Origin of the sequence: Pseudomonas reidholzensis, assembly GCF_900536025.1 — a bacterium.
Lineage (GTDB): Bacteria > Pseudomonadota > Gammaproteobacteria > Pseudomonadales > Pseudomonadaceae > Aquipseudomonas > Aquipseudomonas reidholzensis.
Window position 1 is genome coordinate 1 of record NZ_UNOZ01000003.1, and the last position, 115,343, is coordinate 115,343.

94 protein-coding genes, 2 tRNA genes, 1 rRNA gene and 1 other RNA gene (1 of these 98 running past the window's edge) are annotated in these 115,343 nt (G+C 62.4%); 38 read left to right on the forward strand and 60 right to left on the reverse strand.

Features of this window, described 5'->3' with window-relative positions:
• The 10 genes from CCOS865_RS03070 to mrcB all read right to left on the reverse strand — a co-directional run.
• A 16S ribosomal RNA gene (locus CCOS865_RS03070) occupies positions 1-174 on the reverse strand; the annotation flags it as partial.
• Positions 175-674: 500 nt separating this feature from the next.
• Entirely contained in the window at positions 675-1,286 is a 612-nt protein-coding gene (gene msrQ, locus CCOS865_RS03075) for a protein-methionine-sulfoxide reductase heme-binding subunit MsrQ (RefSeq protein WP_119137833.1), read from the reverse strand.
• Positions 1,286-2,299, reverse strand: coding sequence for a protein-methionine-sulfoxide reductase catalytic subunit MsrP (msrP, locus tag CCOS865_RS03080; RefSeq protein ID WP_119137835.1), 1,014 nt, complete (start codon positions 2,297-2,299; stop codon positions 1,286-1,288). Before msrP ends, msrQ begins: the two co-directional genes overlap by 1 nt.
• A gap of 77 nt (positions 2,300-2,376) precedes the next feature.
• A complete protein-coding gene (pssA, locus tag CCOS865_RS03085; RefSeq protein WP_119137837.1) occupies positions 2,377-3,228 on the reverse strand; it encodes a CDP-diacylglycerol--serine O-phosphatidyltransferase in 852 nt (283 codons plus the stop codon).
• A gap of 151 nt (positions 3,229-3,379) precedes the next feature.
• Positions 3,380-4,396 (reverse strand): ketol-acid reductoisomerase, encoded by a 1,017-nt coding sequence (ilvC, locus tag CCOS865_RS03090; protein ID WP_119137839.1) that lies wholly within the window; start codon positions 4,394-4,396, stop codon positions 3,380-3,382.
• Positions 4,397-4,449: 53 nt separating this feature from the next.
• A complete protein-coding gene (gene ilvN, locus CCOS865_RS03095) occupies positions 4,450-4,941 on the reverse strand; it encodes an acetolactate synthase small subunit (protein WP_003250040.1) in 492 nt (163 codons plus the stop codon).
• 1 nt (position 4,942) lies between these two features.
• Positions 4,943-6,667 carry an acetolactate synthase 3 large subunit gene (locus CCOS865_RS03100; RefSeq protein WP_119138224.1) on the reverse strand — a complete coding sequence of 575 codons (1,725 nt, stop codon included), beginning with the start codon at positions 6,665-6,667 and terminating at the stop codon, positions 4,943-4,945.
• Positions 6,668-7,075: 408 nt separating this feature from the next.
• A complete protein-coding gene (locus tag CCOS865_RS03105) occupies positions 7,076-7,408 on the reverse strand; it encodes a YqcC family protein (protein ID WP_119137841.1) in 333 nt (110 codons plus the stop codon).
• Positions 7,408-8,172 (reverse strand): tetratricopeptide repeat protein, encoded by a 765-nt coding sequence (locus CCOS865_RS03110; protein WP_415842595.1) that lies wholly within the window; start codon positions 8,170-8,172, stop codon positions 7,408-7,410. The genes CCOS865_RS03105 and CCOS865_RS03110 overlap by 1 nt, the downstream gene beginning before the upstream one ends.
• A gap of 63 nt (positions 8,173-8,235) precedes the next feature.
• Complete coding sequence (mrcB, locus tag CCOS865_RS03115; RefSeq protein ID WP_119137843.1) at positions 8,236-10,557, reverse strand: penicillin-binding protein 1B; 2,322 nt, start codon at positions 10,555-10,557, stop codon at positions 8,236-8,238.
• Positions 10,558-10,663: 106 nt separating this feature from the next.
• Between mrcB and CCOS865_RS03120 the strand changes: the two genes are divergently transcribed.
• The 3 genes from CCOS865_RS03120 to CCOS865_RS03130 all read left to right on the forward strand — a co-directional run bounded on the left by CCOS865_RS03120 (position 10,664) and on the right by CCOS865_RS03130 (position 13,118).
• The gene (locus CCOS865_RS03120; protein ID WP_119137845.1) at positions 10,664-12,226 is read left to right on the forward strand and encodes a bifunctional aminoglycoside phosphotransferase/ATP-binding protein; all 1,563 of its coding nucleotides are present in this window, start codon (positions 10,664-10,666) and stop codon (positions 12,224-12,226) included.
• A gap of 99 nt (positions 12,227-12,325) precedes the next feature.
• Positions 12,326-12,679: a pentapeptide repeat-containing protein gene (locus tag CCOS865_RS03125; protein WP_119137847.1), complete on the forward strand. Its 354-nt coding sequence runs from the start codon at positions 12,326-12,328 to the stop codon at positions 12,677-12,679.
• Positions 12,680-12,839: 160 nt separating this feature from the next.
• A complete protein-coding gene (locus CCOS865_RS03130; protein ID WP_119137849.1) occupies positions 12,840-13,118 on the forward strand; it encodes a TfoX/Sxy family protein in 279 nt (92 codons plus the stop codon).
• 185 nt (positions 13,119-13,303) lie between these two features.
• Here CCOS865_RS03130 and CCOS865_RS03135 read toward each other — a convergent pair whose 3' ends face one another.
• From CCOS865_RS03135 to CCOS865_RS03150, 4 genes are read right to left on the reverse strand one after another with little or no spacing between them, the layout of a single operon-like run.
• Positions 13,304-14,197 carry a ChaN family lipoprotein gene (locus CCOS865_RS03135; protein WP_119137851.1) on the reverse strand — a complete coding sequence of 298 codons (894 nt, stop codon included), beginning with the start codon at positions 14,195-14,197 and terminating at the stop codon, positions 13,304-13,306.
• Positions 14,198-14,207: 10 nt separating this feature from the next.
• Positions 14,208-14,975, reverse strand: coding sequence for a heme ABC transporter ATP-binding protein (locus CCOS865_RS03140; RefSeq protein WP_119137853.1), 768 nt, complete (start codon positions 14,973-14,975; stop codon positions 14,208-14,210).
• Positions 14,975-15,958 carry a FecCD family ABC transporter permease gene (locus CCOS865_RS03145; RefSeq protein WP_167469008.1) on the reverse strand — a complete coding sequence of 328 codons (984 nt, stop codon included), beginning with the start codon at positions 15,956-15,958 and terminating at the stop codon, positions 14,975-14,977. Before CCOS865_RS03145 ends, CCOS865_RS03140 begins: the two co-directional genes overlap by 1 nt.
• Positions 15,959-16,008: 50 nt before the next feature.
• On the reverse strand, positions 16,009-16,893 hold the full coding sequence (locus tag CCOS865_RS03150) for a heme/hemin ABC transporter substrate-binding protein (protein WP_119137857.1): 885 nt from the start codon (positions 16,891-16,893) through the stop codon (positions 16,009-16,011).
• Between the two features lie 166 nt (positions 16,894-17,059).
• On the opposite strand from CCOS865_RS03150, the gene CCOS865_RS03155 reads away from it, so the two are divergent.
• Positions 17,060-17,377, forward strand: coding sequence for a Rieske (2Fe-2S) protein (locus CCOS865_RS03155; RefSeq protein ID WP_119137859.1), 318 nt, complete (start codon positions 17,060-17,062; stop codon positions 17,375-17,377).
• On the opposite strand, the gene sfsA is transcribed toward CCOS865_RS03155, so the two are convergent.
• Positions 17,367-18,080, reverse strand: a complete 714-nt coding sequence (gene sfsA, locus CCOS865_RS03160) for a DNA/RNA nuclease SfsA (RefSeq protein WP_119137861.1) — start codon at positions 18,078-18,080, stop codon at positions 17,367-17,369. The two genes, CCOS865_RS03155 and sfsA, sit on opposite strands and share 11 nt — an antisense overlap.
• Positions 18,080-19,252, reverse strand: coding sequence for a pyridoxal phosphate-dependent aminotransferase (locus CCOS865_RS03165; protein WP_119137863.1), 1,173 nt, complete (start codon positions 19,250-19,252; stop codon positions 18,080-18,082). Before CCOS865_RS03165 ends, sfsA begins: the two co-directional genes overlap by 1 nt.
• A 211-nt stretch (positions 19,253-19,463) precedes the next feature.
• Between CCOS865_RS03165 and dksA the strand changes: the two genes are divergently transcribed.
• From dksA to CCOS865_RS03230, 13 genes are all read left to right on the forward strand, one after another.
• Entirely contained in the window at positions 19,464-19,910 is a 447-nt protein-coding gene (dksA, locus tag CCOS865_RS03170) for an RNA polymerase-binding protein DksA (protein WP_119137865.1), read from the forward strand.
• A 64-nt stretch (positions 19,911-19,974) separates the two neighbouring features.
• Complete coding sequence (gene gluQRS, locus CCOS865_RS03175; RefSeq protein WP_119137867.1) at positions 19,975-20,862, forward strand: tRNA glutamyl-Q(34) synthetase GluQRS; 888 nt, start codon at positions 19,975-19,977, stop codon at positions 20,860-20,862.
• A 234-nt stretch (positions 20,863-21,096) separates the two neighbouring features.
• The gene (locus CCOS865_RS03180) at positions 21,097-21,273 is read left to right on the forward strand and encodes a hypothetical protein (protein ID WP_003250005.1); all 177 of its coding nucleotides are present in this window, start codon (positions 21,097-21,099) and stop codon (positions 21,271-21,273) included.
• On the forward strand, positions 21,257-24,232 hold the full coding sequence (locus CCOS865_RS03185; RefSeq protein WP_167469002.1) for a sensor histidine kinase: 2,976 nt from the start codon (positions 21,257-21,259) through the stop codon (positions 24,230-24,232). Before CCOS865_RS03180 ends, CCOS865_RS03185 begins: the two co-directional genes overlap by 17 nt.
• 4 nt (positions 24,233-24,236) lie before the next feature.
• Positions 24,237-25,688 (forward strand): sigma-54-dependent transcriptional regulator, encoded by a 1,452-nt coding sequence (locus CCOS865_RS03190; protein WP_119137871.1) that lies wholly within the window; start codon positions 24,237-24,239, stop codon positions 25,686-25,688.
• A gap of 732 nt (positions 25,689-26,420) precedes the next feature.
• A complete protein-coding gene (locus CCOS865_RS03195; RefSeq protein ID WP_119137873.1) occupies positions 26,421-27,809 on the forward strand; it encodes a polynucleotide adenylyltransferase PcnB in 1,389 nt (462 codons plus the stop codon).
• 2 nt (positions 27,810-27,811) lie between these two features.
• On the forward strand, positions 27,812-28,291 hold the full coding sequence (folK, locus tag CCOS865_RS03200) for a 2-amino-4-hydroxy-6-hydroxymethyldihydropteridine diphosphokinase (RefSeq protein ID WP_119137875.1): 480 nt from the start codon (positions 27,812-27,814) through the stop codon (positions 28,289-28,291).
• Positions 28,292-28,541: 250 nt separating this feature from the next.
• Complete coding sequence (gene panB, locus CCOS865_RS03205; protein WP_119137877.1) at positions 28,542-29,342, forward strand: 3-methyl-2-oxobutanoate hydroxymethyltransferase; 801 nt, start codon at positions 28,542-28,544, stop codon at positions 29,340-29,342.
• Positions 29,339-30,202, forward strand: a complete 864-nt coding sequence (panC, locus tag CCOS865_RS03210) for a pantoate--beta-alanine ligase (protein WP_119137878.1) — start codon at positions 29,339-29,341, stop codon at positions 30,200-30,202. Before panB ends, panC begins: the two co-directional genes overlap by 4 nt.
• A gap of 245 nt (positions 30,203-30,447) precedes the next feature.
• Entirely contained in the window at positions 30,448-32,112 is a 1,665-nt protein-coding gene (pgi, locus tag CCOS865_RS03215; protein ID WP_119137880.1) for a glucose-6-phosphate isomerase, read from the forward strand.
• Between the two features lie 162 nt (positions 32,113-32,274).
• Complete coding sequence (acs, locus tag CCOS865_RS03220; RefSeq protein ID WP_119137882.1) at positions 32,275-34,209, forward strand: acetate--CoA ligase; 1,935 nt, start codon at positions 32,275-32,277, stop codon at positions 34,207-34,209.
• A 43-nt stretch (positions 34,210-34,252) separates the two neighbouring features.
• Positions 34,253-35,122 carry an oxygenase MpaB family protein gene (locus CCOS865_RS03225; protein ID WP_119138228.1) on the forward strand — a complete coding sequence of 290 codons (870 nt, stop codon included), beginning with the start codon at positions 34,253-34,255 and terminating at the stop codon, positions 35,120-35,122.
• 78 nt (positions 35,123-35,200) lie between these two features.
• On the forward strand, positions 35,201-38,137 hold the full coding sequence (locus tag CCOS865_RS03230; RefSeq protein ID WP_119137884.1) for a DUF748 domain-containing protein: 2,937 nt from the start codon (positions 35,201-35,203) through the stop codon (positions 38,135-38,137).
• Between the two features lie 187 nt (positions 38,138-38,324).
• On the opposite strand, the gene CCOS865_RS03235 is transcribed toward CCOS865_RS03230, so the two are convergent.
• The 16 genes from CCOS865_RS03235 to rlmE form a co-directional block, all read right to left on the reverse strand.
• On the reverse strand, positions 38,325-38,675 hold the full coding sequence (locus CCOS865_RS03235; RefSeq protein ID WP_119137886.1) for a BON domain-containing protein: 351 nt from the start codon (positions 38,673-38,675) through the stop codon (positions 38,325-38,327).
• Positions 38,676-38,941: 266 nt separating this feature from the next.
• Positions 38,942-41,047, reverse strand: a complete 2,106-nt coding sequence (gene pnp, locus CCOS865_RS03240; RefSeq protein ID WP_119137888.1) for a polyribonucleotide nucleotidyltransferase — start codon at positions 41,045-41,047, stop codon at positions 38,942-38,944.
• 249 nt (positions 41,048-41,296) lie between these two features.
• Positions 41,297-41,566: a 30S ribosomal protein S15 gene (gene rpsO / locus CCOS865_RS03250; protein WP_119137890.1), complete on the reverse strand. Its 270-nt coding sequence runs from the start codon at positions 41,564-41,566 to the stop codon at positions 41,297-41,299.
• Positions 41,567-41,714: 148 nt separating this feature from the next.
• A complete protein-coding gene (truB, locus tag CCOS865_RS03255) occupies positions 41,715-42,632 on the reverse strand; it encodes a tRNA pseudouridine(55) synthase TruB (RefSeq protein WP_119137892.1) in 918 nt (305 codons plus the stop codon).
• A 3-nt stretch (positions 42,633-42,635) separates the two neighbouring features.
• Positions 42,636-43,037, reverse strand: coding sequence for a 30S ribosome-binding factor RbfA (gene rbfA, locus CCOS865_RS03260; protein ID WP_119137894.1), 402 nt, complete (start codon positions 43,035-43,037; stop codon positions 42,636-42,638).
• A 118-nt stretch (positions 43,038-43,155) separates the two neighbouring features.
• Complete coding sequence (gene infB / locus CCOS865_RS03265) at positions 43,156-45,681, reverse strand: translation initiation factor IF-2 (protein ID WP_119137896.1); 2,526 nt, start codon at positions 45,679-45,681, stop codon at positions 43,156-43,158.
• Positions 45,682-45,708: 27 nt separating this feature from the next.
• On the reverse strand, positions 45,709-47,190 hold the full coding sequence (gene nusA / locus CCOS865_RS03270) for a transcription termination factor NusA (RefSeq protein WP_119137898.1): 1,482 nt from the start codon (positions 47,188-47,190) through the stop codon (positions 45,709-45,711).
• A gap of 59 nt (positions 47,191-47,249) precedes the next feature.
• Positions 47,250-47,708 (reverse strand): ribosome maturation factor RimP, encoded by a 459-nt coding sequence (gene rimP / locus CCOS865_RS03275; RefSeq protein WP_167469009.1) that lies wholly within the window; start codon positions 47,706-47,708, stop codon positions 47,250-47,252.
• 130 nt (positions 47,709-47,838) lie between these two features.
• Positions 47,839-47,915: transfer RNA gene (locus tag CCOS865_RS03280), tRNA-Met, on the reverse strand.
• A 99-nt stretch (positions 47,916-48,014) separates the two neighbouring features.
• Positions 48,015-48,100, reverse strand: a tRNA-Leu gene (locus tag CCOS865_RS03285).
• A gap of 20 nt (positions 48,101-48,120) precedes the next feature.
• Positions 48,121-48,513, reverse strand: a complete 393-nt coding sequence (gene secG / locus CCOS865_RS03290) for a preprotein translocase subunit SecG (protein ID WP_119137900.1) — start codon at positions 48,511-48,513, stop codon at positions 48,121-48,123.
• 4 nt (positions 48,514-48,517) lie between these two features.
• A complete protein-coding gene (gene tpiA, locus CCOS865_RS03295; RefSeq protein ID WP_119137902.1) occupies positions 48,518-49,273 on the reverse strand; it encodes a triose-phosphate isomerase in 756 nt (251 codons plus the stop codon).
• Positions 49,274-49,338: 65 nt separating this feature from the next.
• Positions 49,339-50,679 carry a phosphoglucosamine mutase gene (gene glmM / locus CCOS865_RS03300; protein WP_119137904.1) on the reverse strand — a complete coding sequence of 447 codons (1,341 nt, stop codon included), beginning with the start codon at positions 50,677-50,679 and terminating at the stop codon, positions 49,339-49,341.
• A gap of 16 nt (positions 50,680-50,695) precedes the next feature.
• Positions 50,696-51,547 (reverse strand): dihydropteroate synthase, encoded by an 852-nt coding sequence (gene folP, locus CCOS865_RS03305; protein WP_119137906.1) that lies wholly within the window; start codon positions 51,545-51,547, stop codon positions 50,696-50,698.
• Positions 51,548-51,555: 8 nt separating this feature from the next.
• The gene (ftsH, locus tag CCOS865_RS03310) at positions 51,556-53,463 is read right to left on the reverse strand and encodes an ATP-dependent zinc metalloprotease FtsH (protein ID WP_119137908.1); all 1,908 of its coding nucleotides are present in this window, start codon (positions 53,461-53,463) and stop codon (positions 51,556-51,558) included.
• Between the two features lie 205 nt (positions 53,464-53,668).
• Positions 53,669-54,295, reverse strand: a complete 627-nt coding sequence (rlmE, locus tag CCOS865_RS03315; protein ID WP_119137910.1) for a 23S rRNA (uridine(2552)-2'-O)-methyltransferase RlmE — start codon at positions 54,293-54,295, stop codon at positions 53,669-53,671.
• Between the two features lie 102 nt (positions 54,296-54,397).
• Here rlmE and yhbY point away from each other — a divergent pair, with 102 nt between their 5' ends.
• Positions 54,398-54,706 carry a ribosome assembly RNA-binding protein YhbY gene (gene yhbY / locus CCOS865_RS03320; RefSeq protein WP_119137912.1) on the forward strand — a complete coding sequence of 103 codons (309 nt, stop codon included), beginning with the start codon at positions 54,398-54,400 and terminating at the stop codon, positions 54,704-54,706.
• 12 nt (positions 54,707-54,718) lie between these two features.
• Here yhbY and CCOS865_RS03325 read toward each other — a convergent pair whose 3' ends face one another.
• The 8 genes from CCOS865_RS03325 to grpE form a co-directional block, all read right to left on the reverse strand.
• The gene (locus CCOS865_RS03325; RefSeq protein WP_119137914.1) at positions 54,719-55,168 is read right to left on the reverse strand and encodes an MFS transporter; all 450 of its coding nucleotides are present in this window, start codon (positions 55,166-55,168) and stop codon (positions 54,719-54,721) included.
• Positions 55,146-55,628, reverse strand: a complete 483-nt coding sequence (greA, locus tag CCOS865_RS03330) for a transcription elongation factor GreA (RefSeq protein WP_208644490.1) — start codon at positions 55,626-55,628, stop codon at positions 55,146-55,148. Before greA ends, CCOS865_RS03325 begins: the two co-directional genes overlap by 23 nt.
• Entirely contained in the window at positions 55,625-58,846 is a 3,222-nt protein-coding gene (gene carB, locus CCOS865_RS03335; RefSeq protein WP_119137916.1) for a carbamoyl-phosphate synthase large subunit, read from the reverse strand. Before carB ends, greA begins: the two co-directional genes overlap by 4 nt.
• A gap of 109 nt (positions 58,847-58,955) precedes the next feature.
• Entirely contained in the window at positions 58,956-60,092 is a 1,137-nt protein-coding gene (gene carA / locus CCOS865_RS03340; protein WP_119137918.1) for a glutamine-hydrolyzing carbamoyl-phosphate synthase small subunit, read from the reverse strand.
• Between the two features lie 352 nt (positions 60,093-60,444).
• Positions 60,445-61,251, reverse strand: coding sequence for a 4-hydroxy-tetrahydrodipicolinate reductase (gene dapB, locus CCOS865_RS03345; protein WP_119137920.1), 807 nt, complete (start codon positions 61,249-61,251; stop codon positions 60,445-60,447).
• 13 nt (positions 61,252-61,264) lie between these two features.
• Positions 61,265-62,389 carry a molecular chaperone DnaJ gene (gene dnaJ, locus CCOS865_RS03350; RefSeq protein ID WP_119137922.1) on the reverse strand — a complete coding sequence of 375 codons (1,125 nt, stop codon included), beginning with the start codon at positions 62,387-62,389 and terminating at the stop codon, positions 61,265-61,267.
• Between the two features lie 198 nt (positions 62,390-62,587).
• Complete coding sequence (gene dnaK / locus CCOS865_RS03355; RefSeq protein ID WP_119137924.1) at positions 62,588-64,513, reverse strand: molecular chaperone DnaK; 1,926 nt, start codon at positions 64,511-64,513, stop codon at positions 62,588-62,590.
• A 103-nt stretch (positions 64,514-64,616) separates the two neighbouring features.
• Complete coding sequence (gene grpE / locus CCOS865_RS03360) at positions 64,617-65,171, reverse strand: nucleotide exchange factor GrpE (protein WP_119137926.1); 555 nt, start codon at positions 65,169-65,171, stop codon at positions 64,617-64,619.
• A 193-nt stretch (positions 65,172-65,364) separates the two neighbouring features.
• Here grpE and recN point away from each other — a divergent pair, with 193 nt between their 5' ends.
• Positions 65,365-67,038, forward strand: coding sequence for a DNA repair protein RecN (recN, locus tag CCOS865_RS03365; protein ID WP_119137928.1), 1,674 nt, complete (start codon positions 65,365-65,367; stop codon positions 67,036-67,038).
• Between the two features lie 281 nt (positions 67,039-67,319).
• On the opposite strand, the gene fur is transcribed toward recN, so the two are convergent.
• Positions 67,320-67,724, reverse strand: coding sequence for a ferric iron uptake transcriptional regulator (fur, locus tag CCOS865_RS03370; protein ID WP_119137930.1), 405 nt, complete (start codon positions 67,722-67,724; stop codon positions 67,320-67,322).
• A 97-nt stretch (positions 67,725-67,821) separates the two neighbouring features.
• On the opposite strand from fur, the gene CCOS865_RS03375 reads away from it, so the two are divergent.
• Positions 67,822-68,352: an outer membrane protein assembly factor BamE gene (locus CCOS865_RS03375; protein ID WP_119137932.1), complete on the forward strand. Its 531-nt coding sequence runs from the start codon at positions 67,822-67,824 to the stop codon at positions 68,350-68,352.
• Between the two features lie 66 nt (positions 68,353-68,418).
• Here the strand turns inward: CCOS865_RS03375 and CCOS865_RS03380 are convergent, their stop codons facing one another.
• The gene (locus CCOS865_RS03380) at positions 68,419-68,853 is read right to left on the reverse strand and encodes a type II toxin-antitoxin system RatA family toxin (protein ID WP_119137934.1); all 435 of its coding nucleotides are present in this window, start codon (positions 68,851-68,853) and stop codon (positions 68,419-68,421) included.
• Between the two features lie 163 nt (positions 68,854-69,016).
• On the opposite strand from CCOS865_RS03380, the gene smpB reads away from it, so the two are divergent.
• Positions 69,017-69,499, forward strand: coding sequence for an SsrA-binding protein SmpB (smpB, locus tag CCOS865_RS03385; protein ID WP_119137936.1), 483 nt, complete (start codon positions 69,017-69,019; stop codon positions 69,497-69,499).
• Between the two features lie 112 nt (positions 69,500-69,611).
• Here smpB and CCOS865_RS03390 read toward each other — a convergent pair whose 3' ends face one another.
• Positions 69,612-70,379 carry an FCD domain-containing protein gene (locus CCOS865_RS03390; protein WP_119137938.1) on the reverse strand — a complete coding sequence of 256 codons (768 nt, stop codon included), beginning with the start codon at positions 70,377-70,379 and terminating at the stop codon, positions 69,612-69,614.
• A 255-nt stretch (positions 70,380-70,634) separates the two neighbouring features.
• Here CCOS865_RS03390 and CCOS865_RS03395 point away from each other — a divergent pair, with 255 nt between their 5' ends.
• The 10 genes from CCOS865_RS03395 to CCOS865_RS03440 all read left to right on the forward strand — a co-directional run bounded on the left by CCOS865_RS03395 (position 70,635) and on the right by CCOS865_RS03440 (position 81,935).
• Positions 70,635-72,305 carry a lactate permease LctP family transporter gene (locus CCOS865_RS03395; protein ID WP_119137940.1) on the forward strand — a complete coding sequence of 557 codons (1,671 nt, stop codon included), beginning with the start codon at positions 70,635-70,637 and terminating at the stop codon, positions 72,303-72,305.
• Positions 72,306-72,374: 69 nt separating this feature from the next.
• A complete protein-coding gene (lldD, locus tag CCOS865_RS03400) occupies positions 72,375-73,520 on the forward strand; it encodes an FMN-dependent L-lactate dehydrogenase LldD (protein ID WP_119137942.1) in 1,146 nt (381 codons plus the stop codon).
• A 78-nt stretch (positions 73,521-73,598) separates the two neighbouring features.
• Positions 73,599-76,409 carry an FAD-binding and (Fe-S)-binding domain-containing protein gene (locus tag CCOS865_RS03405; RefSeq protein WP_119137944.1) on the forward strand — a complete coding sequence of 937 codons (2,811 nt, stop codon included), beginning with the start codon at positions 73,599-73,601 and terminating at the stop codon, positions 76,407-76,409.
• Positions 76,410-76,885: 476 nt separating this feature from the next.
• The gene (locus CCOS865_RS03410; RefSeq protein WP_119137946.1) at positions 76,886-77,161 is read left to right on the forward strand and encodes a nucleotidyl cyclase domain-containing protein; all 276 of its coding nucleotides are present in this window, start codon (positions 76,886-76,888) and stop codon (positions 77,159-77,161) included.
• Complete coding sequence (locus tag CCOS865_RS03415; protein ID WP_119137948.1) at positions 77,158-77,418, forward strand: DUF3077 domain-containing protein; 261 nt, start codon at positions 77,158-77,160, stop codon at positions 77,416-77,418. Before CCOS865_RS03410 ends, CCOS865_RS03415 begins: the two co-directional genes overlap by 4 nt.
• 92 nt (positions 77,419-77,510) lie before the next feature.
• Entirely contained in the window at positions 77,511-77,792 is a 282-nt protein-coding gene (locus CCOS865_RS03420; protein ID WP_119137950.1) for a hypothetical protein, read from the forward strand.
• A gap of 102 nt (positions 77,793-77,894) precedes the next feature.
• Positions 77,895-78,286: a transfer-messenger RNA gene (gene ssrA / locus CCOS865_RS03425) on the forward strand.
• 187 nt (positions 78,287-78,473) lie between these two features.
• Positions 78,474-79,730 (forward strand): integrase domain-containing protein, encoded by a 1,257-nt coding sequence (locus CCOS865_RS03430; protein ID WP_119137952.1) that lies wholly within the window; start codon positions 78,474-78,476, stop codon positions 79,728-79,730.
• 952 nt (positions 79,731-80,682) lie between these two features.
• Positions 80,683-81,663 (forward strand): integrase domain-containing protein, encoded by a 981-nt coding sequence (locus tag CCOS865_RS03435; RefSeq protein WP_119138234.1) that lies wholly within the window; start codon positions 80,683-80,685, stop codon positions 81,661-81,663.
• On the forward strand, positions 81,660-81,935 hold the full coding sequence (locus tag CCOS865_RS03440; RefSeq protein WP_119137954.1) for a hypothetical protein: 276 nt from the start codon (positions 81,660-81,662) through the stop codon (positions 81,933-81,935). Before CCOS865_RS03435 ends, CCOS865_RS03440 begins: the two co-directional genes overlap by 4 nt.
• Positions 81,936-82,486: 551 nt before the next feature.
• On the opposite strand, the gene CCOS865_RS03445 is transcribed toward CCOS865_RS03440, so the two are convergent.
• The 4 genes from CCOS865_RS03445 to CCOS865_RS03465 form a co-directional block, all read right to left on the reverse strand.
• Positions 82,487-85,585, reverse strand: coding sequence for a type I restriction endonuclease subunit R (locus CCOS865_RS03445; protein WP_119137956.1), 3,099 nt, complete (start codon positions 85,583-85,585; stop codon positions 82,487-82,489).
• A 397-nt stretch (positions 85,586-85,982) separates the two neighbouring features.
• Positions 85,983-87,131: an ATP-binding protein gene (locus tag CCOS865_RS03455; RefSeq protein ID WP_119137960.1), complete on the reverse strand. Its 1,149-nt coding sequence runs from the start codon at positions 87,129-87,131 to the stop codon at positions 85,983-85,985.
• Between the two features lies 1 nt (position 87,132).
• Positions 87,133-88,362, reverse strand: coding sequence for a restriction endonuclease subunit S (locus CCOS865_RS03460; RefSeq protein ID WP_119137961.1), 1,230 nt, complete (start codon positions 88,360-88,362; stop codon positions 87,133-87,135).
• Positions 88,359-89,918: a type I restriction-modification system subunit M gene (locus CCOS865_RS03465; protein ID WP_119137963.1), complete on the reverse strand. Its 1,560-nt coding sequence runs from the start codon at positions 89,916-89,918 to the stop codon at positions 88,359-88,361. Before CCOS865_RS03465 ends, CCOS865_RS03460 begins: the two co-directional genes overlap by 4 nt.
• A 1,343-nt stretch (positions 89,919-91,261) precedes the next feature.
• Here CCOS865_RS03465 and CCOS865_RS03470 point away from each other — a divergent pair.
• The gene (locus CCOS865_RS03470) at positions 91,262-91,471 is read left to right on the forward strand and encodes a Fic family protein (RefSeq protein ID WP_119138235.1); all 210 of its coding nucleotides are present in this window, start codon (positions 91,262-91,264) and stop codon (positions 91,469-91,471) included.
• Between the two features lie 21 nt (positions 91,472-91,492).
• Here the strand turns inward: CCOS865_RS03470 and CCOS865_RS03475 are convergent, their stop codons facing one another.
• On the reverse strand, positions 91,493-93,757 hold the full coding sequence (locus tag CCOS865_RS03475; RefSeq protein WP_119137965.1) for a TonB-dependent receptor: 2,265 nt from the start codon (positions 93,755-93,757) through the stop codon (positions 91,493-91,495).
• A 212-nt stretch (positions 93,758-93,969) separates the two neighbouring features.
• On the opposite strand from CCOS865_RS03475, the gene CCOS865_RS03480 reads away from it, so the two are divergent.
• From CCOS865_RS03480 to CCOS865_RS03490, 3 genes are all read left to right on the forward strand, one after another.
• Positions 93,970-94,488, forward strand: coding sequence for an RNA polymerase sigma factor (locus CCOS865_RS03480; RefSeq protein ID WP_119137967.1), 519 nt, complete (start codon positions 93,970-93,972; stop codon positions 94,486-94,488).
• Positions 94,485-95,459, forward strand: a complete 975-nt coding sequence (locus CCOS865_RS03485; RefSeq protein WP_119137969.1) for a FecR family protein — start codon at positions 94,485-94,487, stop codon at positions 95,457-95,459. The genes CCOS865_RS03480 and CCOS865_RS03485 overlap by 4 nt, the downstream gene beginning before the upstream one ends.
• Before the next feature lie 344 nt (positions 95,460-95,803).
• Positions 95,804-98,248 carry a TonB-dependent siderophore receptor gene (locus tag CCOS865_RS03490; protein WP_119137971.1) on the forward strand — a complete coding sequence of 815 codons (2,445 nt, stop codon included), beginning with the start codon at positions 95,804-95,806 and terminating at the stop codon, positions 98,246-98,248.
• Positions 98,249-98,698: 450 nt separating this feature from the next.
• Here CCOS865_RS03490 and CCOS865_RS03495 read toward each other — a convergent pair whose 3' ends face one another.
• Positions 98,699-100,258: an MFS transporter gene (locus CCOS865_RS03495; RefSeq protein ID WP_119137973.1), complete on the reverse strand. Its 1,560-nt coding sequence runs from the start codon at positions 100,256-100,258 to the stop codon at positions 98,699-98,701.
• A 315-nt stretch (positions 100,259-100,573) separates the two neighbouring features.
• On the opposite strand from CCOS865_RS03495, the gene CCOS865_RS03500 reads away from it, so the two are divergent.
• Positions 100,574-101,443: a LysR family transcriptional regulator gene (locus tag CCOS865_RS03500; protein ID WP_119137975.1), complete on the forward strand. Its 870-nt coding sequence runs from the start codon at positions 100,574-100,576 to the stop codon at positions 101,441-101,443.
• Between the two features lie 11 nt (positions 101,444-101,454).
• On the opposite strand, the gene CCOS865_RS03505 is transcribed toward CCOS865_RS03500, so the two are convergent.
• From CCOS865_RS03505 to CCOS865_RS03520, 4 genes are all read right to left on the reverse strand, one after another.
• The gene (locus CCOS865_RS03505) at positions 101,455-102,453 is read right to left on the reverse strand and encodes a PDDEXK nuclease domain-containing protein (RefSeq protein ID WP_119137977.1); all 999 of its coding nucleotides are present in this window, start codon (positions 102,451-102,453) and stop codon (positions 101,455-101,457) included.
• 189 nt (positions 102,454-102,642) lie between these two features.
• Positions 102,643-104,037: a GABA permease gene (gene gabP / locus CCOS865_RS03510; protein WP_119137978.1), complete on the reverse strand. Its 1,395-nt coding sequence runs from the start codon at positions 104,035-104,037 to the stop codon at positions 102,643-102,645.
• A 416-nt stretch (positions 104,038-104,453) separates the two neighbouring features.
• Positions 104,454-105,821 (reverse strand): glucarate dehydratase, encoded by a 1,368-nt coding sequence (gudD, locus tag CCOS865_RS03515; RefSeq protein ID WP_119138237.1) that lies wholly within the window; start codon positions 105,819-105,821, stop codon positions 104,454-104,456.
• Between the two features lie 24 nt (positions 105,822-105,845).
• Positions 105,846-107,195, reverse strand: coding sequence for an MFS transporter (locus CCOS865_RS03520; RefSeq protein WP_119137980.1), 1,350 nt, complete (start codon positions 107,193-107,195; stop codon positions 105,846-105,848).
• Positions 107,196-107,524: 329 nt separating this feature from the next.
• Here CCOS865_RS03520 and CCOS865_RS03525 point away from each other — a divergent pair, with 329 nt between their 5' ends.
• Positions 107,525-108,238 carry a FadR/GntR family transcriptional regulator gene (locus CCOS865_RS03525; RefSeq protein ID WP_119137981.1) on the forward strand — a complete coding sequence of 238 codons (714 nt, stop codon included), beginning with the start codon at positions 107,525-107,527 and terminating at the stop codon, positions 108,236-108,238.
• A gap of 130 nt (positions 108,239-108,368) precedes the next feature.
• Here the strand turns inward: CCOS865_RS03525 and CCOS865_RS03530 are convergent, their stop codons facing one another.
• The 7 genes from CCOS865_RS03530 to CCOS865_RS03560 form a co-directional block, all read right to left on the reverse strand.
• Positions 108,369-109,130, reverse strand: coding sequence for an ABC transporter ATP-binding protein (locus CCOS865_RS03530; RefSeq protein ID WP_119137982.1), 762 nt, complete (start codon positions 109,128-109,130; stop codon positions 108,369-108,371).
• Entirely contained in the window at positions 109,127-110,188 is a 1,062-nt protein-coding gene (locus tag CCOS865_RS03535) for a FecCD family ABC transporter permease (protein WP_119137983.1), read from the reverse strand. The genes CCOS865_RS03530 and CCOS865_RS03535 overlap by 4 nt, the downstream gene beginning before the upstream one ends.
• Entirely contained in the window at positions 110,185-111,279 is a 1,095-nt protein-coding gene (locus CCOS865_RS03540) for an ABC transporter substrate-binding protein (RefSeq protein ID WP_119137984.1), read from the reverse strand. Before CCOS865_RS03540 ends, CCOS865_RS03535 begins: the two co-directional genes overlap by 4 nt.
• A gap of 147 nt (positions 111,280-111,426) precedes the next feature.
• On the reverse strand, positions 111,427-112,437 hold the full coding sequence (locus tag CCOS865_RS03545) for a zinc-dependent alcohol dehydrogenase family protein (RefSeq protein ID WP_119137985.1): 1,011 nt from the start codon (positions 112,435-112,437) through the stop codon (positions 111,427-111,429).
• A 106-nt stretch (positions 112,438-112,543) separates the two neighbouring features.
• Positions 112,544-113,134 (reverse strand): HAD family hydrolase, encoded by a 591-nt coding sequence (locus tag CCOS865_RS03550; protein ID WP_119137986.1) that lies wholly within the window; start codon positions 113,132-113,134, stop codon positions 112,544-112,546.
• Positions 113,131-114,000: an acyl-CoA thioesterase II gene (gene tesB, locus CCOS865_RS03555; RefSeq protein WP_119137987.1), complete on the reverse strand. Its 870-nt coding sequence runs from the start codon at positions 113,998-114,000 to the stop codon at positions 113,131-113,133. The genes CCOS865_RS03550 and tesB overlap by 4 nt, the downstream gene beginning before the upstream one ends.
• Positions 114,001-114,098: 98 nt before the next feature.
• Positions 114,099-114,668: a GNAT family N-acetyltransferase gene (locus CCOS865_RS03560; protein WP_119137990.1), complete on the reverse strand. Its 570-nt coding sequence runs from the start codon at positions 114,666-114,668 to the stop codon at positions 114,099-114,101.
• Between the two features lie 123 nt (positions 114,669-114,791).
• On the opposite strand from CCOS865_RS03560, the gene CCOS865_RS03565 reads away from it, so the two are divergent.
• Positions 114,792-115,343 carry the 5' portion of a histone deacetylase family protein gene (locus CCOS865_RS03565; RefSeq protein WP_119137992.1) on the forward strand. Its footprint extends 363 nt past the window's final position, so the window shows 552 of its 915 coding nt (coding positions 1-552); its start codon is at positions 114,792-114,794; the stop codon falls past the right edge of the window.

Here is a 115,343-nt window from a genome sequence, read left to right on the forward strand (position 1 = left end):
ATGCGGTATTAGCGTTCCTTTCGAAACGTTGTCCCCCACTACCAGGCAGATTCCTAGGCATTACTCACCCGTCCGCCGCTGAATCGAAGAGCAAGCTCTTCTCATCCGCTCGACTTGCATGTGTTAGGCCTGCCGCCAGCGTTCAATCTGAGCCATGATCAAACTCTTCAGTTCAATACTGCTTGGGTTTTTAAGAAACCCTAAACTTGGCTCAGCAATCTCAAATGACTACTATGATTTCTCATGTGGCCACTTGTGATGCTGATAATCTTGGCGACTATCAAACCATACTCACAAGCACCCACACGAATTGCTTGATTCAATTTGTTAAAGAGCGGTTGGTTAAGAACTTTTCGTCTCAACCGAGGCGCGCATTCTACGCTTTCCTCAGAGCCTGTCAAGCGTTTATTTTGAAGTTTTCTGCGAGAATCTCGTTCAACTTCAAACACTTGGCTCGCTGCGATCTCTCGTAGCGGGAGGCGAATTCTACAGCGTTACACGCTGTTGTCAACTGCCTTTTTCACCGCTGCCGATCAGACGATCGAAGCACCTCCATACTGCCTGAAACTTCTAACTCATTGAAACTCAAGGAGTTTTCCGTTCCAACTACGCTGGAAGTGGGGCGCATTATAAGGGGATCTGAGAGGCCGTCAACCGTTTATTTCATAAATGTTTCAAACCGCCCTCCCCCGCCCTCCGATCAGCCGCGGAACCCGCCGCCACACCGCCGGAATACGCAGCGCCAGCAGCACCGCGCCAATCGATGCATACACCACCCACTCCTTGAGGTCGGAGCGCACGATCCACAGGAAGTGCAGCAAGCCCAACCCGAGAATCACGTACACCAGCTTGTGCAGCTTCTTCCAGCGCGCACCCAGGCGTCGCTGACTGTATCGGTTGGAGGTGACCGCCAGCGCCAGCAGCCCCAGAAACCCCAAGGTACCGACAATGATGTACGGCCGCTTGCGCAGTTCGACGCCCAACTGCCCCCAGTCCAGGCCAAGGATGAACACCATGTATGAGGTCATGTGCAGCACTATATAAGCAAAGCACCAGAGCCCCAGCTGGCGACGCACCACGATCCAGCCCGACCAGCCGGTGAGGCGCTGCAGCGGCGTCATGCTCAAGGTGATCAACAGGAAGATCAATGCCCCAAGCCCGAGCCGGTCGACCAGGATCTTGCCCGGGTCCGGGCCGAGCAGGTTCATTGCCGCCTCGTACAGCCACCACACCGGTAACAGGCAGCCCAGCACGAAGATGGCCAGGCGCAGCCACGGATAGCGCATCAGTAGTTCTTCCGCAGATCGAGCCCACTATAAAGAGAGGCGACTTCGTCGCCGTAGCCGTTGAACATCAAGGTGTCGCGCACATTGGGGCTGAACAACCCACTCGGCAGGCGCCGTTCGCGGGCCTGGGTCCAGCGCGGGTGGTCGACCGTGGGATTGACGTTGGCATAGAAGCCGTACTCGGTGGGCGCCAGGCTTTCCCAGGTGGTCTGCGGCTGCTCGGCCACCAGGCTGATGCGCACGATCGACTTGATGCTCTTGAAGCCGTACTTCCAGGGCGCCACCAGGCGCAACGGTGCACCGTTCTGATTGGGCAGCTCGCGGCCATACATGCCCACCGCCAGGATCGCCAACGGGTTCATCGCCTCGTCCAGGCGCAAGCCTTCTACATACGGCCAGTCGATCAGGGCGAACGACGAGCGCTGCCCAGGCATGCTCTTCGGGTCCTGCAGCGTCTCGAAGCGCAGGTAACGCGCCTTCGAGGTCGGCTCGACCCGCTTGAGCACTTCGGCCAGGCTGAAGCCCAGCCACGGGATCACCATCGACCAGGCCTCGACGCAGCGCAGCCGGTAGATGCGCTCTTCCAGCGCGTAGGGTTTGACGAAGTCTTCGAGCGCATAGCGCCCGGGCTTGGCCACCTCACCATCGATCACCACACTCCAGGGCTCGGTCTTCAGGCTGCCGGCATTGGCCGCCGGGTCGCCCTTGTCGGTACCGAACTCGTAGAAGTTGTTGTAGTGGGTGGCATCCTTGAACGGGGTGATCGGCTCATCCTTGACCGTGACCGCCTGCCAACGGGTGGCGCCGAGCTTGTCGGTGAACCACCCCGGCGCAGCGCCAGGCGCGGCATCGGCGTAGCGCGACGTCTCCGCGGCCACGGCCAGGCCCGGCAACGCGCCCACGGCGATGCCCGCCAGGGATGCACCCAGCACGGCACGGCGTGAGAGATAAAGGCTTTCGGGCGTGATGTCCGAGGGGTTGCAGTCGGACGGGCGAGCGATCTTGATGAGCATAACGGCTCCACAGCACGGATGACTGAAGTATCCGTAAGACTATGGAGCCGGAAGGTTATTCCATCATTAAATCAATTTCAGGCCTTGCGCCGACGGACACGCAGCAGGTACTGCACCGGGCCGGACACCGCATAGCCGAGGAAGATCAGTAGCAGGATGCGCGGCGGGTCGCTGAAGACCACGGCAAACACCAGCACCACGGCAAGGATCGCCACGAACGGCACGCGCCCACGCAGGTCCAGCTCCTTGAAGCTGTTGTACTTGACGTTGCTGACCATCAGCATGCCGGCGGCCGCTACCAGCAGCGCGACCAGGAACGACAGCTTGGAGCCCTGGATGCCGAAGTCGCTGAACGCCCACACGGTACCTGCCACCACACCGGCTGCCGCCGGGCTGGCCAGACCGATGAAGTAACGCTTGTCGGCGGTGCCGACCTGGGTATTGAAGCGGGCCAGGCGCAACGCGGCGCCAGCGACATAGATGAAGGCGACCATCCAGCCGACCTTGCCCATGTCACCCAATGCCCAACCGAACGCCAGCAAGGCCGGCGCGACGCCAAAGGCGACCATGTCGGACAGCGAGTCGTACTCGGCGCCAAAGGCGCTCTGGGTATTGGTCATGCGGGCCACGCGGCCATCCAGGCCGTCGAGCACCATGGCCACGAAAATGGCGATGGCGGCAAAGGCGAAATACTTGCTCGCCTCGCGGGGGTCACCTGCGCTCATGGCGCTCTGTGCGCTGATCGAGCTGATGATCGAGTAGAAGCCAGCGAACAGGTTGGCAGTGGTGAACAGGTTGGGCAGCAGGTAGATGCCGCGATGGCGCACCTTGCGCCCTTCGGCGTCGTGCCCCTCTTCAACATGCTCATCGACAGGTAGCAGGCTTTCGGCGTCGGAGGCCTTGTTCGGCTCCTCGGGACGTTCGCTCATGAAAAACACCTTGCAACTGAATGGAATATGTTTCGACACGGGCTTGCGAAACAGGTTCGGACAGCAAGCCACTGGTCGCTTTATACCAGATGCGCGCCGCCGAAACGAAAAAACGCGGCCGAAGCCGCGTTTTTCATCTCATCGCAAAGGCTTAGTTCTTGGCCTTGTCGACGATCTTGTTAGCCGAGATCCAAGGCATCATGGAACGCAGTTGCTCACCGATGATCTCGATGCCGTGGCTGGCGTTGTTACGACGCTTGGCGGTCATCGACGGGTAGTTGGTGGCGCCTTCGGAGATGAACATCTTCGCGTATTCGCCGTCCTGGATGCGCTTCAGAGCGTTGCGCATGGCCTTGCGGGATTCGTCGTTGATGATCTCTGGGCCGGTCACGTACTCGCCGTACTCGGCGTTGTTGGAGATCGAGTAGTTCATGTTGGCGATACCGCCTTCGTACATGAGGTCAACGATCAGCTTCAGTTCGTGCAGGCACTCGAAGTAGGCCATTTCTGGCGCGTAGCCCGCTTCGACCAGGGTTTCGAAACCGGCTTTGACCAGCTCGACGGTACCGCCACACAGAACAGCCTGCTCGCCGAACAGGTCGGTTTCAGTCTCGTCCTTGAAGGTGGTTTCGATGATGCCGGTACGGCCGCCGCCGACGCCAGCAGCGTACGACAGGGCGACGTTCTTGGCGTTGCCCGAAGCGTCCTGGTAGATAGCGATCAGGTCAGGGATGCCGCCGCCTTTGACGAACTCGGAGCGCACGGTGTGGCCCGGGGCTTTCGGCGCGATCATGATCACGTCGAGGTCGCCACGTGGCACAACCTGGTTGTAGTGGATCGCGAAGCCGTGGGAGAAGGCCAGGGTGGCGCCTTTCTTGATGTTCGGCTCGATTTCGTTCTTGTACAGAGCGCCCTGGAACTCGTCCGGGGTCAGGATCATGACCAGGTCGGCCGCGGCAACAGCGGAAGCCACGTCGGCGACTTTCAGGCCGTGAGCTTCTGCCTTGGCAACGGTAGCCGAACCTTTACGCAGACCGACGGTAACGTCTACACCGGAGTCTTTCAGGTTGCACGCCTGGGCGTGGCCTTGCGAACCGTAACCGATGATGGCGACTTTCTTACCTTGGATGATGGAAAGGTCGCAGTCTTTGTCGTAGAAAACTTTCATGAAATACCCCTGTTATATCTCGGCCCCTGTGGAGCCATCGCTAATTTTTGAAGTTAGATGCTGAGCACTTTGTCGCCACGGGCAATGCCGGTGACTCCACTGCGCACGGTTTCGAGAATCGATGCGGTACCGATCGCCTGGATGAAGCTGTCCAGCTTGTCGCTGGTGCCGCTCAGCTGCACGGTATACACGCTGGCGGTAACGTCGACGATCTGCCCACGGAAGATGTCCGTGGTGCGTTTGATCTCGGCGCGCTGGGCGCCGGTGGCCTTGACCTTGACCAGCATCAGCTCGCGCTCGATGTGAGCGCTTTCCGACAGATCGACCAGCTTCACCACTTCCACCAGTTTGTTCAGGTTCTTGGTGATCTGTTCGATCACTTCGTCGTGGCCAACGGTGGTCAGGGTCAGGCGCGAGAGGGTTGGGTCCTCGGTCGGCGCCACGGTCAGGCTTTCAATGTTGTAGTTGCGCTGGGAGAACAGGCCGACCACGCGAGACAAGGCACCGGGTTCGTTTTCCAGCAGCAGGGAAATGATGTGCCGCATATCAGGTACGCTCCGTCTTGCTCAGCCACATGTCACGCATGGAGCCGTCTTTGATCTGCATCGGGTAGACGTGCTCGCTCCGGTCGACCGCGATATCGATGAACACCAGGCGGTCCTTCATGGCGAAAGCTTCTTCGAGCTTGGGCTTGAGGTCCTTGAGGCTGGTGATGCGGATACCGACGTGGCCATAGGCCTCGACCAGCTTGACGAAGTCAGGCAGCGACTCGACATAGGAGTGCGAGTGACGGCCGTTGTACGCCATGTCCTGCCACTGGCGAACCATGCCCAGCACGCCGTTGTTGAGGTTGACGATTTTCACCGGCAAGCCGTACTGCATGCAGGTGGACAGCTCCTGGATGTTCATCTGGATGCTGCCTTCGCCGGTCACACAGGCCACGTCCTGGTCGGGGAAGTTGAGCTTGACGCCCATCGCCGCCGGGAAGCCGAAGCCCATGGTGCCCAGGCCGCCGGAGTTGATCCAGCGGTTCGGCTTGTTGAAGCGGTAGTACTGCGACGCGAACATCTGGTGCTGACCGACGTCGGACGTCACGAAGGCGTCGCCGTTGGTCACCTCACAGAGGGTCTCGATCACGGTCTGCGGCTTGATCACGCTGCCGTCGCCCTTGTCGTAAGGGAACAGGCCGCGGTCACCACGCCACTCGTCGATCTGCTTCCACCAGGCGTCCAGCGCGGCCTTTTCAGGCTGCTGGCCGATTTCCTTGAAGATCGCCAGCATCTCGCTGAGCACGCTGTCGACCGGACCTACGATCGGCACGTCGGCCTTGATGGTCTTGGAGATCGATGCCGGGTCGATGTCGATGTGGATGATCTTGGCGTTCGGGCAGAACTTCGCCGGGCCGTTGATCACACGGTCATCGAAACGCGCACCGACTGCCAGGATCACGTCGGCATTGTGCATCGCCTGGTTGGCGGTGAAGCTGCCGTGCATACCGAGCATGCCGAGGAACTGGCGGTCGGTACCCGGGAAGCCGCCCAAGCCCATCAGGGTGTTGGTGACGGGCAGGTTCAGCGACTTGGCGATGTCGGTGAGGGCTTCGGAGCCACCGCCGAGGATCACGCCACCACCGGAGTAGACGATCGGACGCTTGGCGGCGAGGATCATCTCGGCTGCCTTGCGGATCTGCCCCGAGTGGCCACGTACGGCCGGGCTGTAGGAGCGCAGCTTGACCTTCTTCGGATAGACGTACTCGAACTTCTCGGCCGGGTTGGTCATGTCTTTTGGAATGTCGACCACGACCGGGCCAGGACGACCGGATTGCGCCAGGTAGAAGGCTTTTTTCAGGACTTCCGGGATTTCCGAGGCGTGTTTGATCATGAAGCTGTGCTTCACGATCGGCCGCGAGATACCGATCATGTCGGTTTCCTGGAAGGCATCGGTGCCGACCATGGTGCTAGGCACCTGGCCCGACAGGATGACCATCGGAATCGAGTCCATGTACGCGGTGGCAATGCCGGTGATGGCATTGGTTGCGCCTGGGCCGGAAGTGACCAGCACCACGCCGGCCTTGCCGGTGGCACGGGCATAGCCGTCGGCCATGTGGGTCGCAGCCTGCTCGTGACGAACCAGGATGTGCTCGACTTCCGGCTCTTTGAACAGCGCGTCGTATACATGAAGGAGAGCACCGCCAGGGTACCCGTAGATGTGCTTAACGCCTTCGTCACGCAAGAAGCGGACGACCATCTCAGCGCCAGATAAAAGCTCCACGTTGTTCACCTCTAAAACGCCAGAATACCGTCCCTAGTGGACGGGTCTTAATAGGTTTACTGCCAAGCAGAGCACGAGCGAACGTCAGCACTGACTGAGCAAGTATTGGGAGCACCCCTGAGTGTTGCGGGGTTTTCCCACCCAGCGCGAGGTAACGCGTTGCGGGGTGTTACAAGTCGGCGCGGGTGTGCGCCTCATGATCTGCTTTGCGGGTCTGCTTCTGGCAGTCCCTCTAAAGCGGAAACTGGATTCTTGTGATTCGCCGCCATTAAGTCAAGAAAAATTATTGCCAATTTTTCCTCAGGATGAATTCGTTCCACCACGAATGGTTGAGACAGCAGCAGAAAACCAAACAAAACTCAAAAAAAGAGCCGCAATCTGCGGCTCTTGAAAGAAAAACTGAAGAAATCAGGCGGAAGGGCCTATCAATTGGTCGAATTCTGCCAATAGTCGGCGAAGCACGCGACTCTGCTCCGGACGATCGACGAACACCGTTTCAGCCATCACCAGGATGCCGGAGGCATTGGGCAGCGGATGACCGTGCTCGAGAATGAGCTTCATTCGCGGCAGGAAAATCCACTGCAGCCACTGCTCGAAGCCCATCACGTCGACCGCGAACGGCGTCACGCTGGCCAGCGCTTCGGCGCTCGGTGGCTGCTCGCTCCACCAGCCCTGGGCGCGCAGCTCGTGCTCGATCAGCAGCAGGTGATCGGCAATATCCAGAATCCGTTGCTCGACCATCACAGATTGACCCGTGCTTTTTGCCGCGCCAGTGCGGCGCCGGCGCTGTCACCCTGCTTTTCACGGGCCTGGGCGATGGTGTTCCACAGCTCGGCCTGCAGGTCCGGACGACCGTTGGCATAGGTCAGCGCGCGGCGTGCCAGTTGCTCGGCCTGGGCGGCATCACCCTGGGACAAGCGCACCTGGGCCAGGCGGAACAGCACCTGCGGCTCGCGCGGGGCAATGCGCTGGGCACGCTCCAGGCTCGACGAAGCACCGTTGAAGTCGCCACTGCCCTGTTGCTGCTGGGCGGTGGTCAGCAGCGCCAGCACCGGGCCGTCGAGTTGCTCGTCGGCCGACAGGCTGCCAGCGGCACCGCTGCTGCGCGGGATGCCGGTCGGCGCGCTGGTGGCGGCCGGGGCACTGCTCATCGAGGCGATGTCGAACGGCTCATCGGCGATCGGGTTGGGGTTGGTGGTCATGGGCTGGGTGCTGATCGGCGTGGTGCTGATCGGTGCCGCGCCATTGGCCGCCGGGAAGGTCTGGATCGACGAAGCGCCCGCGCCCTGCGGGATCATCACGGTCACGCCGGAGTCTTCAGGCAGCGACTGTGCCTGGCGGGTGCCGTTGCTGCCGGCATTGGCTGCCGTGCGGTTGTTGGAGATCCGCTCGCTGTTGGACACCCGGGTGCTCGAGTCGACCACCGGGATATTGCCGCGTGGAACGCTGGCGCAGCCATGGAGCATGGCCAGCGCGGTCAAGGCAGGAAACCACCACTTGTTCACTTCACACCCTCTTCAAATGCGCCGGGTGGCCTGAGGGGCTGATCCGCCCAGGCCACCCGTGGCTTAATTCATCCAGCCCTTTACCCAGTCCATGACCGAATCAGCCGGATTCTGCTCGCCGCCACAGGCGACGCCTGCGGCCGGTTCGCTGCCACGAATATACGGCATCTGTACCGCTCCCGGACAGGTGCTGTCGGAGCCGTGACCGCTGTACGGGTCGATCCACGACTGCACGACGTTGTCCGGCAGCGGCATGTCCAGCGGCAACGGGTCGGCCTTGCGCATGAAGCTGGTCCACACCTGCAGCGCACCGGTGGCACCGGTGAACGGCGTCTTGCCGTTGTCGTCACGGCCGAGCCAGACCACCGCCAGCAGGTCCTGGCTGAAACCGGAGAACCAGCTGTCGCGCGAATCGTTACTGGTACCGGTCTTGCCGGCCAGGGTCAGCGAGCTGGGCAGGACACTGTAGACCGAACGGCCGGTACCCTCACGCATGACCCGCTGCATGGCGTTCTGCACCAGATAGATGGCACCCGGGTCGAACGTCTGCTGGATCTGGAACGGGTAGCGCTTGAGCGGCTCGCCCTCGGCGGTGAGGACGCTGCGGATACCGCGCATCGGCGTGTTGAAGCCGCCGTTGGCGATGGTCTGGTACATGGTCGCGACCTGCATCGGCGACATCCCGCCGGCGCCCAGCAGCATCGACGGGAACGCCGGCCAGTCGACATTGACGCCGAGCCGGCCGATGGTCTTGATCACGTTCGGCACGCCGACTTCCAGGCCCAGCTTGGCGGTGGACAGGTTGTACGAGTTGGCCAGGCCCTGGTACAGGTAGATGGTGCCGTGCGGACGGCGGTCGTAGTTCTGCGGACGCCAGACCTGGCCGTCGGCGCCCTTGACCGAGAACGGCTCGTCCTGGACCCAGCTGGTGAGGGTGTACTTGCTGGGTTTTTCCAGCGCGGTCAGGTACACCGCCGGCTTGACCAGCGAGCCGATCGGGCGCACCGCGTCGATGGCCCGGTTGAAGCCGGCGAAGCCCGACTGGCGGCTGCCGATCAGCGCTTGCACTTCACCGGTCTCGGGGTTGGTCACGACCATCGCCGACTCGACCGCATCGGCGCCCTTGCGCCCCGACAGACGCTTGAAGGTCTCGCTCATGGCGGTCTCGGCCTTCATCTGCAGGATCGGGTCGAAACTGGTGAAGATCCGCAGGCCTTCTTCGGTCAAGTCTTCGTCGCGGTAGTCCTGGCGCAGCTGACGCTTGACCAGGTCGAGGAAGGCCGGGAACGAGCTGTCGGCCAGGCTGCCACGGCTGGTCACGCCCAACGGCATCTTCTTCGCCGCCTCGACCACGTCCTTGCTCGCCACGCCTTGCTCGGCGAGCAGGTCGAGGACCAGGTTGCGGCGGGTCAGCGCACGCTCCGGGTAACGCCGCGGGTTGTAGTAGGACGGGCCCTTGACCATGCCCACCAGCAAGGCGATCTGGTGCAGCTTGAGCTCTTGCAGCGGCTGGCTGAAGAAGAACTGGCTGGCCAGGCCGAAGCCGTGCACGGCGCGCTGGCCATCCTGGCCGACGAACACCTCGTTGAGGTACGCCTCGAGGATCTCGCGCTTGCTGTAATGCACCTCGAGCAGCACGGCCATCATGGCTTCGGTCAGCTTGCGGGTGAGGCTGCGCTCGTTGGTCAGGTAGAAGTTCTTGACCAGCTGCTGGGTCAGGGTACTGCCGCCCTGGCGCATGGCGCCGGACGAGGTATTGACCCACACCGCACGGGCGATGCCCTTGGGCGACACGCCAAAGTGGCTGTAGAAGTCGCGGTCTTCGGTGGCGACCAGGGTTTCCAGCAGGTACGGCGGCACCTGGTCGATCTTGATCAGGATGCGGTCTTCGAGGTTTTTCGGGTAGATGCCGCCGATCATCAGCGGCTCGAGCCGGACCACGTCGAGCTTGCCGCCATTGGCGCCGCTCATCCCCGCGACATAGTCGCCGGAGAAGCGCACGCGCACGAACTGCGCCGGCTCGATGCCTTCATAGAACTGGAAGCCACGGGTATTGATATCGACGTTGTTGCCGTTGACCGACGCCGCGCCCGGGCCGTTGGCCGCGCTTTCGCGACGGTAGCCGAGGGCGTCGAGCTCGGTGAGGAAGTCGTTCTTGCTCAGCTTCTGGCCGACGAACAGCTCCAGCGGCCGGGCATACACCTTGGCCGGGATGGTCCAGCGCTTGCCGGAGAACTTCTCCTGGACAACGGCATCGAGGTAGATCGCAAAGCCGGCGATCACCACCAGGCCGACCAGGCTGAGCTTCAAGGCCCAGCCCAGCCAGGCGCGGGAGCGGCTGGGCGAACGTTTCTGCGGAGTACGGGGATTTCGGGATCGAGTCATGGCGGCGGATTATACGCACTTTAGTCTAGGCAGGCCCGGCGGTATGCAGGGGCCGCACCATTGACCATAATGGCGCATTCGAATTCCCTTACCCGAAGGATTGCCCGTGAGCCAAGCCCTCATCAGTGCCCTGCAGAACCCTGCCCTCTACCCGCATCCCGTAGACGGGTTCAAGCTCATCGAGACGCACATCTCCTGGGTCCTGCTCACCGGTGAGTACGCCTACAAGATCAAGAAGCCGATGAATTTCGGCTTTCTCGACTTCACTGGGCTGGACCAGCGCGAGCACTTCTGTAACGAAGAATTGCGCCTCAACCAGCGCCTGACCGACGACCTGTACCTGGACGTGCTGGCCATCACCGGCAGCGCCGAAGCGCCGCAACTGGGTGGCGAAGGCCAGCCGATCGAATTCGCCCTGCGCATGCGCCAGTTCCCCCAGAGCCAGCTGCTGAGCACCCTGCAGGCCAACGGTGAGCTGACCGCCAGCCACATCGACCAGATGGCCAAGCAGATTGCCGAGTTCCACCTGCAGACCCCCAAGGTCGCAGCCGAGGAGCCGTTTGGTTCGCCTGACAGCGTGATGGCGCCGGTCGAGCAGAACTTCGAGCAGATCCGCCCGTTCCTCAGCGACAAGGCCGACCTGCAACAGCTGGACAACCTGCAGGCCTGGGCACGCAGCAGCTTCGACCGCCTGCAGGGCCTGTTCGCCGCGCGCAAGGCCGATGGCTTCATCCGCGAATGCCACGGTGACATCCACCTGGGCAACGCCACCGTGATCGATGGCCAGGTGGTGATCTTCGACTGCATCGAGTTCAACGAGCCGTTCCGCAAGACCGACGTCTGGGCCGACACCGGCTTCCTCGCGATGGACCTCGAAGACCGCGGCCTGAAGTGCCTGGCGCGGCGCTTCGTCAGCCAGTACCTGGAGCTGACCGGCGACTACCAGGGCCTCGAGCTGCTCAACTTCTACAAGGCCTACCGTGCCCTGGTGCGCGCCAAGGTGGCGCTCTTCAGCATGCCCGCCGACGCCGATGGCGTGCAGCGTGCTACCACCCTGCGCACCTACCGCAACTACGCCAACCTGGCCGAAAGCTACAGCGCGATTCCGTCGCGCCTGCTGGCCATTACCCATGGCGTCTCGGCGGTGGGCAAGAGCCACGTCTCGATGCGCCTGGTCGAGGCGCTGGGGGCTATCCGCGTGCGCTCCGACGTCGAGCGCAAGCGTCTGTTCGGCGAGCAGGCCGAGCACAGCACGGGCGCCCTGGACGCCGGCATCTACGCCAAGGATGCCAGCAGCGCGACCTACCAGCGCCTGCATCAGTTGGCCGAAGTGATCCTGCGGGCGGGCTTCCCGGTGGTGCTCGACGCCACCTACCTCAAGCGCGAGCAGCGCCAGGCGGCGGCGGACGTCGCCAGCCAGACCGGCGTGCCGTTGCTGATCCTCGACTGCCATGCGCCCGAGGCCGTGATCGAAAGCTGGCTGGCCCAGCGCCAGGCCGACCACAACGACCCGTCGGACGCCACCCTCGAAGTGATCAAGGCACAACAGGCCAGCCGCGACCCGCTCAGCGAGCAGGAGCTGCGCGACAGCAAGCGCATCGACACCCAGGAAGGCGCCAGCATGGACCAGGTGATCGAGCAGATCCGCCAGCGCCTGCCGGGCCTGTGAGCCGCAAGGCGTGAAGCAGTCGACACTTCCCGGCTGAAGTTCGGCGCCTCTTCAGTGATGGCATTACAATATCATCACACCCCACGAAGAGGCGCCGCCATGAACCAGCCACGGCAACTGGACAGTAACCTGTACGCCCTGGTCCGCGATGAACAGATCGCCGCCTTCAACCGCGAGAAGCCGACCGACACTGCGATCGACTTCCGGGGCGGGGATTTCCGTGGGCTGGACCTGCGCGAGCTGGATGTGCGCGGCATCGACTTCACCGACGCCTACTTCCGCGCCTCCGACCTGCGTGGCCTGGACCTGCGGGAGAATGGCCTGGAAGGCGCCAGCCTGGCCCATGCGCAGATCTCGGGCACCTACTTCCCTGCTCAGCTGAGTGCCGATGAGATCCTCATGTCGGCCAAGTTCGGCACGCGGATGCGCTACAGACCCTCCTCCGGCAATTGACCCCTGATGGGCTGCCGCTACCGCAGGCTTGCCCGGCGATAGCGGCATCCCGTCGGCTCCGATGGCAAAACGCCGCGTATCTCCCAGCCCCCGCTACACTCCTGTTCAGACCTGCTCGCGATTTCCCCCATTGCCCGTTCAGCCATCGCAAGGAGGCTCGATGAACGATGAATTGCAGCACCTGAAGAACCTTGGCAAGACCTCCGCCCAATGGCTCCACGCGGCCGGCATCCACAGTGCCTCGGACCTGCGTCGGCTGGGTGCGGTGGGTGCCTATCAGGCGGTGCGGACCCGAGGCTTCCGGGCGTCGAAAGTGTTGTTGTACGCAATCGAAGGCGCACTGCTCGACATGCACTGGAACGATTTGCCCGCCGAACGCAAGGAAGCGCTCAACCAGCAACTGGACGCCAAGCTCCCGCCGCAGAAAAATCAGAAATAGTTCGGGAAAGGGATTGACGTGGAAATGAGAATTGTTATGATTATCACAACTGGTCGCGAGACTGGTTGGGTAACCTGAAAGCCCCTGGTTCGGACTCTCAGATTATCTCCTCATCAGGCTAATCACGGTTATTGACCCGGCTTTTTGCCGGGTCTTTTTTTGCCTGCGATTTGTGTGAGGTTGGCTTATGGCCCCTTACGCAGCTGGGCGCAGTAATCCTGCTCTGGCAGCGCCGCGGTAAACCAGACGAAATCGGCCATCCCCGGTTCGACCACCTCCCCGACCTCGGTCAACAGCAGCACCTTGCTCTCGCCCTTGGCGCCAAGGTCGGCCAGGTGCAGCGGCACGCCCAGGTCCTTGCGCATGTGATAGCTGCCGGCCAACAACAACGCGGGCTGCGGCGCCGCCAATAGCCGCTCGGCCATGCGCCGGTCACGCTGCTGCTGGACCGCGAGCATGGCCGGCAGCTGGCTTTCCGGCAGCAGGCCGCAATGGCCCTCGCGCACCTGCTGCAACAACGCAGCTTTTACCTGCGGCGCGTTAGAACGAGGCCCCGTGAGAGCGACCGGCTGACGATAGGCCTGACGCATCTCGGCAGCCGAAAGATTGGCCGCCAGCAACGGCACCGACTGCTGCAGCGCTTCCCGCACGATCGGCCCGTACATAGCCCAGTCCCATCCTTCCTGCCAGTCCAGGGCCTTGTCCAGGTCCGCAGGCAGCGGCGCCTTGCCGGCCAGCGCATCGACCCGCGCCTGCTGCGCAGGCTCGAGCATCTCCAGCAGCAGGCTGCCTTGGGGCCGCTGGCGCTGCAGCGCCTGCAGCAACCACAACTGCAGGGCGTGGTGGTCAGGGTTGTCGTGCTTCTCCCCCACCAGCACCCGCGGCGCCTCGGCCAACTGCGCGAGCAACTGCGCCGGGCTGATCAACTGACCGCTGGCCAGCACGCGGATCTGCCCCAAAGCGGCATTGTCGCGACCTTCGCTGCTTTGCCAGGCAGGCAGCGCCGGCAGGCTGGCCTGCTGCGCCTGGCAACCCCCCAAGGCCAAGGCAAGACACAGCGACAGCAAGGGATAGCGCATGGCGGAGCTCCTAACGGGTAATGATCAGCGGATGGCCACGCTCGGGGTGATCCTGCACCAGCACATCGATGCCGAACACCGCCTTCAGGGCCTGCGGCGTGAGCACCTGGCGCGGTGTATCCAGCGCGTGGCAGCGGCCCTGCTCGAGCAACAACAGCTGATCACAGTAGCGCGCCGCCAGGTTCAGGTCATGCAGGATGACCAGCACCGCGGCGCCGCGGTCGGCAAAGCTGCGCACCGCCTGCAGGGTGGTGTGCTGGTGCAGCGGGTCGAGCATCGAGGTCGGTTCGTCGAGCAGCAGCGTCGCCCCGGACTCGCCCGGCCACAGTTGCGCCAGCACCCGCGCCAGGTGCACGCGCTGGCGCTCGCCACCGGACAACGCCAGGTAGCTGCGCTCCACCAAGTGCCAGGCATCCGCCGCCCGCAGCGCGGTCTCGATGATCTCGCCGTCACGCTGCTGGCCGCTGGCATGCGGCAAGCGGCCCATACCCACCACCTCTTCGACGCGGAAGGCAAAGCCGAGGCTGGAGACCTGCGGTAACACGGCCAGGTGTCGCGCCCGCTGCTGGCCGCTCCACTTCGCCAGCGCCCGGCCGAGCAAGCGCACCTCGCCTTGGCTGGGCGTCAGCTCGCCGCACAGGGCGCCGAGCAAGCTGCTCTTGCCCGCGCCATTGGGCCCGAGCACGCCAAGCACCGTGCCCGGTCGCAGGCACAGGTGAATATCGTGCAGCACTTCGGCGCTGCCGCGGCGCAGGTGCAGGCCTTCGACTTCGAGCATCAGTGGCGCCCTCGGACCAGTAACAACAAGAAGAACGGTGCGCCGATGAACGCGGTGACGATGCCGATCGGCAATTCCGCCGGCGCCAGCGCCAGCCGCGCGATGAGATCGGCAAACAGCAGCAGCGCGCCGCCCGCCAGCAGCGACGCTGGCAGCAGCACGCGGTGATCCGGCCCGGCGAGCAGGCGCACCAGGTGCGGCACCACCAGGCCAATGAAACCGATCAACCCCGCCGCCGCCACTGCCGCGCCGACGCCCAGCGCGGTGCAGAACACGAGTTCACGCTTGAGCGACTCGACTTCGACGCCCAGGTGCCGCGCTTCCGATTCGCCCAGCAGCAAGGCATTCAACGCCTGGGCACGCCGTGGCAACCACAGGGCCACCGCCACGGTGACCAGAATCAACGGCCACAGCCGCTGGTAACTGGCGCCATTGAGGCTGCCGAGGTTCCAGAAGGTCAGGCTGCGCAAGGTCGCGTCGTCGGCCAGATAGGTGAACAGGCCGACCGCCGACCCCGCCAGAGCGGTCAGGGCGATGCCGGCCAGGAGCATGGTCGCGACATTGGTCTGCCCGTCACGCCGGCCCAGGCGATAGACCAGCGCAGTCACCCCCAGGCCACCGGCGAAGGCACACACCGACAGCAGATACGGCGCGAACCACTCGGGTATGCCGCCCAGCCAACTGCCACCGACAATCGCCACCGCCGCACCCAGCGCCGCGCCGCTCGCCACCCCGACCAACCCAGGGTCGGCCAGCGGGTTGCGAAACAGGCCCTGCATGGCCACCCCGGACAACGCCAGCACCGCGCCCACGGCAAGCCCAAGCAGGGTGCGCGGCAGGCGGATCTGGCCCAGGATCATCTCGGCCTGTTCCAGTCCCTCGCCGGCCACCGGCAGCCCGAGCAGGCGCAGGCCCGCGCGCAGGGTATCGCCCAGCGGCAGGCTGACCGGCCCCAGCGCCAGCGACAACCACACCGCCAGCAGGCACAACCCGGTCAGGCCGATAAAGAGCGTGCGCGGCTGGATGCGTTGCTTCATGGGGCGAGGCTGACCTTGGCCTGCGGATAGAAGGCCGCCGCCAGTTGCGCCAAGGTGGCCGGCAGCCGAGGGCCCAGGCCACCGACCAACAGGGTCGGGTCGAGCGGGATCAGCCGCTTTTCACGCACCGCACGCGAGGTAGCCAGCGCCGGGTTCTCCTTGACCAGCGCCTGCAACGCCTGCTCGCCGTCGAGGCTGCGGTCGGAGAACACCAGTACGTCCGGGTCCAGCGCGGCCAGGGTTTCCACCGAGAAGTTCTTGTAGCCCTGGTGATCGGCCAGGTTGCGCGCGCCCGCCTGGCGCAGCAGCCAGTCACCGGCGGTGCCCTGCCCGGCAATCAGCGGCTTGGCGCCGGCATGGCCGACCAGCAGCAAGACGCCCGGCGCCTGCTGGCTGGCTTGCGCCTGCTTGACCTTGGCCTGCAATTCATCGAGCTGCTGGCGGTAGCCGCTGGCCAGTTCGCTGGCCTGGTGCTCGGCACCGAGCAGGCTGCCGAGGTGCTTGAGGTTGCTCTCCACGGCGCTCAGTTCGGCCTTGCTGGAAAACAGCTCGACCCGCACGCCGGCGCTGCGGATCTGCGCGAGGACCGGTGGCGGGCCCATTTCTTCGGTGCCGACCAGCACATCGGGGCGCAGGCTGAGGATGCCTTCGGCCGACAACTGGCGCTGGTAGCCGATGCTCGGCAAGGCCTTGAGCGACGCGGGGTGCTGGCTGGTGGTGTCGACGCCGACCAGCCGGGGCTCGCCGCCCAGCACGCTGATCCATTCGCTCAAGGCGCCGCCGGCACTCACCCAGCGTTGCGGCAGCTCGGCGGCCAGGGCCTGGGTGGAGAGGGCAAGACCGGCGCACAAGGCGATCAGGGCAGCAGGACGGCGCATCATCGGATTCCTTTGCAGAAGACAAACCGCGCGCCTTGTGGCGAACGGCGGAACTGCGCACCATAGACAGACGGCGAACGCAGCAGGCGGGCAATTTGATAATTATTCGCATTGAAGCGTCAAGCCATCGCGTTGTTCCCTCCCTTTACAGCAAGAGCCCAGCCAGTCGATGCATTTTCTTTGCGCTTCCGCCCACCTCGCCGAAGGCCACAGCCGCGCGTTCAGCGTAGCCGGCCAGGCCCTGTTCGGCGTGCGCCGCCACGGCCAGGTGTTTCTCTACCGCAACCGCTGCCCGCACAAGGGCATCCCGCTGAACTGGACCGAGGAGGGTTTTCTCGATGACAGCGCCAGCCTCATCCACTGCGCCCAGCATGGGGCGCTGTTTCTGATCGAGAGCGGCGAATGCGTGGCCGGGCCGTGCGAGGGTGAGCAGCTGCAGGCCCTGGGCTGCCTGGAAGACAGCCAGGGCATCTGGCTCAAGGATTGAGCAAGACCGGCAGCGGGCGGTCGATGACGATCTGCTCGGCATCCAGCCGGGTGCCGTAGGCCAGCACCTCGACGCCATCCGCCACGGCGGCGCGCAGGGCACTGGCGTAGGCCGCGTCGATCTCCTCGGCCGGGCGCACCGCTTCTACACCGGTAAGGTTCACGCAGTACAGCTGCACCGCGCGGATGCCCTGGCGCGCCAGGCTCGCCAACTCGCGCAGGTGCTTGGCGCCGCGCTGGGTCACCGCATCCGGGAAGGCCGCCACGGCGGTATCCGGGTAGCCGAGGGTAACGCTCTTGACCTCGACATAGGCCGGGCCGCTGGCGAACTCCAGGCGAAAGTCCACCCGGCTGCCCTCCTCGCCGTAGGCCACTTCGCGCTTGAGCGCGCTGAAGCCCGCCAGTTCGCTGATCACCCCGGCCCGCAACGCCTCCTCGACCAGCGCATTGGCCCGCCCGGTATTCACGCAGGCCAGCCGGCCCTGCGGGGTCTCGCTGATTTCCCAGGTGCCCGGCAGCTTGCGCTTGGGGTCGTTGGAGCGACTGAACCAGACCTGGCCGCCTTCACGCATGCAGTTGAGCATCGAGCCGGTGTTGGGGCAGTGGATGGTCAGTTGCTCGCCATTGGCCAGCTCGATGTCGGCGAGAAAGCGCTTGTAGCGGCGCAGCAGCCGCCCTTGTTCGAGGGGTGGGAAGAACGCCATCAGCCTTGCCAGCTCCGCAGGCCACGGGCAATGCGCTCGACCGCCTGTTCCAGGCGCGGCAGGCTCTGGGTATAGGCGAAGCGCACATGGTGGCCGGCCAGGTGGCGGCCGAAGTCCAGCCCCGGGGTGAAGGCCACGTGCTCGGTTTCCAGGAAGTGCCGGCAGAAGGCAAAGGCGTCGCCACCGAATGCACTGATGTCGGCATATAGATAGAAAGCCCCCTGCGGTTCGACAGCGATGCCGAAGCCCAGCGCGCGCAGTGCGGGCAGCAGGTAGTCGCGGCGCCGGGCGAATTCGCCGCGGCGTTCTTCGAGGATCGCCAGGGTCTCGGGCTGGAAGCAGGCCAGCGCAGCGTGCTGGGCCATGCTCGGGGCACTGATGTAGAGGTTCTGCGCGAGCTTCTCGAGGTCAGCCACCGCATCGGGCGGCGCCACCAGCCAACCGAGGCGCCAGCCGGTCATGCCGAAATACTTGGAAAAACTATTCAGGACAAACGCGTCGTTATCCACTTCGAGCACGCTGGGCGCGTCCATGCCATAGGTGAGGCCATGGTAGATCTCGTCCACTACCAGGTGGCCCTGACGCGCGTGCACCGCCTGGGACAGGCCAGCCAGGGCTTCGCGGTCGAGCACCGTGCCGGTGGGGTTGGCCGGCGAGGCGACCAGCGCACCGACGGTGTCCGCGTCCCAGTGGCGCTCGACCAGGTCGGCGGTGAGCTGGTAGTTGACCTCGGGGCCGACCGGCACCAACTGCGCGCCGCCTTCGACCAGGCGCAGGAAGTGACGGTTGCACGGGTAACCGGGGTCGGCCAGCAGCCAGTGCTTGCCCGGGTCGACCAGCAGGCTGCTGGCGAGCAGCAGCGCGCCGGAGCCGCCGGGGGTGATGAGGATCCGCTCAGGGTCGATCGACAGCCCATAGCGCTGGCCATAGAACCCGGCGATCGCCTCGCGCAGCGCGGGCAGGCCGCGTGCCGCGGTATAGCGGGTGTGGCCGTCGGCCAGTGCGGCCTGGCCAGCGGCGACGATGGGCGCGGCGGTGGTGAAGTCCGGCTCGCCGATTTCCAGGTGGATCACGTCATGGCCCGCCGCCTGCAATTCGTTGGCCCGCGCCAGCAGCGCCATGACATGGAAGGGTTCGATCGCGCGGCTGCGCGCGCTGTAGGGCTGAGCCATGGGGCCTTCTCTCAATTGGGTCTAAACTGATGAATCGACCGTCGCGCGCCACTGAACGTGCGCCTCGGGCCGCTGTCAACACTAGGATCGGCCGGGCTAGCGCACCCCCGATCTATCTGGTAAGTTCGGCGGCTCGCAGTCGCAGGGCCGGCGGTCGCCGGAGATGGAACATCCTGCGCATTGGATCAGATGAGTGAGAGGCGGTCTATTCATGTCCACCCAAGAAAAGCAAAAAGCCAGTCATAACCTTTATGGGGTCGAGCCCTACCAAGTGGCCAAGGGTGAGGAGTACATGAGTGACTCCATGCGCAAGCATTTCATCCAGATCCTCAATGGTTGGAAGCAAGAGTTGATGATCGGCGTCGACAAGACCGTTGACCATATGAAGGAAGAGGCGGCCAACTTCGCCGACCCGGCAGACCGTGCCACGCAAGAGGAAGAGTTTGCCCTTGAGCTGCGCGCACGTGATCGCGAGCGCAAGCTGATCAAGAAGATCGACAAGACCCTGCAGCTGATTCAGGACAAAGACTACGGCTGGTGCGAGAGCTGTGGCATCGAGATTGGCGTGCGTCGTCTTGAAGCCCGCCCTACCGCCGACCTTTGCTTCGATTGCAAAGAGGTTGCGGAGCAAAAGGAAAAGACAGTCGGCAAAGGCTGATTCCGATTCCCACCGAACGGGGCGCTCTTAGCGCCCCGTTTCATTTTATAGATGCCGTAAGCCCATGACCTCATCACCCTACGTCGGGCGCTTCGCCCCCACCCCCAGCGGTTTTCTGCACTTCGGTTCGCTGGTGGCCGCCCTCGCCTCCTGGCTCGACGCCCGCGCCGTCGGTGGCCGCTGGCTGCTGCGCATGGAAGACACCGACCCGCCCCGCGAGATGCCCGGTGCCCGCGATGCCATCCTGCACACCCTTGAAGGCTACGGCCTGGAGTGGGATGGCGAGGTGGTGTACCAGAGCCAGCGCCATGACGCCTATGCCGAAGTGGTCGAGCGCTTGTTCCGACAAGGGCTGGCCTATGCCTGTACCTGCTCGCGCAAGCAGCTGGAAGGGTGTAACGGGATCTACCCGGGCGCGTGCCGCAACGCCGGCCATGCCCGTGAAGGGGCGGCGATCCGCTTGCGCGTACCGGAGCTGACCTACCGCTTCAACGACCGCGTGCAGGGCGAGTTCGCCCAGCACCTGGGGCGTGAGGTGGGCGACTTCATCATCCAGCGCCGCGATGGGCTGTATGCCTATCAGCTGGCGGTGGTGCTGGACGATGCCTGGCAGGGTGTTACCGACATCGTGCGGGGGGCCGACCTGCTGGACAACACCCCGCGGCAGTTGTACCTGCAGGAGCTGTTGGGGTTCTCGCAGCCGCGCTACCTGCATATTCCGCTGATCATCCAGCCGGATGGGCACAAGCTGGGCAAGTCGTACCGTTCGCCACCGCTGGCACCGGGGCAGGCCACGCCGTTGTTGCTGCGCGCGTTGCGGGCGCTGGGGCAGGTGACCGATCCGGCGCTGGAGAACGCCAGCCCGGGCGAGGTGCTGGACGTGGCGCGGCGGCAGTGGCGGCCGGAGGCGATTGCGCGGCAGATGACCCTTGCCGAAGCAGATCTGCACTGATCCTCCCGGCCTCTTCGCGGGGCAAGCCCGCTCCCACAGGATTTGTGCCGGCCGCAAAATTCGGGCATTGCAGGGATCCTGTGGGAGCGGGCTTGCCCCGCGAAGAGGCCCGCACAGGCAAAAAACCAATAAATTCAATTTCTTGCCGTCCGATGCGGAATCCCGCTAGCATCGCCCCGGCCATTTGCGCCAATAATAAGTCCAAGCCCGCAGCGCCCAACCATCGAGGCCGACATGTACATCTATCGTTTGGTCCTGCTTCTGGTCGTGGGGATCTACCTGTTCTCCCCAGCCATCATGGACTGGTGGATCGAACCGACCGGAGCCTGGTACCGACCCTACCTGCTCTGGCTGATCCTGATCGTCGTCACCTTTATCCTGCAGAGCCAACGAGATGCCGATGAGCTTTAGCCTGACCCAGATGATCCTGATCAGCGCCGGGTACCTGGGCGTGCTGTTTGGCGTGGCCTGGATCAGCGAACGTGGGCTGATCCCGCGTTCGGTCATCCGTCACCCGCTGACCTACACCCTGTCACTCGGCGTCTACGCCAGCGCCTGGGCCTTCTATGGCTCGGTGGGCCTGGCCTACCAGTACGGCTACGGCTTCCTCGCCTGTTACCTGGGGGTGTCCGGGGCCTTCCTGCTGGCGCCGGTGCTGCTCTACCCGATCCTCAAGATCACCCGCACCTACCAGCTGTCCTCGCTGGCCGACCTGCTGGCGTTCCGCTTTCGCAGTACCTGGGCCGGGGCGCTGACCACCATCTTCATGCTGATCGGCGTGCTGCCGTTGCTGGCCCTGCAGATCCAGGCCGTGGCCGACTCGATCAGCATCCTCACCGGTGAGCCGGTCAAGGCCCGGGTGGCGTTCGCCTTTTGCGTGCTGATCATCCTGTTCACGATTTTCTTCGGCTCGCGCCATATCGCCACCCGCGAGAAGCACGAGGGCCTCGTGTTCGCCATCGCCTTCGAGTCGGTGATCAAGCTGCTGGCGCTCGGCGGCATCGGCCTGTATGCCCTGTACGGGGTGTTCGGCGGCCCGCACGAGCTGGAGGTGTGGCTGCTGCAGAACCAGACCGCCCTCGCCGCCTTGCATACGCCGCTGCAGGAAGGCCCGTGGCGGACGCTGCTGCTGGTGTTCTTCGCCTCGGCGATCGTCATGCCGCACATGTACCACATGGCCTTTACCGAAAACCTCAGCCCGCGCTCGCTGGTCAGCGCCAGCTGGGGCTTGCCGCTGTTCCTGCTGTTGATGAGCCTGGCGGTGCCGCTGATCCTCTGGGCCGGCCTGCGCCTGGGGGCGAGCACCAACCCCGAGTACTTCACCCTGGGCCTGGGCATCGCCGCAAACAACGACGCGCTGGCGTTACTGGCCTATGTCGGCGGGTTGTCTTCGGCCAGCGGGCTGATCATCGTCACCACCCTGGCGTTGTCGGGCATGGCCCTCAACCACCTGGTGCTGCCGCTCTACCAGCCCCCGGCCGAGGGCAATATCTACCGCTGGCTGAAGTGGACCCGCCGCGCCCTGATCGTCGCGATCATCACCGCCGGGTTCATCTTCTACCTGACCCAGAACAACCACCAGAGCCTGGCCAACCTGGGCATCGTCGCCTTTGTCGCGACGCTGCAGTTCCTCCCGGGGGTGCTCTCGGTGCTGTACTGGCCGACCGCCAACCGGCGCGGCTTCATCGCCGGCCTGCTGGCCGGCATGCTGGTGTGGATGGTGACCATGCTGCTGCCGCTGCTGGGCAACCTGCAGGGCTTCTATATCCCGCTGCTGGACATGATCTATGTGCTCGACGACACCAGCTGGCACATGGCGGCGATTGCCTCGCTGGCTGCCAACGTCCTGCTGTTTACCCTGATCTCGCTGTTCACCAACGCCAGCAGCGAAGAGATCAGCGCCGCCGAAGCCTGCGCCGTGGACAACGTGCGCCGCCCGCAACGGCGTGAGCTGCACGCCGCCTCGCCGCAGGAGTTCGCCACCCAGCTGGCCAAGCCGCTGGGCGCCAAGGCCGCGCAGAAGGAAGTCGAGCAGGCCCTGCGCGACCTCTACCTGCCGTTCGACGAGCGCCGCCCCTATGCCCTGCGCCGCCTGCGCGACCGCATCGAGGCCAACCTGTCCGGCCTGATGGGCCCCAGCGTCGCCCAGGACATGGTCGAGACCTTTCTCCCGTACAAATCCGGTAACGAGAACTACGTCACCGAAGATATCCACTTCATCGAGAGCCGCCTGGAAGACTACCACTCGCGCCTCACCGGCCTGGCCGCCGAGCTCGATGCCCTGCGTCGCTACCACCGCCAGACCCTGCAGGAGCTGCCCATGGGCGTCTGCTCGCTGGCCAAGGACCAGGAGATCCTGATGTGGAACAAGGCCATGGAGGAGCTCACCGGGATCGCCGCCAAGCACGTGGTCGGCTCGCGCCTGGTGACCATCGGCGAGCCCTGGCGCGAGCTGTTGCTGGGCTTCATCAACCTGCCCGACGAACACTTGCACAAGCAGCGCCTGGCCCTCGACGGCCAACCGCGCTGGCTCAACCTGCACAAGGCGGCCATCGACGAGCCGCTGGCGCCCGGTAACAGCGGCCTGGTACTGCTGGTCGAAGACCTCACCGAAACCCAGGCCCTGGAAGACAAGCTGGTGCACTCCGAGCGCCTGGCCAGCATCGGCCGCCTGGCCGCCGGCGTGGCCCACGAGATCGGCAACCCGATCACCGGCATCGCCTGCCTGGCGCAGAACCTGCGCGAAGAGCGCGAGGGCGATGGCGAAATCACCGAGCTGTCGAGCCAGATCCTCGAGCAGACCAAACGGGTCTCGCGCATCGTCCAGTCACTGATGAGCTTCGCCCATGCCGGCGGCAGCCACCAGAACAACGAAGAGCCGGTGTGCCTGGCCGAAGTGGCGCAGGATGCCATCGGCCTGCTGGCCCTCAACCGGCGCAATTTCGAAGTGCAGTTCTTCAACCTGTGCGACCCGGACCACTGGGCCGAGGGCGATCCGCAACGCCTGGCGCAGGTGCTCATCAACCTGCTGTCCAACGCCCGCGATGCCTCGCCGGCCGGCAGCGCGGTGCGCGTGCGCAGCGAAGTCAGCGAGCACACCGTCGACCTGGTGGTCGAGGATGAAGGCAGTGGCATCCCGAAAAACATCATGGACCGCCTGTTCGAACCGTTCTTCACCACCAAGGACCCGGGCGAGGGAACCGGACTGGGGCTCGCACTGGTCTATTCCATCGTGGAAGAGCATTATGGGCAAATCACCATCGACAGCCCCGCCGATATCGAACGGCAGCGTGGCACACGGATCCGCGTGACCCTGCCCCGGCATGTCGTAGCGACGTCCCCTGAAATTCGAGACCGTCGAGAGAATTGAATCAATGCCGCATATTCTGATCGTCGAAGACGAAACCATCATCCGTTCGGCCCTGCGTCGCCTGCTCGAGCGGAACCAGTACCAGGTCAGCGAAGCCGGCTCGGTGCAGGAAGCCCAGGAACGCTTCAGCATTGCCACCTTCGACCTGATCGTCAGTGACCTGCGCCTGCCTGGCGCGCCGGGCACCGAGCTGATCAAGCTCGGCCAGGGCACGCCGGTGCTGATCATGACCAGCTACGCCAGCCTGCGTTCGGCGGTCGACTCGATGAAGATGGGCGCGGTGGACTATATCGCCAAGCCCTTCGACCACGACGAGATGCTGCAAGCGGTGGCGCGCATCCTGCGCGACCGGCAGAACGCCCCGGCCAGCGTCAGTGCCGGCGCTGAACCGCGGGCCAACGGCAAGGCCGCCGCTGCCGACAAGGGCAGCAGCAACGCCGCCAATGGCGAGATCGGCATCATCGGCTCGTGCCCACCGATGCAGGACATGTACAGCAAGATCCGCAAGGTCGCGCCAACCGACTCCAACGTGTTGATCCAGGGCGAGTCGGGCACCGGCAAAGAGCTGGTCGCTCGTGCCCTGCACAACCTCTCGCGACGGGCCAAGGCGCCGATGATCTCGGTCAACTGCGCGGCGATCCCGGAGACCCTCATCGAGTCCGAGCTGTTTGGCCACGAGAAAGGCGCGTTTACCGGCGCCAGCGCCGGGCGTGCCGGCCTGGTCGAAGCCGCCGACGGTGGCACGCTGTTCCTCGACGAGATCGGTGAACTGCCGCTCGAAGCCCAGGCCCGCCTGCTGCGCGTGCTGCAGGAAGGCGAGATCCGCCGGGTCGGCTCGGTGCAGTCGCAAAAGGTCGATGTGCGCTTGATCGCCGCGACCCACCGCGACCTGAAGAACCTGGCCAAGGTTGGCCAGTTCCGTGAAGACCTTTACTACCGCCTGCACGTCATCGCCCTCAAGCTGCCGGCGCTGCGCGAGCGCGGCCCCGACGTCAACGAGATCGCCACCGCGTTCCTCGCACGCCAGAGCGCACGCATCGGCCGTGACGACCTGCGCTTCTCCAGCGAGGCTGAACAGGCCATCCGTCATTACAGCTGGCCGGGTAACGTCCGCGAGCTGGAAAACGCCGTCGAGCGTGCGGTGATCCTCAGCGAGAGCCCGGAGATTTCCGCCGAGCTGCTGGGCATCGACATCGAGTTGAGCGACCTCGACGACGATGACCTGCTGGGCAATCTGCCGGTGCTCAGCAGCGGGACCGCCAACAGCGCCAGCCACGAGCCCACCGAGGACCTGTCACTGGAGGACTACTTCCAGCACTTCGTCCTCGAGCACCAGGACCACATGACCGAGACCGAGCTGGCACGCAAGCTGGGCGTCAGCCGCAAGTGCCTGTGGGAGCGCCGCCAGCGCCTGGGCATCCCCCGGCGCAAGAGCAACGCCACCAGCGACAACTGATCCGACATCCCTGGGGCCGCTTTGCGGCCCCACTGCATTTCAGGGGTAACACATCAGATCCCGCAAAAATCTGTTACCCATGCCCTCCCGCCGTAACAGCCGCCGAGGCGTACGGTAACGAAATGTCTGCATTTGCCCCCTCGCCCACCCTGCCAAAAACCCGCAAACCCTTGATTTTGTTAGGTTTGCAAAAGTTGGCACGGCACCTGCTATATGTTTGGTACAAGAACAATAACAAGCACTGCAACTCAGAATAAGAACAAGACGAAACGGCTCACGCACAATAAAAACAAGACGGCGGAGGCGCAGCTAACTGATTCTTTTGGAGAGGAGTTGTGTTTGGGGCTTGCCCCACAACCAGGCAGAGAACAACAAAAACTGCACTAAAGCAGCGCCTAAACTGGTTGGATCGACAGATCAGCATTACCTCAGCGGCCAAAGCAATCCGTTTGCTCTTTACCCCCGGTTTGGGGGTCGTCCACAAGTTTCGAGCTTTGTGGGCAGGGCACTCAACAAAAACAAGAAGCCCAGCAGAAAAACAATAAGAGCACGCAACGACACTTCTTGGGGAGCTTAGGCTCCCCTTGTCGTTTCTCACGCCCCAGCATTCCCCGCCTGAAGCACCCCTTGGCATACCGCCTACACCATTCCCCAAGTAAATGCTAGAATCCCCGCCCATCATGCGGCCATTCGCTTACCCATGGCCGAACATTCCTTCAAACAGTGCATCCCATGCTGAAGAAGCTGTTCCAGTCGTTCCGTCCTCCCGTTAGTGGTCAACACCACAGGCGCACCACGCCTGAAGTGATCAACAAGAGCCAGCACTCGCTGCAGCGCAGCCAGTTCAGCCGCCACGCGGTAGGCATCGTCGATCGCCTGCAGGCTGCCGGATACCAGGCCTATCTGGTCGGTGGCTGTGTGCGCGACCTCCTCCTGGGTATCACCCCGAAGGATTTCGACGTCGCCACCAGCGCCACGCCCGAGCAGGTGCGTGCCGAGTTCCGCAATGCGCGGATCATTGGCCGCCGCTTCAAGCTGGTGCACGTGCATTTTGGCCGCGAGATCATCGAAGTCGCGACGTTCCGCGCGCATCACTCGGATGAAGACGAAGGTGATAGCCACCGTTCGTCGCACAACGCCAGTGGGCGCATCCTGCGTGACAACGTCTACGGCACCTTGGAAGAAGACGCGCAACGCCGCGACTTCACCATCAACGCCCTGTACTACGATCCCGTCAGCGAGCGCATTCTCGATTACGCCAACGGCATCCACGACATCCGCAACCGCCTGTTGCGCCTGATCGGCGACCCTACCCATCGCTACCAGGAAGACCCGGTGCGCATGCTGCGGGCCGTGCGTTTCGCCGCCAAGCTGAACTTCGGCATCGAGAAGCACACCGTGCAGCCGATCCGCGAGCTGGCGCCGATGCTGCGCGACATCCCGCCGGCCCGGCTGTTCGAGGAATGCCTGAAGCTGTTCCTCTCGGGCCACGCGGCGATCACCTTCGAGATGCTGGTCGACCTGCAGTTGTTCGAGCCGCTGTTCCCGGGCAGCAGCCATGCCCTGGAAGAGCGCCCGAGCTACACCCATACGCTGATCAGCCAGGCGCTGGCGAACACCGACCTGCGGGTCAAGCAGGGCAAGCCTGTAACCCCGGCGTTCCTGTTTGCCGCCATGCTCTGGCCAGCCCTGCCGGGCCGCGCGCTGTACTTGCAGAGCCAAGGTGTGCCGCCGATCCCGGCGATGAACCAGGCCGCTCACGACCTGATCGCCGAGCAGTGCCAGCGCATCGCTATCCCCAAGCGCTTCACCCTGCCGATCCGCGAGATCTGGGACATGCAGGAGCGCCTGCCGCGCCGCAGTGGCAAACGCGCCGACATGCTCCTCGACAACCCGCGCTTCCGCGCCGGCTACGACTTCCTGCTGCTGCGCGAAAGCGCGGGCGAGGAAACCGACGAGCTCGGCCAATGGTGGACCGACTACCAGGATGCCAACGACAGCGAGCGGCGCGAGATGATCCGCGAGCTCGGGAGCCGTGACGACGGTGCCGGCGCTGCCCCACGCAAGCGCAAACGCAGTGGCAGCAAGCGCAAGCGCAGCGGTGACGAGGCCTTCGACTAAGCATGCCGACCCGCGCCTACATCGGCCTGGGCAGCAACCTGGCCGACCCCGCCGAGCAGCTGCGCTGCGCCCTCGAGGCCTTGGACCAGGCCGAGGGCACGCGCCTGGCGGGGGTCTCGGGCTTCTATGCCAGCGACTCGCTGCTGCCCGGCCAGCCGCGCTACACCAATGCGGTGGCGGCGCTGGACACTTCGCTGACACCACTGCAACTGCTCGACGCCCTGCAAGCCATCGAAAACGGCCAGGGCCGTGTCCGCCAGGAACGCTGGGGGCCGCGCACGCTGGACCTCGACGTGCTGCTGTTCGGTGAACAGGTCATCGACATCCCCCGCCTCAAGGTCCCGCACTACCATATGCAGGCCCGCCCCTTCGTACTCTATCCCCTGGCCGAACTGGTGCCGGCGGACTTCGCCCTGGCCGATGGCCGGCGCTTGGCAGCGCTGCTTGAAGACTGCCCGTTTGTCGGCCTCGAACGCCTGTAATTCGGGCGTTGCAGAGGGCGGTAACGCCAGTAACACACTCAGCGTAACAATGCGGTAACAGGGTCATTGACTTCGCCCCCCTCGCTCACGACTATAGGCGTCCCGTGGCACCCCTTCGCCACCTATCACCTATTTAGGCCCGGACGGACCTGTGCCCCGAACATCACACACGATGATGTGCCGCTCCGGAAGATGAATGCATGCGTTGTTCGCAGTCGTTTTTCACAGCGCCTGAACGAGGATTTCCTACATGCCTGAAGTAACCCTGACCACCCTCCACGGCCTCAAGGCCAAGGGTGAGAAAATCGCCATGCTGACCTGCTACGACGCGACCTTTGCCAAGGCTGCCAGCCAGGCGGGCGTGGACGTGTTGCTGGTGGGCGACTCGCTGGGCATGGTCCTGCAGGGGCATGACAGCACCCTGCCGGTGACCACCGCCGAAATGGCCTACCACACCGCCTGCGTCAAGCGCGGCAACGACGGCGCGCTGATCCTCGCCGACCTGCCGTTCATGGCCCATGCCACCCCCGAGCAAGCCTTCGCCAACTGCGCCACGCTGATGCAGGCCGGCGCCCACATGATCAAGCTGGAAGGCGCCGCTTGGCTGGCCGAGACCATTCGCCTGCTGGCCGAACGTGGCGTGCCGGTGTGTGCGCACATGGGCCTGACCCCGCAGACCGTCAACGTCCTGGGCGGCTACAAGGTCCAGGGTCGCCAGGAAGCCCAGGCGCGGCAGATGCGTGCCGACGCCATCGCCCTGGAGCAAGCCGGCGCGGCCATGCTGCTGCTCGAGTGCGTACCCAGCGAACTCGCCGCCGAGATCTCCCAGGCCGTGAGCATCCCGGTCATCGGTATCGGCGCCGGCAGCGCCACCGACGGCCAGGTCCTGGTGCTGCACGACATGCTCGGCTTGTCGCTGAGCGGCCGCGTGCCGAAGTTCGTGAAGAACTTCATGGCCGGCCAGGCCGACATCCACAGTGCCCTGGTCGCCTACGTGACGGCGGTCAAGGACGTCAGCTTCCCTGCCAGCGAACACGGATTCAGCGCATGAATACAGTCAAGAGCGTCCGCGAACTGCGTGCCGCCGTGGCCCGCGCCCGCGGTGAGGGCAAGCGGATCGCCTTCGTGCCGACCATGGGCAACCTGCACAGCGGCCACGCCGCGCTGGTGACCAAGGCCGCCCAGCGCGCCGACTTCGTGGTCGCGAGCATCTTCGTCAACCCGCTGCAGTTCGGCGCGGGCGAAGACCTCGATACCTACCCGCGCACCCTCGCCGCCGACCAGGAGCGCCTGCTGCAAGCCGGCTGCCACCTGCTGTTCGCGCCGACCGTGGACGAAATGTACCCCGACGGCACCACCGTGCAGACCCGCGTCAGCGTGCCACAACTGTCCGAAGGGCTGTGCGGCGCCAGCCGTCCGGGGCACTTCGAAGGCGTGGCGACCGTGGTCAGCAAGCTGTTCAACATGGTCCAGCCCGACCTCGCCGTGTTTGGCGAAAAGGACTACCAGCAGTTGGCGGTGATCCGCGCCATGGTGCGCGACCTGAACATGCCGATCCAGATCATCGGCGAGCCGACCGTGCGCGCCGACGACGGCCTCGCGCTGTCGTCGCGCAATGGTTACCTGAGCCCCGAGCAGCGCGCCGTGGCCCCGGCCTTGTACCGTGAGCTGAGCCAGATGGCCGACAGCATTCGCCACGGCCAGCGCGACTTTGCGGCATTGATCGTGGCCGCCCAGGCGCAGCTGCTGGCGGCCGGTTTCCGCCCGGATTACCTGGAAGTGCGTCATGCACTGACCTTGCGCCCGGCGATGATCGACGACCGCGACGTGGTGGTGATTGCCGCTGCGTACCTGGGTAACACCCGGCTGATCGATAACCTGTATCTGCACCTGGACGACGCCAGCGCCTGATTCAAGCCAGGCGCCGTACGTTTCGCGGGCAAGTCGGATCGCCGCACCGCCGCTCCTACAGGGCTTAGCGCTGACCTTGGGGGAGCGGGCCTGCCTCGCCACCGCGCATACTGCGCCCGCGAAAATTCTCCCTGCCCTCCCCCATTCCCCCCACGCAAGCAATGCCTATAATGACCCCGACCCTGCAACCGGCAGCCGCTGCCCGTTGTCCAAGGCACGATCATGCATCGAGGAAACCATCCGCAATGGCGTATTACCGTACCCCCCATGATGTGACGGCGCTGCCCGCCTGGCAGGCGCTTCAGCAACACCGCGACGCCATGCAGGGCTTCAGCATGCGCGAAGCTTTCGCCGCTGATCCGCAGCGTTTCGATCAGTTTTCCCTGAGCAGTTGCGGCCTGTTCCTCGATTACTCGAAGAACCTGATCAACGAGCAGACCCGCGAGCTGCTGGTCAACCTGGCCACCGAAGTCGACCTGAGCCAGGCCATCAAGTCGATGTTCAGCGGCGAGATCATCAACGCCTCCGAAGGCCGCCCGGTGCTGCACACCGCGCTGCGCCGGCCGATCGGCGACAAGCTCAGCGTCAACGGCGTCAACGTGATGGTCGACGTGCACAAGGTGCTCAACCAGATCACCGAACTGGTCGGCCGCATCCACGACGGCCTGTGGCGCGGCTACAGCGAAAAACCGATCACCGACGTGGTCAACATCGGCATCGGCGGCTCGTTCCTCGGCCCCGAACTGGTCTCCGAAGCGCTGCTGCCGTACGCCCAGCGCGGCGTGCGCTGCCACTACCTGGCGAACATCGACGGCAGCGAGTTCCATGAGCTGTCGGCCAAGCTCGCCGCCGAAACCACCCTGTTCATCGTCTCGTCGAAGTCGTTCAACACCCTCGAGACGCTGAAGAACGCCATGGCCGCGCGCACCTGGTACCTCGCCCAGGGCGGCTCCGAGGCCGAGCTGTACCGCCACTTCATCGCGGTCTCGAGCAACAAGGCCGCCGCGGTCGCGTTTGGTATCCGCGAAGAGAACATCTTCCCGATGTGGGACTGGGTCGGCGGGCGCTACTCGCTGTGGTCGGCGATCGGCCTGCCGATCGCCCTGGCCATCGGCACCGCCAACTTCAAGGAGCTGCTGTCGGGCGCCTACACCATGGACCAGCACTTCCAGACCGCACCGTTCGACAAGAACATGCCGGTGCTGCTGGCCCTGCTCGGCGTCTGGTACGGCAACTTCTGGGGTGCGCGCGCTCACGCCATCCTGCCGTACGACCACTACCTGCGTAACATCACCAAGCACTTGCAGCAGCTGGACATGGAGTCCAACGGCAAGAGCGTGCTGCAGGACGGCAGCCCGGTGCACACCGACACCGGCCCGGTGATCTGGGGTGGCGTGGGCTGTAACGGCCAGCATGCCTACCACCAGTTGCTGCACCAGGGCACCCAGTTGATCCCGGCCGACTTCATCGTGCCAGTGGTCAGCTTCAACCCGGTGGCCGACCACCACCAGTGGCTGTACGCCAACTGCCTGTCGCAGAGCCAGGCACTGATGCTCGGCAAGACCCGCGACGAGGCTGAAAGCGAGCTGCGCGGCAAAGGCCTGAACGAGGCGGATATCGCCAAGCTGGCGCCGCACAAGGTGATCCCGGGTAACCGCCCGAGCAACACCCTGGTGGTCGAACGGATCAGCCCGCGCCGCCTTGGCGCGCTGGTGGCGATGTATGAGCACAAGGTGTTCGTGCAGAGCGTGATCTGGGGCATCAATGCCTTCGACCAGTGGGGCGTGGAGCTTGGCAAGGAGCTCGGCAAGGGCGTCTACCAGCGCCTGGTCGGCGCGCAGGAAGAGTCGGCTGAAGATGGCTCGACCCAGGGCCTGATCAACTACTTCCGTGGCCGTCACCGCGGCTGATCCCTAGCCCACTGCAGTACCCATCGCGGGGCAAGCCCGCTCCCACACTCGTGGGAGCGGGCTTGCCCCGCGATTGCTTCACACCTGCCTCAATCGTGGAACACGGTCGATGACTACACTGTCCATCGAATGATTGCCACGACAAGAGCAGGACAACCCGCCATGTTCGATCTCAGCAAATACCCCACCGCCCTGGCCGTCAGCCAGGCCGCGCAACTCAGCGCAGACGACTACAAACGCCTGTACCGCCAGTCCGTCGAAGACCCGGACAGTTTCTGGGCCGAGCAAGCCAAGCGCCTGGACTGGATCAAGCCCTGGAGCCGCGTGCAGCACAGCGACCTGGACACCGGCGAAGCGCGCTGGTTCGACGGCGCCAAGCTCAACGTCAGCTACAACTGCATCGACCGCCACCTGGCCAGCCGCGGCGAGCAGACCGCCCTGCTCTGGGAAGGCGACGACCCGCAAGACAGCAAGGCCATCAGTTACCGCGAGCTGCACCGCCAGGTCTGCCGCCTGGCCAACGCGCTCAAGGCCCGCGGGGTGAAGAAAGGTGATCGGGTGTGCATCTATATGCCGATGATCCCCGAAGCCGCTTACGCCATGCTCGCCTGCGCGCGCCTCGGCGCGGTCCACTCGGTGGTGTTCGGCGGCTTCTCGCCCGATGCCCTGCGCGACCGCATCCAGGATGCCGACTGCCGCACGGTGATCACCGCTGACGAAGGCGTGCGCGGTGGCAAGCGCATCCCGCTCAAGTCCAACGTCGACAAGGCCCTGGCCAGTTGCCCGAACGTCAGCAGCGTATTCGTGGTACGCCGCACCGGCGGCGAAGTGGCCTGGGACAATGCGCGTGATCTCTGGTACCACACCGCCACCGAACTCGCCGGCGACGACTGCGCACCCGAGCCGATGGACGCCGAAGACCCGCTGTTCATCCTCTACACCTCCGGCAGCACCGGCAAACCCAAGGGCGTGCTGCACACCAGCGGCGGTTACCTGCTGCAGGCCGCGATGACCTTCAAGGTGGTGTTCGACTACCGTGAGGGCGAGGTGTTCTGGTGCACCGCCGATGTCGGCTGGGTCACCGGCCACAGCTATATCGTCTACGGGCCGCTGGCCAATGGCGCGGTCTCGCTGATGTTCGAGGGCGTGCCCAACTACCCGGACAGCTCGCGCTTCTGGCAGGTCGTCGACAAGCACCAGGTGAACATCTTCTATACCGCTCCCACCGCCCTGCGCGCGCTGATGCGCGAAGGCTCGGGGCCGCTGCAAGGCACTTCGCGGCAGAGCCTGCGCCTGCTCGGCAGCGTCGGCGAGCCGATCAACCCGGAAGCCTGGGAATGGTATTTCGACGAGGTCGGGCAACAGCGCTGCCCGATCGTCGACACCTGGTGGCAGACCGAGACCGGCGGCATCATGCTCAGCCCGCTGCCGGGCAACGCCCAGCTCAAACCCGGCTGCGCGACCCAGCCGATGTTCGGCGTGCAGCCGGTGCTGCTGGATGACAAGGGCAAGGTCATCGAAGGCCCAGGCGCCGGCCTGCTGGCGATCAAGGCCAGTTGGCCCGGGCAGATCCGTAGCGTGTATGGCGATCACCAGCGCATGGTCGACACCTACTTCAAGCCCTTCGCCGGTTACTACTTCACCGGTGACGGCGCCCGCCGCGACGCCGATGGCGACTACTGGATCACTGGCCGCGTCGACGACGTGATCAACGTGTCCGGCCACCGCATAGGCACCGCCGAAGTGGAAAGCGCACTGGTGTTGCACGACAGTATTGCCGAGGCCGCCGTGGTCGGTTACCCGCACGACCTCAAGGGCCAGGGCATCTATGCCTTTGTCACCCCCATGAACGGTGTGACCCCGGACGACGCGCTCAAGGCCGAACTCCTGGCGCTGGTCAGCAAGGAGATCGGCAGTTTTGCCAAGCCGGAGATGATCCAGTGGGCCCCGGCGCTGCCCAAGACCCGCTCGGGCAAGATCATGCGGCGTATACTGCGCAAGATCGCCTGCAACGAGCTGGACAGCCTGGGTGATACCTCGACCCTGGCCGACCCAAGCGTGGTCGAGGGCCTGATCGACAAACGCCTCAACACCTAACCGATGGCGGCCCATGGCGGGCTGTCGCGCATTGCAGGTCGCCATGGAAGCCTTACGCCGCCGTATCGAAACCCAGGTCATGAGCCTTACCGGCCTGGCCCTCGGCCAGCTCGACCTGGAATCGCCCAAGGGCGACCCTGGCCTGTTCGGCCCGCAGAGCATCAGCTGGCAAGTGCATGGCGACTTCCCCAGCATGCTGGTCGGCGGCATCAGCGCCTTGATGCTGCAAGTGCTGCACCCGCTGGCCCTGGCCGGGGTGTGGGACCACTCGAACTTTCGCCAGGACCTGCTCGGCCGCCTGCGCCGCACCAGCCAGTTCATCTCCGGCACCACCTTTGGCTCGACCCGCGACGCCGAATGGCTGATCGACAAGGTGCGCACCATTCACCTGCAGGTGGTCGGCACCGCCGCCGACGGCCGCCCGTATGCCGCCAGCGACCCGGACCTGCTGACCTGGGTACATGTGGCCGAGGTCAGCAGCTTTCTCGCCGCTCACCTGCGCTACCGCAACCCGCAGCTGTCGCGCGCCGACCAGGACGCCTACTACAACGAGATCGCGCTGATCGCCGAACGCCTCGGCGCACGCAACGTGCCACGCTCCTGCCAACAGATCGAAGACTACCTGCAGGCCATGCGCCCGCAGCTGCAGTGCGATGCGCGCAGCCTCGAAGTGGTCGCCATCCTGCTCGAGGCACCGGCGCCCAGCCGCCTCGCCGAGCCGGTCGGCAAGCTGATGCTGCACGCCGGCATCGAGCTGCTGCCCGCCTGGGGCCGGGACCTGCTCGGCCTGCACCAGGGGCGCCTGCGCCAACGGATGATCCGCCTGGGCATCGAACGCACCGCTCCGCTCCTGCGCTGGGCGATGCGCGACGGCTCGGCACACCGTGCACGGCGCCGAATGGGCATTGAATAGGGCTGTTTGGTCGGCTCTGCGGAACCGATTTAACGTGCCATACTCCAAGCACTCCCGCTCGGACAGACGACGCTGCACATGCCCAAAGGATTGACTCGCGCCCTCGGCGCATCGCTGGCCCTCGTGGCCCTGTACAGCCTGCTCGGCTTCCTGATTGTTCCTGGTCTCGGCTTGCGCATCGCCAACCAGCAATTGGCCAACTACGCCCGCGTGCCGGCGCAGCTGCAGCGCATCGAATTCAACCCGTTCAGCCTCGAGCTGACCCTCTGGGGCCTGCAGATCGGCGAGCCCGGCAAGGAGCAGGTCGGCTTCGAGCGGCTGTACGCCAACCTGTCGCTCGACAGCCTGTGGACCCGCGCCCTGCACCTGGACGCGGTCGAGCTGGACAAGCCGCGCAGCGAGGTACTGTTCGCCAAGGACGGTAGCCTCAACCTGACCCAGCTGTTCAAACTGCCGGCCAGCGAGCCCAAGCCCGAGGCGCCGGCGAGCGAGCCGTTCCCGCTGCGCATCGCCAGCATCAAGCTCAGCGAGGGCTACCTGCACTTCGAGGACCTGCGCCCGAGCGAGCCGATCGAGTTTCTCTACGACTCGATGAACCTGGAGCTGAAGAACCTCAGCACCTTGCCCGACGACAACGCCGACATGACCCTGGTCGCCAACGGCCCAGCGGGCGGGCGGATCGACTGGAAAGGCACCCTTGGCCTGGCCCCGATCAGCTCCGAAGGCACCCTGAAGATCACCGACGGCAAGATGAAGGCCTGGTGGCCGTATGTGCGTGACGCCGTGCCGCTGGTCCTCGAAGACGGCGTGATCAGCCTCGACACCCACTACAAGCTCAACCTGTCGAAACAGACCGAGCTGCTGCTCGACAATACTTCGGTGCGCATCGCTCCCTTCGCGATCAAGGCACCTGACGGTCGCCCGCTGGCCCGCCTGGCCAGCCTCGAGGTCAGCGAAACGTCCATCGACCTGGCCAAGCAATTGGTGACCGTGGGCAAGATCCGCAGCGAAAAGCTCGAGACCTGGGCAGCGCTCGAGAGCGATGGCCAGCTCGACTGGCAAAAATTGTTGGCCAGCCAGCCGGCCAAGGCCACGCCCAAAGAGAAAGCCGAGCCGGCGGCCGCCGAACCGAGCACTGAAGAAAAAGCCGCCGCCGAACCGAGCAAGCCTTGGCAGGTGTTGCTCAAGGATGTGCAGGCGCGCAACTACATGATCCACCTGGCCGACCGCAGCCAGAAAGAGCCGGTGGCACTCGATGTCGGCCCGCTGAACCTTGACCTGCAGGGCTTCGACAGCCTCAACAAATCGCCGTTTACCCTCAAGCTCGATACCGGCATCGGCAAGCAAGGCAAGTTGCAGGCCTCCGGCGAGGTCAACCTGGCGCCAGTCACTGCCAAGCTGGCGGTCAGCACCAACGATATCGACCTGCGTGTGGCCCAGGCCTACATCAGCCCGTTCATCCGCCTGGAGCTGCGCAGCGGCATGCTCTCCAGCGACCTCAAGGTCGACCTGAAGAACACCGCGCCGCTGGCCTTCAGTGTCGGCGGCACGGCCAGGGTCAGCCAGTTGCACACGCTCGACACGATCAAGGACCGCGACTTCGTCAAATGGCAGCAGCTGGACCTCAGCGGCCTGTCGTACGTGCACGGCGATGCGCTGACCATCGACAAGGTCAACCTGCTGCAGCCGTACGCGCGCTTCATCATCAACGAAGACCGCAGCACCAACGTCGACGACCTGCTGATCCCGCAGCCGGCCGGCACCGCCAGCGCCAAGCAGGCCAAGCCCGCAGCGGCCAGCAACGACAAGCCGCTGGGCATTCACATCGGCCAGATCGACATCAACGATGGCTCGGCCAACTTCGCCGACCTGACCCTGACGCCCAACTTCGCCACCGCTGTGCAGCAGCTCAACGGCCAGATCGGCACCATCGACAACCGCAAGCCCGCGCCGGCCAAGGTCGACATCAAGGGTAAGGTCGACCGCTATGCGCCGGTCACCATCAAGGGCGCGCTCAACCCGTTCAACCCGATGGCCAGCCTGGACATCGCGACCAGCTTCAAGCGCGTCGAGCTGACCACCCTGACGCCCTACTCCGGCAAGTTCGCCGGGTTCCGCATCCGCAAGGGTCGGCTCAACCTCGACGTGCATTACCTGATCACCAACGGCCAGCTCAAGGCCGAGAACAAACTGGTGGTCGAGCAGCTGCAACTGGGTGAGAAGGTCGACAGCCCGGACGCCGTGGACCTGCCGCTGCGCCTGGCGGTGGCCTTGCTGAAAGACACCGAGGGGCGCATCTCGATCGAGTTGCCGGTCAGCGGCGACCTCAACAACCCGCAGTTCAGCGTCATGCCGATCGTCTGGCAGACCTTGCGCAACCTGGTGCTGCGCGCGGCGCAGGCGCCGTTCAAGTTCATTGGTGGGCTGGTCACCGGAGGGGGCTCGGAGGACCTCGGCACGGTGGCTTTCGCTGCGGGTTCCAGCGACCTCAGTGGCGACGCGCAGTCGGCCCTGGACAAGCTTGCAGCGGCACTCAAGAGCCGGCCTGAGCTGCGCCTGGAGATCGAAGGGACCAGCGCCCAGACCAGCGACGGCCCGTTGATCGCCGAGCAGCGCCTGGAACGTGAATACCAGGCGATCTGGTACAAGATTCTGCAGCGCCGGGGTGACAAGGTGCCGGCCAATGCGTCGATGCTGGTGGTCGATGACAGCGACAAGCCGGCGATGCTCGAGGGTATCTACCGCACCCGCCTCAAGCAGCAGCCGCCGGGTGAGTGGGAGCAGCTGAGCCGTGACGAGCGCACGGCCAAGCTGCGTGAAGGGGTGATCAAGTCGTGGGCAGAGAGCGCGCCGCTGCTGCGTCAGCTTGGGCAGGCGCGGGCCGGTAACATCAAGGATTACCTGGTGGACAAGGGCAAGCTCGAGGATGACCGGGTGTACTTCATTGATACCACCCTCGGCCAGGCCGAGCAGGATGGCCGGGTGATTACCCCGATGCACCTGGATGCGGAGTGAAGCGGCGCGCCCCATCGCGGGCAAGCCCGCTCCTACAGGGTTAGCGTGGTACTTGCAGGAGCGGGCTTGCCCGCGATGGGCTGCAAAGCAGCCCCCTACTCTGCGACACACAAAAAAGCCCCGGCAGATGCCGGGGCTTTTTCATTGTTGGTGGCCAAGTCCTTATGGCCGTCGGGACAATCCTTGCTTATTCGGCTTTCAGGCCATCAGCCGAGACGGCTTGCACGCCTTTGATCTTTTTGGCGATCGCAACAGCGGTGGTTTTCTGAGCATCGGTGATAGCGACTTCCGACGACAGCGAAACAACGCCTTTGTTGGTTTCTACTTTGATGTCGCTGCCTGGGATGCCTTTCTCAGTCAGCAGGTCAGCTTTGACCTTGGTGGTGATCCAAGTGTCTTTGGTCTCTTCCTTGGCCTTGGTGACTTCACCAGCCGCCAGCATCATAGGCGCCTGGGTTGGCTGCTGGGCAAATGCCGCGTTAGCCATGGTCAGGGTCAGAGCGGTTGCAGCAGCGGCAGCAATGGCGAACTTCTTCATACGAGACACTCCTGTTGTTCGAAAGGTCTGCGCCAGGTCTGTTGGCGTCAGATACAAATACTGGTGCACGGCCTGTGCCAGCTTTTTCAAACCCATAAACCCCATATAAATCAGCAGCTTAGCTATAAAGACAAAACCCGCCTGTCGTGCATTTTGCAAGCCGGGGCAAATTCCTGCATGCAAGATGCAAGCACCCCAAGGGTTTTGCCCAGGCGAAAAAAAAGGACCCCGAAGGGTCCCTTTTTCAAGCCACTGCAGTGCAGTGCTTAGACGCCGGAGGCCTTGGCCGCCGCAACGTCTTTGATCGACAGCTTGATACGGCCGCGGTTGTCCACGTCCAGTACCAGTACTTCGACCTCTTCACCTTCCTTGAGGATGTCGGTGACTTTCTCTACGCGCTCATTGCTGAGCATCGAGATGTGCACCAGGCCATCCTTGCCAGGCAGGATGTTGACGAACGCGCCGAAGTCGACGATACGCTCGACCTTGCCGACGTAGATCTTGCCGATCTCGGCCTCGGCAGTGATGCCCAGGACGCGCTGGCGAGCTGCCTCGGCCGCTTCCTTGGTTTCGCCGAAGATCTTGATCGAGCCGTCGTCTTCGATGTCGATCGAAGCCTTGGTCTCTTCACAGATACCACGGATGGTCGCGCCACCTTTACCGATGACGTCACGGATCTTGTCGGTGTCGATCTTCATCGCGATCATGGTCGGTGCGTTGGCCGACAGCTCGGTACGCGACTGGCCAATGATCTGGTTCATCTGGCCGAGGATGTTCAGGCGCGCTTCCAGGGCTTGGCCCAGGGCGATTTCCATGATCTCTTCGGTGATGCCGTTGATCTTGATGTCCATCTGCAGCGCAGTAACGCCTTTGGCGGTACCGGCTACCTTGAAGTCCATGTCGCCCAGGTGGTCTTCGTCACCGAGGATGTCGGTGAGGATGGCGAACTTCTCGCCTTCCTTGACCAGGCCCATGGCGATACCGGCAACCGGTGCTTTCATCGGCACACCAGCGTCCATCAGGGCCAGCGAAGCGCCACAGACCGAAGCCATCGAGCTCGAACCGTTCGATTCGGTGATTTCCGAGACGACACGGATGGTGTACGGGAACACGTCAGCGGCTGGCAGCATGGCCTGGACCGAACGACGGGCCAGACGGCCGTGACCGATTTCGCGACGGCCAGCGCCACCCATGCGACCACACTCGCCTACCGAGAACGGCGGGAAGTTGTAGTGCAGCATGAACGGGTCTTTCTTCTCGCCTTCGAGGGTGTCCAGCAGCTGCGCGTCACGTGCAGTACCCAGGGTCGCAACGACCAGGGCCTGGGTTTCGCCGCGGGTGAACAGCGCCGAACCGTGGGTCTTCGGCAGTACACCGACTTCGATGTTCAGCGGACGCACGGTCTTGGTGTCGCGACCGTCGATACGCGGCTTGCCGTTGACGATGTTTTCGCGAACGGTGCGGTACTCGATGTCACCGAAGATTTCTTTGACTTCGGAAGCCGAAGCCTGGCCTTCAGCGCCGGAGAACTTGGCGATCGCCTGATCACGCAGCTCGCCCAGACGCGCGTAGCGGTCGGCCTTGACGGTGATGGTGTAGCCCTGCGAAACGCCCTCGCCGAATTCGGCGCGGATGGCGTTGAACAGTTCGGTGTTGGCAACGGCAGCTTTCCAGTCCCAGGTCGGCTTGGCAGCTTCGGCAGCCAGCTCTTTGACGGCCTTGATGACCGACTGGAATTCGTCGTGGGCGAACAGTACGGCGCCCAGCATCTGGTCTTCGGTCAGCTCTTTGGCTTCCGATTCAACCATCAATACGGCGTCGGAAGTACCGGCAACGACCATGTCCAGGCTCGAGGCAGCCAGTTGCTCGTAGGTCGGGTTCAGCAGGTAGCCGGTGCTTTCATGGAACGCCACGCGCGCGGCGCCGATCGGGCCTTCGAACGGGATGCCGGAGATGGCCAGCGCAGCCGAGGTACCGATCATCGCAGCGATGTCCGGATCGGTCTTCTTGCTGGTCGAAACGACGGTGCAGACAACCTGCACTTCGTTCATGAAACCTTCTGGGAACAGCGGACGGATCGGACGGTCGATCAGGCGCGAGGTCAGGGTCTCTTTCTCGGAAGGACGGCCTTCACGCTTGAAGAAACCGCCAGGGATCTTGCCTGCGGCGTAGGTCTTTTCCTGGTAGTGCACGGACAGCGGGAAGAAGCCCTTGCTTGGGTCGGCGTGCTTGGCGCCCACCACGGTCACCAGCACGGTGACGTCATTGTCTACGGTGACCAGAACTGCGCCGGTCGCCTGACGGGCAATGCGGCCCGTTTCGAGGGTTACGGTCGATTGACCGAACTGGAATTTCTTGATTACCGGGTTCACGGTTTCCTACCTTTTCAATGGCTCTGGGGGAACTGGTTTCTTGCGAATTCTTGGGCAGAACGGGGAATCGGCCCCATTGACCGTCCAGATACAAATCGAGGCTGGGAGCCTGGCCGCAGGGCGGATAATCCGCTCAACGAAACCAGGCTGCCAACCTCGAAGATTCGCGTGGCGTGTCCGAGGCCAGTGCTGCCAAGCAGCACTGCCCAAGCAGGCGACACGCCATGCTCACCACTGACCAGGCCGCTATTAGCGACGCAGGCCCAGACGACCGATCAGGGCGCTGTAACGAGTGGTGTCTTTACCCTTCAGGTAGTCCAGCAGCTTACGACGCTGGTTAACCATACGGATCAGGCCACGACGCGAGTGGTGGTCTTTACCGTTGGCCTTGAAGTGGCCTTGCAGCTTGTTGATGTTCGCGGTCAGCAGAGCAACCTGAACTTCTGGGCTACCGGTGTCGCCAACGGCTTGCTGGTAGTCGGTAACGATTTGAGCTTTTTCTTCAACGCTGAGGGCCATGAGGCATCTCCAGTTAAACGGATCCCGCGAGCGGGGTCCAATAGGCCAGGGACGAAACCCTGTATTAATAAAAGAGGTGTGACCGTGCCTACTGACAGCCATCCTCGTGTCCACCTGTGCCGGCACACGCCGTCACAGGTGGTATCGGTCATTCCGACCGAATCAAGCGACGCGGCGCAATGCGCCCGTCTTCGCTCACTTCACCGATACCGATGAAGCGACCGGTGTGATCTTGTACCCGGACCATGCCGAACTGCGGGCCTTCCGGCGCACGCACGGCCTGGCCATGCAGCCAGTAGAACGCGCTGTGCTCGGACAACTGCACCAGCGGCCAGTCCAGCAGCCCGCTGTCGGACGGCATGAGGAAGCGGTCTAGCGCTTCGTTGCCACCGTCAGCGTGAGCCTGCTCGAGCTCTTCGAGGGTCACGGTCTGTGCCAGCTCGAAGGGCCCGGCCTGGGTCCGGCGCAGCTCGGCGACGTAGGCGCCACAGCCCAACACCTCACCGATATCCTCCACCAGGGTGCGGATATAGGTGCCCTTGCTGCAACCGACCGTCAGGCGTGCACGGGTGCCTTCGCACTCGAGCAGTTCCAGACGGTGAATAGTAACAGAACGCGCCTCGCGCTCCACTACCTCTCCTGCACGTGCCAGCTTGTACAGCGGCTGGCCGTCACGCTTGAGGGCCGAGTACATCGGCGGTATCTGGCTGATCGGGCCACGAAAACCCGGCAGGGCCGCTTCGATGTCGGCGCGACCAACGGTCACGTCGCGGGTCTGCAGGACTTCGCCTTCGGCATCCGCGGTGGTCGTAGTCTGCCCCAGTTGCATGACCGTTTCGTATCCCTTGTCGGAATCGAGCAGGTACTGCGAAAACTTGGTGGCTTCGCCGAAGCACAGCGGCAGCACGCCGCTGGCCAGTGGGTCGAGGCTACCGGTGTGGCCTGCCTTTTCGGCATTGAGCAGCCAGCGGACCTTCTGCAAGGCAGCGTTGGAGGTGAACCCCAACGGCTTGTCGAGCAGGATGATGCCGCTGACGTTGCGGCGGATTCGTTTGACCTGGGCCACCCGTTACTCCTTGGTGTCCGGCTCGTCGGAATCCTGATGCTGACGGTCTTCAGCGACCGCACGCTCGATCAGGGCCGACAGGTGAACACCGCGGCTGACGCTTTCATCGTAATGGAAATGCAGTTGCGGCACGCTGCGCAGCTGCATCGAGCGGCCCAGGTGCAGACGCAGGAAGCTCGCGGCGTTGTTCAACGCCTTGACCGACTGCTTGACCGCATCAGGCGCGTCTTCCTGGCCCATGACGGTGATGAACACCTTGGCATGGCCCACGTCGCGGCTGACGTCGACGGCGGTGATGGTCACCAGGCCGACGCGCGGATCTTTGACTTCACGGCGGATCAGCTCGGCCAGCTCACGCTGCATCTGATCGCCAATGCGTTGGGTACGGCTATATTCTTTTGCCATTGATTTGCTACCTGTAGCTTAAAGCGGCAAACGCCCGGCCAGGCGTGAAGCCTGACCGGGCGCTACCTGCAGAGGCGTTGCCAACCGCCCTGGGGCGGGGCATCTGCCAGCCCGACCCTTACAGGGTACGAGCCACCTGGACTTTCTCGAAGACTTCGATCTTGTCGCCGACCTTGACGTCGTTGTAGCTCTTGACGCCAATACCGCACTCCATGCCCGAGCGAACTTCGGCCGCGTCGTCCTTGAAGCGACGCAGCGATTCCAGCTCGCCTTCGAAGATCACAACGTCGTCGCGCAGTACGCGGATCGGACGGTTGCGGTGAACGGTACCTTCGATGACCATACAGCCAGCGATGGCGCCGAACTTCGGCGAACGGAACACGTCACGCACTTCGGCGACGCCCAGGATGTTCTCGCGAACATCGCTGCCGAGCATGCCGGTCAGGGCTTTCTTGACGTCTTCGATGATGTCGTAGATCACGTTGTAGTAACGCATATCCAGACCTTCCTGCTCGACGATCTTCCGTGCACCGGCATCGGCACGCACGTTGAAGCCGAACAGCACCGCGTTGGACGCCAGGGCCAGGTTGGCATCGCTCTCGGTGATACCACCGACGCCACCACCAATCACACGGACCTGCACTTCGTCGTTGCCCAGACCGCCGAGCGAACCGTTGAGCGCCTCGAGCGAACCACGAACATCGGTCTTGAGGACGATGTTGAGGGTCTTCTTCTCGGCCTGGCCCATGTTCTCGAAGATGTTTTCCAGCTTGCCGGCGTGAGCACGGGCCAGCTTGACCTCGCGGTACTTGCCTTGACGGAACAGGGCAACTTCGCGGGCTTTCTTCTCGTCAGCCACAACCGACAGCTCGTCACCGGCTTCCGGCGTGCCATCCAGACCGAGGATCTCGACCGGGATCGACGGGCCAGCTTCCTTCACAGGCTTGCCGTTCTCGTCGAGCATGGCGCGAACGCGGCCATAGTTGGAGCCGCACAGGACCATGTCGCCCTGACGCAGCGTACCGTCCTGAACCAGGATGGTGGCAACCGGGCCACGGCCCTTGTCGAGGCGCGATTCAACCACCACACCACGGCCTGGGGCCGTCGGCGTAGCGGTCAGTTCGAGAACCTCGGCCTGCAGCAGCACGGCTTCGAGCAGTTCGTCGACACCGGTACCCATCTTCGCCGAAACCTTGACGAACGGCGTGTCACCACCCCATTCCTCGGAGGTCACGCCTTCGACGGACAGCTCGTTGCGGATACGATCGAGGTCAGCACCCGGCTTGTCGATCTTGTTCACTGCAACCACCAGCGGGACGCCAGCTGCCTTGGCATGCTGAACGGCTTCGCGGGTCTGCGGCATCACGCCGTCGTCCGCCGCCACCACCAGGATGACGATGTCGGTCGCCTTGGCACCACGGGCACGCATCTGGGTAAACGCAGCGTGACCTGGGGTGTCGAGGAAGGTGACCATGCCACGATCGGTTTCGACGTGGTAGGCACCGATGTGCTGGGTGATACCACCGGCTTCGCCAGCGGCAACCTTGGCACGACGGATGTAGTCGAGCAGCGAGGTCTTACCGTGGTCGACGTGGCCCATGACGGTCACGACCGGAGCACGCGAGCTGGCTTCACCTTCGAACTTCAGCGATTCGGCCAGGGAGTCTTCCAGAGCAGTGTCGCTGACCAGGGTGACCTTGTGGCCCAGCTCTTCGGCTACCAGTTGAGCGGTTTCCTGGTCGAGCACCTGGTTGATGGTGACCGGAGTACCCATCTTGAACATGAACTTGACCACTTCAGCGCCCTTGACGGACATCTGGTTGGCCAGCTCGGAAACCGTGATGGTCTCGCCGATGCTCACGGCACGGATAACCGGGCCGGTTGGGCTCTGGAAGCCATGCGCGTTGCGCTTCTTCAGCTTGCCCTTGCCACGGCCACCGCGACGGAAGCTGTCGCTTTCTTCTTCGGTGGTACGTGGAGCGGCACGCGGGGTCGGGGCCTTTTCTTTCTCTTTGACCTTGACCTTGATGGAGACGCGCGGCGCTTCGGTACGACCGCCACGACGATCTTCATCGCGGGTACGGTTTTCGGTGCGACGTGCTTCTTCTTTCTTGCGCTCTGCTGCGCGGACCGCCGCTTCTTCGCTCACAGGTGCCTGGGCAGCAGCTGCCGGGGCCGGTGCTGCTGCGGAGGCCGCGGCAGGTACTGGCTCGGGCTTGCTGGCAACAGCAGCCTGCGGGGCATCGCGGTCAGCAATACGCTGACGCGAATCAATGTTGGCTTTTTCACGTGCGGCGTTTTCAGCGGCGCGACGCTCTTCCAGCTCGCGGTTCTGCTCAGCCTGGATCTCTTCCGGGCTGCGCTGAACGAAAACCTTCTTCTTGCGTACTTCTACGCTGATGCTCTTGCTACCGGCGACACGCAGGGTGCTGGTGGTTTTGCGCTGCAAGGTGATCTTGCGCGGCTCTTCCACTTTAGCCTTGTGGCTGCTCTTCAAATGAGTCAGCAATGCCTGCTTCTCACTGTCGGTCACTACCTGACCGGCGTCGGTGTGCGGCAGACCTGCCTCACGCATCTGCTGCAGCAGGCGCTCAACCGGTGCAGCGACCTCTTGGGCCAATTCTTTCACCGTGACTTGCGTCATGCACTTCTCTCCTCAGGCCGCGCCTAATTACTCGAACCAGTGGGCTCGGGCGGCCATGATCAACTTGCCGGCACGCTCTTGGTCGATGCCGTCGATGTCGAGCAGGTCGTCAATCGACTGCTCGGCCAGGTCTTCGCGGGTAACCACGCCGCGCACCGCCAGTTCGGCCGCCAGGTCCTTGTCCATACCCTCAAGAGAGAGCAGGTCTTCGGCCGGATGGGCGTCTGCCAGTTTTTCCTCGGTAGCGATGGCTTTGGTCAACAGGCGGTCCTTGGCACGAGCACGCAGCTCGTTGACGATATCCTCGTCGAAGCCATCGATGTTGAGCATTTCTTCCAACGGTACGTAGGCAATTTCTTCCAGGCTGGTGAAGCCTTCGTCGACCAGCACCTGTGCCAGCTCTTCGTCGACTTCCAGCTCGTCGATGAAGTTGCGCAGGATGTCGCCGGTCTCGGCTTGCTGTTTGGCCTGGATGTCCTTCTCGGTCATCACGTTCAGGGTCCAGCCGCTGAGCTGGCTTGCCAGGCGAACGTTCTGACCACCACGACCGATGGCCTGGGCCAGGTTGTCCTCGGCCACGGCGATATCCATGGCGTGGGCATCCTCGTCAACGATGATCGCCGCGACTTCAGCCGGCGACATGGCGTTGATTACGAACTGCGCGGGGTTCTCGTCCCACAGGACGATATCCACACGCTCACCGCCCAACTCGCCGGACACCGCCTGCACACGCGAACCGCGCATGCCGATACAGGCACCTTGCGGGTCGATGCGCTTGTCCTTGGAGCGTACGGCGATCTTGGCGCGCGAGCCCGGATCACGGGAAGCGGCCATGACCTCGATGAGGCCTTCGGCGATTTCCGGCACTTCGATGCGGAACAGTTCGATCAGCATCTGTGGCGCAGTACGCGACAGGATCAGCTGCGGACCGCGGTTCTCGGTGCGGATTTCCTTCAACAGCGCGCGCAAGCGCACGCCGACGCGGAAGGTTTCGCGTGGGATGATGTCTTCGCGTGCCAGCAACGCCTCGGCGTTGTTGCCCAGGTCGACGATGACGTTGTCGCGGGTCACCTTTTTAACGGTACCGGAGATGATCTCGCCAACGCGTTCGCGGTAGGCGTCGACCACTTGGGCGCGCTCGGCTTCACGGACTTTCTGGACGATGACCTGCTTGGCGGTCTGAGCGGCGATACGACCGAATTCGATAGACTCGATCTTCTCCTCGATCACGTCACCGACCTTGGCTTCAGGGTGGGTTACGTGGATCTTTTCCAGCCAGGTCTCGATCGCCGGATCATCAAGATCGGCTTCATCGACCACGGTCCAGCGACGGAAGGTCTCGTAGCTACCGGTGTGGCGGTTGATTTCCACACGCAGGTCGACTTCGTCCTCAAAACGTTTTTTGGTTGCAGTGGCCAGCGCCACTTCCAACGCCTCGAAAATGACGTCGGGTGGTACACCCTTTTCGTTGGATACCGATTCAACAACCAGCAGTACTTCTTTGCTCATCGTACGCCTCGCCTTGCGCAAGCCATTGGGCCCGGATAGTCCGTCGGGTCCGGCACGTCTCAGTCAAAACTGGGAATAATATTGGCCTTGTCGATCGAGTCGATCGGCAACAGAAACTCTTGATCGTCAACCTGGACGATCACGTCCTGATCCTCCACGCCGCGGAGAAGGCCCTGGAAGTTGCGACGCCCCTCGAAGGGTGAACGCAGCTTGATCTTCACTTGTTCGCCGGCATGCAAGGCAAACTGTTCAAGCGTGAACAGCGGGCGATCCATGCCAGGCGAGGACACCTCAAGGGTATATTCAGCGCTGATCGGATCTTCCACATCGAGAACACTGCTGCACTGATGACTGACCTTTGCACAGTCGTCCACCAGTACGCCGTCTTCCTTGTCGATGTAGATACGCAAGACCGAATGCTTGCCCTGGGAGATAAACTCGATCCCCCAGCATTGATAGCCCAGACCCTCGACAACCGGGGCCAACAAGGCCTGCAACTGTTCTAGCTTGCTCGACACCTGAACCCCCTCGTGCATGCTGTGCAAATAAAAAATGGGCGAAGCGCCCATCCCTGAAAGCGCCGTTGGACAACGACGCCAAAAACTGTTCGGCTAGCAAAAAGCCCCTGAAAAGGGGCTCCGCTGAAGCTGGTTGCGGGGGCTGGATTTGAACCAACGACCTTCGGGTTATGAGCCCGACGAGCTACCAAGCTGCTCCACCCCGCGACAAAGCTGGGGCGAAAGTATAAGACCGAACCCCGTACGGGGTCAAATCCGACCTCCACCTACAAGAAAGCCCGCTAAAGCGGGCTCTCTTGCTTCAATTGGTACCGAGAAGGGGACTCGAACCCCTACACCCTATGGGCACAACCACCTCAAGGTTGCGTGTCTACCAATTCCACCACCTCGGCAATACTACATTTGAAACCCGTTACTTCTGCTCTTCGGTCGAAGGAGGAACATCACCTGTTGGGGCGGTGTTGCTCTTTTGTTCCTGGAGCACCGGTACATCATCATTAACTGCCGGCTTCTGCTCTTTCACTTCAAGTACTGCGGGATCTGGCAAACCGGCTTGAGTCAGCTGGTGGGCCTGCTCCTTTGCGAAGTATCCTAACCCAAGTGCGGTCAGAAAGAAAGTAGCAGCAAGTATAGCAGTGAATTTACTTAGGAAGGTTGCAGAACCTTGGCTGCCGAACACAGTGTTTGAGGCCCCTGCGCCGAACGATGCACCTGCTTCCGCACCTTTACCCTGTTGCAGCAATACCAGCGCTACCAGCGCCAGTGCAGCCAACAGATGAAAAACAACTACGACTGTTTCCATCATTTGTTCAGTTTCCTGCGGCGCGACAAATTGCACCGAATTCGTCTGCGTTCAGGGACGCTCCACCAATGAGCCCCCCATCGATATCCGGCATGCCGAACAGTTCGGCCGCATTGGCCGCCTTCACGCTGCCGCCGTAGAGAAGCTGCACACCTTCGGCAACTTCAGCGTCCTGCGCCGCCAACTGCTGGCGGATGGCAGCATGCACATCCTGAGCTTGTTGGGGCGAGGCCGTAAGACCTGTACCAATGGCCCATACAGGCTCATAGGCAATTACTGCATTGGCGAAAGCACTAACACCGAACGCGTCGATGATACTGCTTAGTTGACGCCCGACAACTTCAAGCGTCTTGCCTGCTTCGCGCTCTTCGAGGGTTTCCCCTACGCAGAGCACTGGCTTCAAACCGGCGGCCTGGGCCGCTGCAAACTTGCGATTGAGCACTTCATCGCTTTCGCCGATAACCTGGCGACGCTCCGAGTGCCCTATCAGCACCAACTTGCAACCGACTTCAGCCAACTGACTCGGTGCAACTTCGCCGGTCAGTGCGCCCTGTTCGGACTGTACAGCAGAATTCTGTGCGCCTACGACAATTTTCGTCTTGGCCAGGCCATCAATTACAGTATTGATGAACAAGGCAGGCGGAAATACCGCAACTTCGATACCGCTCGACAGGCTCAATTGACTCAAGCCCTGGGTCAGCTCAGCGACGCTGGCGCGGGTACCGTGCATCTTCCAGTTACCAGCTACCATGGGGCGACGCATGCTTTACCTCGTCGGTCAAAGTGGGCGCAGATCTTACCCAACAGGATCTGCGCTGGCAAGGGCCTTTACGCACAAACTTCAGTAACCAGTTTGGCCAGGGCTTCGGCATGGCCGCGAACCTGGTTTTCATCGTCACCTTCGACCATCACCCGCACCAGCGGCTCGGTGCCGGATTTGCGCAGCAGCACGCGCCCACGACCGGCCATGGCTTCGGTCACCTTGGCGCTGGCCTCTTTCACCCGCGGGTTCTCCAGCGGGTCTTCGGAGCCTGCGGCATAGCGCACGTTGATCAGCACCTGCGGGCATTTGCGCAAGACCTGGCGCGACTGTGCGAGGTTCTCGCCGCGGCGCTTGAGGGCCATCAGCACCTGCAGCGCGGCAATGATCGCATCGCCGGTGCTGGTGTGGTTGCAGCACACCACGTGCCCGGAGTTTTCGCCGCCGATCAGCCAGTCGCGCTCGATCAGCTCGGCCATCACGTAACGGTCACCGACCTTGGCCCGCACGAAGGGGATCTCAAGCTCCTTGAGGGCCAGTTCCAGGCCGAGGTTGCTCATCAGGGTACCTACCACCCCACCCTGCAGCTTGCCGCGCTCCTGGAGGTCTCTGGCGATGATGAACAGCAGTTCGTCGCCGTCGACGATCGCGCCGGTGTGATCGACCATCAACACCCGATCGCCGTCACCGTCAAAGGCGATGCCCAGGTCGGCGTGGCCGACCAGCACGGCGGCCTGCAACGACTCGATGTGGGTCGAACCGCAGTTGAGGTTGATGTTCAGGCCGTTCGGCTCGGCGTTCAGCACCGTGACGTCGGCGCCCAGCTCGCGGAACACGCTCGGCGCGACTTTGTAGGTGGCACCGTGGGCGCAGTCGATGACCAGCTTGAGGCCTTCGAAGCTGGTGCTGCTCGGCACGCTGCTCTTGCAGAATTCGATGTAGCGACCGGCGGCGTCGTTGATCCGCGACACCTTGCCGAGCTTGCTCGACTCGACCACGGTCATCGGCTGATCGAGCAACTCTTCGATCATCAGCTCGACTTCGTCCGGCAGCTTGGTGCCCTGGCCCGAGAAGAACTTGATGCCGTTGTCGTCGTGCGGGTTGTGCGAGGCACTGATGACGATGCCCGCCTCGGCGTGGAAGGTGCGGGTCAGGTAGGCGATGGCCGGGGTCGGCATCGGCCCGAGCAGCATCACGTCGGCGCCGGCCGCAGACAACCCGGCCTCCAGCGCGGATTCGAACATGTAGCCGGAAATGCGCGTGTCCTTGCCGACCAGTACGCGGCAGGCACCCTGCTTGCGGAAGGCCATGCCCGCCGCCCAGCCGAGTTTCAGCATGAAGTCCGGGGTGATCGGAGAGACGCCAACGCGGCCACGGATACCATCGGTACCAAAGTATTTTCTGCTCATAGGAACTCCAGTGTTCTTATTCGGCGTTCTGCACGGCGGCGATCATGCGCACCACATCGACGGTCTCGGCCACATCATGCACACGCAGGATGCTCGCGTGCTTGGTCACGGCCAGGGCGGCCAGGGCCAAGCTGCCAAACAGCCGCTGATCGACCGGACGGTTCAAGGTCAGGCCAACCATGCTCTTGCGCGAAACGCCCACCAGGAGCGGGCGCCCCAGGCGGTACAGCGCTTCCATGTGCTTGAACAGGCTGAGGTTGTGCTCGAGGGTCTTGGCGAAGCCGAAACCCGGGTCGAGGATGATGCGCTCGGCGCCGATGCCAGCTGCGGCACAAGCGGCCATACGCGCTTCAAGGTAGCGCGTCACGTCGACGGTCACATCGTCGTAATGCGGGTTGTCCTGCATGTTGTCCGGGTCACCGCGCATGTGCATCAGGCACACCGGCAGGCCGGTCGCCGCAGCGGCATCCAGCGCACCGTCGCGCTCCAGGGCGCGCACGTCGTTGATCAGGCCAGCACCCAGGCGGGCGGATTCGCGGATGACCGCAGGGGTCGAGGTGTCGACCGAGATCACCACGTCGAGGCGGCTGTTGATCGCCTCGACCATCGGTGCCACGCGCTCGAGCTCTTCGGTGACGGACACCGCGCGCGCGCCGGGGCGAGTGGACTCGCCGCCGATGTCGATTAAGGTGGCGCCGGCAGCGACCATGGCCTCTGCATGGCGCAGGGCCTCGTCGCGCTGGCTGAAACGGCCACCGTCGGAGAACGAATCAGGGGTGATATTGAGAATACCCATCACATGGGTACGCGACAAATCAAGAACCCGGTTGCCGCAAGGCAACCGGGTCGGGTACAGCTGTGAGGTCATGATAACCCTTAGTGTTGAGCCGCTGGACCGCCGATCGGCGACTCCGGACGATCACCCTGGGACGCCGTGCCAGAGGTACCGGCATCGTTGTTGTCCCAGTCGCGAGGCTCGCGCGGCGTACGACCGGCCATGATGTCGTCGATCTGATCGGCATCGATGGTTTCGTACTTCATCAGGGCATCGGCCATGGCGTCAAGCTTGTCGCGGTTCTCGGTGAGAATCTGCTTGGCGGTGGCATAGCACTGGTCGATGATGCTGCGCACTTCGGAGTCGATGAGCTTGGCGGTCTCGCCGGAAACGCTGGTGTGCTGCGAGCCGGCGCTGCGACCGAGGAACACTTCACCCTCTTCTTCGGCGTACATCAGCGGGCCGAGCTTCTCGGACAGGCCCCACTTGGTGACCATGTTCCGGGCGATCTGGCTGGCACGCATGATGTCGTTGGAGGCACCGGTGGTGACGCCATCGAAGCCCAGGGTCATTTCTTCGGCGATACGGCCGCCGTACAGCGAGCAGATCTGGCTGATCAGCGCGCGCTTGGACAGGCTGTAGCGGTCTTCTTCGGGGAGGAACATGGTCACGCCCAGGGCACGGCCACGCGGAATGATCGAGACCTTGTAGACCGGATCATGCTCAGGCACCACGCGACCGACGATGGCGTGACCCGCCTCGTGGAACGCCGTGTTGCGCTTCTCTTTCTCGGACATGACCATCGATTTGCGCTCGGCGCCCATCATGATCTTGTCCTTGGCCAGCTCGAATTCCTTCATCTCGACCACACGCTTGCTCGAACGCGCGGCGAACAGCGCCGCTTCGTTGACCAGGTTGGCCAGGTCGGCACCGGAGAAGCCAGGGGTACCACGGGCGATGACCGCCGGATTGACGTTGTCGCCAATCGGCGCCTTGCGCATGTGCACCTTGAGGATCTGCTCACGGCCACGGATGTCCGGCAGGCCTACCACCACCTGGCGGTCGAAACGACCTGGACGCAGCAGCGCCGGGTCGAGCACGTCCGGACGGTTGGTCGCGGCGATGACGATGATGCCGTCGTTGACTTCGAAGCCGTCCATCTCGACCAGCAACTGGTTGAGGGTCTGCTCACGCTCGTCGTGACCACCGCCCATGCCGGCGCCACGGTGGCGGCCGACGGCGTCGATCTCGTCGATGAAGATGATGCACGGTGCGTGCTTCTTGGCTTGCTCGAACATGTCACGGACGCGGCTTGCACCGACACCGACGAACATCTCGACGAAGTCCGAACCGGAAATGGTGAAGAACGGCACCTTGGCTTCGCCGGCGATGGCCTTGGCCAGCAGGGTCTTACCGGTCCCCGGCGGGCCCACCATCAGCACGCCACGCGGGATACGGCCGCCCAGGCGCTGGAACTTGCCCGGATCACGCAGGAACTCGACCAGCTCGCCGACTTCTTCCTTGGCCTCGTCGCAACCGGCGACGTCAGCCAGGGTGGTCTTGACCTGGTCTTCGGAGAGCAGGCGCGCCTTGCTCTTGCCGAAACTCATCGGCCCGCCTTTACCGCCTGCCCCACCCTGCATCTGGCGCATGAAGAACATGAACACCGCGATGATCACCAGGATCGGGAAGCTGGCCACCAGGAGCTGGGTCCAGATGCTTTGCTGCTCGGGCTGTTTACCTTCGACAACAACGTTGTTGTTGACCAGGTCGCCGATCAGGCCGTTGTCGGCGATGGCCGGACGCACGGTCTTGAAGTTGTCGCCATCGGTGCGCTTGCCGGTAATGACGGCACCGTCGACCGTGACGCGCTCGACCTTACCGTCCTTGACCTGCTGAATGAAGTCAGAGTAGTTGAGGGTCTGCGGCTCGTTCGGGCTGGAGAAGTTGTTCATCACCGTCACAAGGACGGCGGCAATGATCAACCACAGGATCAGATTCTTTGCCATGTCGTTCAATTAGCTACCCTCTGAGGTCGGCGCAACGACGCAGCCGTGCCTCGCATGATATTCATCGCCCTAACTTACTACATTACCCACGCAACCGCAGGCACCGTCTGTAACCCTTTGTGAAACAGAGACTACACGAAGTTCGGACGATCCTGACGCAGTGGCCGATTGGAATTAACTATCGTCCACTGCTCAAGCCGCCATCTCACGCCCCCTTGAAGCCTCTCGCCAGCATGTACTGCTCGCGGGAGCGATCCCGGGAGGAGGACGGCTTGCGCATCTGTACCTTGTCGAACTTGCTGCGCACGTCCTTCAGAAACACATCGAAACCTTCACCCTGGAAGATCTTGATCAGGAAATCGCCACCCGGACGCAGCACTCGGGTCGAAAGGTCCAGCGCCAACTCGCAGAGGAACATGGCGCGCGGCATGTCCACTTCAGGCGTACCACTCATATTGGGGGCCATATCGGAAATCACAAGGTCCACGTGCGAATTGCCCACGGCCTCGAGAATGCTCTGCAGCACGGCATCTTCGGTAAAGTCACCCTGAATGAAGGTGACGTCAGGGATCGAGTCCATTTCGAGGATGTCGGAGGCGATCAGCCGGCCCTGGCCACCAATCAGACGACTGGTCACCTGCGACCAGCCCCCTGGCGCGGCGCCCAGGTCGATCACGCTCATGCCAGGACGGATCAACTTGTCCTTTTCCTGGATCTCAAGCAGCTTGTAGCTGGCTCGCGAGCGATAGCCATCCTTCTGCGCCTGTTTGACGAAAGGGTCGTTGAAATGCTCTCTCAGCCAGTTATGGCTGCTCTTGGAACGCTGTACCACGGTACACCTCGATGAATAGCGTCGTGATTGACTGGGCGCAGCCACGGGCCCTCGGGTAAAATGGCTACCAATTTTACAGAATCAGACGAAAAGGGTCAGATTATGCCGCTCAATAACGAGCAGAAGAAGCAGTACAAGTCTATTGGTCACGACCTCAAGCCGGTCCTGATCGTTGCCGGCAACGGCCTGAACGAAGGCGTCATCGCCGAACTGGAACGGGCGTTGGCCGACCATGAACTGATCAAGGTCGAAATTCGCTCCGAAGATCGCGAAGAACGTAAAGCCGCTATCGCCGGCCTGTGCAAGGCTGGCCGCGCCGAACTGGTGCAGACCATCGGCAAGAAAGCCCTGATCTACCGCAAGAACCCGCAACCGAACAAGCAACTGTCGAACATCCACCGCTTCAAGTAACGGTGGCTCCAGTCAGCGGCGCGTATGACGCGCCCTGACCGGGACCGGCTGGGCAACCAGCACGATGCCGGAAAACCCCAGCACCAGAAAGCAGAACATCTGCCAGCGTTCGCCCACGGATATCCCGTAGCGTAGCGTGTAGTAGCTGACGCAGGCGGCAAAGCCGAGCAGCAGCATCTGGCCGCGAAACTGCTGCCACCAGGCCGCCAGGCCATCCACCCTCGCCAATACCGCCAGCTGGGTCAGCAGACCGAGCAAAGCCACGCCTATCAACCAGCGGTCGATCTGCGCAGCCACGTCCTGGACCAGCAAGGGCGCCAGGCCACTGACTTTGAGCGCCGGCACCAACCCCACGTGAAACACCCACAAGCCGCCGACCCAGAATACCTGGGCCAGCTGCCAGAGGATCCCCTCGAGGGATGGCGCCCGCAAGCGCCGGTCAGATGTGCTGGACTTCGACAATCTCGTACTCGACCGTGCCGCTTGGCGTCTTGATGACGACGATGTCGCCTTCTTCCTTGCCGATGATGGCACGCGCAATCGGCGCACCGGCCGACAGCTTGCCGAGCTTGATGTTGGCTTCGTCCTCGCCAACGATCTGGTATTTAACCCGCTCGTCGGTCTCGGTGTTGGCCAGCTCTACCGTCGTGCCGAAAATGACCTTGCCGGTATGGGCAATGCTGGTCACGTCGATCACGACCGAGTTCTGCAGACGACCTTCGATGTCGCGGATGCGCGCTTCGACCATGCCCTGCTCTTCGCGGGCGGCATGGTATTCGGCGTTTTCCTTGAGGTCGCCCAGCTCACGGGCCTCACCAATGGCCTGACTCAAGCGCGGGCGCTCGGTCTTGGACAGGAACAGGTGCTCTTCTTCCAGGGCGCGAGCGCCCTGGACGGTCATCGGGTATTTGGTAATGCTCATGCTTTGAGTCCTGCATGCAGATCCTGCAAGCGACGAACGGTCTTTTCAGGCCCGAATTTCAGCGCTTCACAGATGGCTTCACCGGCCGCAATGGTGGTCGTGCAGTAGATCTTGTGCTGCAGCGCATTGCGACGAATCGAGTAGGAGTCAGCGATCGACTGACGGCCTTCGGTGGTGTTGATGATCAGCGACACTTCGTCGTTCTTGATCATGTCGACCACGTGCGGACGACCTTCGGTCACCTTGTTCACGCGACGCACTTTCAGGCCAGCCGCCTCGATCACCTTGGCGGTGCCGACCGTGGCCACCACTTCGAAGCCCAGGGCGATCAGGTCGCGGGCCACGCCAGCCACTTGTGGCTTGTCGTCGTCACGCACGCTGATGAACGCGGTACCGCCGGTCGGCAGCACTTCGCTGGCGCCCATCTGGGCCTTGGCGAAGGCTTCACCGAAGCTGTCGCCGACACCCATGACTTCACCGGTCGATTTCATCTCAGGGCCGAGGATCGGGTCAACCCCTGGGAACTTGGCGAACGGGAAGACGGCTTCCTTGACGCTGTAGAAGTTCGGGATGATTTCTTTGGTGAAACCGATCTCTTTCAGGGTTTTGCCGGCCATGACGCGGGCAGCGATCATCGCCAGCGAGGTGCCGATGCACTTGGACACGAACGGTACGGTACGCGAGGCGCGCGGGTTGACTTCGATCACGTAGATCTTGTCGCCCTGCAGGGCCAGCTGCACGTTCATCAGGCCGACAACGCCCAGTTCCAGGGCCATTTTCTTGACCTGGTCGCGGACTTCGTCCTGCACGTGGGCAGGCAGCGAGTACGGTGGCAGCGAGCACGCCGAGTCACCGGAGTGAACGCCGGCCTGTTCGATGTGCTGCATGATCGCGCCGATCACCACGTCGGTGCCGTCGCAGACCGCATCCACGTCCATCTCGATGGCGCAGTTGAGGAAGTGGTCGAGCAGCACTGGGCTGTCGTTGGACACTTGTACCGCTTCACGCAGGTAGCGCTTGAGCTCGTCCAGTTCGTAGACGATTTCCATGGCGCGGCCGCCCAGTACGTACGAAGGACGCACGACCAGCGGGTAACCGATCACGCCGGCAGCACGAATCGCTTCGTCTTCGCTGCGCACGGTGGCGTTTGGCGGCTGCAGCAGGTTCAGGCGCTGGACCATCTGCTGGAAGCGCTCACGGTCTTCGGCACGGTCGATCGAGTCCGGGCTGGTACCGATGATCGGTACGCCGGCTTCTTCCAGGGCGCGGGCCAGTTTCAGCGGGGTCTGGCCGCCGTAATGCACGATCACGCCTTTCGGCTTCTCGACGCGGACCACTTCGAGCACGTCTTCCAGGGTCAGCGGCTCGAAGTACAGGCGGTCGGAGGTGTCGTAGTCGGTGGAGACGGTTTCCGGGTTGCAGTTGACCATGATGGTCTCGTAACCGTCTTCACGCAGGGCCAGTGCCGCGTGTACGCAGCAGTAGTCGAACTCGATGCCCTGGCCGATACGGTTAGGGCCGCCACCCAGGATCATGATCTTGTCGCGGGTCGACGGGTTGGCCTCGCACTCTTCCTCGTAGGTCGAGTACAGGTAGGCGGTGTCGGTGGCGAACTCGGCGGCGCAGGTGTCGACGCGCTTGTACACCGGGAACACTTCCAGCTTGTGGCGGTGACGGCGCAGGTTCTTGTCGGTGATACCGAGCAGCACGGCCAGGCGCTGGTCCGAGAAGCCTTTGCGCTTGAGGCGCAGCATCATGGCTTTGTCGATGGCCGACAGGGCCAGGGTCTTGACCTTTTCTTCTTCCTTGATCAGGTCTTCCATCTGCACCAGGAACCAGTGGTCGATACCGGTCAGGGCGAAGATTTCGTCACAGGTCATGCCCGAACGCATGGCGTCGGCGACGTACCAGATACGCTCGGCGCCCGGCACGGTCAGCTCGCGCTTGAGGATACCGGCGGCTTCGGCGCTGGCCAGGTCGACTTTAGGGTCGAGGCCGCAGACACCGACTTCCAGGCCACGCAGGGCTTTCTGCAGGGATTCCTGGAAGGTCCGGCCGATGGCCATGACTTCACCGACCGACTTCATCTGGGTGGTCAGGCGGGCGTCGGCTTTCGGGAATTTCTCGAAGGCGAAGCGCGGCAGCTTGGTGACGACGTAGTCGATCGACGGCTCGAAGGACGCTGGGGTGCGGCCGCCGGTGATGTCGTTCTGCAGTTCGTCGAGGGTGTAACCGACGGCCAGCTTGGCGGCGATCTTGGCGATCGGGAAGCCGGTAGCCTTGGAAGCCAGTGCCGAGGAACGCGATACACGCGGGTTCATCTCGATCACGACCATACGGCCGGTGTCTGGGCAGATACCGAACTGCACGTTGGAACCGCCGGTTTCAACACCGATTTCACGCAGCACCGCCAGCGAGGCGTTGCGCATGATCTGGTATTCCTTGTCGGTCAGGGTCTGTGCCGGCGCCACGGTGATCGAGTCACCGGTGTGCACGCCCATCGGGTCGAAGTTCTCGATCGAGCAGACGATGATGCAGTTGTCCTTCTTGTCGCGGACCACCTCCATCTCGTATTCCTTCCAGCCGATCAGCGATTCGTCGATCAGCAGCTCTTTGGTCGGCGACAGGTCCAGACCACGGGCGCAGATTTCTTCGAATTCTTCACGGTTGTAGGCGATGCCGCCACCGGTGCCGCCCATGGTGAACGACGGACGGATGATGCACGGGAAGCCGAGCTTCTCGAGCACCGCGTTGGCCTCGTCCATGCTGTGGGCGATACCCGAGCGCGGGCATTCCAGGCCGATGTCTTTCATCGCCTTGTCGAAGCGCGAGCGGTCTTCGGCCTTGTCGATGGTGTCAGCGTTGGCGCCGATCATCTCTACGCCGAACTTCTCCAGCACGCCGTGGCGCTCGAGGTCGAGGGCGCAGTTCAGTGCGGTCTGGCCACCCATGGTCGGCAGGACGGCGTCTGGGCGCTCCTGCTCGATGATCTTGGCCACCGACTGCCACTTGATCGGCTCGATGTAGGTGGCGTCGGCCATGTCCGGGTCGGTCATGATGGTGGCCGGGTTGGAGTTCACCAGGATGACGCGGAAACCTTCCTCGCGCAGGGCTTTGCAGGCCTGGGCGCCGGAGTAGTCGAATTCGCAGGCCTGGCCGATCACGATCGGGCCAGCGCCGAGAATCAGGATGCTTTTAATGTCTGTACGTTTTGGCATTGGGTGCTCACTCAAATCCGCGGGTCAAACGGCAAGCCGTCTTGAACATGCTCAGGTCAGGCGCTGCCGGACGCAGCCGGGGCTGGTCCGGGGCCTTGATGCAGAATGCTCAGCGGCGCTTGGCCATGGCATCGATGAAACGATCGAACAGTGGCGCGACGTCGGTCGGGCCCGGGCTCGCTTCAGGGTGACCCTGGAAGCTGAACGCGCTCTTGTCGGTGCGCTCGAGACCCTGCAGGGTACCGTCGAACAGCGACTTGTGGATGGCGCGCACGTTGCCTGGCAGGGTGGCTTCGTCGACGGCGAAACCGTGGTTCTGGCTGGTGATCATGACCACGCCGGTGTCCAGGTCCTGGACCGGGTGGTTGGCACCGTGGTGGCCATGGCCCATCTTCACGGTCTTGGCGCCGGAGGCCAGGGCCAGCAGCTGGTGGCCGAGGCAGATGCCGAAGACCGGGATCTCGGTCTCGAGCACGTCCTTGATCGCCTGGATAGCGTAGTCGCAAGGCTCAGGATCGCCTGGGCCGTTGGACAGGAACACGCCGTCCGGGTTGAGCGCGAGCACGTCGCTGGCCGGGGTCTGGGCAGGCACCACGGTCACGCGGCAGCCGCGGGCGACCAGCATGCGCAGGATGTTCAGCTTGACGCCGTAGTCGAAGGCGACCACGTGGTACGGCAGCTCGGAGGCTTCGAGGGTTGGGTGGCTGTCGGTTTTCAGCTCCCAGACGCTTTCGCGCCACTCGTAGCGCTCTTTGGTCGAGACTTCTTTGGCCAGGTCCATGCCCTTGAGGCCCGGGAAGCCGCGAGCAGCGGCGATCGCGGCTTCTTCGGTGATGTCGTCACCGGCCAGGATGCAGCCGTTCTGAGCGCCTTTTTCACGCAGGATGCGGGTCAGGCGACGGGTGTCGATGCCGGCGATGGCCACGACGTTGTGTTCTTTCAGGTAGTCGGACAGCGACTGGGTCTTGCGCCAGTTGCTGGCAACCAGCGGCAGGTCACGGATGACCAGGCCAGCGGACCAGACACGGTTGGACTCGGCGTCACCCGGGTTGGTCCCGGTGTTGCCGATGTGCGGGTAAGTCAGAGTAACGATTTGCTGGGCGTAGGAAGGGTCTGTAAGGATTTCCTGGTAGCCGGTCATAGCGGTGTTGAACACCACCTCACCAACGGTCTGCCCGTCGGCTCCGATGGCTTCACCGCGAAAAATGCTGCCATCGGCAAGGGCGAGTATGGCTGGCTTAGTCAAGAAGACCTCCCGTAAATCAAGCCTGAAAGGGCGATCGCAGGTTGCAAAAAAGCGGAGTGACGTATGGACACGTCACCCCGCTTCATGTGCTGAATATCTCTGCGCGCTTTTAGTGGACACACTAAAGCTGTAGCTTACAGGAATGAGGGTTTTCGGTCTACCGCATATGTGTCTCTAAAACACAGGATTGCGACAGTCCACCTCATTCCGAGTCGAACCCTTCGCGGGTAAACCCGCTCCCACAAGGAATCGTGCCGAGCCCTCAGGGAGTGACATGCCCGCCCCACAGGGCTCAGACTGAACCCTGTGGGAGCGGGTTTACCCGCGAAGCAGACGCCACCGATCTGGCTGATCAGCGCAGGTCGAGCACGTCCTGCATGTCGTACAGGCCAGGCTCGCGCCCGTCCAGCCACAGCGCGGCTCGCACCGCGCCCTTGGCGAAGGTCATGCGGCTGGAGGCCTTGTGGGTGATCTCGACGCGCTCGCCTTCAGCGGCGAACAGCACGGTGTGGTCACCCACCACGTCACCGGCACGCACGGTGGCGAAGCCGATGGTCTTGCGATCACGCGCGCCGGTCTGGCCTTCGCGGCCGTACACCGCCACTTCAGCCAGGTCACGACCCAACGCCTGGGCCACCACTTCACCCATGCGCAGGGCCGTGCCCGACGGCGCATCGACCTTGTGCCGGTGATGGGCCTCGAGGATCTCGATGTCGACCTCGTCACCCAGCACCCGCGACGCGGTGTCGAGCAACTTCAGGCAGAGGTTCACACCTACGCTGAAGTTGGCGGCAAAGACGATCGGGATCTCTTTGCCCGCTTCGACCAGCAGGGCCTTCTCTTCAGCCGAGAAGCCCGTGGTACCGATGATCATCGCCTTGCCCGCCTTACGGCAGAACGAAAGGTTCTTCAGGGTCACCGAAGGGTGCGTGAAGTCGATCAGCACGTCGAACTCGTCGGCGACCCGCGCCAGGTCATCGGAGATCGGCACGCCGATCCGCCCCAGACCCGCCAGCTCACCGGCATCAGCCCCGACCAGGGTGCTGTCGGGGCGATGGATCGCCGCCGTCAGCCCGGCCTTGGGCGCCTGCTGCTGGACCGCTTCGATCAGCACCTTGCCCATGCGCCCTGCCGCGCCCATTACCGCAATACGTCGCATAGCCTGTTCCTTCTCAGAGATCGCCGAAGAAGCGCTTCACACCCTCGAACCAACCGCTGGCCTTGGGCGAATGGGAGCTGTCACCTTCCAGTGAGTCACGCAGCTCTTCGAGCAGCTCACGCTGACGACGGCTGAGGTTGACCGGGGTTTCCACCGCCACGCGGCACAGCAGGTCGCCCGCCGCACCACCACGCACCGGCGCCACACCCTTGCCACGCAGACGGAACTGCTTGCCGGTCTGGGTGCCTTCAGGGATCTTCAGCTTGACCCGACCGTCGAGGGTCGGCACTTCCAGCTCGCCACCCAGGGCGGCGTCGGTGTAGCTGATCGGCACTTCGCAGTACAGGTGCTTGCCGTCGCGCTGGAAGATCGCGTGCTCACGCACGTTGATCACCACGTACAGGTCGCCGGTCGGGCCGCCATGCGCGCCCGCCTCGCCTTCGCCCGACAGGCGAATGCGGTCGCCGGTGTCGACACCAGGCGGCACCTTGACCGACAGGGTCTTGTATTCCTCGATACGGCCTTCGCCGTGGCACGAGCCGCACGGATCAGTGATGATCTTGCCCTGGCCATGGCAGCGCGGGCAGGTCTGCTGCACCGAGAAGAAGCCTTGCTGCATGCGCACCTGGCCGATGCCGCCGCAGGTTGGGCAGGCCGACGGGGTCGAGCCCTTCTTGGCGCCGCTGCCGTCACACGGCTGGCAGTTGACCAGTGTCGGCACACGGATATTGACCGTGGTGCCGCGCACGGCTTCTTCCAGATTCAGCTCGAGGGTGTAGCGCAGGTCGCTGCCGCGTGCGGCACCGCCACGGCCACCACCCCGGCCACCGCCGAAGAAGTCGCTGAACACATCGCCAAAGATGTCGGAGAAGTTGGCGCCGCCGAAGCCTGCACCGCCGCCGCCCATGCTCGGGTCGACGCCGGCGTGACCGTACTGGTCGAACGCCGCGCGCTTGCTCGCGTCAGACAGCACTTCGTAGGCCTCGTTGGCCTCCTTGAACATGTCTTCCGACTCTTTGTCGCCCGGGTTGCGGTCCGGGTGGTACTTCATCGCCAGGCGGCGATAGGCCTTTTTGAGATCAGCTTCGCTGGCGCCGCGCTCGACACCCAGGACCTCATAATAATCACGCTTGGACATAGGTCATTTGCACCTTGTTGGGCGTCCGGCAGTTGCGCCGCGCCGTCAGCACCCGCCTGAAGCCCACAAATGGCCCCAGGCACATGCTGTAAAAATTCTCGAATTCCAGATACGCCAACGCGGGAGCAAGCCCCCGCGCGGCGACATCCTACCAGCTCACCGACAAACGGCGGTGAGCTGGCCGACAACATGCAACGATTACTTCTTGTCGTCGCCTTTGACTTCTTCGAACTCGGCGTCAACCACGTCATCGTGCTTGGCTTCCGGCTCGGCCTGCTGCGCGCCGCCCTGAGGCTGTTCAGCCGACTGCTCGGCGTACATCTTCTGGGCTACCGGAGCAGAGACCTTGGACAGCTCTTCGACCTTGGCGTCGATGGTGGCCTTGTCGTCGCCTTTGACAGCGGCTTCCAGGGCAACCACAGCTGCTTCGATCGCGGTCTTCTCTTCAGCGGTGACTTTGTCACCGGCGTCGGCGACCATCTTGCGGGTCGAGTGAACCAGCGCGTCACCCTGGTTACGGGCAGCGGCCAGCTCTTCGAACTTGCGGTCTTCCTCGGCGTTGGCCTCGGCGTCACGCACCATGCGCTCGATTTCTTCGTCGGACAGGCCGGAGTTGGCCTTGATCACGATCGACTGGGTCTTGCCGGTGGCCTTGTCTTTGGCGCCGACGTGCAGGATGCCGTTGGCGTCGATGTCGAAGGTCACTTCGATCTGTGGCACGCCGCGCGGTGCTGGCGGGATGTCAGCCAGGTCGAACTTGCCCAGCGATTTGTTCTGGCCAGCCTGCTTGCGCTCACCTTGCAGCACGTGAATGGTCACGGCGTTCTGGTTGTCGTCAGCAGTCGAGAACACCTGCGACTTCTTGGTCGGAATGGTGGTGTTCTTCTCGATCAGCGCGGTCATCACGCCGCCCATGGTTTCGATACCCAGGGTCAGCGGGCTGACGTCGAGCAGCAGTACGTCTTTCACGTCACCGGCCAGTACGGCGCCCTGGATGGCAGCACCCATGGCAACGGCTTCGTCCGGGTTGACGTCTTTACGCGCTTCTTTACCGAAGAAGTCGGTCACCAGCTTCTGAACCAGCGGCATACGGGTCTGACCGCCGACCAGGATCACGTCGTTGATCGCGCCAACGTCGATACCGGCGTCTTTCAGGGCGATGCGGCAAGGCTCGATGGTGCGCTGAACCAGGTCTTCGACCAGCGACTCCAGCTTGGCGCGGGAGATCTTCACGTTCAGGTGCTTCGGACCGGTCGCATCTGCAGTGATGTACGGCAGGTTGACGTCGGTCTGCTGGCTCGAGGACAGCTCGATCTTGGCTTTTTCAGCGGCTTCTTTCAGGCGCTGCATCGCCAGCGGGTCACCCTTGAGGTTCATGCCGCTTTCTTTCTTGAACTCTTCGACGAGGTAGTCGATCAGGCGGATGTCGAAGTCTTCACCACCGAGGAAGGTGTCACCGTTGGTGGCCAGTACTTCGAACTGGTGCTCGCCATCGACTTCGGCGATTTCGATGACCGAAACGTCGAAGGTACCGCCGCCCAGGTCATAAACGATCACGGTGTGATCGCCCTTGGCCTTGTCCATACCGTAGGCCAGTGCGGCTGCGGTCGGTTCGTTGATGATGCGTTTTACGTCCAGACCCGCGATGCGACCGGCATCTTTGGTCGCCTGACGCTGGCTGTCGTTGAAGTAGGCCGGTACGGTGATGACCGCTTCGGTGACAGGCTCGCCGAGGTAGTCTTCGGCGGTCTTCTTCATCTTTTTCAGGATCTCGGCAGAGATCTGTGGCGGTGCCATCTTCTGGCCGTTGACTTCGACCCAGGCGTCGCTGTTGTCAGCCTTGACGATCTTGTACGGGACCATCTGAATGTCTTTCTGCACGACTTCTTCGTCGAAGCGGCGACCGATCAGACGCTTTACCGCGTACAGGGTGTTGTGCGGGTTGGTGACCGCCTGGCGCTTGGCCGACTGGCCAACCAGGATCTCGCCATCGTTGGCGTAGGCGACGATCGACGGCGTGGTACGCGCGCCTTCGGCGTTCTCGATGACCTTGACGTTACCGTTTTCGAGGATGGAGACGCACGAGTTGGTGGTCCCCAGGTCGATACCGATGATTTTACCCATGTTGATTCTCCCGAAACTGAATTAGGTGGCAGCGGCTACCGGAGTAGCCAACTGCGGAAATATTTGAGCGCTTGACACCTAGATGGGGTCGCCCCCAAAGATTTCAAGCCTTCTCGTCAATCGATGGCTGGGCCACTGCCGGCGCCTTGCTGACCACCACCATGGCGGGGCGCAGCAGGCGGCCGTTGAGCATGTAACCCTTCTGGAACACCTTGAGCACGCTGTTGGGCTCGACCTCGGCACTCTCTTGCATGGCCATGGCCTGGTGGTGCTCGGCGTTGAACGGCTCGCCGTGCGGGTCGACCGGCTCGAGGTTGTAGCGCTTGAGCGTGTCGTGGAACATTTTCAAGGTCAGCTCGATGCCTTCGCGCATCGGCTTGATGCTCTCGTCTTCGGCACTGGACAGCTCAAGGCCGCGCTCCAGGCTGTCGATCACCGGCAGCAGGTCGGCGGCGAACTTCTCGAGGGCAAACTTGTGTGCCTTCTCAACGTCCTGCTCGGCGCGACGACGGATGTTCTGCAGGTCGGCGGCGACGCGCAGGGACTGGTCCTTGGCGGCGGCCAACTGCTCCTCGAGCACCTGGACGCGGGTACCGAGATCCTCAGAACCTGCCGCTTCGGTGTTTGGGGTGTTTTCATCCAGCTGTTCGTCAGCCATTGGGTATCTCCTCCGCAATTTCTGGTGTACGAGCCATGCTCGCCTCTGTTGACGGCTATATGGGGTCGGAAAAACCAGGTTCAAGGGGCAAGGTGCTTTTCGATTGCCACCGGGCAATCTCCAGACGGGCATTGTCAGGCAGGCAAAAAGCACTGTATAAATATCCAGACCTGACCCCTCGGGAGCTGCCCTCATGCTGGTCCACCTGTCCATTCACAACTACGCCATCGTCGAACACCTGGACCTCGAGCTCGCTCGCGGCATGAGTGTGATCACCGGTGAAACCGGCGCCGGCAAATCGATCATGCTCGACGCCCTCGGCCTGGCCCTGGGCGACCGCGCCGACAGCGGCGTGGTGCGTCCCGGCGCCGACAAGGCCGATATCCTGGCTACCTTCGATTTGGTGGACATCCCCGAGGCCAGCGTCTGGCTCAGCGAGCGCGACCTGGAGCAGGACGGCCCGTGCATCCTGCGCCGAGTGATCACCGCCGAAGGTCGCAGCCGCGGCTACATCAACGGCACGCCCTGCCCGCTCGCCGACCTCAAGGCGCTGGGTGAGCTGTTGATCGACATCCACAGCCAGCACGAGCACCAGTCGCTGCTGAAGACCGACACGCATCGGCGCCTGGTCGACGAATATGCCGGCGCCATCGACCTCTCGCGCCAGGTGCAGCTGGCCGCCCAGCGCTGGCGGCAGACCCGCCAGGAGCTGGAGCGGCTGTCCAACTCCGGTGACGAACAGCGCGCTCGCCAGCAACTGCTGAGCTATCAGCTCGAAGAGCTGGACAACCTTGGCCTCGGTGAAAACGAGCTGGAGCAGCTCGAGCAGGAGCACAAGAGCCTGACCAACGCCGAGGCGCTGTTCGGCATCTGCCGCCAGGTCATCGAGCAGTGCAGCGAGAGTGATTCGGGTAACGTGCTCAATGCACTGACCGTCAGCCTCAACCGCCTGAGCGCGGTAACGGGCGGGCCGAAGGCGCTGGACGAGGCGGCGACGATGATCGCCAGCGCGCAGATCCAGGTAGAAGAAGCGGTCGGCGAGCTCAACCGCTTCCTGGATAACTTCGACGCCGACCCGATGCGCCTGCAGGCTCTGGAAGAGCGCCTCGACACTATCTATACGCTGGCGCGCAAGCACCGCGTGCACCCGACTCAGCTGCCGCACCTGCAGCAGCGCCTGATGGAAGAGCTCGAAGGGCTCAACGCCAGTGACGAATCGCTCGAGCGCCTTGGCGAAGAGCTGGCGGCGTATGCCCAGCATTATCAGGCCAAGGCCGTGGAGCTCAGCGCCTTGCGTCAGCAGGCGGCCAAGCAGCTGGCCACGGCGGTGGAGCAAGAGGTGCAACGCCTGGGCATGCCGGGTGGGCGCTTCTGCATCGAGCTGACACCGTTCGAGAGCAGCGAGCTGTCACCGCATGGTCTGGAGCAGATCGAACTGCTGGTCAGCGCTAACCCGGGGCAACCGCTTAAAGGGCTGGCCAAGGTGGCGTCGGGGGGTGAGCTGTCGCGGATCAGCCTGGCGATTCAGGTGATCACGGCGCAGACGTCGCGCATTCCGACCTTGGTGTTCGATGAAGTCGACGTGGGGATTGGCGGGCCTACGGCGGAAATCGTCGGGCAGTTACTGCGCCGACTGGGGGATCGTGGCCAGGTATTGACCGTGACGCACCTGCCGCAGGTGGCCGCGCAGGGGCACCATCATCTGTTTGTGCACAAGGTGCGTAACAGCGAGACCACGCACACCGCAGTGGCCAACCTGGGCAAGCGTGAGCGGGTCGAAGAAGTGGCGCGTATGCTCGGCGGTATAGACCTGACCAAGGAATCGCTGGCGCATGCGCGCAAGATGGTCGTGACCGGCAAGGCCTGACACTTCAGCGTACTGGGGCCGCTGCGCGACCCTTCGCGGGTGAACCCGCTCCCACAGGGACCGCGCCGTTCCGGAAATATCCACTATCCCTGGGGGACCGCGCCCCTTAGAGATATCCACTATCCCTGCGGGACCGCACCGCTATGGAAATATCCACTATCCCTGTGGGAGCGGGTTTACCCGCGAAGAGGCCGGCACTGACACCCTGCTTTTTTCGCACATCACAGAAAGCACAAAGGCGACCCTAGGGTCGCCTTTGCGTTTGATAACGACCTAAATCGTTACTTCTTCTTACGTACGTACAGGACCAGATTGTGGTCCACGAGCTCGAAGCCGTGCTCGGCCACGATCTCTTTCTGACGCTTTTCGATCTCGGAATCGAAGAACTCGATGACTTCGCTGGTTTCCACGTTGACCATATGGTCGTGGTGGCCGCCGTCAGCCAGTTCGAAGACCGCGTGGCCGCCGTCGAAGTTGTGGCGCACCACCAGGCCCGCCGCTTCGAATTGGGTCAGTACGCGGTAGACGGTCGCCAGACCGACATCTTCGCCCGCTTCCATCAGCGCCTTGTAGACATCCTCGGCACTCATGTGACGCTGCTCTGTCGAGTCCAGCATCTGTAGGATCTTCACTCGAGGCAGTGTCACCTTGAGACCAGCTTTGCGCAGTTCGCTATTTTCAACCATGGTCAGCTTTCTCGCCGATGCTGCTTCGCAGCTTCTCTTAATACGGGTATGATCGGGGTTTACGTTGTCCAGCCAAGATAGTGGAAGTCGCCCACCGATGCAAAAGTCCAAGCTCTTGCTAACCAGCCTCACCCTAGTGGGACTGCTCGCACTCGCCGGTTGCTCGTTTCCCGGGGTTTACAAAATCGACATCCAGCAGGGCAATGTCGTCACGCAGGACATGATAGACCAATTACGCCCGGGAATGACCCGACGGCAAGTAAGGTTTATCATGGGCAACCCGTTGCTGCAGGATACTTTCAACACCAATCGTTGGGATTACCTGTACAGCCTGCAGCCCGGTGGCGGTAAACGTCAGCAGGAGCGCATGAGCATCTTCTTCAATGAAGGTGATCAGCTGGTCAGCCTGTCCGGCGACTTCATGCCCGGCGTGAGCAAAGACCAGGAGATCCTGGGCGGCAGCGGCGACACCAGTGTCAGCCCGGACGTACAACCCGACCAGCCGGCCCAGCCTGCTGTGAAGCCGGCCCAGCCAGGCTCTGTCGAAGAGTCGATCCAGCGCGAGATCGACACCATCGAGACCACACCGGTCCCGACGCCAGCACCGCTGGAAACTTCCCCGCAATAAACGCGGCGAACAGAAAAAAGCCCGGGCCATGGTCCGGGCTTTTTTGTGTCCGCTGTTTACCGCCGCTCAGCCATGGAGTTGCTTGGCACGCTGGCAGAAGGCGTCGACCAGGGTGTTGGCCGCCTGGTTGAACAGCGGGCCGAGGGTGGCACGGATGATCGGGCCGGCGTAATCGAACGACAGGTCGAGGCTGATCTTGCAGGCCTTGTCGCCGAGCGGCTTGAACACCCACACGCCATGCAACTGACTGAACGGCCCTTCGACCAGGTTCATCTCGATCGACTGCCCAGGCACCAGCACATTGCTGGTAACAAATTGCTGGCTCATGCCGCCTTTGGCCACTTCCAGCTTTGCCCGCATGTGCGTGTCGCTGCTCTCGATCACCGTCGAGGCCGAGCACCACGGCAGGAACTGCGGGTAACTGGCCACATCGTTGACCAGGTCGTACAGCGCCTGTGCCGGGTACGGCAGCAGGGCGGAACGTTGAATATGGGTAGTCATCCAGGCGTCACTTCCAAGGCTGGGCGGCGGCGCTTCTCAGCGCACCGAAAACAGGTTCTGTGCAACGCACAGCGCCTGCATTGTCCGGGATTCAATCGGCAGGCTCAAGCACACCGAAAACCCCGTAGCCGACGACGCCACGACTGCCTATAATGCGGCCCCTATGGCTAAGCAAAAGAAACATCCGACCGGGACCATCGCGCAAAACAAGAAAGCGCGACACGATTACTTCATCGAACACAAGTTCGAGGCCGGGCTGGTCCTGTCCGGTTGGGAAGTAAAGAGCCTGCGGGCCGGCAAGGCACACCTGACCGACAGCTACGTGCTGCTCAAGGACGGTGAAGCCTGGCTGTTCGGCAGCCATATTGCCCCGCTCACCGCGGCCAGCACCCACGTCATCGCCGACCCGATCCGCACCCGCAAGCTGCTGCTGAACAAGCGCGAGCTCGAGCGTGTGCAGGCCGCTGTGTCGCAGAAGGGCTACACCTGTGTGGCCTTGGCGTTGTACTGGAGCAAGCACTTGATCAAGTGCGAGATTGCGCTGGGCAAGGGCAAGAAGGAATTCGACAAGCGCGACACCGAGCGCGAGCGCGATTCCAACCGCGAGATCCAGCGGGCTGTGCGCAACAAGGGCAAGGAAGACTGACTTCCCCTTATCCGCGTCGCCTTCTTCGCGGGTGAACCCGCTCCCACAGGGCTCTCCGCTGCCCCTGTGGGAGCGGGTTTACCCGCGAATGCCGCGCCGCAAAGTTCAGGCTCTAGCGCCCGCTGCGCCGCTCTGCCCGGGCCACGCGCTGGGCTTCTTGCTGCGCCTCTTCGAGCACCTCCTGCACATACAGAATGTGCCGGCTCGACACCTCCCGCGCCTCCTCCGCCCGGCCCTCGACAATCGCCTGATACAGCTCCCGGTGCTGACCGATCAACATGTCGCGCGTCTCCGAACGCTGCTGGTACATGCCACCAATGTTGGTCACGACGTTGCGCTTGAGCAGGTCGAACAACCCCCGAATGGTGTGCAGCAACACCGCATTGTGGCTGGCCTCGGCAATCGCCAGGTGGAAGTTCGCATCCGCCGCGCCCTCCTCCGCCCGGCTCACCTCACCCTTGCGCGTATAACAATCCTGCAACGCATTGAACGCCGCCGTCAGCCGCTCACGGTCCAGCTCGGTAGCCCGCTGCGCCGCGTAAAACGCGCACGAAGCCTCCAGCGTATGACGAAACTCGAGTAAGTCGCGCTGCGCCTCAGGGCTGTGCTCGAGCAACTGCAGCAGCGGGTCACTAAAGGTCGCGCCCAGTGACGCCGCCACATAATTGCCACCGCCCTGGCGGCTGACCAGCAACCCCTTGGCCACCAGCTTCTGGATCGCCTCGCGCAGCGATGGCCGCGACACGCCGAACTGCTCGGCCAGGGCGCGCTCGGCCGGCAGCCGCTGACCCGACGTCAGCGTGCCCTCGAGAATCATCCCTTCCAGCCGCTCGACAATGTCGTCGGACAGGCGCCGTTGGCGGACCTGATCAAAAACCATCACATGCTCTCCACAAACCCCCGTACCGATTTCGGGGGTGCCTATTCTGGCCTATCCAGGCCGAGCCGACACGCCTCAGTGGGTGATTTACACCCGCTATCAGGCGCCCGCTCATCGGCATCCGACCAAAGTTTGCCCCGAGACAAATTGACACGGGTGCAGCCGCGCTTTTAACCTAGCGACCAGACATTGTAAATTGGTCTTACCAATTATCCAATGCCAGTGCTGACCAACAACAATTAGGGGCCACCCCATATGCAAACCTGGCAACAACTCTATACCCCCCTGGGCAGTCTTGGCCTGTCCGCCATGGCGGCGGTCATCCCGATCGTATTCTTCTTCCTGGCCCTCGCCGTGTTCCGCCTCAAAGGCCACGTCGCCGGCAGCATCACCCTCGGCCTGTCGATCCTGGTGGCGATCTTTGCCTTCAACATGCCCGTGGACATGGCCCTGGCCGCAGCCGGCTATGGCTTCCTGTATGGCCTGTGGCCGATTGCCTGGATCATCGTTGCCGCGGTGTTCCTGTACAAACTCACGGTCAAGAGCGGCCAGTTCGAAGTGATCCGCAGCTCGGTGCTGTCGATCACCGACGACCAGCGCCTGCAAGTGCTGCTGATCGGCTTCTGCTTTGGCGCCTTCCTCGAAGGCGCGGCCGGCTTCGGCGCACCCGTGGCAATCACCGCCGCCCTGCTCGTCGGCCTCGGCTTCAACCCGCTGTACGCCGCGGGCCTGTGCCTGATCGCCAACACCGCGCCGGTGGCCTTTGGCGCGCTCGGCATCCCGATCATCGTCGCCGGCCAGGTGACCGGTATCGACGCCTTCCACATCGGCGCCATGACCGGCCGCCAGCTGCCATTGCTGTCGCTGTTCGTGCCGTTCTGGCTGGTGTTCATGATGGACGGCCTGCGCGGCGTCAAAGAAACCTGGCCCGCCGCCCTGGTCGCCGGCCTGAGCTTCGCCGTGACCCAGTACTTCACCTCGAACTTCATCGGCCCGGAGCTGCCCGACATCACCTCGGCCCTGGCCAGCCTGATCTGCCTGACCCTGTTCCTCAAAGTGTGGCAGCCCAAGCGCTCGTTCGCCGCGGCCCAAGGCAGTGTCGGCGCCGCCGTGGTTCAGTCCAGCGGCAGCCAGCCAACGCCCTACAGCTTTGGGGAGATCTTCAAGGCCTGGTCGCCGTTCCTGATCCTCACCGTGCTGGTGACCATCTGGACCCTCAAGCCATTCAAGGCTGCGTTCGCCCCAGGCGGCGCGATGTACAACTTCGTGTTCAACTTCGCCATCCCGCACCTCGACCAGCTGGTGATCAAGACCGCGCCGATCGTCACCACCGCCACCGCGATGCCGGCCGTGTTCAAGCTCGACCCGATCTCGGCCACCGGCACGGCGATCTTCCTCTCCGCGCTGATCTCCATGGCCGTGCTCAAGATCAATTTCAAAACTGGTCTGACCACTTTCAAAGAGACCGTCTGGGAGCTGCGCTGGCCGATCCTGTCGATCGGCATGGTGCTGGCCTTCGCCTTTGTCACCAACTACTCGGGCATGTCCTCGACCATGGCCCTGGTCCTGGCGGGCACCGGCGCTGCGTTCCCGTTCTTCTCGCCGTTCCTCGGTTGGCTGGGCGTGTTCCTGACCGGCTCGGACACCTCGTCCAACGCGCTGTTCAGCTCGCTGCAAGCGACCACCGCGCACCAGATCGGGGTCAGCGACACCCTGCTGGTGGCCGCCAACACCAGCGGCGGCGTGACCGGCAAGATGATCTCGCCGCAGTCGATCGCCGTCGCCTGCGCCGCCACCGGCCTGGTCGGCAAGGAGTCGGACCTGTTCCGCTTCACCGTCAAGCACAGCCTGTTCTTCGCCACCATCGTCGGCCTGATCACCCTGGTCCAGGCGTACTGGCTCACCGGCATGCTGGTTCACCACTAAAGTGACAGGGGCCGGGTGCGCCACGGCGCGCCCGGCAGCCGCCCCTCTCAACCTTTGCAGCGAGAATCCATGATCATTTCTGCCTCCACCGACTATCGCGCCGCGGCCCAGCGCAAGCTGCCGCCCTTCCTGTTCCACTACGCCGACGGTGGCGCCTACGCCGAGTACACCCTGCGCCACAACGTCGAAGACCTGGCCAGCATCGCCCTGCGTCAGCGCGTGCTGAAGAACATGTCCGAGCTGAGCCTGCAGACCCAGCTGTTCGGCGAGACCCTGAGCATGCCCGTGGCGCTGGCCCCGGTCGGCCTCACCGGCATGTACGCCCGCCGCGGCGAAGTGCAGGCCGCCCGCGCCGCCGCCGCGCACGGCATCCCCTTCACCCTGTCGACCGTGTCGGTATGCCCGATCGAAGAAGTCGCCCCGGCGATCAACCGGCCGATGTGGTTCCAGCTCTACGTCCTGAAAGACCGCGGCTTCATGCGCAACGCGCTGGAGCGGGCCAAGGCCGCCGGGGTCAAGACCCTGGTGTTCACCGTCGACATGCCCGTACCCGGCGCGCGCTACCGCGATGCCCACTCCGGCATGAGCGGCGCCAACGGGCCGATGCGCCGCATGCTGCAAGCCATGACCCGCCCGCAGTGGGCCTGGGACGTCGGCGTGATGGGCCGCCCGCATGACCTGGGCAACATCTCCACCTACCGCGGCAACCCCACCGGGCTGGCCGACTACATTGGCTGGCTGGGCAACAACTTCGACCCGTCGATCTCCTGGAAGGACCTGGAGTGGATCCGTGAATTCTGGGACGGCCCGATGATCATCAAGGGCATCCTCGACCCGGACGACGCCCGCGACGCGGTCAAGTTCGGCGCCGACGGCATCGTCGTCTCCAACCACGGCGGCCGCCAGCTCGACGGCGTGTTGTCCAGCGCCCGCGCCTTGCCGGCGATTGCCGACGCGGTCAAAGGCGATATCAAGATCCTCGCCGACTCGGGCATCCGCAGTGGCCTCGACGTGGTGCGCATGATCGCCCTCGGCGCCGACAGCGTGCTGATCGGCCGCGCCTTCCTCTGGGCGCTCGCCACCCATGGCGAAGCCGGGGTGAAGAACCTGCTCGAACTGTTCGAAAAAGAGATGCGCGTGGCCATGGTGCTGACCGGCGCCAAGTCGATCAGCGAGATCAGCCGCGACTCGCTGGTCCGCGAACTGGGCGCCTGAGCGCGCCCGCCCGACACACCCGCCTGATTGCCCGGGGCACGGCGCGCCACAGATGCGCCGGCCCCGCGAGGAGATTGCATGAGCCTGCCCGCCGCGTTCCTGCGTGATGCCGAGCGCCTGATCCCGGCCGACCGCCGTTTCGACGACCCCACCTCGACCCTGGCCTTCGGTACCGACGCCAGCTTCTACCGGCTGATCCCCAAGCTGGTGGTGCGCGTCGAGTCCGAAGACGAAGTGGTCAGCCTGCTGCACCTGGCCCAGCGCGACCGCGTTCCGGTGACCTTCCGCGCCGCCGGCACCAGCCTCTCTGGCCAGGCCCTCAGCGACTCGCTGCTGATCGTCCTCGGGGATAACTGGAACGCCAAGGAGATCCGCGGCCAAGGCGAGCAGATCCGCCTGCAGCCCGGCGTGATCGGCGCCCAGGCCAACGCCTGGCTCGCGCCATTCGGGCGCAAGATCGGCCCCGACCCGGCCTCGATCAACGCCTGCAAGATCGGCGGCATCGTTGCCAACAACGCCAGCGGCATGTGCTGCGGCACCGCCCAGAACACCTACCACACCCTCGCCGGCCTGCGCCTGGTGCTGGCCGACGGCACCCGCCTGGACAGCGAAGACCCGGCCAGCGTCGCCGCCTTCGAACAGAGCCACGCCGCCCTGCTCGCCGAGCTCGCCCGCCTCGGTCGCGAGACCCGCGCCAACGCCGAGCTGGCCGCGAAGATTCGCCACAAGTACCGCCTGAAAAACACCACCGGCCTGTCGCTGAATGCGCTGGTGGACTACGACCAGCCGCTGGATATCCTGCAGCACCTGTTGGTCGGTTCCGAAGGCACCTTGGGCTTCATCAGCGCGGTGACCTACGATACCGTGATCGACCACCCGCACAAAGCCTCCGCGCTGCTGGTGTTCCCTGATGTGGAAAGCTGCTGCAAGGCCGTTACCGTGCTCGAGCAGCAGCCAGTGTCGGCGGTCGAACTGCTCGACCGGCGCAGCATGCGCTCGGTGCAGGACAAACCCGGCATGCCGCTGTGGGTCAAGGCCCTGTCGGACAACGCCTGCGCGCTGCTGATCGAATCGCGCGCCGCCAGCCAGAGCCTGCTGCACGAGCAACTGACGCTGGTCATGGCCTCGATCGCCCACTTCCCGCTCGAGCAGAACGTCGACTTCAGCGAAGACCCCGCGGTGTACAACCTGCTGTGGAAAATTCGCAAAGACACCTTCCCTGCTGTCGGCGCGGTGCGTCAGACCGGTACCACAGTGATCATCGAGGACGTCACCTTCCCGGTCGAGCAACTGGCCGAAGGCGTCAACCGCCTGCTGCAGCTGTTCGACCGCCACCACTATGACGAGGCGATCATTTTCGGCCACGCGCTGGAAGGCAATCTGCACTTCGTCTTCACCCAAGGCTTCAACAGCGCCGCCGAAGTCGCCCGCTACCAAGCCTTCATGGACGACGTCGCGCAGCTGGTGGCCGTCGAGTTCGGCGGCTCGCTCAAGGCCGAGCACGGCACCGGCCGCAACATGGCGCCCTTCGTCGAACTCGAGTGGGGCCACGACGCCTATCAGTTGATGTGGCAGCTCAAGCGCCTGCTCGATCCCAACGGCATCCTCAACCCCGACGTGGTGCTGAGCGAAGACCCGGCCATCCACCTCAAGAACCTCAAGCCCTTGCCCGCCGCCGACGAGATCGTCGACAAGTGCATCGAGTGCGGCTTCTGCGAGCCGGTCTGCCCGTCCAAGGGCCTGACACTCAGCCCGCGGCAGCGCATCGTCATGTGGCGGGATATCCAGGCGAAAAAGCGCGCCGGCGAAGACGTCCGCGAGTTGCTGCGCACCTATCAATACCAAGGCATCGACACCTGCGCCGCGACCGGCCTGTGCGCCCAGCGCTGCCCGGTCGGGATCAACACCGGCGAGCTGGTGAAGAAGCTGCGTGGCCAGGCGGCCGAGCATGCCAAGACCGCCGACTGGCTGGCTGAGCACTTCCACACCGCCCTGCGTGGCGCGCGCTTTACCCTGGCGGCCGCGAACGGTGCACGCAAGCTGCTGGGTGCGCCACGCCTGGCAAGCATCAGTGCGGCGGTGAGCAAGCTCAGCAAAGGCCACGTGCCGCAGTGGACTTCGGCAATGCCGCAGCCAGTGCGCCCTATCGACTTCGGCCCAGCGAGCAATGACGCCCGGCCGCGGGTGGTGTACCTGGCCGCCTGCGTGTCGCGGGTAATGGGCCCGGCCTATGCCGATCGTGAGCAGAGTTCGTTGCTCGACAAGACCCGTGCCCTGCTGGAGAAGGCCGGTTATCAGGTGGTGTTTCCGGACAATGCCGACAGCCTGTGCTGCGGTCAGCCGTTTGCGTCGAAGGGCTATGCCGAGCAGGCCGAGCACAAACGCCAGGAGCTAATTGCGGCCCTGCTGCATGCCAGCCGTGGTGGGCTTGATCCGGTCTATTGCGACACGAGCCCGTGCACCTTGCGACTGGTGCAGGACCTGGGCGAGACGCGGCTGGATCTGTATGACCCGGTACGGTTTATCCGCACGCACCTGGTTGATCGGCTGGAGTTCAGCCCGCAGGACGCGCCGGTGGCGGTGCATGTGACGTGCAGTACCCAGCACCTGGGGGAGAGCCAGGCGTTGATTGATCTGGCACGGCTTTGCAGCAAGCAGGTGGTGATACCGGAAGGGATTCATTGCTGTGGGTTTGCCGGGGACAAGGGCTTTACCACACCGGAGCTGAATGCCCATTCGCTGCGTAGCCTGAAGGATGCGGTGCAGTATTGCAGCGAGGGGATTTCGACCAGCCGGACTTGTGAGATTGGCTTGTCGACCCACAGCGGCATCGACTATCACGGCCTGGTCTACCTAGTGGATCGCGTGACCCGGGCGCGGAGTATCTGAAATCGTCGGGCGCATGCCTCATGCGCCTGGCACGACACAAATCCACTCTCACAGATCACATGCCAGCTCACTGAACGCATGCCTGCTCATTGAATTAGCAGGGACCCTGTGGGAGCTGGCTTGCCTGCGAATCGAGGGCGAAGCCCTCGCCTACGGTCTCCAGCCGTAAGACATTTCCGAACCTGAAACCAAATGCTTCAGTTCGCATGCGCTTGGGAATTACCCTACAACCGCTACCGCCGTTTCGCTGTTGTTGAGCTTGAGCATCAGGGCTAATTTCCCAGGGTCGTCGATTTTTGGCGACAGGGTGTGAGAGCCCGAAACCTAGTGGTAGCCATATGGCAGCTGTACGCGGGCAGGATTCGTCCTGGCCGGGTTCCTAGGTCTTCGGTCTCTCACCCCGCGAACAGCTGCCACCCTTAATCCTGTGAGAGGGGTTCTGACAGCAGCTCCTGACTGACCCTAGGAGTTACATCATGAAGAAGCTAGTTCCCGACCCACCCCGCATCAAACTGCTCAACAACCCCTTCTTCTCCCTCCACAGCGACCTCCTCCCCCACGACGCCCTGGCCCACGCCAGCGAGCTCCTGCGCGGCGTCGCCGAAACCATCGACGAGCACTGCCGCGCCCACGCCGGCCTTCAAGGCTTCAACATGCTCAGCAACGCCGCCCACGCCAGCGATACCGCCCGCGCCCTAGTCGAGCACGCCCTCACCGGCCTCTCCAACGCCGACCCAGGAGAACAGCCATGAGCCAAGACCTCAGCAGCTGGACCACCGCCGGCCTCGAAACCTGCCTCGACCTCTACCGCATCCAACCCGGCATCCCCGCCGAACGCGCCTTCGAAGAAATCTCCGTCCTGCTAGGCCTGGTCAGCCACCTGACCCTGGAAGCCGAGCTCAACGGCGACCAACTCGCCCTGAGCGCCGCCCGCTACCTGAGCACCTTCGCCAAAGCCGTCTCCGACGACATCGAAAACGGCAAGATGCAGACCGACGCCCCCGGCTAAGCGCAGCCCGGCACACCGATTGAACCCTCGCCGAACCGGCGCAGTCCACCTATCAGGCCCACCTACCAGAGGCCTTGCAGAAGGAGACACCCATGAAAGGTACTGCGCTCTCAGCCCTGTTCGCGGCGGCCACCCTGCTGGCCTCCCCGGTGTTCGCCGCCGACGACCTGTGCACCACCAACCTGCAGAAGATCGACGACAGCATGGCCACCGCCGGCGCCACCTCCGAAGGCCTCGACAAAGCCCTCACCGAGCACGTCGACCAAGCCAAGGCCGCACAAGCCTCGGGCGACACCAAAGAATGCATCGCCATCACCAGCAAAGTCCTGGAGCGTCTGAACAAGACTGAAAAAGGCGGCAACAGCGGCACATGACCCCTGAAAACGGGCGGCGCCACCCCGCAGTCGACGCCGCCTGTCTAAAGGCGTATACTCCGCCTTGCGTGCTGAAAAGCGCGTTCAGCTAGAGCTGAGTGTGGGGCCGATTAGGATTCGACGCCGGTCGCGAAACTCTAGGTGCATGCCGAGTTGGTAACAGAACTCGTAAATCCACTGTTGCAACTTTCTATAGTTGCCAATGACGAAAACTACGAGGGTTACGCTCTCGCTGCGTAAGCAGCTGAGCCCGCTCTCCTGGTAGCTTCGGCTCCAGCAATCACTAGGGGATGCCTGTAAACCCGAAGTGATTGTCATACAGAACAGGATCGTCGTGTAGCACGTTGTGGGCAAAGCGACTAAAACTTACACAACTCGTCCAAAGCACCCTGCCACTCGGGCGGCTGCGGATTAACTCAGTAGAGACGGCTAAGCATGTAGTACCGACAGCGGAGTACTGGCGGACGGGGGTTCAAATCCCCCCGGCTCCACCAAATGATCAAAAAAAGACGTCCACGGACGTCTTTTTTTGTGCCTGCGATCCAGTAAATACGCGGCTTCCAGCGCTTTTGCGGTCTTTTGAGAGTTTTTGAGTTCCAACCGTTCGGGTATTCCAGACGGTATTCCACCTCATCCGATGCTAATCTTTGGAATACCGAATCAGTGCCTGAGGAGAATCTCATGCCTGCTCAAAACCTCCGCCTCTCCGATCGACAGCTCAAGGGAGTCAAACCCGCGTCCAAGGATTACGTCCTCACGGATGGTGACGGCTTGCAGCTCCGGGTACGTAGCAACGGCTCGTTGCTGTGGAATTTCAACTACCGCGAACCGGTGACCAAGAAGCGCATCAACATTGGCTTTGGGACCTACCCCGAACTGTCACTGGCCAACGCACGAAAGATGGCAGTCGATGCACGCGAGTTGCTCGCACAGGGCATCGATCCGAAGGTGCAACGAAATACGTTGAATGAAGCCAAGCGCGCAGAAACGGAACACACCTTTGAGAACGTGGCCACCGCCTGGTTCGAACTCAAGAAAGACTCGGTCACCCCAGCCTATGCCGAGGACATTTGGCGGTCGCTCACGCTGCACGTATTCCCCGATTTGAAGACGACACCACTCACAAAAATCACCGCACCGATGGTGATAGGACTGCTTCGCCCAATCGAAGCGAAAGGCAGCCTGGAGACGGTGAAGCGCCTTAGCCAGCGGCTAAACGAGATCATGACCTACGGCGTCAACTCCGGCTTGATCTTCGCCAACCCGCTCAGCGGGATCAGGGCGGTTTTCAAGAAACCCAAGAAAGAGAACATGGCTGCGCTTCCACCCGAAGAACTCCCCGAGCTCATGCTGGAGATCGCGAATGCCAGCATCAAACGCACCACCCGCTGCCTGATTGAATGGCAGTTGCACACGATGACTCGCCCCGCCGAGGCGGCGACTACTCGCTGGGCAGACATCGACTTTGAAAGGCGTGTCTGGACTATCCCTCCGGAGCGGATGAAGAAGCGCCGCCCACACAGCATCCCGTTGAGTGATCACGCTGTCGCGCTGCTGGAATCACTGAAGACCCACAGCGGCCATCGCGAATACGTCTTCCCGGCCGATAGAAATCCGCGCACCCACGCCAATAGTCAGACTGCCAATATGGCGTTGAAACGTATGGGGTTCCAGGATCGGTTGGTCAGCCACGGTATGCGCTCGATGGCCAGCACCATCTTGAATGAACATGGGTGGGACCCGGAACTCATTGAGGTCGCCCTGGCGCATGTCGACAAGGATGAGGTGCGCAGCGCTTACAACCGGGCCGACTACATCGAGCGCCGGCGTCCGATGATGGCTTGGTGGAGTGAGTACATCCAGAAGGCCGCCACCGGCAGCCTGCTTGCCTCAGCTTACGGCCAAGTCAGAGACAAGAACGTGGTACCGATTCGCTAGCTCTGTATGGCGCAATAACGGCAGCAGTAACAACTGAACGTTCAAGATTCGGGGCAAGCAGCCTCGCTTATCCGCTTCTCAGCACGGGTCCTTCCAAACAGGGCTGCAAAGCCGCCCTGTTTGGAAGGACCTCACTTTGAAGAGCTAAAAGCGACCACGTTGTCCAGGATTTACCACGGAACTCCACCGGTGGATAACCGCTCTTAAAGTCCAAAGTGGCGCTGAATTTTGAACCTTGACCGGGTTTATCCACAGGCGTAGAACTGGCCGTGCAAGCGCTGTCGATGACAGCAACCCAGGTGACCCGAACCTCGAAGGTCACGCCGCTCCCGCGGTGGTTCTCCCCCCAAATGGCGATTCGCGTCCGGCAGCTCGCCCGGTCACCTCCCCGGTGATGGATGCCTATTTCAGATCATGGCACTCGTGCGCCAAACAACACGTCCTACTTCTCTGCCCTGCAGCAACCTATCCGCTTGGCCAAATCTTGCGCCAACCTGCGCCCGTCTCTTTCTACTGGAAAGAGACGGGCGCTTCTAACACTGATGCAGCTCTCATCGCACTTAGCTTTGCGCCAACTTCTCTTGTGACAATTTGCGTGACAAACGCAGATGTCACCAGCAACAGCGCTGCAGATGATGGTGCCGCAGACCAAGGAATGGACTGCACCTGACTGACAGTCAGGCTTGCCCCGGTCATCGCATTGCTGCGTACACCTGCCTCAGGATCTAGCGGCACTGGTCTCGTCAGCCAATGCAGCCTCCACCCGCCCACCGGTAATGGTGCTCAGGAGGCCAGATCATGAGATGCCCTTGCTCCCGGTCGTAAGGAGTCGCCAGTCCCGCGTTAGAGGACACCCCACAGGTCGCAGGGGCCTTGATCCCTGATAACACTCAACATTCTTGGCGGGATGACGTGGGGCGAGGACTGGCCAGCAGAAGATGAGGTGATCGATATGGCATTGTTGGGTAGACGCGATGGCCGCAATTTCGGCTACGGCAGACAGTTGAGCTACGCGGGGCCGCAAGCGCTGAACGACCTGTTTGGCGGCGGTCATTACGGTACGGTCAGGGCGCACAGCGATCGGTGGCAGGCATTCGTGAAGTGGTGCCGCTCCGAACAGGGGCCCGGTATCAATGATGCGCGGCAGATTGACCGGAAAGTGTTGGGCGACTATGCGGCGTATCTGCACGACCTAGTTCGGCGCGGTGACCTCGCCGTCAGCACTGCACAAAACCGGCTATCCAGCGTTAACAGGACCATGGCGGCGCTTCGCGGTGATCAGTATGTGAAATTGCCCAGTCCGAGCAAGGCGTTGGCTATGCAACGCACCGGGGTTCGACAGTCGGTGCCTCAGGGCCAAGACCGCGAACAGGTTAAGCAGATCCTCGATACGCTTTGCCGCAATCATCAGCTACGGGCCGCCACGATCATCCTGTTGGCACGATCCACTGGTATGCGGTTGCGTGAGGCCATCCTGGCTGACCTACCAAGGCTAAATCGTGAGGCGAAAGCGTTCGGCAGAATTAACATCCAAGACGGCACGAAAGGCGGTCGCGCTGGCGCCTCGGCGCCCCGTTGGATTGCGGTGAACGATAATGTTCGAGGTGCCCTTGAGTTTGCAATGCAGGTGTCGCCTGTGGGTAGCCGCAACCTGATTGCTCCACACGAAAGCTACCTTTATGTGCTGCAACGAATAATCCGCCCAGCCCGGGACATCCTGCATGCACACAACTTGAAAGGCTTCCATGAGCTACGAGCGGCGTACGCCTGTGAGCGCTATGAGGAAATCACACATCATCGTGCGCCTATCAACGGTGGCCAATGTCCCGAGGTAGATAGGTACCTTGATCGTGAGGCTCGGGAGCAAATCAGCTATGAGTTGGGGCACGGTCGAATCGGTGTGCTCGCTGCCTACATTGGAGGGCGCGCATGAGTAAGCAATTCGATATGGAGCTGTTCTTGGCAGGTGTGTTGACTGGGTCGCTTGCAACACGGCAACGCCACTTACGACAGGCGAAAATCATCCAAGCCGAAATCGCAGAGCGCTGGAAGCGAGAGACGCCCTGGGTTTGGCGGCGAAAGCATGTAACTTGGTTTCTCGAGCACCGCCTAGATCGACGCAGCGATGCAACGCGGTATTACTATTTGCTAACCGTGCGCCTGCTCGCTCGTCGCTTACAAAAAACCTGGGTCTTCAATATCTGAGTGAGACCGACTGCTATCCCCCGACCGCGCCCTAAGCAGGCATATTTACCAGCATCAATTATTGTAGAAATCCGGTTAAACAAAACACGCAAGCCCCCCCTCAAACATGTCCAATTCAACTTTTTACGCAAAAACTGAAACCAACTAAAAAGCATATTATCCAGGCAGTGATAGCCTCAACATCAAAAGACAGATATCCACCAAGAGTCGACTTTCTTAGTATCCCTGGATTTTAGAGCACTATTTAGCAAATCTATTTTTGTCATCTAACCGGCGGTCAAAATGGAGACCACGAACACTGGAGCTAATGAGGCCGGCGAAAGACTGCACGCCGAAGCAGCCAAGCCCTACGCCGCTGTTAACTGTGCCATCCCGAATTTCGCAGTCTTCGCTAGAGCATCCGCACCAAGTTGGGGCTATTCGGACTCCCAGACAGTTCTGGGAGTTCGAATCACGGACCCGCAAAGGCCTACCAGCCAATTGGAGACCATGTCATGACACTAATCACAGCGCTCCAACTATTTAAGCGTATGAACGCTTACAGACTACCGCTAAATTTGCCCCCCAACACCCTTAAATTTATCGACAAAAACCGAAACCTTTAGAAAGACACTTTGTTTCTTTGTCAAATAAGCTGGATTGAGCGGACTCATTTTAGGCAATACGGAATTCAGCTCAGTTCCACTATCGCTAGCAAACTCCCTTTTTAGTGAGCTAGTAATGTAGCGTTTAGCGGCCACTTCATTCAGTTCTTCATCGATGATTAGCTCTTGGGCCTCGCGCCGCTGTTCTGATTGGGCGAAAGTGAAAAAAGCATCGATCACGCTAGCCTTGTCATCAATTCGATCCAGATCGGTCTGGTTGATGAAGTCCACCACCAAGCTTTCTTTGGCGCGATTACCCAGGCTAGCGCGAATCACCCGACGCATCTCCTCGACCAGTGCCGTCTTGTCCTTGACCTTCTTGTTCTTCTCGAAGATCACCTCGAGGATGTAATCCAAGTTGATTTCCTGGGACTTAAGCAGGTCCACCTCGAATACTACATCGTCCCAGTCGATAATAGACTCGTTTGCTTCTTTACCCGCCTTCTCGCGCCTCAGCCAATCGCGGATATCGTTGTAGGTGGACCGATAGTCTTGGACCTTACGCTCGGCAGGCACGCGGATAGTCTGCAGCTCGGCTAGCTTGTCGTCATCCAAGTGATGTTCGAGCTTGAATGTATCTACGGCCTGCAGGTCACTGATATCGATTGTTTGCAGCGCCTTCAGAGCGGCAAATTCGTCGTAGTTTTGCAGCACATTTTCCACGCGCAGATACTCGCCGAATAACTTGGCGAAGTCTTTTTTCTCCGATTCTTTAATAATGTTAGCGGGGTCAGGGAAACGTCGCTCTAGCTCTGCCACCACGTCCATGAAGCCACGTCGTGCCTCGCCGGTCAGCGTGTCGGTAAAGCCCTCCATGTACTCCTTGTAACTTTTTTCCAGTACTACGTTACGCGTGTTTTTGTCGCCGAAGAGCGTGATTGCGTCGACCGTGGCCTGCTCCAGATCGCGGAACGTGACTATATTGCCGAAAGTCTTGGTAGCATCGAAGATGCGATTGGTGCGTGAATAGGCCTGGATCAGGCCGTGATAGCGCAGATTTTTGTCGACGAACAGCGTGTTGAGCGCTGGCGCATCGAAGCCGGTCAGGAACATACCCACCACGATCAGCAGATCGATGTCCTGATCCTTCACGCGCTTGGCCAGATCGCGGTAGTAGTTCTGAAAGCCCTTGCTGTCCACGCCGAAATTGCTTTTGAACAGCGCGTTGTAATCACCAATTGCCGCGCACAGGAACTCTTTAGCGGTGCTATCCATTGCCGACACTTCGAAGCTCTCATCGACGATGTCGCCAATGGCGTCCTGTTCTTCATTGGGGGCAAAGGAGAAGATAGTAGCAATGCGCAGCGGTTTATCGCTGCCCTCCTGCAGTTTATGCAGCATCTCGTAGTATGACTTGGCGGCATCGACGCTGCTTACCGCGAACATAGCATTGAAGCCCTTGTTCGCTCCCTGTAAACGATGAGTCTTCTGACGAAAACGCGTGAGCAAATACTGCGAGACTTCTCGGATGCGCGTAGGGTGGAGCAAAGCTTGGCGATTCTCTGCGGCGCTGAGCTTTTTCTCGTCCTGCTCGGCTTCCAGAGCTTTGAACTGTGGACGGACATCATTATAGTCCACCTTGAACTTGAGCACCTTCTCGTCACGGATGGCATCAGTGATTACATATGAATGCAGCTCGCGACCAAACACGCTGGCGGTTGTATCGGCACCCAGCGCATTTTTGGGGAAGATTGGCGTGCCAGTGAAACCGAACTGATAGAAGCGTTTGAACTTCTTCTTCAAATTCTTCTGTGCCTCGCCAAACTGGCTGCGGTGGCACTCATCGAAGATGAATACCACCTGCTGGTGGAACACCGGCAGGTCACTTTCGCTCTTCATCAGGTTGTTGAGCTTCTGGATGGTGGTGACGATAATCTTATTGTCGTCCTTATCCAGGTTGCCCTTGAGGCCCGCAGTGCTCTCCGAGCCATTGACGCTGTCGGGTGAAAAACGCTGGTACTCCTTCATGGTCTGGTAATCCAGATCCTTGCGATCCACCACAAAGAACACTTTGTCGATGAACTCCAGCTCGGTCGCCAAGCGCGCAGCCTTGAAGCTAGTCAGGGTCTTGCCCGAGCCGGTAGTGTGCCAGATGTAACCGCCGCCCTCGGTATGGTTCCAGGACTTCGCCTGCCAGGCACTGCGGATCTTCCATAGAATGCGCTCGGTAGCGGCAATCTGATACGGACGCATTACCAACAAAGTGTTGCTGACGTCAAACACCGAATAGGTAAGCAATACATCAAGCAGGGTACGCTTTTGAAAGAAGGTCGCAGTGAAGTCTTTCAGATCCTTAATCGGGCTATTGTCGGCCTGGGCCCAGTTCATGGTGAAGTCGAAACTATGTTTATTGCGCTGCGTTGTGTTGGCGAAATAGCGCGTATCGGTGCCATTGGAAATCACGAACATCTGCAGATACCTGAACAGCGAATGCTCGGTGTTGAAGCTTTCCTTGCTGTAGCGGTGCACCTGATTGAAAGCTTCGCGGATCGCCACGCCACGCTTCTTCAACTCTACCTGCACCAGTGGCAGGCCGTTGATCAGAATCGTCACGTCGTAGCGGTTGGCGTGACTACCCGCATGCCCAAACTGCTTTATGACCTGCACCTTGTTGCGGATCGGGTTTTTCTTGTCCAACAGGTAGATATTCTGGATGCGCCCGTCATCGAACACGAAGTCATGCACATGGTCGTCGTGGATCTTGCGGGTCTTTTCAACAATGCTGTCGCTAGGCTTATCCAGCCAACTTTCCACAAAGCGCGCCCATTCACCGTCGGAAAAATCGATGTTGTTCAGCGCCTGCAACTGAGTCCGCACATTGGCCAGCAGCGCCGGCATCGTATTCAGACCGGAGGGATACTCGTAGCCCTGATTGACAAGATCCTGGATGAACTCGCGCTCCAGATCGCCTTCGCTCTGGTAGCTCTCGACAGCTTTCGACTCCCTGGTATACCCCTCGAGCACGATAAAGGTGCTGGACTCAGCGATAGTCTTGTAGTCAGTCATTATTAGGGGGCTCCCCGTGTCTCTGTGCGAGTTCTTTGTCAACTTCTTCCACTGTCGGCGATTGCGACTGCGCTGTCAGAGGAATGTCCTCGGTGATACATGAGCAGACGCCCATGGGTTTATGATATTAAACAACGCGTAATTCACATCTGGCCTGTCTCCACACAAGATCAGGCCCACAGTCGGCTGGTGATATGCGTCAAGTAACTGGTCGTCCACGGCGGATAGGTGGAAATTGAGCAAGCAGATGTCCTCCGGCTTGAGCCTAACGGCATTCCCCGAACTTTGAATCTCCTGCTTGATGCTATCCCGCGCATGTCGATAATTAGTGGTGCGGGTTATTTCGCTCATGCGTTGCTCACTCCCTAACTTCACAACCACAGATGTCAGCATGCCTTCAGGCGCTCTGCCCCTCCTCCTGCTGCCAATATCCGTAGTTCGCCACCAGATGGTCCAGCAGCAATTTGACCGTCTGCTTCTCCTGCGGTGTTGGCTCAGTGACACTTTCATTGGACAGCGTGCTGTGGCTGGTGAACTGCATAATACGATTCATGTAAGCCTGCTTGTCGTCAGGCAAAAGTGCAGACCATTGTGGATAACCCAGAAAACTGGCGGTTTTTTCGTAGAGGTTGCGCAGCAGGGTGAAGTGATAGCGCTGCACCTGGCCAGCGGCAATTGCCTGCTCAAGGGTCTGCCGCAAGTGGAGATGATAAGAAAAACTCTTGTTGGAGTCACCATACTTGACGCACAGATCAAAACTGCCATCGTCGAGACGGCCCAACAAATAGCACCCCTCTTTCTTTCCCCCCTTATTGAGGCCAAGCTCATTGTGCAGCACGTTGTAGAAGAGCGGGCTATGGGTGGTAATGACGAACCTCAGGTCAGTCGGACTGGCCTTGATCAGACCTGCCAAATTGACCGCCAATTCGATGAGATGGTTCTCATCCAGAGAACTCACTGGGTCATCAATAAACACATACTCTAACTGATCAAACTCCCGCGTTTCGCGGTCTTCCGGCTCTGGCACATTACGTGTGCTGATGACCTGATCAAGTAGCGTGTAAAAGATACTCCAGATGAAATTGCTTTCTTCTCCCTTGGATATCTTGAGGTTCCCGGAGCTTTCATTATCCCCCCGCTCAAGCGAAAAAGTAACCTCCGAGAAGTCCTCGCTAAAATGCGGGGTCAGCTTGTTACTAGTGTAATGCTGGAAATATCTAACGATATTGCCGTCCTGTCCTAGGTCCCGGAGGATGGCAAGCAGCCAGTCCGTGAATGAGTTGGGCTGGATCCGCAGTCTGGGCTGCGCATCCAACGCCAAATCGTTATCCCAATAAAATAAGTCTTCCGTGAAGGCGTTGAAGTACAAAATTTTGCTGCGCGACAACACCGGTGGGTCAGTTGCCTCCTCGCCCTTGGGTGTGATCAAGTGCTTGAATTCGCGCGACAGGCGCGTCTTACCCGTGCCGTTGAAGGCGTAGATCAGTTGCACCTTATTGTTGGCGTTCTTCAACAGCTCAGCAATCTCGGTTAGCGTCTTGCTCATTTTACGCCACCGCCTCTTCCGGCTTGGCGAAGCTCAGCAGCAGATCTCGGTAATGCTCGAATTGCTTCTGACGCAGCGCAATTTCGCGAGGTAGGCCTTCGGTGATGGAGTTAGTGAGGACGTCGAATTTCTCCAGTATCTCAACGATACGGGCCTGTTCCACCAGCGACCTTTCGTGATCCTCAGGGAATGGCACCGGGATTTCAATCTTTGAAAATCCATTGATCAGTAAAGTATTGACCTTGGTTCTGGCCACATGCTTTGCTTTTTTGGTTATGAAAGATTGCGTCTGCATACAGTAAGAAACAAATTTTGGATTCATTGAATGCCGAAAAGCGTAGCAGTGATCGTGAATTGCAACCTTCTCACCCCCAAGCCATGCCACTGCTTTGCCAACCTCTTCAACGGTTTCCCCCACATCGGTTAGCACTACATCCCCAGGCTCAGCATACCGCAGCGAACCTGCCATCTCGGCACGCACTTTGGAAAATGCATGATCCGCCCATACCCCATAGCGGGTATAAATTTCGCCATAATGAATGACACTGATGCCTTCCTCAGCATAGTCGGCTTTGGTGAAGCGTTTGCCGCGAATAAACTCGCCAACATCTGCAAGCGCCTTCCATTCCACCTTCCCGCCTTCAAAACTCAACAACTGATCGCGGTAGTAGCTGTACTGTTTTTTGCGAACCTTGAGCTCGGCGTTGAGCTCGGCGCCAAGTTCAGCGAACGTATCAAGTATGCGAACGATCTCCGACTGAATCTCAAGCGATTTTTTGAGATTATCTGGGCAGGGAATGGGGATTTTTTTGCTTGTGTAGCTCCCTATCCAGTGACGTTTATGGTCGCCATCAACCAACTCGCTTGGCAATGTATTTAACCAGTAGTAAATATACTTCAGCAGCACCTTACCTTCGTCACTCGATGTGATCATTTTCATGGCCGAAGATTTGGCTTTAAAATCAAAATCCACCCATTTACTAGCAGTCGTAAAATCATCAAAAATGATCACGGGAGACTGTGATGCCTTATAAATCCCTTCAGTTTCGTCTGTGTACCCTAGAATAAATGTCTTTCCAGCTGTGAGTACCGGAGTCTCAAATTCATCGCTATAGCTTGTTGCCGCCACCAAGTATTTGGTTGGCTGTTCATAGTTCGTAAACTGCCCGAGAGGCAACCAAGCAATTGCAACCCCGTCTAACAGTTTTTCCAAAAAGCCACTCAGCTTCATGCCCCCGCCTCCTCACCCTCGATCTCCGCAACAATCGCATCGATCTGAGTCCGCAGCTGGACGACCCGGGAAACAGTGCCTTTCAACTCAGCATTGAGCTGGGCGATGTTCACGACTTCGCGGGTGTCCCTGGCTTCGACGTAACAGCTGACCGACAGGTTGTAATCGTTGCTGGCCACTTTATCTAGCGACACCGATTGGGCGAAATGGTCAACGTTCGTTTTGCTATCAAACACCTGCATAATCTGCTCAATATGCACGTCTTCCAGCAAGTTGTTGTTGGCGCCCTTCCTGAACAGCGCGCTAGCGTCAATGAACTGGGTGGTCGTATCCGGCTTGCGCTTGGACAAAACTAGAATGTTCACGGCAATGGAGGTGCCAAAAAACAGGTTGGGCGCTAACGAGATCACCGTTTCCACATAGTTGTTGTCCACCAGGTATTGGCGAATTTTCTGCTCAGCACCACCGCGGTAGAAAATGCCAGGGAAGCAGACGATGGCTGCGCGTCCCTTGGCCGAGAGATAGTTCAGCGCATGCAGCACGAAGGCAAAATCCGCCTTGGACTTGGGCGCAAGCACGCCAGCTGGGGCAAAGCGATCATCGTTGATCAGCGTCGGGTCGTCGCTGCCGATCCACTTTACCGAGTACGGCGGGTTGGAGACGATGGCATCGAAGTGCTTTTCGTCACAAAAGTGCGGGGCACGCAGCGTGTCACCGAGCTGGATGTTGAATTTGTCATAGTTGATGTTGTGCAGGAACATGTTCATCCGAGCCAGGTTGTAGGTGGTGTGGTTCACCTCCTGGCCGAAGAATCCATCCTCAATTACATGGGCGTCGAAATGTTTTTTTGCCTGCAGCAGCAGCGACCCGGAGCCGCACGCCGGGTCATAAATCTTGTTGACGCTAGTCTGCTTGTGCATCGCCAACTGGGCAATCAACTTGGACACATGCTGTGGGGTAAAGAATTCGCCGCCGGATTTGCCGGCATTGGCCGCGTAGTTGGAGATGAGGAACTCATAGGCGTCGCCGAACAGATCAATATGGCTGGAATCGAAGCTGCCAAACTCCAGCTTGCTTACTCCCTTGAGCACGTCTGCCAAGCGCTTGTTCTTGTCGGCGACGGTATGACCCAGGCGGTTGCTAGTCGTGTCGAAGTCAGCAAAAAGTCCTTTGATGTCCTGCTCTGAGGCATAACCATTGGCGGAGCTCTCGATTGCGGCGAAGATGCGTGCCAAATCGGTGTTCAGACTCTCGTTGGTGCTGGCCTTGACGGCGACGTTACTAAACAACTGGCTGGGCGCGATGAAGTAGCCCTTAGTCTTGATTGCGTCGTCTTTGGCTGCGGCAATCCGCGGGTCGTCATCCTCCATGCCAGCATAATCGACCGAGCCATCACCACCAGTGATGTAGTCAACGAAGTTCTCGCTGATAAAGCGGTAGAATAGGGTGCCAAGCACGTACTGCTTGAAGTCCCAGCCATCGACGGCGCCGCGCACGTCATTGGCGATCGCCCAGATCTGACGTTGCAGGGCGGAACGTTGTTGGGCACTGGTCATACTGCTTATCCTGTTTCAATGCGACTTACATGGTCATCCCGAAGCATCCGGACCTGACCTGAATCGTGTTATGTGCGTGTCGAGAAGACGCTGGCACAAGGACGCTCATTCTATGTGCTCCCTTCAATTAGATATACTGCCGTTGGCTTTCTTTGCCTCCTACAACCAGCAACACAGCCACAAAAACACGTTGACTTTTCAGGTGAACTATTGTAATGGTTGCGCCGTATGAATGAGTGCCGATACCCCTGCTCATGCTCTTCACCTCCTAGCGTAACGATCTGCCATCTGGGGGGAGGGGCGGAGAGTAGCTCCCAATCTCATATACAGCCCCCACGTAGGTAGACGTCACACATCTGGTCAGATTATTCAGATGAGCCGGTGTCAGTTGGGCATTTTCGGTGCCGATCTTCGGCTGGACGATATCTCCTAGACGGTACCAACACCGTGCGACTACAGGTGCTTGGGAATAAACGGCTCCCCGTCTGTAGGATGAATGCATGGAAAGCTGTGGTAGCGACGCACCTGTGGCTTATAGCTTTTACCGCTCGCCAGACCTGTAGAAACCTCCAGAGCAGTGCCCCCCCCCCCAATGAAGCGGCGCCGGTGCACCTGTTGGCTAAGCGTGGGTATCTGCTAGCAGAGGCGTGCGTACGTATCGGATAGTAAATGAGCCAGCGATTGGGGACATCGTACGAGCAGGGTAATAACAATATCGCGACCATTGGTTTTATAGACTTAATCCCAATCCCGTTGTGGGGACAGAGCACAAAAAGCACCGTCCATCGGAAGCCAGACCACGCTGCGTTCCAACTGGTATTCCAAGCAAGTTGCCCAATAAATTATTTGCTATAAAAAACAAATAGATACCCGTTCTTTTCAAATTACCCCGGCCCACCAAACCCAAGAAAAAAGACGTCCTCGGACGTCTTTTTTTGTGCCTGGTATTTAGGAAATGCCGAGGCGTGCAGCATTCTTGTGTAGATGTGAGCGCGATATATCTCTGCCGACAAAAGGCTGCGAATGGCTGAACAACACCTCCTCCGGCACTTCCAATTGGCCGAGGGCATTGAAGCCCTGATGGCGCTGCACATCTAGCCTTATCGCGGTTTGGGCACGGGCATCCCGCACGCGATCGACGCCTGGCCAATGATCACACTGGACGACGACCTGGAGGGAAACCCGTTTAGGGTGGTGATTCAGCGTGCGGTTGAAAGCGGGCCTGTTGCGGGCCCAAGCCGGGACAAAGCAGGGGCTAAGTAGGGACCGAGTCGGCGGCCGAAGGAAAAGTAGCCGAAACACGCCCGCCCTTGCAGCAAGAGCAGGTAACGCTGCTGTGCAGGATGACAGGGGAACACGCCGCACCCGAGCTGATGACCTTCGTCGGGTGCAGCAACCGCAGCAAGTTCCGCGAGCAGGTTTTGGCCCCGCTGCTGGCGCTTGGCGCGGTCGAGATGACCATCCCAGAGAAGCCCAACAGCAGCAAGCAACGCTATCGCCTTACCGCAGTCGGTCAAGCGCTGCAGGCTGAGCAACGCGCCACAGACGACTGAGCCCGGATGGTGTTTCAGCCGTCAGAAATCGACAGAAGCACTAACCGAAAGCGTCCGCGGCGCCCCAAGCACCAAATAATTCGCCCCCGGATACCCCCCAACCGACGCCCAATAATCCCGCCCCGTAACGTTATCCAACCGCGCCCGCAACGTCACATCCCGCTCATCCACCTTAAACCCATACCGCGCCCCAACATCCAGCCGCGTCCAAGAAGAAATCTCCAGGTCATTAGCGTTATCCGCCTGCTGCCGACTGGTATAAATCACCCGACTCGTCAACGTCAGCCCCTCAACCCCGGGCACATCCCACTCCCCACCAATATTGGCCTGAGTCTTCGGCACCCCAATCGGCCGGTTCCCATCATTCTCGCCATTCTGCGTCTTGGTCAGCTCAGCATCCAACAACGTCAACCCACCCAACAACCGCACCCCGCCCACAGGCTCCCCAAACACCGAAAGCTCAATCCCGCGGTTACGTTGCTCCCCGCCATCCTTGAACACCTGATCCTCGACAATCCCAACCGGCTTCTTGGTCTCGAACACCGCCAAGCTCCCGCCCACCGCGCCGCCGTCATACTTCAACCCAACCTCGGTCTGCTTGGCCACATATGGCGCCAGCGACTCTCCTGAGTTGAGGATCGGCGCAGTAGAACCGTCGGGCAGTGTCGTGGTGGCCCCGGCGGTATCCCCCTTGGTCAGCCCTTCGATGTAGTTCGCATACACCGAGAACTGCTCATCCAATTGATAAACCACACCCGCCACCGGTGTAGTCTCATACCGCTTGTACTGCGAAGTCCGATCCCCCGTGTTGTAGTCGTACTCCGTCACATCCAACCCTTGCCGACGAGCCCCCAACGTCACCAACAACTGATCGTCGAAGAACCCAAGCGTGTCAGCAATCGCGAGGCTCTGCGTATGCGTACGCGCGGTAATCTCGGGGTCCGACATCGAGCCATTACCAGGAACTAGAATTCCGGGCTGAGCAGTGTCAAAAGGGTCATAGAGGTTGCCGACAATCGGATCAGTGAAATTGCCCTGCCATGCATTTCGATCCTTGATGTCGTACATAGCCCCAGAAACCACCCATTGGTGAGAAACCGGACCCGTCTGCAGATTGAAACGAACCCCCACTTCGCCAGTGGTAACGGTTTCCTCGCGATAATTGTCGAAACGCGAGGCCGTGGTCACCCCTGAAGCCGTAGACGAAGGATTCGCCAACACGTTCTTCTCTTCACCCTTACGCATCCCCGCCGCCGCCCAGGTCGTCACGGAATCACTCAGGTCATACTCCGCCCGAAACGTCCCAAACGTCTGCTTCTCTTTCGAATACGTCCAATCCTGCGCATAGTTATCCCGCGCATCCGGCGCACTGGGTATCCCGCCAACCGGCGTAACGCTCGGCTGGGGGTTATCGATGAAGTGATACTGATGCCCGATATCCGCCGACAACCGCAACCGTTCCCCTTGGTAATCCAGCCCAAGCGCAAACATCTCCAGGGTGCGGTCCTGGTCTTCCACCGCCGTCTCACCCTCGCGCTTGGCAGCGTTCAAGCGCACACCAAACTGGTCGCCCTCACCAAAGCGCCGCGCCACGTCCACCGCGGCCGTACCAAAGCCTCTGTTCTCGGCTCCGACGGTGAGCCGTGTCAGTGGCTCATTCGGCGCGCGCTTGGGCAGGATGTTGATCGCCCCGCCGATACCGGTGCCTCCCGGCGCGGCGCCATTGAGAAACGCGTTAGCCCCGCGGAACACCTCTACCCGCTCGATGAACTCGGACGCCACGTACTGGCGAGGCAACAGCCCATATAGCCCGTTGTAGGCAATGTCATCGGAAAACAGCGGGAAGCCGCGCATCACGTACAGCTCCTGGAAGTTGCCAAACCCTCGGGCGATGCGCACCGAAGGGTCGTTCTGAAGGATGTCTGCGACGCTGCGCGCCTGTTGGTCCTGAATCAGCTGGTTGGTGTAGGACGTGGAGGTAAAGGGTGTCTCCATGTAGTCCTTGTTGCCGAGGATGCCGACCCGGCCGCCCCGCGCTACCTGCCCGCCTTCGTACTCGGGCACCAAGCCGTCGCGCGAGGCGTCGGCACTGGCGGAGATGGAGGTTTCTTCCAGCTCCAGCGCCACTCTCTGGGCCTCGCTGGGCCCAGACGGCTGGCCCTCTTGTAGCGGAATCCCTACCGCTGTCTGTGCATACACGTTCGCCGAGGAGACGCTGGCCATCAGGCAGATAGGCAGCCACACGGCGTTCACTGGGGTCTTGCGGGGGGATTGGGAGGTAGGCATGAGCAATCCTGCTGATCGTGATGGGATGAGCGGTTGATCGAAGCTTGGGGGGAACAAAAATCACTATAGACAACGAGAATCTTTATCGATGAGATTTTGAGTCAGGCCGATGTGCGGCAGGTTGCTTGCAAAACGCCATCTCCGTAGAATTGCGAATGGTTATCGAATACGCATAAATCCGCGCAGTCGCTCAGCATCAGGTACCCGGGACCATGGAGTCGCAAGGCGATCAAAAAAAACTCAGCGCGCTTTTTATCGGCCAGCGCAGTGCATTAGTCCGTATGCTGTCGCGGGTTGTGGGCTGCGCCAGCCAGGCGGAAGACCTCGCCCAGGAGTCCTACCTGAAAGTGGCAAAAGCGCTGTGTAGCCGGCCGATCGAACACCTGCACCCGTTCCTCTATCAGACCGCCCAGTACCTGGCCTTCGATCACCTGCGCAGCGTGCGCAGCAAGAAGCGCTTCGAGTGCCAGCTGGATGACAGCGTGGTGGTCGAGGTGCCGACGTCGGCGCCTGGGCCGGACGTTCAGGTGCAGAGCCAGCAGCAACTGCAGCAGTTTCAGCGGGTGCTGGGGAGCTTGCCGCTGCGCCAACAACAGATCCTGGTGCTGCACCGGCTGCAGGGGCTGTCGCAAGGTGAGATTGCCGAGCGGCTGCAGGTGTCTCTGAGTACGGTGGAAAAAGACCTGCGCAATGCGCTCAATGCCTGTGCCAAAGCTATCGACTTGCCATGACTGAACAGACCCGACACCCCACCCCGAGCGACGCGGCCAGCGCGCAGGCAGCCCATTGGTTTACCCAGCGGGATGAGGTTGCGCGCAACCTGATTACCGCGCAGCGGTTTGCCCAGTGGCGTGATGCTGACCCGCTGAATGCTGCGGCGTATGCGCGGTTGGAGGCGATGTGGGAGGCGCAGGCGTTCCAGCAGGCGTTGCAGAATTTGGCTGTGGATTTGCCGTTGCCGGCGGCGCCAGCAGCGCGTTCGGCGAGGCGGGGTAAGACCCGGCGGTTGATTGCCAGTGCGGCGGTGCTGCTGGTGGCGCTTGGGGTTGGCTGGATGGGCGATGTGCCGATGCGCTTGCAGGCCGATCACATGACGGGGATTGCTCAGGTCGAACCGGTCGAACTGGAGGACGGCTCGCGCATTGTGTTGGGCAGTCAGAGTGCGATCAGTACTGAGTTCGATGGGGGGCGGCGGCGGATTCGGTTGTTGCGCGGTGAGGTGTATGTCGAGGCGGCGCACGATGCTGGTCGACCGATGAGCATTGAGACTGCGCAGGCGACCGTTACCGTGGTCGGGACACAGTTCAGCGTCAGCGAGCGGGAGGCCGATGTCACCGTCGCGGTGCGCGAGGGGGTGGTGCGGTTTGCCGACCGGGCCGGGGAGCAGAGTGTGTTGCATGCTGGTAATTGGCAGCAGCTCAAGGGCGGGCATCTGCAGGCGGTGTCGCTTGAGGGGAGTGAGCGGCAGATGGCTTGGGTGAGTGGGCGGTTGTCGTTCCAGGATGCGCCGTTGGCGCAGGTGCTTGGGGAAGTGCGGCGGTATTACCCGGCGCCGATTGTGCTGCTGAATGGGGCTGCGGGGCAGGAGCATGTCAGCGGGAGTTATCAGTTGGATGAGCCTTTGGCGATTGTGCAGGCGTTGAGCAAGGTGACGGGGACCGAGGTGCATCGGTTGCCGGGTGGGGCGTTGGTTATTCGCTAGGGGGATGAACGCGTGAGGGCTGCCAGGTGCATGTCACAGGCCTCTCTAGCGCTCTTGAGATCGAGCGCCGCTCGCGCGGCGCTTCGCGGGACAAGCCCACTCCCACAGGATGTGTGATGGGCCCAGAATTCGGGCATTGCAGGATGTGTGCTGGACCCAGAATTCGGGCATTGCAGGACCTTGTGGGAGCGGGCTTGCCCCGCGAATGCGTCCGTACAGGCGACCTATTCATTAACTGACTGGCATCGCCCCAACAACCCGAAAAAAACTTTTACGGCTTTCAACGGCTCAACCCGTCAAGGATTTTGCTTTTGCAAATAATTCCTATTCATCACGGGGCCACCATGCATCTTCCAGCACTCAATTCGACTCACGCCCGCAGCGCCCTGGCGCTCGCCATCTGCATGGCCTGCACCCACGCGGTGGCCGTCGAGCGCGCAGACACGGCAGCCAGCAGCGAGGCGTCGAGCATTCGCTCGTTCGCCATTGCACGGCAATCGTTGGCCAACGCCCTCGATCAATTGAGTGCGCAAAGCGGCCTGCAAATCGCCTATTCGTCGGACATGGCCCAAGGCATCGAGTCGCCCGGCGTCACCGGCCAGATGACCACCCAGCAGGCACTGGCGCAACTGCTCCAGGGCACGCAACTGGGCTTTGAGCCGAACGGGCCGAACGCGGTCCTGCTCACGCGCCTGCCGCAACAAACCGGGGACGCGCTGGAGCTCGGCGTCACCAACGTCACCAGCAACCAGCTGGGCACCGTCACCGAGGGCAGCGGCTCGTACACGCCGGGCACCATCGCCACCGCCACGCGCCTGGTACTCACGCCGCGCGAGACGCCGCAGTCGATCACTGTGATCACGCGCCAGCACATGGACGACTTCGGCCTCGACAACGTCGACGACGTGATGCGCCACACGCCGGGCATCACCGTGTCGGCCTATGACACCGACCGGACCAACTACTACTCCCGTGGTTTTTCGATCAACAACTTCCAGTACGACGGCATTCCCTCGGCGGTGCGCAACGTTGCCTATTCGGCCGGCAACACCCTGAGCGACATGGCCATCTATGACCGCATCGAGGTACTCAAGGGCGCCTCTGGCCTGCTCAGCGGGGCGGGCTCGCTGGGCGGCACGATCAACCTGGTGCGCAAGAAACCTACGGCCGAGGCGCTCGGCCACATCACGGCCGGGGCAGGCTCGTGGGACAACTACCGTACCGAAGTGGACCTCAGCGGCCCGCTGACCGAGGCCGGCAATGTGCGCGGGCGCGCAGTGGCGGCCTATCAGGACAGGCACTCGTACATCGACCGCTACTCGAACAAGAGCTCGGTGTTCTACGGCATCCTAGAGTTCGACCTGTCGCCGGATACGATGCTGACCGTGGGCGCCGACTACCAGGACAACAAACCCGAAGGCTCGACCTGGTCGGGCAGCTTTCCGCTGCTCAACTATGCCGGCGAGATCAATGACGCCAAGCGCTCGTTCAGCAACGCCACCGACTGGAGCAGCTGGCAGCAATACACCCGTACCGTGTTCGCTACCCTGGAACACGACATGGGCGGCGGTTGGGTGACCAAGCTGCAGCTGGACCACAAGCTCAATGGCTATGATGCGCAGATGGGCGCGATTCAGTTCGACCAGCCGGCGGCTGACGGCACCGCCACCATCAACGCACAGCGTTACAAAGGTGAAACCACCAGCGACTCGGCCGACCTGTATGTCAGCGGCCCGTTCGAGTTGCTGGGCCGCGAGCACGACCTGGTGGTCGGCGGCTCGATCAGTACCGCGCACTGGAAAGGCAAAGGCTACTGGGACGAAATCTTCCCGACCGCCAACCTGGTCGACTACTTCAACTGGCACGGCAACCTGCCCAAACCGAACTGGGGCGTCGCCTCGCAGATCACCGATGACACCATCCGCCAGACCGGCATGTACCTGACCACCCGCCTCAACCTCACGGATGACCTGAAGCTCCTGCTGGGCGGCCGAGTGGTCGACTACACCCTGACCGGCACCACCAACACCTACCGCGAGTCGGGGCGCTTCATCCCCTATGCCGGCGCCATCTATGACCTGACCGACAACCTCTCGGCCTACGTCAGCTACACCGATGTGTTCATGCCGCAGGAAAGCTACAACCTGGATCGCAACGGTCAACTGATCGACCCGGACGAGGGTGAAAACTATGAAGTGGGCCTCAAGGGCGAATTCCTCGAAGGCCGCCTGAACGCCAGCCTGGCGTATTTCGAAGTGAAGGAGAGCAACCGCTCGATCGCCGACGACGCCTACAACAACCAGACGCCTACCCCGCCCAACTATGCGTTCAAGGGCACCAACGCGAAAACCAAAGGCTATGAACTGGAAGTGTCCGGTGAGCTGAGCCCGGGCTGGCAGGTGCAGGGCGGTTACACGCACAAGGTGGTGCGCGATGACGCCGGTGAAAAGATCTCGACCTTCGAGCCGGAAGATCAGTTCAGTGTCTACACCATGTACAAGCTCAAGGGCGGCCTGGACAAGGTCACCGTGGGCGGTGGCGCGCGCTGGCAGACCACGGTCTGGCAAGACATCTACAACAGCCCGAAGCAGACCTACGAGGAGTTCTCGCAGAAGTCGTACTGGGTGGTGGATTTGATGACGCGCTACCAATTCACCCCGAACCTGTCGACCACGCTCAACCTCAACAACGTGTTCGACAAGTACTACTACACCAACGTCGGTTTCTATAATTCGGCGATCTATGGCGAGCCGCGCAACTTCATGGTGACTACGCGCTGGGATTTCTGAGGCGGAGAAATGCCAGAGAAGTGTCTGACAACGAGGCTGTTCTAAAAGTCAGCCCCCTTTCAAGGTGTTCTGAAATCGCGCTTGGCTTGAGCTCGCTGGGGCCGCTGCGCAGCCCTTTCCGACCGGTCCGGCGCCCCGGCAAGGCCGCTCCCACAGGATGGCGCGTAGCTTGATTTTTGCTCAATTCGCGAAAATCACTGCACGGCGCCGTCCATGTGGGAGCGGCCTTGTGTCGCGAAAGGGGCGCGCAGCGGCCCCAGCGAGCTCAAGCCAAGGACAGATTCATGGAAAATACAAAGACCAGGAACGGGCTGGGTCTAAGAGTGCTATTGCGCTGACTGGCACGAGTTCCTCCATGTACTCGATAGCGACACGAGAAAAGTACATGTCGCTGAAATGGCAAAATGGCGACACGTTATCCACACCCAGTCTCCGTTTCATGCCATTGACTCAGCCACGGTCAGCCTGATGTAACAAGCCAAAATTCTCACGGGTCAGCTGTGGTAGTGGCTTACGCAGCAATACACCTACGATAACGGCAAACACCAACGCCGCTACCCCCGCACTCAACAACACCGCCTCGAAACCACCGACAAACGCCTGCCGGGCCAACGGCGCCACCACGTCGCGCAAACCTGGCTCCAACAAGCCCAGCGCGGCCGACAGGTCACCCGCGGCAACCCGCGTGGCCATCTCGCCCACCTTGTCCAACGCTTGCGGCGCGGCGACCTCCATGGCCTCGCGCAACAGCTGCCCACTGCGCGCCGCCAGAATCCCACCCAGCACGCCGATGGCCAGGACGATCGCGCCGAACCGGGTAGTCGTGCTCAGCCCAGACGCCATGCCAGTACGCTCACGCGGCACGCAGGCCATGATGTTCTTCTGCGTATCGCCATTGAGCAGCCCGGCACCGGCACCGAGCACCAGGCTGGCCAGGGCGAACGCGGTGTAGCCGCCCTGCCCCGCCGCCCAGGCACACAGCAGGTTGCCGACGCCGACCAGCACCAGGCCAAGCGCGAACACCTCGGCCGGGGCCAGGCGTGTCGCCAGGCGCATGCCCAGCCGTGGGGTCAACAGCATCGCCAGGGCGAACGGCAGCATGCCGGCACCGGCGGCCAGCGCCGAGAGCTGCAGGCCGTTTTGCAGGTACAGCGGCAGCAGGGTCATCATCACCTGGGCGCAGGCGGCGTAGGCGAACATGCCCAGCAGTGCGCCGATGAAGCGGCCACTGCGCATCAGGCGCAGGTCGATCATGGGCCTTGCCTGGGCGCGTTCGACGATCACGAACAGGCCGAATAGCAACCCGGCGATCAGCAGCCGGCCAAGCGTGGTCGCACTGCTCCAGCCGACCTGGTTGGCGTCGATCAAGCCCCAGATCAGGCAGCCCAGGCTGGCGGCGAAAGTCAGGCTGCCCAGCGGGTCGAGGCGCGCGGCGGCGCTGTCGCGGGACTCTTCGATGCTGCGCAGGACCATGGCGCCGAGCAGCACCACCAGCGGCAGGTTGATGTAGAAGATCCAGCGCCAGCCGAGGGTGCTGGCGATCAGGCCGCCGAGCAGCGGCGCGAAGGTGATGGTCGCGCCCATGCAGGCGCCCCAGAAGGCCCAGGCGCGCATGCGTTCTTCAGGCTCATGGAAGCGGTTGCCGATGGCGGCCAGGGCGGCGGTCAGCAGCAGCGCGGCACCGACGCCCTTGGCTGCCCTGGCCAGGTCGAGTAACAGCAGGGTTGGCGCTGCGCCGCAGGCCAGCGAGGCGACGCCGAACACGGCCAGGCCGAGCAACAGCATGCGCCTACGGCCGAAGCGGTCGGCCAGGCTGCCGGCGGGCAGCAGGCAGGCGGCGAAGGCCAGCAGGTACGCGCTGACGACCCATTCGATGTCGGCGAACGAACCGGACAGGTCGCGGGCGATGCTCGGCAGGCTGACGGCGACGATGTTGGTGTCGAGGATGATCAGCGCACAGACGGCCGAGGCGGTGAACAGGGTGAAGCGCGCGGAAGCGGGGTTGGCCATGCAAGGGCTCCAGGACGGTATCGAAGGGATCTCGTTTTTCACTCCAGATCTTGGGGCCGCTGTGCGGCCCTTCGCGGGTAAACCCGCTCCCACAGGGACAGCACTGAGCTCCAGAGCGGCGCGGTTCCTGTAGGAGCGGGTTCACCCGCGAAGGGCTGCGCAGCAGCCCCATACCCAGGTCCCCAAGGTGGCGGGTCGCGGTGTTTTGTCGCCACAGCGCCAGCCTTCTAGTGTTACCGTCACCCTACCGTTGCAGGGCCTTGTGCGTGTTAGCCGCCAGGGCCTGTGTCATTACCCAGCAGGTAACGAGCCACCATGGAAATCCGCCATTTCCGCTACTTCCTCTGCGTCGCCCAGCACGGCCACTTCACCCGCGCCGCCGAACACCTGGGCATCGCCCCGCCGACCCTGAGCCGGCAGATCCAGGACATGGAACGCGAACTCGGCGTGCGCCTGTTCGAGCGCAACCAGCGCGAAGTCAACCTCACCGCCGCCGGCCAGGCGCTGATGCTCGAGGCCGAACAGGCGGTGCGCCAGTTCGAGGCGGCGCAGGTGGGTGCGCAACGCGCAGGACGTGGCGAAAGCGGGCTGATCGAGTTCGGCTATGTGGCGTCCGCCGCCTACTCGGGCGTACTCCAGGACCACGTCAGCCGCTTCACCGAGGCCCACCCCGACGTGCGCCTGAACATCCGTGAAGCGCCCATGGCTGATCTGCCGGCGCAGGTGCGCGATGGCCTGCTCGACCTGGCCTACGTGCGCTCGCCGATGGCATTGCCCAGCGAGCTGGAGGCCATCGCCCTGCACCAGGAAGGCTTCGTGCTGGCGCTGCCGAGTCGTTCGAGAATCAACGAACTGAAAAGCATCCCGGCCAGTCGCCTGGCCAACGAGACGTTCATTTTGCCCGAGCAGGTTTCAGGCACGCTCGAAGTCGCCAAGCTGGGAGGCTTCGAGCCTCGCCTGGGCCCGCAACCCGGCAGCCTGGTGGCGGTGATCACCCTCATCTCGCTGGGCCAGGGGGTGGCTATCGTGCCCGAATCGGTGGTGTCGCGGATCCGCCTGCCACAGGTGAGCTACCAGCCCGTGGCGGACTCTCAGGCCAGCTCGTGGCTGAGCCTGGTCTACCGCCGCTTCGAAAAATCACCTGCGGTGCTGCGCTACCTGGAGACGGTGCGCCAAGCACTGTGACTGGGGTGACATCAAGCGCCGCAATCAAGCGCGTAGAACTCATGCAGCTTGGCCTGCAGTAAGGCTTTGTCAGGCAGGCGAGTCTGGTATTCGGCAATCAGCGCCGGAGAAAGGCTGCGGTTAAGCGAGTACTCCACCACCTCATCGTCCTTGGACGCGCACAACAGCACCCCGATGGCTGGGTTTTCGTGGGCCTTGCGCTCATTGCGGTCCAACGCCTCGAGGTAGAAATCCAACTTGCCCAGGTACTCAGGCTCGAAGCGGCCGACCTTGAGCTCGATAGCTACCAGGCAGTTCAACCCACGGTGAAAGAACAGCAGGTCCAGGGCGAAGTCGCGGTTGCCGACCTGCAAGGGGTATTGGGAGCCCACAAAGCAGAAATCGCGGCCCAACTCGACCAAGAAGTCCTTTAGGCGGTCAAGCAGCCCCTGATGCAGCTCCACCTCAGCGTGGCCACCGGGCAAGCCGAGAAATTCGATCACGTAGGCGTCGCGGAAAACGTCCATGGCGCCAGGGTGTAGCGCTCTCAGAGCAGCGGTGGTTTTAGCAGGCTGGGCTACGCTTCGTTCGAACAGAGAGGCTTTGAGTTGGCGCTCCAGCTCACGTTTTGACCATTTCTCCTGAATCGCGGAGCGCACGTAGAATTCACGCTCATCCAGCCGTTTGCTCTGACTCAGAATGATCAGGTTATGGGACCAAGGCAATTGTCTCACCAGTGGTGAGACAATTTCGTCGAGTCTGTATGCCTCATAAAATTGGCGCATGCGGAATAGGTTGACCCGTGTAAACCCCCTGAGCCCCGGCTGGGTCGTGGCCAGATGATTAGCGAGTTCGCTGACCACAGCATCGCCCCACTCTGCCCGCTCCAGCTTCTGACTGATAAACGCCCCCACCTGCCAATACAACTCGATCAGCCGGGTGTTTACAGCTTGCAAGGCTCGCTGCTTGGCATTCTTGATGAGCGTGAGCACTTCATCAAACCGCTCATCTGCCCCCACCACAGCGGTCATGGATGTTGGCGTATTCCGATCGTCTTCGCTCATGCACTGACTCCCTGGCAACGATGAGAAAACCAAGGAGTCTACGCCCGCCTCTACCGACCGAGCGGCGCCGACACGGTTGCAATTGTTGCAAAAAAACAGGGCACCTGTTTCCAGGTGCCCTTGTCGTCCGAGCCTGTGCCCAGGTTGCCCTCTGACCTACCCCGCCGACCGCGCCGTCACCGAGCGCGCATGCCCGCGGGTGGTGACGATGCCAAGGAACGAGATAAAGATCGCCAGGCTCAACGTCGCCGTCACTTCAGCGCGATGCTCTTCGGTGTACATCATCACGCTCAGCGCCGCCGCGATGAAAATGATCACCGCCCAGGTCAGGTAGGGGAACAGCCACATGCGGAACTTCAGCTCGGCGTTCTCACGCTCCAGCCGCCGGCGCATGCGCAGCTGCGAGATGGCGATGACCATGTACACCAGCAGCGCGATGGCGCCGGAACTGGCCAGCAGGAACTCGAACACGCCCGCCGGGGCGAAGTAGTTGAGGATGGCGATGGCGGCGCCGATCAGGGTGCTGCCGAACACCGCCGAGCGCGGCACGCCGACCTTCGAGGTGTGCTTCAGCAAGGCTGGGGCATCACCGCGCTTGGCCAGCGAGTACATCATCCGCGAGGCGATGTAGATCGACGAGTTCATGCAACTGGCCACGGCCACCAGCACGACGAAATCGACCATGAACGCCGCATTGGGGATGTTCATGATTTCCAGCGCGCGCTGGTACGAACCCACCACCGCCAGCTGTGGATCGTTCCACGGCACCACCGAGATGATCACGAAGATCGACAGGATGTAGAAGGTGCTGATCCGCCAGATCACCGAGCGGGTGGCCTTGGCGATGTTGCGCGAGGGGTCGCTGGATTCTGAGGCGGCAATGGTCACGGCTTCCGTGCCGATGAAGCTGAACATCACCGTGATGAACGCGCCGATCACCGCCGACCAGCCCTTCGGTGCGAAGCCGCCGTGCTCGGCCACCAGGGTGCTCAGGCCGCTGACTTCGCGGTTGGGCAGCCACCCCATCAGGGCGGCGAAACCGAGGCTGATGAAACCGAGGATCGCCGCAACCTTGAGGATCGCGAACCAGAACTCGAACTCACCGTACTTGGCCACGCTGAACAGGTTGGTGCCGGCCAGCAGGAGGATCGACAGCAAGGCGAAGATCCAGCTGTCGACCTGCGGGAACCAGGCGTTCAGCACATGCCCTGCGGCCAACGCTTCGATAGGGATCACCAGGACCCAGAACCACCAGTACAGCCAGCCGATGGTGTAGCCGGCCCAGCGCCCGATGGCCTGGTCGGCGTAGGTCGAGAACGACCCAGTGTCGGGGTGCGCGACGGCCATTTCGCCGAGCATGCGCATGACCAGGACCACCAGGGTCCCGGCCACGAAGTAAGAGATTATGGTGGCGGGCCCGGCTGCCGCGATAGCGTGCCCGGAACCGACGAAAAGCCCCGCACCGATAATGCCCGCGATGGACAGCATCGTTACGTGACGTGGTTTGAACCCTTGCGCGAGGTTGCTACCATCAGATCCCACGGTGTTCATTGATCTTGTTCTCTTTTTGCTGACACAAGGAAGGACGGGCAGGCGTAGGCGAAAAAAATCTCCTTGGGAAACAATGGGTAGGCACGTTAATCGTGCTCTGGTGATGACGTTCTACACGCTTTGCCGAGCAGCGCGCCAGTGGATTTCGTGGCCCATTTAAGCGGGCTGGGGCGGGGGCAAATTATGCGAGAACGCCTCGCAGGTGCGCGATCACGACAGGCCATGCTGATTCGCGCCAGATGTCGCGAATGGCATGTCTGTTTGCGGCATTGAGCCGTTTGAGGGTGTTGAGTTTCATCTGGATATGCAGCGGGGATTGTGCCGGCCCCTTCGCGGGTAAACCCGCTCCTACAGGGACCGCGCAACATGTAGGAGCGGGTTTACCCGCGAAGGGGCCGGTACTGACTGGAACGCGATCAACGCACCAGGCAAGGCCGCTTGTTATCGAACGTCCAACCCGGAATCAAGAACTGCATCGCCACGCTGTCATCGCGCGCGCCCAGCCCCATGTTGCGGTAGCACTCATGCGCCTTGGCCAGCTGATCCTCATCCAGCTCCACCCCCAGCCCCGGCCGCTGCGGCACGCGCACATGGCCGTCGATGATGCGCAGCGGCTCGCGGGTCAGGCGCTGGCCGTCCTGCCAGATCCAGTGGGTGTCGATGGCGGTGATCTCACCCGGCGCCGCAGCGGCCACCTGAGTGAACATGGCCAGGGAAATGTCGAAGTGGTTGTTCGAATGCGAGCCCCACGTCAGGCCCCAGTCGTGGCACATCTGCGCGACCCGCACCGAGCCCTGCAAGGTCCAGAAGTGCGGGTCGGCCAGCGGGATATCGACCGCCTGCGACTGGATCGCATGGCCCATCTGCCGCCAATCGGTGGCGATCATGTTGGTGGCGGTCGGCAGGCCGGTAGCGCGGCGGAACTCGGCCATCACCTCACGCCCGGAGTAGCCGTGCTCGGCGCCACACGGGTCTTCGGCGTAGGCCAGCACCTGGTGCTGATCGCGGCACAGGGCAATCGCCTCCTTGAGTGACCAGGCGCCGTTCGGGTCGAGGGTGATACGCGCCTCGGGGAAGCGCTCGGCCAGCGCGGTGACCGCTTCGATCTCTTCTTCACCGCGCAACACGCCGCCTTTGAGCTTGAAGTCGCTGAAGCCATACCGCTGCTTGGCCGCCTCGGCCAGGCGCACCACCGCTTCCGGTGTCAGGGCCTTTTCGTGGCGCACGCGGAACCAGTCATCGTCGGCATCGGCTTCGTTGCGGTAGGCCAGGTCAGTCTGCTGACGGTCACCGATATAGAACAGGTAACCGAGCATCTTCACCGCCTCGCGCTGCTGGCCTTCACCGAGCAACGCCGCCATCGGCACGCCCAGGTGCTGGCCCAGCAGGTCGAGCAGCGCCGCCTCGATGGCGGTCACCGCATGCACGGTGATGCGCAGGTCGAAGGTCTGCAGGCCGCGGCCGCCGACGTCACGGTTGGCAAAGGTCTGGCGCATGGCGTTGAGCACGCGCTGGTAATGGCCGATCGGCTGGCCGAGCACCAGGCTGCGGGCGTCTTCGAGGGTCTGGCGAATGTTTTCGCCGCCCGGCACTTCGCCCAGCCCGGTGTTACCGGCGCTGTCGCGCAGCACCACGATGTTGCGGGTGAAGTACGGGCCGTGGGCGCCGCTGAGGTTGAGCAGCATGCTGTCGTGGCCGGCCACCGGGATCACGCGCAGCTCGGTGACCACCGGGGTGCCGGTGTGCGCCTGGACGCCGCTGAAGGTTTCTGGAGTGCTTGGCATATTCATGAGTGTCGTCCTGCTGGTTCAGTGGGTCTGGCGCAAGGCCGACTGGGGTTTGAGGTCATTGGCGGGGCTGTCCTTGGGCCGGGTGCGCACGAAGAACACCACGATCGCCGCGATCACCGAGGTCACCGCCAGGCCGTACAGGCCGCCCTGGATCGAGCCGGTGTGCTGTTCGAGCAAACCAAAGGTGGTGGGCGCCACGAAGCCACCGAGGTTGCCCACCGAGTTGATCAGGGCGATCACCGCCGCCGCGATGCGCGCATCCAGGTAGCCCTGGGGGATCGGCCAGAACAACGCCGAGGCCGACTTGAAGCCGATGGCGGCGAAGCACACCGCGACAAAGGCGAACACCGGCCCACCGGTGGTGGACATGAACATGCCGATCGCGGCGATCACCAGCGCAGCGGCCACCCAGGCCTGCTGGAACTTCCAGCGCGCGGAGCCGGCGGCAAACGCATACATGGCGATGATCGAGATCAGCCAGGGGATCGAGTTGAAGAAGCCGACCTGGATATCCGACAGGTCACCCATGCGTTTGATGATGCTCGGCAGCCAGAAGGTCGCGGCATAGATGGTCAGCTGGATGCAGAAGTAGATCCCGCAGAACAGCAGGATCTGGCGGTCCTTGAGCAGGCTCCAGGACGAGGTCTTGACCACCCCACCCGCCTCGCGCTCACGCTGCTCGCGGTCGATGGTCGCGACCAGCGCGTCCTGCTCTTCGCGGCTCAGCCATTTGGCGTCGTGCGGTTTGGAGTCGAGCCAGAACCAGACAAAGAAGCACAGGCACACCGAGGCCATGCCCTCGATGAACAGCATCCACTGCCAGCCGTGCAGGCCCATGCCCTGGATCTGCATCAAGGCCCCGGCCAGCGGGCCGGAGATCAACGAGGCCACGGCCGAACCGCTAAGGAAGATGGCGATCGCCTTGCCGCGGTCGGCGGCCGGCAGCCAGCGGGTGAAGTAGTAGATCACCCCCGGGAAGAACCCGGCCTCGGCGACCCCGAGCAGAAAGCGCAGGACATAGAACTGGGTTTCGGTCTGGACAAAGGCCATGGCCGTGGCCACCAGGCCCCAGGTGAACATGATGCGGGTCAGCCACAACCGCGCACCGACGCGCTGCAGGAGCATGTTGGAGGGCACTTCGAACAGCGCGTAGCCGATGAAGAACAGGCCGGCGCCGAACCCATAGGCGGCCGCACTGATGCCCAGGTCGCTTTCCAGGTGCGGGCGGACGAAGCCGATGTTGACGCGGTCGAGGTAGTTGACGATGAACATGATGACGAACAGCGGCAGGACATGGCGTTTGACCTTGGCCACGGCGCTGGCCAACACGTCGTCGCGCCGTAAGGACGGATCGAGGGTGTCGTTCACTGCAAAATCTCCCACTAATTGTTTTTGTGCGGGTCGATGGATGTCGCGGCGGGGGGCAGCCCGCCTTGCTTGTCTGACATGCCAGTGGACGAAAGCATATGCCGCGCGCAGTTGTACGACAAGACGGCAAGCCGCTGACAAAAAGCAAAATACAAGCTTATAAAACGCTAAAGATCGTCCAAATGCGTAGATAAGGTAAAAACACGACGGCGTTCAATAGCCCGATACACTCGCAAATAAATCTGAAAAATTTAGTTGTCGTACAAGCTGCAGTGCTAGTCTCGGCGGTGTCGCCGTGCACTTGTACGATCTCCCACACGAGCCGTGCCATGAATCTACCCGAGCCCCAAGCAGCCACCCGCAAGCGCGGCCACAGCCGCGCCCATGACCTGGTCTCGAGCCTGACCCAGCAGATCCTGCTGGGCACCTTCAAACCGGGCGACAAGCTGCCCTCGGAGAACACCCTGGTGCGCGAGCATGGGGTCAGCCGGACGGTGGTGCGTGAGGCGCTGTCGAAGCTGCAGGCTTCGGGGCTGGTTGAGCCGCGCCATGGCATCGGCACCTTCGTGATCGAGCGCGAGGCGCAATCCGGCCTGCGCGTGGGCGCCGACAGCGCCGCCAGCGTGCGTGACCTGCTCGAGTTGCGTATCGGCCTGGAGGGCCAGGCTGCCGCGCTCGCCGCCCTGCGCCGGAGCGAGCCGCAACTGCTGCGCATGCGTCAGGCGCTGGATGACCACCAGGACCTGGCGGCGGCCGGTGACAGCTGCATCGAGCCTGACCGGCGTTTTCACCTGCTGATCGCCGAGGCCACCGGCAACCTGTATTTCACCCAGATGATGGCGCAGTTGGGCAGTGGGCTGATCCCGCGTAATCGGCTGACCGCGGATGAGCGCTCGGGCTCTCGGCTGGCGCGGCATGCGTACCTGGCGAATCTGGAGCATGAGGCAATCCTCAATGCCATCCGCCGGCAGGACCCGGACGCGGCGCGGGCGGCGATCTGCCTGCACCTGTCCAACAGCCGCGATCGGTTGTTGCCGGAGTGATTGGTGGGGCCTGCTCCGGCCTCTTCGCGGGTAAACCCGCTCCCACAGGTACCGCGCAAATCTACAGAACAGCGCTGTCCCTGTGGGAGCGGGTTTACCCGCGAAGAGGCCGGTGCAGTCACCTTGAGCTTCAGGTCAACGCGCGATCCACCAGCACCTGCAAGCGCTGTTGAGAGCACCGCTCCACCCGCGCCTCGACGCCATACACCTCAGCCAGCAACCCCGGCGTCAGCACCTGCGCCGGCGCACCACAGGCCACCACCCTGCCCTGGTTCAACACCACCAGCCAGTCCGCATGGCTGGCCGCCAGGTTGATGTCGTGCAACACCGCCACCGCCAGCAACCGATGCGCGACTGCTCGCGCGCGCACCGCATCCATCACCCGCAACTGGTAGTGCAGGTCCAGGGCACTGGTCGGCTCATCGAGCAGCAGCACCTGCGGGTTACGCGCCAGCAACTGGGCCAACGCCACCAACTGCCGCTGCCCACCGGAAAGACTGTTCAACGGCTGCTCGGCCAGGTGCTCGATCCCCAACTGGCGCAACGCCTGAAACGCCACCTCGATGAGGTTGTCGCCGCCACTCAGGCGCAGCGCCGCGACGATGCTTTCCAGCACCCCGAGAGCAATCCCCGGTGGCAATTGCTGCGGCATGTAGGCCAGGCGCAGCGAACGCTCGGCAACGCTCAGCTGGGTCACGTCCTGCCCGTCCAGGCTCAGCGCGCCTTTCATCCGCTCGAGCCCGGCAATCGCCCGCAGCAAGGTCGACTTGCCGGCACCATTAGGCCCGACCAGCGCCACCAGGCTGCCAGCAGGCAAGGCCGGCAGGCTCAAGCCGGAGATGATCGTGCGGGCGCCATAAGCCACCGACAGGTCATTGATCAACAAACTCATGCACGCCTCCCGCGGCGAAATACCAAGGCGACGAACACCGGCACGCCGACCAGCGCGGTGACGATGCCGACCGGCACGATCACCCCCGGCAGGATCAGCTTGCTGGCGATCGACGACAGCGACAGCAACAACGCGCCCACCAGGGCACTGGCCGGCAGCAGGAAGCGCTGGTCTTCGCCCACCAACAGGCGGGCAATGTGCGGGCCGACCAGGCCGATAAAACCGATGGTGCCGACGAACGCCACCGCCGTCGCTGCCAGCAAACTGATGCGCAGCAGCGAGGCGATTCGCAAGCGCCGGGTATCCACGCCAAAGCTGCGCGCGCGGTCTTCGCCCATGCGCAGCAGGGTCATCGCCGACGCCGCGCGCAGCGAGAACGGCAGCACCACCAGCAGCACCAGCCCGAGCAGGCCCAGCTTGTGCCAGTCAGCCCGCGCCAGGCTGCCCAGGGTCCAGAACACCAGTTGCTGCAGCACGTCTTCGCTGGCCAGCAGTTGCAGCAACGACACCAGCGCGTTGCAGCTGAACACCAGGGCAATGCCGAACAGCACCAGGCTCTCAACTCCAGCGCCACGCAGGCGCGACATGGCCTGCAACAGCAGTACCGACAGGCAGGCAAAGACGAACGCCATCAACGGCACCTGGACGCCCGGATCCAGCCAGGCCACACCCAACGGGTAGGCAATCGCCAGCGAAGCGCCCAGCGCGGCCGACGACGACACACCCAAGGTAAACGGGCTGGCCAAGGGGTTGTCGAGGATCGCCTGCATCTCGGCCCCGGCCAGCGCCAGCGCGGCGCCGACCAGCACCGCCATCAGCGCGTAGGGCAGCCGCACATTCCAGATGATCACCTGTTCCGTGGCGCTCAAGGTCTGCGGATCGAACACGCCCTGCAGCAGGCGCCCGAGGCCCATGCCGGAGGCACCGCTGGCCAGGTCGCCGAGCACCGACAGCAGCAACAGCACGGCCAGCCCGACCACCAGCCCGGCCCGCCTCCAGAGCAGGCGGCGATAGCGCCAGCCCGCCAGGGCCGCGCCATCGTGTGCGAGCGAGGTCACTTGGCGTCGATCCAGTACTGGCCGTCCAGGCCGACATGCAGCATCTGGTTGATCTCGCCCAGGGTCGCCTGCGGGTCGACATCCGCGAAGCGTTCAGGATGGATCCAGCGCGCCATGGCCTCGACCGCAAGGATGTTGAACGGCGAGTTGTAGAAGTCATGCCAGAGCGCATGAGCCTGCCCCGCCTGGATCGGCCGCAACGGCGCGAACTCGGGCCGGGCGGTGATCCGCGCCAGGCTCTGGCGGGCAGTGTCGGCTGCTACGCCGGCGCCGAGCAGCACCCCCGGCGCGCGGTTGCCGGTGGCGATATAGACATCCGGATCGGCCTGCAGCACGTACTCGACACTGACATCGCCCAACGCACCGGGGACCACGTCGGCACCGATGTTGTGGCCGCCGACCGCCTGCACCAGGCTGCCCAGGCCACTCTTGCCGGTGGTATGCCCCGGCGCCTGCCAGACGCCCGCCAGCAGCTCGAGGAAGACCTTCGGCCGCTGGCTGTCGCTGAGCCCGGCGACGCGCTCGGTGACCCGCGCCAGGTGGCGGTCATACAGGTCCAGGTAGGCCTGCGCCTCATGCTCGCGACCCAGCAGCCTGCCCAGTGCTTCCAGGCTGATCCGGGTATTACGGATCGGCTGCACACGGAAGTCGATGAACAGCACCGGCACGCCGGCCTTGGCCAGCAGGTCAGCGACCGGGCTGTGCTGGGTCGGGCCTTCACCGGCGATGCTGAACACCGCCAGGTCCGGTTTCAAGGCGAGGATCTGCTCGGCACTGACGCTCTGTTCGGAGGCCTGGCCAATCAGCGGCAACTGGGTGATCTGCGGATACTGCTGGGCGTACACCTCATAGGTGTGCGGGTCGAGCAGGCGCATGTCGTTCTGCCAGCCGACCACCCGGTGGAACGGGTTGTCGCGGTCGAGCAGCGCCAGGGCGAAGAACAACCGCCCTTCACCCAGCACGATGCGCTGCGGCGCATGGTCGATCTCGACGGTGCGCCCCAGCACGTCGGTGACCTGGAGGGCGCTGGCGGACGGGGCGACGCCCAGGCAAATGGCGAGTAACAGCAGGGCCGGGATGAGGCAGCGCATCGGAGGACATCCTCTTGCAGAGAATCGAAGCGCGGCATTCTAGCCAGCCCCGGCGTCCCCCCGGTGTGCGCAAATGTATTGCTCCGCGGCCCTTTCAACACAATCCATTACAACTGTGTCACGGCTGCCCGGCCCCCTACCGCAGCATCAGTAAGTCAGGCAGATCTTGCCAAAATGCCGGTTGCTTTCCTGGTACTGGAACGCCTCGACGATCTGCTCCAGTTCGAAGTGCTTGTCCACCACCGGGCGCAGGCCATTGGCATCGATCGCCCGGACCATCGCCTGTTGCTGCGCGCGGCTGCCGACCAGCACGCCTTGCAAGCGGATCTGCCGCACCAGCGCCTGGACCAGCGGCAACTGGCCGGCGACGCCGGTGAGGATGCCGATCAGCGACACATGGCCGCCGATGCGTGCGGCGATCATCGACTGCTCGAGGGTCGCCGGGCCGCCGACTTCGATGACGTGGTCGACGCCGCGGTTATCCGTCAGCTCACGCACTTTTTCACCCCAGGCCGGGGTGCTGCGGTAGTTGATCACATGGTCGGCGCCGAGCGCCTTGAGCCGCTCCAGCTTGGCCTCGCTCGACGAGGTGGCGATCACCGTGGCGCCGGCCAGCTTGGCGAACTGCAAGGCGAAGATGGACACGCCACCGGTGCCTTGCACCAGCACGCTGTCACCGGGTTTGAGGTGGTCGTCGCCCATCAGCGCGCGCCAGGCGGTGAGGCCGGCGGTGGTCAGGGTGGCCGCCTCGGCATGGCTGTAACCCTTGGGCGCCAGGGTGAACGCGGTGGCGCGGGCGGTGACCTGCTCGCGGGCGTAACCATCGATGCCGTCACCCGGCACACTGGCAAAGCCTTCGACCAGGGCCTGGCCGTCGAGCCAGTCGGGGAAGAAGGTGCTGACCACCGCATCGCCGACCTTGAACTCGCTGACGCCAGCGCCGACCGCGATCACTTCGCCCGCGCCATCGGCCATGGGGATGCGCCGCTCACTGGGGCCCCACATGCCGCTGACCACGGCAAAGTCGTGGTAGTTGAGCGAGCTGGCGTGCAGGCGCACGGTGATCTCGCCGGCCTGTGGCGCGGCGGCCTCCCAGGTGCCGACCTGAACGTTCTGGTAACCGCCGCCGGGCTGGACGTAGATGGCCTTGCTGCTCATGGCTGGAGCTCCTTTGAGTGTGACGTGAGAAGTGCAGCTTAGACAGGCGACGGCGGTCACGCCGGCCTCATCGCGGGCAAGCCCGCTCCTACACCGGGCGGCGGGTTCAACCCAGCATTGCGCGCAGGGCTCGGCAATCCGGGGCATGCCAGTCGACCAGCTCCGGCCACGGGTTCTCCGGCAGATTCACCAGCACCGTGCGCGCACCGGCCGCCCGGCCGCAATCCAGATCGAAGCGATAATCACCGACCATCACCAGCTCGCCCGGCGCCACGGCCCAGGCCTCGGCGATCTTCAGCAGGCCATCCGGGCTCGGCTTGGGCGCCGCTTCGTCACGGCCGAGCACGTCCTCGACGGCAAAGCAGTCCGCCAGGCCGATAGCCTCCAGGGTGACATGCGCCAGCTCGCGGGCATTGCGGGTCAGGATCGCCAGCCGGCAACCGCGCCCGGCCAGCTCGCGCACCAGTTCGACCGCACCCGTAGCCGCGGTCGAGGCCAGCGCCAGGTCGCGTTCATGCTCCAGCAACCAGGCATGCTTGGCCGCCGCCTCTGCCGCTGGCAACGCTGCCAGGTGGGTGAGGATGTCGTCCTCCGGCGGGATGCCCAGGGCTCCGCGGATCGCAGCAAAATCATGCACGGCCACAGTCAGCGTGCCGTCCATGTCGAACACCCAGTTGCGAATGGCAGAAAGGCTCATGCCCAGTCCTTGCGGTGGCGGATCAGGCCTTCCTGGGAGGACGACGCCACCAGCTGCCCTGCGCGGTTGTAGATGCTGCCCCGGCAGAAGCCGCGGGCGTTGCCGGCCCATGGGCTGTCGGTGGCGTACAGCAGCCATTCGTCGGCGCGCACGTCGCGGTGGAACCACAGCGAGTGATCGAGGCTGGCGATCTGCATGTCCTTCTGCCACACCGACTTGCCATGCGGCAGCAGCGAGGTGGTCAGCAGGCCGAAGTCCGAGGCGTAGGCCAGCAGCCACTTGTGCAGCGCCGGCGTGTCCGGCAGGCTGCCGTCGGCGCGGAACCAGGTGTACTTGACCGGATCACCCGGCTTGGGGTTGAACGGGTCGCGCTCGGTCACCGGGCGGATTTCGATCGGCTTGGCACACAGCACCTTGTCGCGGATGCGCTCCGGCAGATGCTCGGCCATGGCGCTGGCCAACTCGACTTCGCTCGGCAGGTTTTCTGGCCCGACCACGTCCGGCATCTGCGCCTGGTGCTCGAAGCCCTCCTCGTCGTACTGGAACGAGGCGCTGCAGGTAAAGATGGTGTGGCCCTTCTGGATCGCCGTGACCCGCCGGGTGCTGAAGCTGCCGCCGTCGCGCACCCGGTCGACCGAGTACACCACCGGCAGGGTGGCATCACCGGGGCGCAGGAAGTAGCCATGCAGCGAGTGCACGTGGCGGGCGTCCTCGACCGTCTGGCTGGCCGCCGAGAGCGACTGGCCGAGCACCTGGCCGCCATACAACTGGCGAAAGCCCAGGTCCTGGCTGCGGCCACGGAACAGGTTTTCCTCGATCGCTTCAAGGCTCAACAGGTCGACCAGGTCATCCAACACATGGCTCATCGGGGGCATTCTCCTAGCAAGGCGTCACGGCGCTACAGCACAATTTGAGTGGCACGATGATACAGGGTTTGTCATCAGTTCCCTGCATGCGCGGCCATTCAGCCGTGCAGGGTTTGCTGCCAGTGGGCGCGGTCAATGCGGTACAGCACGTGCGGTCGCAACGGGTGGCCGCTGGGCAGGCGCGGGTGTTCGAAGCTGCCGTGCAGGTCCTGCTGCATGCCGATCGCCTGCATGACTTTCTGCGAGGTGAGGTTGCTCGCGGTCGTGAACGACACCACTTGATCCAGGCGCAATTGGGCGAAGGCGCAGCGCAGGCAGGTCCAGGCCGCCTCGCTGGCAAAGCCGAGGCCCCAGTGACGCCGGGCCAGGCGCCAGCCGATTTCCACGGCGGGGGCAAAGGGCGCATCGAAGTTCACGTTGAGCAGGCCGGTCATGCCGATGAACGCTCCGCTGTCCTTGCGCTCCAGCGCCCACAGGCCGAAGCCGAACTCATTGAAATGGCCACGGATGCGGCCGATCAGCGCCGCCGCTTCGAGGCGCGTCAAGGGCGCGGGGAAGTAGCGCATCACCTGCGGGTCGGCGCACATCGCGGCAAACTCGACCAGGTCGTCATCGTGCCACTGGCGCAGCACCAGCCGTGCGCTTTCCAGTTGAAGAATGGGGGTCATCAGGCGGGCTCCGAATTCGCGCTCTTGCAGACTATAGATTAGGCGCTGTTGGGGCTTGGCCCGCGATAGCGTTACCACACGCCAACTGGCAAGATCAGCACTGACCCTGACTGCGACCCGCCCATGCCGTTGCCGCTGATCTACCACGACGACTACAGCCCGGACTTCCCCGCCGAGCACCGCTTTCCGATGGACAAGTTCCGCCTGCTGCGCGATCACCTGGTCGACAGCGGCCTGACCACGGACCAGGCCCTGTTGCGCCCCGACATCTGCCCCAACGATATCCTCGCCCTGGCCCACGACCGCAGCTACATCGAGCGCTACCTGAGCGGCGACCTCTCGCGTGAAGACCAGCGCCGCCTCGGCCTGCCCTGGAGCGAAGCGCTGGCGCGGCGCACCGTGCGGGCCGTCGGCGGCTCGCTGCTGACGGCCGAGATGGCCCTGCGCGACGGCATCGCCTGCCACCTGGCGGGCGGCACCCACCACGCCCATTACGACCACCCCGCCGGCTTCTGCATCTTCAACGACCTGGCGGTGATCAGCCGCTACCTGCTCGAGGCCGGCCGGGTGCAGCGGGTGCTGATCTTCGATTGCGACGTGCATCAGGGCGACGGCACCGCGCGGATTCTGCACGACACGCCAGAGGCGATCACCGTGTCGCTGCACTGCGAGCAG

Bases quoted from the DNA above. Each gene is read 5' to 3' on its own strand.
- CCOS865_RS03415 (WP_119137948.1), top strand. From the start codon at position 77,158: ATGAGCCAAGACCTCAGCAGCTGGACCACCGCCGGCCTCGAAACCTGC.
- folP (WP_119137906.1), bottom strand. From the start codon at position 51,547: ATGACCTCACAGCTGTACCCGACCCGGTTGCCTTGCGGCAACCGGGTT.
- CCOS865_RS03430 (WP_119137952.1), top strand. From the start codon at position 78,474: ATGCCTGCTCAAAACCTCCGCCTCTCCGATCGACAGCTCAAGGGAGTC.
- tesB (WP_119137987.1), bottom strand. From the start codon at position 114,000: ATGAGCCATGTGTTGGATGACCTGGTCGACCTGTTGAGCCTTGAAGCG.
- recN (WP_119137928.1), top strand. From the start codon at position 65,365: ATGCTGGTCCACCTGTCCATTCACAACTACGCCATCGTCGAACACCTG.
- CCOS865_RS03405 (WP_119137944.1), top strand. From the start codon at position 73,599: ATGAGCCTGCCCGCCGCGTTCCTGCGTGATGCCGAGCGCCTGATCCCG.
- CCOS865_RS03440 (WP_119137954.1), top strand. From the start codon at position 81,660: ATGAGTAAGCAATTCGATATGGAGCTGTTCTTGGCAGGTGTGTTGACT.
- dapB (WP_119137920.1), bottom strand. From the start codon at position 61,251: ATGCGACGTATTGCGGTAATGGGCGCGGCAGGGCGCATGGGCAAGGTG.
- CCOS865_RS03390 (WP_119137938.1), bottom strand. From the start codon at position 70,379: ATGGTTTTTGATCAGGTCCGCCAACGGCGCCTGTCCGACGACATTGTC.
- CCOS865_RS03375 (WP_119137932.1), top strand. From the start codon at position 67,822: ATGCAAAAGTCCAAGCTCTTGCTAACCAGCCTCACCCTAGTGGGACTG.
- nusA (WP_119137898.1), bottom strand. From the start codon at position 47,190: ATGAGCAAAGAAGTACTGCTGGTTGTTGAATCGGTATCCAACGAAAAG.
- CCOS865_RS03495 (WP_119137973.1), bottom strand. From the start codon at position 100,258: ATGGCCAACCCCGCTTCCGCGCGCTTCACCCTGTTCACCGCCTCGGCC.
- ilvC (WP_119137839.1), bottom strand. From the start codon at position 4,396: ATGAAAGTTTTCTACGACAAAGACTGCGACCTTTCCATCATCCAAGGT.
- CCOS865_RS03550 (WP_119137986.1), bottom strand. From the start codon at position 113,134: ATGAGCCTTTCTGCCATTCGCAACTGGGTGTTCGACATGGACGGCACG.
- CCOS865_RS03140 (WP_119137853.1), bottom strand. From the start codon at position 14,975: ATGCTCGAAGTCGAAGGCCTGCACCTGCGCCGCGGCAGCGCCGAAGTG.
- CCOS865_RS03475 (WP_119137965.1), bottom strand. From the start codon at position 93,757: ATGCCTACCTCCCAATCCCCCCGCAAGACCCCAGTGAACGCCGTGTGG.
- smpB (WP_119137936.1), top strand. From the start codon at position 69,017: ATGGCTAAGCAAAAGAAACATCCGACCGGGACCATCGCGCAAAACAAG.
- CCOS865_RS03225 (WP_119138228.1), top strand. From the start codon at position 34,253: ATGGAAGCCTTACGCCGCCGTATCGAAACCCAGGTCATGAGCCTTACC.
- CCOS865_RS03545 (WP_119137985.1), bottom strand. From the start codon at position 112,437: ATGAGCAGCAAGGCCATCTACGTCCAGCCCGGCGGCGGTTACCAGAAC.
- CCOS865_RS03410 (WP_119137946.1), top strand. From the start codon at position 76,886: ATGAAGAAGCTAGTTCCCGACCCACCCCGCATCAAACTGCTCAACAAC.
- mrcB (WP_119137843.1), bottom strand. From the start codon at position 10,557: ATGACTCGATCCCGAAATCCCCGTACTCCGCAGAAACGTTCGCCCAGC.
- CCOS865_RS03505 (WP_119137977.1), bottom strand. From the start codon at position 102,453: ATGACCGCTGTGGTGGGGGCAGATGAGCGGTTTGATGAAGTGCTCACG.
- sfsA (WP_119137861.1), bottom strand. From the start codon at position 18,080: ATGGCGTTCTTCCCACCCCTCGAACAAGGGCGGCTGCTGCGCCGCTAC.
- infB (WP_119137896.1), bottom strand. From the start codon at position 45,681: ATGACGCAAGTCACGGTGAAAGAATTGGCCCAAGAGGTCGCTGCACCG.
- CCOS865_RS03490 (WP_119137971.1), top strand. From the start codon at position 95,804: ATGCATCTTCCAGCACTCAATTCGACTCACGCCCGCAGCGCCCTGGCG.
- CCOS865_RS03235 (WP_119137886.1), bottom strand. From the start codon at position 38,675: ATGAAGAAGTTCGCCATTGCTGCCGCTGCTGCAACCGCTCTGACCCTG.
- yhbY (WP_119137912.1), top strand. From the start codon at position 54,398: ATGCCGCTCAATAACGAGCAGAAGAAGCAGTACAAGTCTATTGGTCAC.
- dnaJ (WP_119137922.1), bottom strand. From the start codon at position 62,389: ATGTCCAAGCGTGATTATTATGAGGTCCTGGGTGTCGAGCGCGGCGCC.
- msrP (WP_119137835.1), bottom strand. From the start codon at position 2,299: ATGCTCATCAAGATCGCTCGCCCGTCCGACTGCAACCCCTCGGACATC.
- lldD (WP_119137942.1), top strand. From the start codon at position 72,375: ATGATCATTTCTGCCTCCACCGACTATCGCGCCGCGGCCCAGCGCAAG.
- panC (WP_119137878.1), top strand. From the start codon at position 29,339: ATGAATACAGTCAAGAGCGTCCGCGAACTGCGTGCCGCCGTGGCCCGC.
- CCOS865_RS03380 (WP_119137934.1), bottom strand. From the start codon at position 68,853: ATGACTACCCATATTCAACGTTCCGCCCTGCTGCCGTACCCGGCACAG.
- CCOS865_RS03420 (WP_119137950.1), top strand. From the start codon at position 77,511: ATGAAAGGTACTGCGCTCTCAGCCCTGTTCGCGGCGGCCACCCTGCTG.
- CCOS865_RS03190 (WP_119137871.1), top strand. From the start codon at position 24,237: ATGCCGCATATTCTGATCGTCGAAGACGAAACCATCATCCGTTCGGCC.
- CCOS865_RS03525 (WP_119137981.1), top strand. From the start codon at position 107,525: ATGAATCTACCCGAGCCCCAAGCAGCCACCCGCAAGCGCGGCCACAGC.
- CCOS865_RS03485 (WP_119137969.1), top strand. From the start codon at position 94,485: ATGACTGAACAGACCCGACACCCCACCCCGAGCGACGCGGCCAGCGCG.
- CCOS865_RS03435 (WP_119138234.1), top strand. From the start codon at position 80,683: ATGGCATTGTTGGGTAGACGCGATGGCCGCAATTTCGGCTACGGCAGA.
- CCOS865_RS03395 (WP_119137940.1), top strand. From the start codon at position 70,635: ATGCAAACCTGGCAACAACTCTATACCCCCCTGGGCAGTCTTGGCCTG.
- CCOS865_RS03130 (WP_119137849.1), top strand. From the start codon at position 12,840: ATGAACGATGAATTGCAGCACCTGAAGAACCTTGGCAAGACCTCCGCC.
- rbfA (WP_119137894.1), bottom strand. From the start codon at position 43,037: ATGGCAAAAGAATATAGCCGTACCCAACGCATTGGCGATCAGATGCAG.
- glmM (WP_119137904.1), bottom strand. From the start codon at position 50,679: ATGAGCAGAAAATACTTTGGTACCGATGGTATCCGTGGCCGCGTTGGC.
- CCOS865_RS03455 (WP_119137960.1), bottom strand. From the start codon at position 87,131: ATGAGCAAGACGCTAACCGAGATTGCTGAGCTGTTGAAGAACGCCAAC.
- ftsH (WP_119137908.1), bottom strand. From the start codon at position 53,463: ATGGCAAAGAATCTGATCCTGTGGTTGATCATTGCCGCCGTCCTTGTG.
- ilvN (WP_003250040.1), bottom strand. From the start codon at position 4,941: ATGCGGCACATCATTTCCCTGCTGCTGGAAAACGAACCCGGTGCCTTG.
- CCOS865_RS03465 (WP_119137963.1), bottom strand. From the start codon at position 89,918: ATGACCAGTGCCCAACAACGTTCCGCCCTGCAACGTCAGATCTGGGCG.
- grpE (WP_119137926.1), bottom strand. From the start codon at position 65,171: ATGGCTGACGAACAGCTGGATGAAAACACCCCAAACACCGAAGCGGCA.
- CCOS865_RS03135 (WP_119137851.1), bottom strand. From the start codon at position 14,197: ATGCGCTATCCCTTGCTGTCGCTGTGTCTTGCCTTGGCCTTGGGGGGT.
- acs (WP_119137882.1), top strand. From the start codon at position 32,275: ATGTTCGATCTCAGCAAATACCCCACCGCCCTGGCCGTCAGCCAGGCC.
- CCOS865_RS03530 (WP_119137982.1), bottom strand. From the start codon at position 109,130: ATGAGTTTGTTGATCAATGACCTGTCGGTGGCTTATGGCGCCCGCACG.
- CCOS865_RS03480 (WP_119137967.1), top strand. From the start codon at position 93,970: ATGGAGTCGCAAGGCGATCAAAAAAAACTCAGCGCGCTTTTTATCGGC.
- CCOS865_RS03500 (WP_119137975.1), top strand. From the start codon at position 100,574: ATGGAAATCCGCCATTTCCGCTACTTCCTCTGCGTCGCCCAGCACGGC.
- gudD (WP_119138237.1), bottom strand. From the start codon at position 105,821: ATGCCAAGCACTCCAGAAACCTTCAGCGGCGTCCAGGCGCACACCGGC.
- gluQRS (WP_119137867.1), top strand. From the start codon at position 19,975: ATGACCTCATCACCCTACGTCGGGCGCTTCGCCCCCACCCCCAGCGGT.
- CCOS865_RS03540 (WP_119137984.1), bottom strand. From the start codon at position 111,279: ATGCGCTGCCTCATCCCGGCCCTGCTGTTACTCGCCATTTGCCTGGGC.
- CCOS865_RS03460 (WP_119137961.1), bottom strand. From the start codon at position 88,362: ATGAAGCTGAGTGGCTTTTTGGAAAAACTGTTAGACGGGGTTGCAATT.
- CCOS865_RS03180 (WP_003250005.1), top strand. From the start codon at position 21,097: ATGTACATCTATCGTTTGGTCCTGCTTCTGGTCGTGGGGATCTACCTG.
- rpsO (WP_119137890.1), bottom strand. From the start codon at position 41,566: ATGGCCCTCAGCGTTGAAGAAAAAGCTCAAATCGTTACCGACTACCAG.
- pssA (WP_119137837.1), bottom strand. From the start codon at position 3,228: ATGAGCGAACGTCCCGAGGAGCCGAACAAGGCCTCCGACGCCGAAAGC.
- gabP (WP_119137978.1), bottom strand. From the start codon at position 104,037: ATGAACACCGTGGGATCTGATGGTAGCAACCTCGCGCAAGGGTTCAAA.
- dksA (WP_119137865.1), top strand. From the start codon at position 19,464: ATGTCCACCCAAGAAAAGCAAAAAGCCAGTCATAACCTTTATGGGGTC.
- fur (WP_119137930.1), bottom strand. From the start codon at position 67,724: ATGGTTGAAAATAGCGAACTGCGCAAAGCTGGTCTCAAGGTGACACTG.
- CCOS865_RS03150 (WP_119137857.1), bottom strand. From the start codon at position 16,893: ATGATGCGCCGTCCTGCTGCCCTGATCGCCTTGTGCGCCGGTCTTGCC.
- CCOS865_RS03125 (WP_119137847.1), top strand. From the start codon at position 12,326: ATGAACCAGCCACGGCAACTGGACAGTAACCTGTACGCCCTGGTCCGC.
- pgi (WP_119137880.1), top strand. From the start codon at position 30,448: ATGGCGTATTACCGTACCCCCCATGATGTGACGGCGCTGCCCGCCTGG.
- CCOS865_RS03560 (WP_119137990.1), bottom strand. From the start codon at position 114,668: ATGACCCCCATTCTTCAACTGGAAAGCGCACGGCTGGTGCTGCGCCAG.
- CCOS865_RS03185 (WP_167469002.1), top strand. From the start codon at position 21,257: ATGCCGATGAGCTTTAGCCTGACCCAGATGATCCTGATCAGCGCCGGG.
- dnaK (WP_119137924.1), bottom strand. From the start codon at position 64,513: ATGGGTAAAATCATCGGTATCGACCTGGGGACCACCAACTCGTGCGTC.
- carB (WP_119137916.1), bottom strand. From the start codon at position 58,846: ATGCCAAAACGTACAGACATTAAAAGCATCCTGATTCTCGGCGCTGGC.
- CCOS865_RS03470 (WP_119138235.1), top strand. From the start codon at position 91,262: ATGACAGGGGAACACGCCGCACCCGAGCTGATGACCTTCGTCGGGTGC.
- CCOS865_RS03445 (WP_119137956.1), bottom strand. From the start codon at position 85,585: ATGACTGACTACAAGACTATCGCTGAGTCCAGCACCTTTATCGTGCTC.
- CCOS865_RS03165 (WP_119137863.1), bottom strand. From the start codon at position 19,252: ATGGCTCAGCCCTACAGCGCGCGCAGCCGCGCGATCGAACCCTTCCAT.
- secG (WP_119137900.1), bottom strand. From the start codon at position 48,513: ATGATGGAAACAGTCGTAGTTGTTTTTCATCTGTTGGCTGCACTGGCG.
- greA (WP_208644490.1), bottom strand. From the start codon at position 55,628: ATGAGCATTACCAAATACCCGATGACCGTCCAGGGCGCTCGCGCCCTG.
- CCOS865_RS03230 (WP_119137884.1), top strand. From the start codon at position 35,201: ATGCCCAAAGGATTGACTCGCGCCCTCGGCGCATCGCTGGCCCTCGTG.
- CCOS865_RS03195 (WP_119137873.1), top strand. From the start codon at position 26,421: ATGCTGAAGAAGCTGTTCCAGTCGTTCCGTCCTCCCGTTAGTGGTCAA.
- folK (WP_119137875.1), top strand. From the start codon at position 27,812: ATGCCGACCCGCGCCTACATCGGCCTGGGCAGCAACCTGGCCGACCCC.
- CCOS865_RS03155 (WP_119137859.1), top strand. From the start codon at position 17,060: ATGCATTTTCTTTGCGCTTCCGCCCACCTCGCCGAAGGCCACAGCCGC.
- msrQ (WP_119137833.1), bottom strand. From the start codon at position 1,286: ATGCGCTATCCGTGGCTGCGCCTGGCCATCTTCGTGCTGGGCTGCCTG.
- tpiA (WP_119137902.1), bottom strand. From the start codon at position 49,273: ATGCGTCGCCCCATGGTAGCTGGTAACTGGAAGATGCACGGTACCCGC.
- panB (WP_119137877.1), top strand. From the start codon at position 28,542: ATGCCTGAAGTAACCCTGACCACCCTCCACGGCCTCAAGGCCAAGGGT.
- CCOS865_RS03105 (WP_119137841.1), bottom strand. From the start codon at position 7,408: ATGGTCGAGCAACGGATTCTGGATATTGCCGATCACCTGCTGCTGATC.